We start from the raw sequence: 115,343 nt of genomic DNA on the forward strand, positions 1-115,343 counted from the left end.
TTCATGCAATGTTTCCGCGATGTGAAGCATTGCCTTTGATGGAATGCAGCCAACATTAAGGCAGGTGCCGCCCATATATTGTTTTTCAACAATCGCGACTTTCGCGCCCCGCTGCGCAGCCCGAATGGCAGCTACATAGCCACCGGGGCCAGAGCCGATGACCGCAACATCATAATGAGTACTCGTCATGAATTTCTCCTGCAATTTGCATGGACTCATTCATCGTGCCTGAAGGTTGGATGATGTGAACGTTGTTTGCCTGCGCTACTCAGATTAAGCGTGGCTGTAAAACCATTTCACATTGTGTACCATAAAGCATATTGCGTGTGGAGTACACGTCATTGTCTCTCCAAATGAATGAGTACAATATGGTTTGCTATCTGTCAAAATAAACAGCTTTTTTATCGCTGGGGGTTTGCTGACCCAGGCACAATTATTATGCCTGTAATAGCACTTTTCGTGCTTATGCAGCCTATCCCTTTACCCCTTTGATACGTCCATTTATACCCCGTCAGTATACCACGTTTCTTCCCAACTCGATACGTACATGTTGAACCACCCTTTTGGCCTACTAACATGACGAGTTGGAAAATGAAACGTATCAATAGATGCAGAGACAAATATTCTAACTTTATGCTTACTCTGCATACGTAAACTATCTTTAAAGATAGTCGGGCGTGCCAATGTATTAACTGGCCAGAGGGGGTATGCCCGCGGATAGGTGGAAGTGAATGCATGTAATCTGACTGTTGTATGACTGGAGGATATCCAATGACCACGACCGGAGAGCTACGCTCCATTATCGAGGAACTGGAGTTGGTAGATGCTGGTGATGCCGCCAATTACCTGGGTGATGATGCTGCCAGTGCAGAAGAGGCTCCAGATATGGCCGCATCTAATTTAGCTCGTTGCTTACGTTATATCGCGTCTGCCGACGACTGCAATTATACCTTATACTAATGTATTGTTTTTTTATAGGCCCTTGTGGATAAAAATATGACATTCGCGGGCGCCACCCTTTCTCGAAGGGTGGCGCCCGGCTATTATGGGGGTGGGTGATAGCCTTGCACTGATTTTATGAGCTGGTGTGACAGGGGCGCATCCACGCCCCTGTCACACCAGCTCATAGATGCTGACAAACCGAGAGGTCATACATAAGAAAGCGTGCATAACGAAGATCTGACATATTCTATGCGCGACTGGCGTCCGGCGTGGCCTGCTGGTGTAAATTCAGGTGGTATAGCTTGACAAGGATGGTTATCCCAACGACGCTGATCGCGATCGTGATCGCTGAGATAGGAATGCCGGGAGGGAGAATCAGGTAAATGGGAGAGAGGGTTGCCGGCAAACCGTCCCAGGATCCATGTAAGAACGAGACGAACAGGTAGGCCAGTATGACCCTCCAGGTCAGACGGAAGCGATGGGGCAGGCTCTCGTGAAACAGGACTGAGCCGAGAATGGCCGTCCAGACGCCATGGCCAAAGGGCGCTAGAATGCCCCTGGCGATGGTTTCTATCACTGATGCGCTGATATGTCCCTGGCTGGCCAGAAAAGCGGTGAAGGCATAGCCGGTGCTTTCAAGGGCGGCAAAGCCCATCCCAACGGAACCCCCCAGCAGCAATCCGTCCAGCGCGGAATCATGGCGCATATGCCGGGCCATAAACATGACCGCCACGATCTTACAGCCCTCCTCAATTAATCCCACCATCATGGCACTTCCTATGGTCAGCCCATGGTTTGGGCCGGGGGGACGGATCAGGAATGATTCAAAGGTCGCGGCCCCCAGTGTTCCCAGGATGCCACCGAGACAGAAGCTTTTGGCCACCATTTCGGGGGTCAGTTGACTGATATTCTGATGGTCGTACAGAAAGGCCACGAAAACAACCGGAATCAGGAAATTACCAATCAAAATGACGGTTGGATAGAGATTTGAATTGCCCGTAATGAACAGTATGATGGTTGAGGCCGCGAATAGCGCCAGGCCGATGATCAAGGCTGATAGCCAGCTATGGCCACGATGAGCCCCGACCTGCCGCAGTGGTGATACCGATGGAGTCCAGTCTTGCCGTGCCATGACAACCTTTCTTTCTTCGGGAACTAACTGTCAGGATCTGCTATACCATGACATTGCGAACCCCATGTCGCGGGCGGTAGCATTCCTTTTCTAATCTGACAGACACATCCTCTTGAAGAAATATTTGCTGTCACTAACACGTTGTTCAACCAGCCAGGGCAACAAACGGCTGAAAGTAGAGTTACTTATCCTGAGGGATAGCTGGAGAGGCTAAAACAACTTGCCAGATAGGAACCTGACAAGTGTGATGAATTTATTTTTATCAATATTCCGCTTCAGTTAATACTTTGATACGCTTGTCAACGGTAGGGATGCCGCTATTTTTGAGCTGCTTGACGACGGCTTTCACATCATACTTGACGCGTCGGTGTTCGGCTTGCCAGACATTATCCTGCCAGGTCAGAATAGCGTAGGACGCGCGTGGATCACCATCGCGGGGCAGGCCGCAACTACCGGTATCGACCAGGAGTAGATGGCGCCAGCGCCGTGAATAAGCGACATGATAGTGTCCAAAGGCCACAGCCCCTACGGTAGGGCGCAGGTCGCCGCACAGATGCTCAATCTTGCTATCGGGTGAGGTCGGAAAAATGGCTTCATCCTGATTCAGTGGATTGGCATGCACCACTAACAGATCGGTGCCATTGGGATTGGAGACAAGATAACTGAAAGGCAATGAGGCCAGATAGTTGATCCCTTCCTCCCCAATCTGGTTGCGTGTCCACTCGATCACGCTCTGCTTTTTGGCTCCCTTCTTTGAGTTCTGGGTGACGACATCCATATCTACATTGCCCTGGATAACCGGGCAGTGGAGCTGCCGAATGGTGTCCAGGGTCTCTTTGGGACAGGGCCCATTCAAACATAGATCGCCCGCGATCACCAACTGGTCGATAGCCGGTTGCTTTGATAGATCCTCCAGTACGGTGTCCAGCGCTATCTTGTTTCCATGTATATCAGATATAATCGCAATACGCATATGATATCCTGATTTTGGGCACGTTTAAACGTGCCCCTTCTCTCTAGAGTTCTGTTGTAAACGGTTCATCTCATTTTTATGTATGGCTGTATGGCTGCTTGGATAAGCCATAGGTAATATATCTCAAAATAAGAGAGGATACAAAGATGCAACATCGTATAGGTGTTATCTCTGATACGCATTGTCCGCGTTTTCCGCGTGTGCCAGAGGCGGTGTGGAAACATTTCGCCGGCGTCGAGTTGATCATTCATGCTGGCGATCTCTCGACGCTATCCGTTATATCTGATCTGGAGACGATCGCTCCCGTGGTGGCGGTGCAGGGAAATGTCGAGCAGGAGGAGGTGGTGATGACGCTACCGATCAAAAAAGAGATCAGGGTGGGTGGGATGCGCATCGGGATCGTGCATATTCTGGGCGATGCCCGTTCCTACGCGCGAACGGCGCGCCAGGAATTTCCCGAGGCGCGCGTGGTGATATTTGGTCATAGCCACAATCCCTATAATCAGGAACATGCGGGCCAGCTGCTCTTTAATCCTGGCAGCGCCAATGATCGCCGCCGTCAGCCTGCCTGCAGTATCGGTCAACTGCTGATTGATGACGAAGCTCAGGCAGTAAAGGGTGAGCTTATTTTACTCCCATAGCGTACAGGCGTATCAGTCCTGACCTCGCCAGCTGTTCTCCAGGCTACACGCGCCGCTCGGGCATTTTGATCAGGGAGGGATCAAGCGAGGACAGCGTGGGTCGTCCGGCCAGGGCCATGCTCATCGTCAATTCGGCGTGGAGCAGTTCAAGCACGTGGTGGACCCCCGCCCCGCCGTTGACGGCCAGTCCCCAGAAAACCGGGCGACCAATCAAGACAGCGCGCGCGCCCAGGGCCAGGGCCTTCAATACGTCGGAGCCGCGTCGGATGCCGCTGTCCAGGTAGACTTCACAGCCGCCATTGACCGCCTGCACGATGTCTGGCAGCGCTTCGATGCTGGTGATGGCCCCGTCCAACTGCCGTCCACCATGATTTGAGACCACGATGCCGGACACGCCGTGTTGTAGTGCCAGCAGGGCGTCCTCAGGCGTTAAAATTCCTTTGAGGATAATTGGGAGGTGGGTTATTGTGCGCAGCCAATCCACGGTCTCCCAGGTATCTACCAGGTGGCGCAGGGGCGTCTCGCTGACGTCATTATCGATGAAGTTGGCCAGCGGGACAAAGCGGGAGCGTTGAAAGTTGTTGCGGATGTCCTGTTCGCGGTGGCCCAGGTGGGCGGTGTCGACCGTTAGCATAATGGCCTGGTAACCGGCGGCGGTGGCCCGTTGTACGAATTGGCCGGTTACTTCCAGACTATGGTAGCTGTAGAGCTGGAGCCAGAGAGGACCCTGTGTGCTGGCCCGGATATCCTCGATGGTACGTGAAGAGAAGCCGCTGACAATCATGATGGTGCCAGCCTGTTCCGCCGCCTGGGCGGTGGCGCATTCACCCTCTGGATGAGCCAGCATATGACCGGCGGTTGGACCGACGAGAATCGGCAGCTGGATCGGAGTTCCCAGTACAGTAGTGTGGGTCTCGATGACACTGACATCAACCAGCACGCGCGGACGTAGTCGCAGGCGCTCAAAAGCCTGGCGGTTGGCGCGTACCGTGAGGCTATCATCGCTACCGCCCTGAATGTGGTCCCAGATTACCGCGGGCAAACGCTGTTGTGCCAGTTGCTCATAATCAAACAGATTAATTGGGTCCATTGCCTCTTCTCTTTCTCATACAGGCGGTCGACCCGGCCGACCTCTCGCAGGGCGATCCTGCTGCAGCAGGATCGCCCGCACTTTCGTTACGAGTGGGCTGGTACCGGGCGGCCAATGAATTCTTGCCCTCCCATAAATGGGCGTAGGGCCTCGGGAATGCGGACGCTGCCATCGGCCTGCTGGTGTGTCTCCAGCAGTGGAATCAGGATGCGCGGCGAGGCGATGGCCGTGTTGTTGAGCGTATGCACAAACTTGACTTTGCCCTCCGCGTCGCGATAGCGCAGATTCGCCCGCCGTGCCTGCCAGTCATGCAGGTACGAGCACGAGTGGGTCTCGCGATAACGTTTTTCGCTTGGTACCCAGCATTCTATATCATACATGCCAACTTTTCCATCACCCATGTCGCCGGTACAGACATTAACCACGCGATAGGGAAGCTCCAGTTCCTGTATGAGCTCCTCGGCGTTCTGAAGCAGCTGCTCAAACCAGAAGACCGACTCCTCGTGATCCGCTTTGCAGATGATGTATTGCTCAACCTTGTTGAACTGGTGAATGCGGAAGACGCCACGCGTATCCTTGCCATAGGTGCCCGCCTCCTGACGGAAGCAGGGGCTATAGCCGACAAACTTCAGTGGCAGTTCTTCGCCTTTTAGGATCTCATCTTTATACATGCCAGTGATCGATACCTCTGCCGTCCCTACCAGAAAGAGATCCTGATCCTTTAGCTCATAGACCTGGTCGCGTCCCTTAGGAAACTGGCCGTTGCCGATAAAGGCGAAGTCGCGGGCCATCGAAGGGACGATAAGTGGCGTGAAGCCTTTGCGCGCCATTTTGTCCATCGCAAAGTTAATCAGAGCCAGTTCCAGCCGGGCGGCATCCCCACGCAGCACATAGCTGCGCGATCCGGCTACCTTCACTGCCCGCTCGATATCGACCAGATTATGCTTAAGCATCAGATCATAGTGGTCCAGCGCCGGAAAATCGAATTCGGGTAGCTCGCCCCAATATTTAAACGGAACGTTCTCGCTCTCATCTTTTCCAACCGGGGTGCTGGGATCCGGAATATTTGGGACCAGCAGCAGCATGTTATAGCGCTCTTCCGTCAGCTGATTCAGCTCTGGTTCTTTGGCCTTGATGAATTCGGCCAGCTTCTTACCTTCCGCGATCAGGTTGTTGCGCAGCTCGACATTCTTCTCTCTAGCCGCCTGCTGGATTCCCTTCGAGAGCTGATTCTGTTTGGCACGCGTCTCCTCTACCTCATGCTGTAGGGCGACAACCTGTTGATCTAATGCCAGCAGAGCATCAATATCGATCGAATTGTTTTTGAGCCGTGCAGCCTCCTTGACCACGTCGGGGTTGCTACGTATAAATGTAAGATCAAGCATGCTCTTTTTTCTCCTCTTTCTCCCGCGTGCCTCCACCGAATCTGTGGACCACGCAATCGACAAGCAATAAAAAAAACGCCGCGTCCTACTCAAGGACGACGACGCTGAATGCGCAAAATCGTGGTGCCACCTTATTTTTTCCAATGCCTGCACAGAGGCAGTGGAACTCATTGCGGCCCGATAACGGAGGCATCCGTTGACGCTTAGCGCGTGGGCTCCCGGGTGGATTTCCCTCTCGCATAGACTGCGTCGCACCGACCCGCAGTTCTCTGTCCCTTTATGCTAAGAGCTACTTGTCCCATTCATTGCCCATTTATTGTATGTAATATATGTGTTTCAGCATAGCAGTTACCCTTGTATTTGTCAACCAGCTTGACATATTTTTTATCCATCAAATTTTGCCAAAAAGACAACATAACAAAAAACAAGAATAAGCCCTCGTAGGTGCTGGGCTTGCCCCAGCTTAAAATGGTACAATGTTTCTATTGAAGTAGAGCAAGTAGAGAATTATGAAGCTAATGCGTTGGTGGCCGGATCGCCAGGCGGCGATTGTATTTGTGCTGGCCTTGCTGGTACGAGTTGTCTATAATTTTACTGTGGCGCTGCACTATGTTCCAACTCGTGATTCTCAGCAGTATCGCGATATTGGTCTGCACCTGGTGCAGGCGCACTGCTTCTGCCTGCATGGTAATATCCCTACCGTCTACCGGGCGCCGCTCTGGCCGCTACTGATCGGCCTGCTCTCCCTCGTGTCTGGCTCTAACAATCTTTCCGCGCGCCTCTTGTTGTGCGTGCTGGATGCCGCGACCTGCCTCATTATCTATCTATGGGTGCGCGATTTCTTGCATACGCGCCGCCTGGCCATGCTAGCTGGCATTGTCGCCGCCCTCTATCCGGGACTCTACATCTACACCGGCTGGCTCTATTCGGAGACGCTCTACACCTTTCTGTTAACGACCCTGGGCTATGTGCTCTATCGTCTGCAGCGCGATCGTGGTGTAGGACTGATTATACTCGCTGGCGTTTTGCTCGCTCTGCTAGCACTGGCGCGGCCGAATGGCTTGCTAGTAGGGGGACTGATCGTAGTCTGGGCATTGATCCTGGGCCGGCAGCGGGTGTTTAGCTGGAGATTCGCCTGGCGCGTGGCTGTGATCATCCCATTGATCGCGCTGTTGCTGATCGGGCCATGGACGCTGCGCAACTACCTGGTGTCGCAACGCTTTGTGCCGGTCGCGACCGGTGATGGGACCGTGTTGCTGGGTTCATACAATAACCAGGTCGCCCGGAAGCCATGGGATCAGATGACGTGGTCGAATCCCCTGCGCTCGGTGCCCGAGGTGTCGGGCGCCTTTCCCCTCTATACATGTGATGCTCGTTGCGAGATGAAGAGGGAGGACCTCTATAAAGCGAAGTCGCTGCAATGGATGCAGACGCACCTGGGGGAGATGCCAGGATTGCTGATTGCCCACGCCCTCAATATGTGGATCCCGGCCGCGCATGAGGCCGATCTGCCTACGGATCGTTTCCCGGATCAACTATCCAGCCGCATCGTTCTGGTATTGATGAACGCCTTTCCTGTTCCGGTTTTTCTGCTGGCGGCCTGGGGATTGATCGCCAGCCGGAGGCGTTGGCGTGAGCTATTGCTGGTGTATTTGATCTTGCTGTCGGCAATCGGGGAGAATGTGGTGCTGTATGGTATTCCGCGCTTTCGCGCGCCGATCGAACCTCTCTTGCTGCTGCTGGCCATGTGCGCGCTCTGCTCGATTCGCAAGTACCAGGCCAGGCAGCGGATGGCGGCGTCAACCACCGCCCGTTAACGTCTATTTCTGCTCGTACTTCCAGACCTTCACATTGGCAAAGGTGGCATCGACAGGTGTGCCATTGTCGATCACACCAACCCCGATTTTGCCGCTGCCCAGGCTATTGTCGGTGATCTCGCCCAGATAGTGGCCATTGATCAGGATCGTTATGGTATCCTTGTCGGCAAGCACCATCAACTGATTCATGTTGTTGAAGCCGCTGTTAATCACTGCACTGCTTCCTTGCAGGAGGACATTGCCGCTGGCCCCATTGTAGAGATCGAGTGCGTAGGTGCCGTTGCTGCCAACGTGAAAAAAATAGTAGGCGCTGTTGGCGCCATCGACACGGAAGAGCAGCCCTGCCTGTCCCAGGTTCCCTTTGACAATGGTGACATCGGCCTGGTAGGCGAGTTGCGCTACGTTGGTAGCGCGCGCAATACAGGGCTGTAGATACATAAACTGAGCCTCGCTGGCATGGTAGGTCCCGCCGCTAAATGTGCATCCCGTATCGGTGGACCCGTTGCCGCTATCCCATTTGCTGCTTCTGCTATTGTCGGTCATCGGATCATCGATGGTGGCTTTGCCGTCTGTGCTGTTCTGGTATCGATTCTCGTTCGCGGTGGCTGTGGCCGTGGCATCCATAACACCCTGGGTGGCGACGGCTGCCAGGTTGCCTTCGGCGGTAGCTGTCGCCTCGATCTGTGCCTGGGCATTTTGAAAATACTGAGCCGTTCCCTGCACCCTGGCCTGGGCCGTCGTCTGCACGCTGCTGGTCTGCTGCGCCTCTACCGTCGCGGTACGCCGGAGGGCGCCTCTATAGTGGGTTGTGGTCTCAAAGACGAGCAGTCCCAGCGCGCTGATCACCAGCAATATGCATAGGATGGCGGCCAGTAGCGAACTGATCATCCCAGGCAGTGAGCGGCGTTTTCGAGAGCGCGGTGGCGGCGGCCATATGGGCCTAACTGAATCCATCATGTTAGATCTCCCATGTTGATATAGATGATGGCTGCAAGGGCTGGCCTGTCGGTGGCTGGAATAGTTGCCGGGATGCGGCTGTCGATGCAGTGGATGATATTTCCCTCTGCCGCATTCCCGCCGATAAAAAGTTGGCGGATACTGGCTGGCTACAGCCTGGGCATCGATAGACCGGGTTGGGTAAATATAATCCACACGATGGACAGTTCATGACAATGTCTCCACTTTTTGATGCTGCGAAATCAACAACTCTATTTTATATGATTATTGTGCATTTACCAATATATATACCAGCTAAGCTATTTGGATATAGTACTATTCGCAACACGCTTCAGGTGGTACTTCCCTTTTTTATGTATCTCCACCGAGATAACTATAAGCGCCAGATATGTAGATTACTAAAGCTGGCGACCGTTGCATGCTGACGATTGACAGCCATGATCCCGATCGTGCCGATCCTATAACTGTTGTCGCTGGCGCTCCCCACATAGTGTCTGTTGATGTAGAGGTAGATATTGTCATCTCTGGCAATGATCGTCAGGGTGTTCGTCCTGCCAATCCCTGTTTTAATGAACGGGCTTTGATCATAGATCAGGGGGATGGCGTAGCCGTCGCCCCTGGTGAGAATCAGGCCGTAGACACCAGAGCGATCAATCCGAAAGCTATAGAAGCTTTTGTCGTGGTTCGTGGAGCGAAAAATGATGCCGCCCTCGTCGCCTTTTTCGATCCTCATTTGCATCTCTAGCGCGAAGTTGCGGAATCGGGTGGCATGGGCGAAGCAGGGAGCATAAGAACCAGTTTTGAAGACGCTGCTATGCAGACCATCCGGGGTAAACGCGCACCCCCCACCATCCCTGGTCGGATAGATGTCCCATTTCTGACCCGTTTCAAACAACAAGGGTGCGCTGATAGCCGGTCGGCTCCGGGTGCTCATGGTATAGAGGTTTTGCAGGGCCGTTGTGGTCGCCTGTGCTTGAACCGTCGCCTGCGCGGCGGCTGTTGATGCCGCTTTTTTCTGTCTGATTGCTGCCTGGGTGGCCTGGACAATCTGGGTAGCCAGCGCCTGTGCCGTTGCTTTGTGATGGAGGGTAACGAGATGGTTGGCATAAGCGATCGCGGTGGCCTGGGTATGCAGCTGGGCTGGGCGAGTGACCTTTGTATAATAGAGCAGGCTAGCGCCACTGGCTATCAGGAGTAGGGCCAGTAGCATGATAGCCCCCAGCATAATGCCGATCACTATTTTGTGCTGCTGTACCTCATGTGTCTGGATCGTTGGGGCTGAAGCCACCGCGACCATATAATGATGGGCGCGCGCGGCTTCGGATTGATAGTCGGTTTCGTCGGGGACGGCGTAACCCGATGGTGGTGCCCCTCCTGGGCCAGCGTAGGATGTATGATAGGGATCTTCATTGATGGTTGCCGCCAGGTTCCAATGGCAATAGGGGCAGCGCGTCATTCCTGGCGATAGCATGTTCCCGCATTGAGGGCAATTGTACATGAACAACTCTCCTATCATACGTTGCAGCAGGGCATTCTCGGTCCCTGCTAGAGTTTCCAGACCCTGGCGTGAGAGTAGGCAACCAGTGTTGAGCGTTTATAATTATTGGCCAGCACCCCGATCTGTCCACTGCTCAACGTCGTATCGATGACGCTGGTAACGTATTTTCTATTGATATAGAAATCCAGTGAGCTTCCACTGGCCAGTACCGCCAGCGTATTGACCTGTCTATAGCCTGTGATAATCTGGCTGTTATATCCATCCGCTAGCGTCTGGGCGGCTTTCCTATTTTCACCGGAATAGTAGTAGATGCTGTAGCTTCCATCCTGCCCTACTACGAAAATATAGGATTGCGAGTTATCGCCATGAGAGCGGATAATCAGGCCACCAGCATCACCGCTGATAATCTTCATATCTACCTGATAGACAAAGTTGCTCAGGCTGGTATTTTTAGCGATGCAGGGTAGGAAGAAGCCTTTTTCAGCGACCGTGACATTATAGGTGGAATTGTTGAAAGTACAGCCCGAACCGGTATCCCAGTTATAGATATCCGGATTGTGGAGGTCGTCATTAATGCTGGGGAACGAACTGGTGACCAGGTCATAATTGTTTTGATGGCGGGCGACCGCTGTGGCCGTTGCCCTATCCTGGGCTATCAGGGTCGCTGAGATTTGCGCGGCATGTGTGGCTCTGACATGTACCGTCTGTTGAATGCGCGCTATAGATGTCGCTGTACCCTGTATGCGCAGGATATAGGGGTGATACACGATCTTATATCCGATCAAGGTGCTGCTACCCACCACCAGAAGTAGTGCCGTCGCGATTGCCAGTGTGATTTTTGAAAATCTATGCTTGTCTGCTGTTTTTAATAGTCCTGTGTTCGACTTGGCCTCAAATTCCATCATCAACCTCCTACCCACATTGTACAGAGCGCCACATAATCACATTACAGGTTTTGGGAACGCTTAAATGGCTTTATACAAGAAAACGAGCATGCCTTCTGTTCGCAGAAAAGCATGCTCGTTTTCTTCTAGTATACCGGTAACTGGCTAAATCATCCCCAGTTCCCATTTAGCATCTTCAGTCATACGATCTGGTGACCAGGGTGGATCAAATGTCAGCTCGACTTTGCAGTTTTTGACATTTTCCACCTGTCTCACACGCATCTCGACCTCTGACATTACCTCGCCTGCCATGGGACATCCCAGCGCGGTAAGCGTCATCGTAACGTCGACGTTGCCCGTCTCGTTATTGATGTCCAGCCCATAGACAAGTCCGAGGTCAACAATATTAACCGGTATCTCCGGATCATAGCACTCACGGAGCGCGTCCATGAGCTCTGCTTCATTAATTTCTGCCATTGGATGTAGCTGCCTTTCCGAACATATGAAAACGTAAGGATTTATATTATACTCAGGTCAGGAACAGGGCCCATCCATAGAGCTTCTGCTCAGGTGCCACATGCTATATGGAGCGAAAAGAAGCTTTCTGCACTCAATTCTGACTCTGGTGGCTCGCCCAGTTTACCATACATTTTCAGATCTTTTCAACCCTATTGGTTCCCTATTCCGAGTAAACTAGTAGGATTATCTTGCCTGTAATATATACCGAACAGGAAGGATTTGTCAAAGGATTTCGGGCGGCCGCATGCGCGGCGGCCCGATTTTTTTGGGAGTGTGTCTGACTCTCGTCACCCTGGGGGCACGTGCGCTCCCCCGCACGCGCGGCCGCTGCGCAGCCGCGCTGGTTTTTATATGTTGGTGCATCGGGTGCGCATCTGCGCACCCGATGCACCAACATATAAAAAGATGGTGAGCTCGCCGAAATCAAAAGCTCATGAGGAAAGATGGCGCACACGACGCAAGTCTGACACGTTCTGAGCTCACGCACCCCTAGGGTGACGGGGTCATACATCATCCCTTTGATAGGGATCGGGGGCACTCGGCGCCCCCGATCCCTATCAAAGGGATGATGTATGACCATGCCCAAACGTGACATTTCGGTTTCTAGGGATGAAAATAGAATGGAATAGGACATTTGTCATGGATAAAGATGAGGTTTGCCCACGGATGGGTGATGAATCACTATAATATATATGCGAGTTGTTATATGTACTAATGTATATTTTGCTCCTTGCCGGTTGGGATTGCTGGTGGTGAGGTAGACGTAGCGATAACCAGTAAGTCATCACGGTAGCAATGTGGTATGCGGAGGAAGAGAGAGAATGATGCTAGACGTTACCGGGTTTTCCGATGTTTATGTGACGCAAAATGAGGAGCGCCGTCGCCTTGCACGCGAGCTGCACGATGGTGTTGTCCAGTCTCTGGTTGCTCTGGTGACCGATCTTGAGCAGTTTCGTGCCCAGCAGTTTTTTGACCCTGAGTTGAGCGAGAATGTCGAGAACTGGTATACGCTGGCTCGTAATAGCTTGCTGTCTCTGCGCCAGACGTTGAACGGCATGCGTCCGGTGGTGATGGGAAACTTCGATTTTATTGAGCATATCCTGGCGATGCTCAAAAGCATGCAGGACGCGGGCTATCACGTGACTTTCGAATGTAATAACTGGCCGCATCAATTGCCTGTTGAGTATGCCTCCAACCTCTATCAGGTTGTGCGCGAGGCTATCATCAATGTATGTAAACATGCCGAAGCTTCGACGATCGTTGTGCATCTGTATGGGTCCGAGGGCTGCCTGCATATGCATGTTTGTGATGATGGGGTAGGGATGGTTGGCGCTTTTGCTTCGGTTGGCTCAGCACATGGCTGGCACCAGGGATTATATGGCCTGCGCGAACGTGTATTGATGCTGGGTGGGCGTATCACCATTGAAAGTATGCCTCGCCAGGGTACACGTCTGAATATGGATGTTCCAATGCCTCTCTCTACATCAGCCGCGCTGTCTTATCAGGCACAGAGCAAGCAGGATGTCGAGGAGGGGCCGCAAGATGATAGCCTGACCGCGCGTGAGCGTGAGCTGATCATCTTGATCGCGCAAGGACTGGTGGTGAAGGAGATCGCGCGCATCCTGGAGGTGAGCGAGAAGACGGTGCGCAACCATATCAGCAACATCTACCATAAGCTGGCCGTCTACGATCGCGCCCAGCTGGTTATCTATGCCATGAAGAAGGGCCTGGTTGATCTGAATTCCCTGTAATGTCATGCCATCGGCCGTGCTGGCCTGCTAGCGGGCGGTGACTACGACCGGTTCGGCTAGCAAGGTATTCATGCTCCTGCAATAAGTGATCAGGCGCGAAAAGGTTGGCAGGTTTGCGAGCGCTGGCACACAGCCAACCAGGATAAGCTTGCGCTGTGCGCGTGTCAGGGCCACATTCAGGCGATGCGGATTGATCAGAAACTGGCGACGCTGACTTTCGCTGGCCGGTTCATGGCTGGTGGCGAACGATATGATCATAACCAGGCGCTCACCCCCTTGAAAACGGTCCACGGTATCAACGCTCAAAGCCGTATCGGTTGGCAGGGCCTGCCAGTTGCTCTCGGGATGGGTGGCGAACAGGTGACGACGGATATTGGCGACCTGCGCCCGGTAGGGGGCGATAATCCCGATATCTTGCGGCTGGATGCCACGCGCCAGCAATCCAGCTACCAGCTCGCGTACGGCTCTCGCCTCCGCGTTGTTTTGCTTGGCTTCGGGACTGGCCTCTTGATCTCGCACATCCCAGAAGACCAGCGGAAATCTGGGGTCCAGCGCTTTGTGGACCGCCTCTTGCTCCGTTTTCTGCAACTGGAGCAGGCGCGATGCCGCGATGGGGGGCAGACGACGATTGGCCACCGAAGGATGGGCCTCCAGTTGCTTTTCGTAAAAGACGGTGGATGAAAAGTTTGAGATCCACTTGTTCATGCGATACTGCGTCAGCAGTGGCACGCAGGCGCTGACATCGAGTGGATGCTGCTGCATATATTCATCGTTTCGCTGCTTCAGAAAGCTGAAGAGCGAGTCGGCCAGGCCCGCTTCGCTGGCTTCCGGACTGAGCACCAGCGGTGGGAGTTGTTTTTCATCTCCGACCAGGATAAAGCGGCGCGCGAAACGCAGAGCACCCAGGATAGCCGGAATGGTCAGCTGACCGGCCTCGTCGATGATGGCGACATCGAAGGAGAAGCCCACGTTGGTGTTGCCCGCGTCGCCGCTGCTACCCGTGTTGGGTGTGTATTTATCCGAAGACCAGGTGGCGGTTGTCGAGGCTACTACGGGTGTAGTATACAGCATATCAAAGACGAGATCCTGGTAAGATGGATTGGGATGAAATGGATCATCTTTTACCTTCTCGCCTCTGGCCAGCGCCTGTTGTGCGATCTTGAGCCGCTCTTTGAGCAGCCAGGGCTTAATCTCATCGCTGACGCTGCGCTCACTGCCTAGTCGTAGGAACTGCGTAAAGCCTTCCCGCTGCAGCCTCTTTAACATATTGTCGACGGCCTGGTTGGTGAAGGCGGCCAGCATAATACGCTGGCCCTGGTCGGTCAGACGTTTCACGATTTCGGCGATGACGCTGGTCTTGCCGGTGCCGGGAGGACCATGGATGAGCAGGTAATCCTTCATCTGCAGCGCTCGCAGCACGGCCAGATTCTGCTCGCGATTGAAGTCGGCGCGACCGGTGATCTCCTCATTCATGAAGCGGGGGCGTATCTTGCCAGCCACCAGGTCCTGCATATGCGAGGGAACGTGGTGCCATCGCACCAGATTTTGTAGCGTGCGCACATGGACAAGATCGTTGTCGTAGCGGTCGATGAGCTGTGGCTGCGCGATCAACTCACGCGTCCAGACGCTGACATGTTCAGCACTGATGGCGGTAATGGTGCCGCTGACCACTTCGCCCGCGACCGGATTGCCATCGCTAAGCAGAATCTCGTCACCCTCGCGTAGCTCGGAGGTATTGGCGCAGCGAAAGGTCAGGGACCAGCCATCGCTCTGGATCTCTGGCGGCTCGACCGGTGTCAGTCCCTGGATCGCGCTGCCGCGTTCGATACGCTCTTCGACCGGTGTCAGCCAGAGCAGAGCCTGCTGCTGCTCTCCCGCCTGCCCCTCAATCTGCAGCAGGTGATAGTATTTGCTGAAGAAGGCGCGCTCGGCTGGAAGAATCGTGCGGGGCATCCTGGTTGGCAGGGTTGTACCCTCTTTTTCTAACCCGCTGACCGCTGGTTGGTCGGAGCTTTCTGGCCTGGTGGGTTCCGGTGGCTGCCACTGTAGGAGCGCTGAAACCGTCTGGCAATGTTCGAGCATGGCGCATTTGCTGCAGCGCGAAGGTCCCGGTGGCGCTGACGGGATGCCGGTGACGTGGTTGAGGATCAGATTGTTACGCGTCTCGTTGACGCGCTGGATCTCACGGATACTGGCGCGAATGCCAAATGACTGCGCCTTTCCCGGTGTGCCGCTATAGAGCAAGGTGGCAAAGGCGCGCTTCATCTTTGACTGACGGCGTACCGCCAGCAGCGCATGATAGCCCAGCACCTGCCAGCGATGGTCGCGCTTCGGCAGGTCTCCACTGGCACCGCCGGTCTTCAGTTCCAGCAACCGCTGCTGACCGGCCTGCTGCCAGAAAATATCCAGGCGGCCGCGCAGACCGATCTCTGGCGCCAGCAGGAACGTCTCGGCCCGCACCTGGTTGCCGACCTCCGCCTGCTGGTCATCGGCGACGACACCGGGCAACGTCCACAGTGTATTGCTTTCACTCTCGTACCAGCGCGCCAGGCTTTCGAGGTGCGGCTGCACATCCGAGCGCATCGTCTCAACCGGAACATCTGCCAGGGCGATATCGATGCTGTTGAGATCAAGGGCCTGGTCCAGGTGTCGCTGCATCACCTGTAGTGGCGTCTCGGTCTCTTGTGGTTGTTGCGTGTCGCCAGTAAAGGTGCCGCGATCATGTTCTTTGAGTAGCTCCTTGAAGCAGTAGTGCACGATGTTTCCGCGAATGGTCGCCGAGTTGGCGGAGGACGGGATGAGCCGGTTCAGCAGATACTGACGCGTACAATATTCGGCCTGATTGAGGGCGGTGATGTTCAGCAGGATGTCTGATTCCAGCACGGCCAGGGTATAGGAGTTGCCCTGATAGCGTCGCCGCGTGCCATTTTTATATTCGATCACCACCGGCTCATGTGGCAGATGATAGAACTGAACCTTCAACGTGTAAGGAGCGATGGCACGATCCTTAATCTCCTTGACCAGGCTGCGGTAATAGTTGTCCTCTAGCTGCACCTCGACGCGTTCGGTGCCGGTATCCAGCGTGATGATCGGAACGCGCTCCCCCTGCTGCTGGCGTTCCTGGGCTGCTACCAGCCGTCCGGAGAGTTGGGGAGTATGACAGGGCTGTTTAGGGTCAAGCGTACATAGAAAGCACTCCTGGCGCTGTCTGACCTCTTTGGGCTGCTGATGATTCGCCTCGTGAATTTGCATGTTTGTACACTTCCCCCTTATTTGCTCGGTATGCTGAAAGTGTACGGGAAGAACATAATTTCGTCAAGATCGCGAGGAATTCTGGGTTCATCTGAAAGCGTGGGAAGGGCCGGGTTTGACCCGACCCTTCCCACGCTTTCAGATGGATATTTGTGCTTAATGGGGGATAATGCCCGGAATCAGGTATTGCTGGATCATCACAATGATGCCCAGGATGGTCGCGAGAATGATGCTGTGGAAAAAGGTACGCCGGATGATCAGGCCCTCTTTCCCATTCAGTTCCGTGGTCGATACGCCGGTGCTGACGTTCTGGGGACTGATCATCTTCGACATGACGGCGCCACTGCTGTTGCTGGCCGCCATCAGTACGGGACTGAGATTTAGCTGCCGCGCCGCTACCACCTGGAGATTGCCAAAGAGGGCGTTGCTGGAGGTATCACTTCCGCTCAGGAAGCAGGCGATCCAGCCCAGAAAGACCGAGAAGAAGGGGAAGATAAAGCCAACTTTGGAGATGGCCAGGCCCAGCGTATATGACATGCCGGAGTAGTTGTACAGATAGGCCAGTCCGATAATCAGCATGACTGTGAGGATTGGGAAACGTAGCTGGCGCCAGGTATCGACCAGGGACAGCCAGATGATGCTGGCGCTTGATCCGGTGGCGATCATTACGAGCGCGGTCACGATGACGGTCAATAAAATGGCCGTGCCTGTTCCGAGTGGCTGGAAGGCATAGATCGCGGCATAGGGCTTATTGTAGAGGGTGAGGAAGATCTGCTTATCCAGGCCGGCCCAGTGGATATTCAGCGCCCCCAGGGTGGGAACCTTTAAAAAGGTCCAGGCGATCACGATGATGCTTACCAGTAGCCATGGGAGCCAGGCCAGAATGGCTTCCTGCGTGGTCGGCTTCTGGGTCGCATTCCCTGCTCCGCCGCCGCGGTCCTCCTCTTGCGCTACGTCGGCCGCCTCAATACCCGCTTCGACCTCGTTGCCACCGGTGTCGATGCCTTTTACGACGGGTGCGAAGGTGGCGCGATACTGCTCGATGTCGCGCGGTTTCCAGACCTGCACAAAGAGGATGACGCAGATCAGTGAGAAGAGAGAGGCCAGCACATCCGGCAGCTCTGGTCCCACAAAGTTTGAGATCGTAAACTGCATCAGGGCGAAGGAGAGTCCAGCCACCAGGGCGGCCGGCCAGATGGTGCGCAGACTGCGGAAGCCGGTGAAGACGACCATGGCATAGAAGGGTAAAAACAGGGCGAAGAATGGTAGTTGTCGACCCACCATCGCCGCCAGAGGACCGGCGTGTAGACCGGTGACACTGGACAGGGTGGTGATTGGCACTCCCAGCGCCCCAAAGGCGACCGGGGTCGTGTTAAAGATCAGGGTCAGGGTAACCGCTTCGAGAGCGGGGAAGCCGAGGGCGATCAGCAGAGCACTGCCGATCGCGACCGGCGTTCCGAAGCCGGCCACACCCTCCATCAGCGCTCCAAAGCTGAAACCAACAATCAGGAGCAGAATGCGCTTATCCGGCGGCACATTGTAGACCATCCAGCGTCGAAACAGTTCGAACTTGCCGGAGCGTACCGCGATATTATATAGCCACATCGCATTCCAGACGATCCACATCACGGGAAACAGCGCGAACGCGAATCCATTCAGGGTAGAACTGGCCGCCTGCTGGATGGGCATCTGCCAGACCAGGATGGCGATGAGCAGTCCAATGATCAAACCGGCCAGTGCGGCCTGCCAGGCGGGACGGCGCACGATACCCAGTAATACGAGTACGACAATAATGGGGATAAAACCAACGATGAGTGAGAGAAAGAGGTTCCCAGCGACCGGGGTGAGTATCTGGTGGAACATCAGCGTCCTCCGTTCAAATATTACTCTTTTTCCGGTATAAACACATTTATCTATTCGTATATTCTGACATACTAAAAAATGTCCTGTCAAATAATAAGTGTCATGCTATGGCTTACACATCACAAGATATAATAAGGGTATTAAATAATGCACGCTTGCTAATGCTGAGAATGCTATAATGCCTTCGTAGAAAAGGTAGCCAGACCTGGAAGTGAGGAAGTATATGTCGTTACCAACGATTCGAACTATGACACTGGGCATCGCTCAGGCCCATCCAATAGAACACCAGACCCTGGTGGATGCGTGGCGGACCCTGCAGCGCGCGCGCCTGCGGTATGAGGATGCGGGCTATGAGCTGCAGACGTTACGGCTCTCAACGCGTCCCCTGTTTGATGACCTGGCCGAGTGGCCCGCGCACGCCGTTCTTGAGTATGTGCAGGAGCGGCAGCTATTGCTGAATGAGCTGGGAATAGAATATTGTTCTCTGGGGACCGCGTTCGCCGCGCGTCCGGCTTTTCCGCTGGATCGTCTGCGTCTGCTGGGCGACATCTTGATCGCCACCAATGCGCTGAGCGCCACGGTGAGTCTGGCGGACGCCGAGCATGGCATGCGCGCGGAGGCCGCGCTGCCCATCGCGCAGTTGATGCTGCGCCTGGCCCATGAGACGCCGGAAGGCTTTGGCAACTTCCGCTTTGCCATGCTAGCCTGCGTCGCTCCGGGCAGTCCCTTTTTCCCGGCCGCCTACCACGCGGGTCCGGCCAGTCTGAGCATAGGTCTGCAGGGCGCGCCCCTGATTACCGAGGCGCTGCAGACGTTGCAGGCGGATGGGCAGAGGGCCCTGGACCTCAACCAGGTCAGCGAGAGCGTCAGCACAGTGCTTGAGGAACGGGTGCGTCCTATTGTGACACTGGGGCAACACGTAGCCCGCGACGCTGCTCTGCAGTTTGGTGGGATTGATCTATCGCCAGCTCCTATGGGTGACGTGAGCATTGTGCGGGCTATGGAGCTATGCGGCTATGGCCAGCTAGGCGCGCCAGGTACCCTGGCGGTGGCCGCGGCCCTGACCTCGGCCTTGAAGAGTACCTCTCTGCCCACCTGCGGCTATAATGGTCTGATGTTGCCGGTTCTGGAGGACGCGGTCCTGGGACAGCGCTGGGCGGAAGGTATTGTGAATGCCCATCAGCTCTTGCTCTATTCAGCGGTTTGTGGAACGGGATTAGATACTATTCCCCTGGCGGGTGATAGCACACCGGAGCATATCGCTCATCTGTTAATGGATGTCGCGACCCTGGCAGTTCGCTACCAAAAACCACTCTCCGCCCGCCTCTTCCCGGTCCCCGGCCGGCGAGCTGGAGAGTTTACACAATTTACTTCACCCTATCTAACCAATACACGGATCGCGCCATAGGGCAGTGCCACCGTGTATATCATTTACGCATTTACAGGGAGACATGGGTGCCCCAGAAGGCATTCATGACTCCATGATAAGAGCTACGAATATTCTCATAGAGGCGGGCGTTTTCAATGGCCAGGGCGGCCAGGCTGGCCAGCACCGACAGGAATTGAATGTCGTCTTCCATAAAATCGGTTGGTTTATCCGTATAGACGCGCATAACGCCAATAGCGCTGCCATGTACCTCCAATGGCACACACAGCACCGAAACCAGCCCCTCGTGGCGAGCGGCCTCTTTATAGTGGAACCGAGGATCGATGCGTACATCGGGGATGTAGATAGGAGAGCCTTTGAGCGCCTCGCTATCAATGGGACTACTGCCAACGTTGACCGGGCCCTTGGACAGATATTCGTTGCTCAACCCATTTACCGCGCTCAACTGCAATTGTCCCGTATCGGGGTCCAGGAGACGCAATGCGCAGGCTTTTACCTGCATCGCTTCCGTGATACTGATCACAACGCTCTGTAAGACTTGGTCAAGCTCCAGGCTTGACGAAATAGTGAGTGCCGCCTGATGAAGCGCTTTATAGTAATCTCTTACTGGGAGTTCCACCTGGCTCTGATTGTTTGAGTCATCTTTCATCATAATTTCTCCCCCAACACACTGTCTATTAGATGTGTTTCAAATTGCAGTTACACTTAGTAATACGTATACATAGCTATATACGTATCAGTTCCCTCTGGAAAAAGCCCGAATTCCCTTCAGTTCAGTTCCCTCTTAAGACTGATTGTACTGCATCTTTTCAAAAGCGTGCTTTTACGATCGTGAGGAGCATGCATGGGAGACAGTCATGTCTCCCCTGACAACTACGATGAGGTAGAACTCTCGTCTACTAATGGTCTATGGATATCTATATGCCATACGTGCGTATAGACGCTTATTGATGCGCCGCGTTCTCCGGCGGTGGATCTTGCACCAGCCAGACGCGGCAGGGCGCGTTCGCCAGCACGTATGAGACGGTTTTGTTTAGTTCACTTTGACTCTTCCCATTATGGCGCATCAGACCGATTAACAACAATGCACAATTGTGATCTCTCGCTTCATCAACGATGGCGGGACCCGCATCACGCGCCTGCACAACTTCAGCAACTGCTTCGCAACCCACGCGATCAGCAATCGTCATAGCTGAATTGAGCATCTGGTCCGCGCGTTCGGATTCCTGGGTAAGGACGGCTTTTAGTGGCAATGCACGTGGCACTTCGATGACATGAACGAGATGGACCTTACGTTTGGCTCCTTTTGCCATCTGGCAACCAAGATAGACAAGATTGGCGTCAAGCTTTTCGCCGCTAATGACGACAGCAATCGCGCCTGCAGCACATTCACCTAGAGCTGATTTGCTGATCTCAGTCTCTTCTTTGGTTTTGGAACCCCATAAGTGAACCATGATTTCTCCCCTCCTGATGGAGCGTGATATAACAGCATCATCTGGCACCTTCAGTGTCAGCTAATCTCAGCGAACGTCTCCCAAAAGTTTTTTGTACAAATAAAAAACAGCATGCATGGTATGACATCCGAGCGACTAAGCATTCTATCTTTCCGGGTGAGTAACGTCAATAAAGCAAACTGGTACAGGTACTTCCGTACTGGTTAATTAAGAGATCACAGAACCGCGTGATAAACCTTGCGTTATACCTGCGTGTTTGCTATTGCACATGTAATACGATGGACGCTTAAGAATGGTTGCCCAAGTAATGGTCATGGCATTTGCATGCAACAATTGAACCAGAATAAAGAGAAAAGCGGCCTGCCGGTCGCTTTTCTCTTTATTCTGGTTCAATTGTTGCTGTAAGATTGTAACTTAATAATCGTTCCTGGTAATATTCAGCCACCTCTCGGGGACAAACCACAACGATAGCCTGCCCGGTCAGATGTGCTGTCAGCATAATGCGCTCTGCTTCTGGAACGGTCAACGTGTTGACGGCATGTACCAGAGCAAAGATGACATAGTTCATTTCGTTATAGTCATCATTATGGACGATAACTTTATAAGGTGGAAGCAGTTTGGTACGGTCGAGTACGACTTCCTCCGGTCTTACCTGGAAACGTGTTACAGTCCATTGATCCTTGGACATGGATAGCCTCTCCATTAGTAAACAGTATGATGGCTTCTTAAGCATTCCAAATCTATTGTAACCAAGAGTTACGCATTTTACTAGTGTCCTGGCTAACAATCCTATAAAAAAAACATCCCGCTCACAGAAGCAGGATGTTTTTTGTTTGAAGCACTTTATTCCTGGCGGCTCACACTACGGTCGATGCGACCCTGATTATTGAGGAGGATGGCTCGTGCCCGGGAATTGCGGCTGATATTTTCAGGATCATCAAAGCGCAGGGCGATTACATTGAGCTTCCCCTCCAGTTGTCGGGGTGAGGGTGGTGGGGGTGTTTTGGTTTCCTGGCCGATGGCTCCTCGCACACGTCCACGCCGTAGCGAACCAAGGATAGCGCCCAGCACCAGGCCAACCGCGGCACCAACCAGCAGGGTGGTCGGTTCTGGCAAATGTGGTAGCGCGAAGGTGGTGGCAAAGGTCAGTCCGGTCACGATCAGACCACATAAAACAGCGAACAGCACGATAATGGCCGGATTAGGCTTTGAGCGCTGTGTCTGCAGGAAGAGATCGCCCCGTGCCTGGTTAGGACCGTGCTCGCGGAACTGGCCGCTCCCAACCATACCAGCGGGAAGTTGATGAATCTCCTCATCCTTAAAGCCAGCTTTTTTAAGTTTGTCCGAGGCTGTCCCGGCCTTGTCCTCATCGGGGAAGACCGCCAGCAGATCGTAACTGGCAGGTTGTTGTTGTTGTCGTTGCATACGAAGTAGCTCCTAATAAGGGTAACGGGTACTCGTTTTTGGTTTTCATTATACACCATCTCTATCATGAGTATGTGTCTGAAGACCGCAGTTCTCGCGCCTGCGGCGCTCAATTGTATTGTAGGAGGTGGTGCAGGAGCAGGAATGGGGGCATTCGCCCCCATTCCTGCTCCTGCACCACCTCCTACAATAGATAGAAAGCACAAAAAGAGCAAATTTCCATGCGAGCGGTAGTGCCCCCATCCCTGACGTTGCCCCACCTCCCACAAAAGATAGAAAACCTAAAAAGAGAGAAATTCTACGCGAGCGGTAGCGCACGCATTCCAGGTGTTGTCCCACCTCTTCCAAAAGGTAGAAAGTTCAAAAAGAGAGGCATTCCATGCGTGCGCGGTAGCGCACGCATGGAATGCCTCTCATAAATAAAAAAGATTGGGGGCGTAGCGCCCCCACGCTGAACTTCTGTAATTAAAAAGAGCGATTCTGCAGAGAATCAAGAACTGAGGCAATCTCTTGCCTCACCTGATCATTATTGCCCATCTCGGCATGAACCTTTTCCCAACCATGCATGATGGTTGTATGGTCGCGACCGCCGAGGGCTGTACCTATCTGCAGGAGTGAAGCGCTGGTCTCTTCGCGCATCAGGTACATCGCCACCTGGCGTGGCCAGACGATATCCCGATCGCGCTGTTTGCCACGCAGCAACTCTTGATTGACGTTGTAGTAGCGGCAGATACCATCCAGGACGTCGTTCACCGTAAGGTTTGAGGGAGCTGGTGGCTTCTTGTCATAAATATGTTCCAGCGCCTGCGCCGCCAGGCTGATGGTCAACGGAGCATCATGCAGGGTCGCGTAGGCGATGACGCGATTGAGAGCGCCCTCCAGCTCACGCACGCTGCTACAGGTTGGGCGCGCGATATATTCGATGACGCTGGCCGGTACAGTGAAGCGCAACGAGTCGCATTTTGAGCGTAAAATGGCCAGGCGATGCTCGTATTCGGGTGGCTGGACATCGGCCAACAAGCCCCACTCGAAGCGTGAGCGCAAACGATCCTGCAGGCTGCTGATCGCCTTGGGGGGTCGATCGCTAGTGACCACGATCTGTTTGTTCGCATTATGCAGCGAGTTAAAGGTATGGAAAAACTCTTCCTCGGTCGACTCTTTGCCAGCGATAAACTGGATATCATCGACCAGCAGGATATCGATCTGGCGATACTTGGAGCGGAACTCCTCCGTTTTTTGAAAGCGAATAGCGTTAATAATCTCGTTTGTAAACTTTTCAGAGGTGGTATAGAGAACGTGCAAACCAGCGCTCTCGCCTGCGTGTCCGATCGCGTGTAGCAGATGGGTCTTGCCCAGACCGACTCCCCCATATAAGAAGAGGGGATTATAAATACGCCCCGGATTTTCGGCTACGGCTAGAGACGTGGCGTGTGCCAGCTTATTGGATTTGCCCACGATAAAGGCGCTAAAGGTATAGCGTGGATTCATCAACAGGCCTTCGGCACTGGGATGGACCGGGCTATATTCCTGGCTGGACGGCGGCTCCTTATGCATGGGTTCCGCGGTCCCCTTTTTTTCGGAATAGGGCGCGGCATAAGGTGAAGCGGTCGGCGTCGTTTGCTCTTGCTTGTAGCTTACCGGTGGCCGAAGTGGAATACCATAGTCCTCTTTCTTCTGACGGTAGGCATTGTCTTGTGGAGCAGATGGAGCCATTGAATTGAGCGCGGGCGTTGTCTCCGATGGGGTCGCTCGCTTCCCACGCAATGGTGCGGACAGGCGTCCTTTGGCAAGGCGGTAGGTGCGTTTGGACGGGCGACTGGTCGGCGGTTGATCGCCCCCATTATCAGATGCGGCTGGTTGCTCTTTGGTCACTTCAAAGCGCACCTCGACTGGACCGCCAGTAATGTCTATCAGCGTAGAACGAATGAGTTCCTGAAAGCGTGTCTCTAGCTGCGCTTTCGCAAAAGTGGTGGGAACACGGATAATAAAGACGCCATCTTGAAATGAGAGCGCCGAAGTTCCCTGGAACCAGGTGGTGAAAACGGCAGAGTTCACCCTGGGTCGTAATCGTTCAATAGCTGTTTGCCAGATTTGTTTTGCATTCACACGCAGCACCCCTTTGGGGATTGGTTTATTGTAGCTAGTGTCTTAATTTGCTCTTTAATACGCTCCGAGCACGTTATCAGTTGTGTGCATAGGTATTTTTAGACAAAAATAAATCTCTGATAGTAATCTCGTGACGGCAGAGTGTAATGGTAGCATTAAATCAAAACGCTGTAAAGCCCTCCTTTCGTACCTCTAGACCATTATACCTGTTGCCAGAACGAGCATGCTGTATGTATCCCTTGTTATCCTATAACCAGGGGAATATTCTTGCTGAATTGAGGCATTTGGTACCAGAATGCGAGCTATCTCATAGCCCTCATTCGTTGTGTAAAGTATACTAAACCGGTAACAGTTCTCTTTCTCATGTAGAATAGCGCCATAAAAATAGTGCGTGGCCTGAAGGGGATTGGGTCGGGAAGAATTGATTTGATGGTTGAGAATGCAATATATGCTATGTTTAAGGAGCTTCTGATGTCTCTCTTGTATCAAAGAGGTCGACGCTTGCGGCGTAATGTCGCCGCACTGCATGTGCGCAAGCGATCACTGGTCTATCTAGCCTGTTTGCTTTTCTGTCTCTCTCTATTTATCAGCGCCTGTACGGGTGATAGCAATAACACTTCCAGGTCCGCGGGCGGAGCGAGTGCGACGGCGACCCCCGCTCCTGCCGCCCTGAATTCTTTGAACTGGTGTGGTAAGCCAAGCGAAATTTTCCGTGACCAGGCTTCGTCCCATGCCCAGGCAGTGGCTTCCAAAACCACCAACCTTGGACCGGCTGACGATAAACCAAAGACGATTACCGATTGGAATACGGTCAAGCAAAATCTGGGTTTCACCATTTATTTGCCCAAAACATTACCGGCCGGCACCTGTTTACTGAACGTATCGGGTTCGTTGCGCGATCCTATCTTTGGCAGCAACTTTACGATTACGTACGTGTTGCCTGATCAGAATGCGTTGAGCTTTTCGCAGGCGCCTGTGCGCGTTAAAAACGTCACATTTCAATGCAACGTTTCCCAATCATCTACTTCAACGGGCAATGCGAAGGCCACCAGCACTCCATCCACTTCAGGGGGACAGGAGTCTATCCAGCTATGTAATGGGATTCGCGATCAGACGAATATCGTTTTCTCAGCCCGTGGGAGTACCGCTACGTTGCAGCAATTCTTCCAGAACCTGCAACCTGATGTCGATTGGACCCCGGCCAAATAGGGACCAGCTTCTTTTAAAATTGAGCCGTGAAATTTATCCATTCCGCTCGTCCTATTAGTGGAATGATTGTATCGGACATACTTTCGTTCCTTTAGATTGAACTCTTACTCTCACCCGAGCGGACTCCCAAAAGAATGAGGAGGCATGGTTGTAACGGGATCTGGCCTTCATTGGAGCAGGGGGAGGAATGTGGGACACTGTTCGTCAAAAAGCATTATACTCGACGCTCAACTTACACTTCTGATATAATGGACAGAAGTTTTACGTGTACGCGATATATATTCATGCGTGCATACCAATTGGGAGGAACTTTTATCATGGATAAGTGTCCCTACTGTGGGGCTGAGACTCGGCAAGGTGACAACTTCTGCTTGAATTGTGGTAATCGCCTGCTTCCTGCCACTCCCTCACCTTCTTCAGGTCAGCAGGCTCAGCCAGGAATCGGCGAAGCTACCGTTGCGACCCCCGATGAGTGGAATGGTGCTCCTCAGAGTCCCGCTTCAGGCAGTGGTCAGTCCTGGGGTGGTGTCGATCCGGCCGCGCCAACCGCCTTTGGCGCAGCCACTGATGCTTCAACTGTACGTGAGCCAGCTGGAACAGCGCAGGCCACGATGGATAGAATCTCTGAGCCCGCTATGTTTATTCTGCGCTCTGATAACGGTGATGTGATCCAGGAGTATCCTCTGGATAAGGCCGAAATCGTGATTGGTCGCGCTCCAACCAGTGATATTTTGTTGTCAAAGGATAAGTTGACCTCGCGTCGCCATGCGACAGTTCGTTATGAGAATAATCAGTATCTGTTGCACGATGAGCATAGCGCTAATGGCACCTTTGTGAATGGACAGCAGCTCGAAGAAGCTACGCCGTATGCTTTGCAGGATGGCGACCAGGTAGGTATCGGTGAGCACGAATTGCTCTTCCGGGCGCATGGAACACAGTCAAACGAGGTAGAGGACCAGCCGACTATTGCAGAGCCACAGGGGATCTCCGCCAATCCAGATTTCACCTATCGCACGCGCGATGATGAGCATGGTACCATTTCGGACAACGATGATTACGGTACGGCCGCGATGGATAGCGCCGAGCCCGCCGCTATGTACGATGCTAATGCGCCAGCGGCTGAACCTGCGCCAGTCGAGCCGCCCGCGACACCGGCTCCCGAGGAGGAGGCGCCGATCTCGCACTATGAGCCCGTGCCCATGCCCGTGCCCGTGCCCGTTCAGGAAGAGTCTGCCGCGCCAGAGATGGATGCGCAAGAGGCTGAGGAGCCTGCTCCCGCGTCACCCGCCAGCATCGACAAGACCCCATATGCGGTCCCTTCTTCGCCTGTTCCCGCAACGGATAATGTCACGTTCAGCCGTTTTTCTGCGCTGTCCTCCCCGTCCATGCCCGATATGAGCGCCCTGATGGCCGCCCTCTCCTCCCTGGATGGGCAGATCATGTCGTTGCAGGAGCAGTTCAATTCGACGCAGGACGCGATGCGCAACCACGATGCCGAGGTGAGCCAGACCGCCAATCAACTGCGCTCGGGTATCCGCCGTGTTTCCGATCGTATGGATGGCATGATCGCCGATGTTGCTAGGAGCCGAGAGGCGCTGGCCTGGGCCGAGCTCCTCCAGTTAATGGAAGACGTGATGAATAATCCTCGCGACATCGAGTATGTGACCAAACTGGCTCGTAAGGCGCGCGAACTCAATAAGGTGTTCCAGATTCATCAGAATGTGTTGAACACGATGGCCGAGTGCAATAGCCTGTTACGTAGCCTGATTGGTGAAGAGAAGTAAGCACATACCGCTGTCTTTCTTATATTCTGCAGGGCGGACATATGGCTCCGCCCTTTCATTTCTTCTGGTTGTCCGCTGCTTTATACCTGGTAATGATCTACAGCGATCTCTCTATTTTTATATAGGACCTGGTGGCTCCCGTGGATGGCCAGGTGTCAGTGTGCAGCAATTTTGCTAGCTTGCCGGAAATCTCATGTATAAACAAGCACCGTCACGTGTCGAGCCTCTGCCTGAAGCGGTGGCTAGCACGCATACAGTAAAGCATTTCGATGCGATAATTATTGGCGCGGGCCTGGGAGGTCTGCTCAGTGCCGCCCATCTTTTGCAGCGCGGCAAACACGTCGTCGTGGTGGAGCGCCTGCCGCATAGTGGTGGCCGTTTTACCGCCAAGAATTTTCATGGCGTCCAGGTCAGTACAGGCGCGGTCCATATGGTTCCTTTTGGTAGTAGTGGGGTGCTATCGCACATGTTGCGCCGTCTGAATGTGCCCCATCGTCTCTATGATGCCGATGTCTTTGGCTCGTTTCACGTGCATGGTCGGCAGTATCGTTCGCGTGGACTGCTGGGTGTCGCCCGGTTTTTGGGCCCACGCCAGTTCGCCTGGTTTTTGCGCCTGGGCTATCTGATGTTCTTCCGGCCGTTAAGCGCGCAGGAGCGCCAGCTCCCCTTTGATCTCTGGCTTGCTCGCCATATCAATGTTGAGCGCAACCCCCAGCTGGTGGCCTTTTTCGCTAGCATCTCCCGCTTCGCCTTGAGCCTTGAGCTCAGCCAGGTCAGTACCGCTGAGGTGGTGCGCACCACGAAAAATATGTTTCGCTTCGGGGCGCCCGCGATTGTCGAGGGGGGCTGTGGCGCGATCACGCATCAACTGGAAAAGATCATCGAGACCTATGACGGAGAGATTATGCTCTCCTCCGAGGTTCTGGGCATCGAGCAGGAACAGGGACACGTCACGGGCGTTCTGGTCAAAAATAAGACCACGGGTGAAGAGCTGTTGCTGCGAGCGCCACTGGTGGTCAGTGATATCGGACCACGCGCGACCAATGCTTTATTGCAGCAGCGGCGTATCAAGCAGTCGGATGTGCTCAAGCAGAAGTACGCTGAAGATCATAGCGCGCTCGCGCGCTCGTCCGATGATGTTCAGGAGGCGGTCGGCCTGAAAGTGCATATTCTCAGCGATGTCTCGTTGATCCCCCATAAAGGCATCATGTACTGCCTGGATACCAAACGCATCGCGGGCATGGTGCAGCCGACCAACAGCGATCCTTCGCTCGCGCCCGCCGGAAAACATCTGCTGATCAGTCACCAGGTTATCCAGAGTAACAATGTCGAGGAAGAACGGGCTCTGGCGCTGGCCGATCTACGTTCCATGTTTGGCGAGACCTTTGATCAACATTGTCAGGTCTTGACTATGGGGACCTATCGAGGAGAATGGCCGGTCAACCGAGTGGTCCAGGGGGAGGATGTGCAGTCGCGCCTGCAGGTAGAGGGACTCTACCTGGTGGGCGATGCTGTGAAGCCATCAGGCTATTTGATGGTTGAGGGTGTGGCGCAGAGCGTCAATAACTTTCTCGATCTGCTGGATGATCTGGATCGGGAGCAGGCCCGTGCGCGCAAGGCGGATCGCCGTCTCAGACGCAATGTGATGTCGCCCCCTTCCCGTCTCAATGCGGTGCGCTGGCTGTGGAAGGCGCCCGGAAATGCTGGAAAACCGTAGGAAGGTCTAGAAAGTAATGTTTGACTATGAAGAGCAGCAGGCTCCCCATTACCTCGTCACCGGTGGCACGCCACTGCAGGGCGAAGTAACGCTGAGCGGCGCCAAAAACGCGGTCACCAAAATGGTGATCGCCTCCCTCTTAACGTCCGATACCTGTGTATTGCGTAATGTCCCGCTGCTGGGCGATCTCGAATTGACCGTCAAGCTGTGCCAAGAACTGGGTTCTGAGGTCCAACTGGACCGGGAGCACCATTCACTCTCTATTTGTACCAGGGATGTGCGCGACCACCATGTTTCGAGTACCGTTGGCGGCCTTAATCGCATCTGTGTAATGATGATCGGACCACTGCTGCATCGTTGTGGCGAGGCTGTTATCCCTATGCCGGGCGGCGATCGCATCGGTCCACGGCCCATTAATTTTCATATCCAGGGCCTGCAGCAGATGGGTGCCCAGATCATCGAGAAGGATGGATATTATTATTGCCATGCACCTCAGCGCCTGCATGGCGCTACCATTTCACTGCCATTTCCCAGCGTGATGGCAACCGAGAACCTGTTAATTACCGCCTCTCTAGCCAAAGGCGTGACCATTATCGAGAACGCGGCCACCGAACCAGAGATCGTTGATCTAGTCAAGTTGCTGCAAAAGATGGGTGCCATCATCGAATTTAAGGTAGATCGGCGTATTGTGATCGAGGGGGTGAAGGCTTTACATGGGGCCAGCCATACCCTGGTCAGTGATCGTAATGAGGCCGTCTCGCTGGCCGTCGCGGCCTATCTAACACGGGGCGATGTCTATCTACGTCACGCGCAGCAGGATACCCTGCTCTCTTTCCTGAATACCTTGCTTAAGATGGGTCTGCGCTTTGAGATCGACGATGAGGGCATTCGCTTTATCGGTGATAGCGGGAACCCGCCCGCGATCTCGTTGGAGACCGATGTACATCCTGGATTTATGACCGATTGGCAGCAGCCGTTTACCGTGCTATTGACGCAGGCGCAGGGGATGTCCGTTATCCATGAGACAATCTATGAAGATCGCTTTGGCTATACCAGTGCTCTGGAGCGCATGGGGGCCCATATCGGTCTCTATCCAAAGTGTCTGGGCGAGGTTCCCTGTCGCTTCCGTGAAAAGCAGCATATGCATAGCTGCGTGGTGCGTGGACCGACGCCGTTGGTCGCTACACGGCTGGATATCCCTGATATACGAGCAGGCTGCTCGTATATTCTCGCAGCCCTCTGTGCCGAAGGGACCTCGATCGTCTACGGCATTGAACATATCGAACGAGGTTATGAGTACCTGGATATGAAATTGCGTACTCTTGGTGCTCAGATCGAAAAAGTGGTGTAGTCTGTCGATAGCAAGAAAAGCGCGTTAAAACGCGCTTTTCTTGCTATTCAGACGTTCTTTAGCTTTGAATGCTGGTGCGCACCTCGCGCAACTGTTCGGGTGTCAAAATTCTGAACAGGATCAGCAGGTTTTCCAGATCGTATTCCAGTCCCATTGAATGGAGTTCCTGACGGATGCGACCCAGCGCACTGATCTGAGTGGTTGTAATCAGTCCATAGCTGACCAGGCTGGCGGCCAATAATTGATCGGGCGTAAGTAATTTAAACATAAGCAATATTTCACCAAGTTGATAATTTAAATCCACACCACGTAACATCCTCTGTATATTTTGGGCAACCTCCAGACGATCCTGCGGTACCAGGTGTCCATCGAGTAGTACCTTGTTGAGTGAGCGCGTGGCCCGGCCATTGAGCACCTGGGGCTGTACATTGTTGTTCGTCTGTTGTTCTGGCAGCGCTGGCATGGGAGGGAGGCTCTGGACGATATCCAGCAGGACCGCGTTGTTGGTGGTCATGCTTTCTGCCAGGTCGTCAGGCACATTGATGGTATGATTGCTTTTCTCCTCTTTTTGCGCTGGCCGGTTGGGGGCTGCCGGTTCCTCACGGGCGGGTACCGGCTGTCTCTCTGGCTCCGGTTCTGTAGGAGCTACAGAAGGTTGATGGCTGGTTTCGTATCCTCTGTTTGTTACCGGTTCCGCGACAGGAGGAGCCGATTGGGTATGCTGGCTGAATTTAGGCTCATATCTGGTAGCGGGTGGGCTAATCGGTTCTTTTTCCACTTCTGGTGTGAAGAGCGGTACCGCGATCTTGTTGACCGGTGGCGTGGCTGCTGGCACGGGCGTGGAAATAGATGCCAGTTGCGGAGACGTGGCCTGTTTGTTTGGATGGACCGCGGGCTGATGGGCGGTTTGCGGACCATAGTTGGTGCGAGAGAGCACGTCTGGTCTGCGTGCGGCCTCGCCAATGGCGGGTCCCGTGACGGTACGCTCGATAGGCATATCCTGAATGGGGGAGGCGCGCAGAGGTTGCGTGCCGATTTTTTCCTCCGATGGGGCGAGGCGCGACGCCGGTGCTACTGGCGTTGTATATGTTTTTTCCGGCTGGGCGGGCTGTTCCTGGCGCTGCTCGCGTTCGCGTGTTGTCTCAAGCGTCGAATAGGAAGAGGCTGTTGGCGCTACCGCGTGCGGCGCGGTGAGATTGCTGACCTCCGCCTGTTGAGCGTACCTGCTGGCCTGGTTGGGAAGTGCATCCCTGGTCTCGACAGGTATGGTATACCTGGTTGTATTGATTGGCGCCCACTGCGTGGCTCCCTGCGGCTGCGCTGGACTTGTTGGCACATAGGTTGTGGAGACCGTGGGTGCGGTTGGTGCCGGTGTGGGCTCCTCTTGACTGGTAGAACGGAATCCCTGGACCATGCGAGAGAGCTGGGCGAGCCCTGATTCATTTGGGCCCTCGTAGCTTAACTGACCACTGGCCAGACGCTGGAGGACCGGGGCATCGTTATTGGCAACCGGCGCGGCAGGCATGCTGGCCACGGGCGGTGGATTGATTGGCTCCCGGCTGTCCCTGGTTTCCTGTGGTGCCTGCTGTCCGGCGGAATCCTGTGAATTCCAGGTGCGCTGATTGGGATAGAGGACCGCGCGAATTTTTTCGCTGTAAGAAGGTTGATTCGAGCCAGGGAGACCCGTAGCTGGCGAAGGCATATGATTCTGATTGAGGGCCCCATTTTTTAGCGCAGGCTGCGCAGAAGTGATGGAATGGTTCATTGGCGTTTGCGGCAATGACGTTGCATTGGTTGTTCGGGCAGGGGTCGGGATGGCACCTGTATCTGATGGTAATGAGGTGGCGAAGGTATTGGCGGCTTGATTTGGACTCTGGCCGGCGGCTGACGCGGAAAGAGATGAGAAACGTGGCATTCGGGGCTGCGTATGATTCATGTCCATCTGAATGGTCGCGCTCGGCACGCGGTTACGTACCGCGTCGACCAGGTTCATCAGGCCCTGCATGCCATCAATCTCCATGTCCGCGTTGCTGTTGGGAGCATGATCTTCTATGTCACGGGGACCATAACCAGCCAGGTTAGTACAGACAAAGGTAAGCACCTGCACCTTGCGGTCACGGCGCTGGGTATCCAGGGCAACCCAGAATTCTCTCCGGGCGGCCGCGGCCTGGGCAAGGTTAACCATCACCAGTCGAATAGGATAGCGAGCAATGGCATCAAAAACCTCAACGGCGGTACGGGCCGTATGATTGGTATACCCCGCTAACTGCAATTCACTGCCAAGCAGTGTGGCAAATTGTTGATCTCTTTCAAAAAGAAGGGTGTGTGGTCCACCCGTACTAATATTCATACCTGTATCACTCCAGTTGCTGATAGCATGAAAACTGAGTTCACAGGGGTAAGTTTCAATATGTGCTCGCTTGACTCTATAACACTGTCCATCAAAGCCTCCTGTGCCTATACCCCTACCTTACAGGCACGGGAGCGCACGCTATGCAGAGGAAAAATATGGCGTTTTACGGGCTGTGGGAGCCCTGTCGCGCTCTGTCGTGTGCCGCGCCGTGACTGTATTCCGCGTTAGTATAGCATATATTTCCTAGAATTTCATGAAGATGAGATAAAAGTAAGATGTTACAAGGACTATCGGGGAATAAGGCCAGAAGCCAGCACAAAAAAAAGAAGCCATTGAGGATTTTTTCCCCAATGGCTTCTTTTAACCCTCTTTTTTCGACATAGTATAGCAGATAAGAAATGGCCCATATATGCTATACTTCACTTCTTTGGCTCACCTTTTACGCGGTTAGAACTTCTACCGGGACGCAGTTGAATGCGATTAATTGGCGAGTGAGCAGTATGGTGTTGCCTTGCATTTTTGCTTGTGAAACTCCTCAAATACCGCTCAGTTGTTTTAACATTCGTATGCCCTAACTCCCTGGAGAGACTGAATAAATCACCGCCCTCGTCGAGATACATACAAGCAAAGGTGTGTCTAAACGTGTGAGCAGACAAACGAACGTCATCAATGTTGGTCAAAGCTTTTAGGCGTTTCATAAGTCCCTCCATTCCACCACGACCAAAGGGCAACCCATAGTTCCGCTTACTCAGCGATATAAACAAAATCGGTTCATCGGGACGACCAGGCCGCCGATACTTATGAATATACTTCCATAACAGCGTCCCAATTTGGGGATGAATACCTATCTGCCGTTCTTTTCTCCCTTTGCCAAAGACGGAGATATATGTATCATGTACATCCTCAACTTTCAGGCTTGCAATCTCAGATCTACGAAGGCCAGTATCAAGCATCAGAAGAATAATGACATAATCCCGAAATCCCGCATCGGTAGAAAGGTCGAACACCTTTAACATGTTGTCTATTTGTTCTACCGTGAACGTATCGAGTACTTTATCGTCTACTTTTGGATATTCCAACCGGAGAGCAGGATTTTTTGCAATTAGCTCTTCTGCCAGGCACCAGGAGAAGAATGTCTTCCAGCGGCGAATATAGACACAGACAGAAGACGGAGCCAGCGTCACACCTGCCTTAGAAAAACGCCCCCGCTGATTTTCCGCTGGAGTTGTTAGAAGGTACTGTACACATTCTCGCAAATGAAACACTGTAACCTTTTCTAGATCATCAATACCACACAATTCAAACAGCAAACGCAGCATCTCCTTAAGCATATGACGATAGCTCACTTGAGTATGAGGAGATAACCGCCGTGTCTCAAGAGTCCGTAGATAGTGATTCACGGTTTCATCAAGTCTCATAAACCACCTTCTTGCTCGATACCCTCAGAGCCATATAACTGTTGTTTCCTACGAACTTCCGCTAGAAAATCCCGGCCCTTTTCTTCCAGGTATTCTTGACCATGATCATAGAGCCACTGTAACGTCAGCGAGATATCCGCCCCAGGAGCTGCATGTTCACCGCCGAGCCAGGCCGCTTGTGTGGAACAATAGCCCATAATTGCGGCCAAGCCACGCTCAATATTTTTCTCTCGAATACGTTGACGGACCACCGCACCCAGGCCAAGATCGATAGTTTCAGAAAACGCCGATTGCAGGACCACCCAGGCCGGATGTGTCGGCCAGCGTTCACGATGACTATCTTCTGTTGGCATCACATACCGCAGCCAGCCATCAACATGCTCATCATCACCACTAGAGGAAGTACCGACGGCATACTTCCAGAGCGATTGAAATTGATTAAGCAGATCATACGCCCCCTCTATCGGACCCGTTAAGTTGTGCAGAAAAGAACGGGTCAAATGGAACTCATGACGCCAGACGGGAGTAACACCATCCCACACACCACCATAGGGACCAGGCACATCACCACGCTTCCAGATATCGTACATCCACGTCTTTTGTGACTTCTGTTCAATCTCCAATGTCTTGTTATAAATGCGGCAGGAGATCGGTGAGCCACTGGAACTAAAACGCAGATAGGAAGGAATCCGACCATCGAGATTGACCATATCCGGCCCGTAGACCACCGACTGTTTCCGCGCCCGTGTCACAAAATCCTGTTCATAGTTTGCCAATGAGAAGTCATGACCGACCATATCCGCGCACAGATCCACAGAAGAAACTTGGAGATGAATGTGTTCACCAAAGATGCCTATCAGGAACTCATGCATCTTGACCAGGGCATCACCTGCCCAGGCTTGCGACCAGAGGTATTCAGAAGAAAAACGGACCTGCGCGATCACATTGTTAAATGTCCCACGCGAGATCGTCAGTGAGAGTAAACGACAGGTGAGCAGCCAGCGCCATTGGCGGCCAGCCCCATGAGGCTCAACAAACAGCGGAACATTAAGAAACGCCCAATCCGAGATGACAGAGGTTTCAGCCGCTTTTGCCTCACCCTGAAGATAATCCAATTCTTGTTGAAGCGTTTCATCAAGTTCACGCTGAACTGGCTGATAATGCTCATCAGCATAGCGAACATTCAACACCAGTGTATCAACACCATAGCCGACCAGCTTAATCTTCTCAAACAATGCATCAGAGGATGATAGGAAGGGAAGCGAGGGTGGAACACTGCCACCCTCAAGAACAACACCGGGAGACTCAAAGGAACGCTTACACATCGATTCACCTACTTTCATCCATCCTACGCAGAGCATTTAGAGCAGCACGAACCATAAAATCAACTTGATCCGCTGGACGTTTCAGAATTGACGCAACCTCAATTACAAGGTCATCGTCATTCGTGAGCCAAGAATAATAATTCCTGACATCCTGAACAAAGGAGATAAACTGTGCAAAAGCCAACAACTCTTCATCACTCATAGGCTTTATCACCTTTCTACTCAGCCTTTTCAACTTTGGAAAAGGAAGCACCACAACGGTTACAGCTTGCATCAAGCTCATCACTTGCGACGCGCACCTTTATCGGAGGATCACAGGTGCACTCATACAACCGCAGGCGCGAACCAGGCGTTTTTTCTTTTACCATCGGGACAATTGCCGCATGAGGATACGTCCCCACACGAGACACATAGTCTTGCAGGAGCGGCAGCAGTTCAGGACCAACGACAGTCGCCGTAGGAGGCCCGGCCAGGCCGACCTTTTTTGCTGCCTGAGAAAAGGGCTTCTTATGCCCAAACTTATTGCCAAATGACGCATGAATAAGTTCATGCAAGAGCACGCCGAGCACTTCAACCGAGTCAGCAATGCGAGGTGAAATGAAGACTTGTGAAACGCCATCAGCGCACACCGTAGGCGCAAAGCATTGACCAATGGTGACATTCTTCTGACCGCCACCACCAGAGACAGGCCAGCCACACGAAACACGAACAGGAACCGGACTCAGACCGCAGCGTTGCATATGTTCAAACAAGAAAAGCGCAGCTCGATAGAGCCACGCTTCACGATTCTGCTGAAGTTGTTCATCCATCAATACACCTCAAAAAAGAGCGTTTAAACGGGGAGTTATTCAAGCCACGCCTTGATAGACCAATTTAGAAAGTAGTACACGATGATGCCAAGCACAATGAGAAACGCGATCATCGCGACTATCGCCCAGGAAGTGGATGGGCCAGATTGCATGAAAAGACAGAAGCATACCAGACCCAGCAGCAATGTACAGACAAAGCAGAGAAATTGACGTTTATTCATAGCACCAAGCTCCTTTTTGTACTAGCGGTTAATGGGACGACCAAACTCAGGAGGAAAAGGAGGTTCTTGTATGTACACTCCGGGTTGACCAACACGTGCAAACCAGAATGCAGGATCATACAAGCTGTCAGAGTGATACCCTACATCGAGGTAGTTTTGCCATGCCCATCCACGAACGGCGAGCACATGCCCTTGATCTATCGCATAAATGTAGATATCCAACGAGAGACGGAGAATCATCTGTGAAGCCATGATGCAAGCCTTTCCACTGAGAATAATGAAATGCACAGCCAGCAAGAGGAGTGAGCTGGAGGAAGTTACATTGAGAGAAAAGTAGGGGAACGTAAAATGAACGGAGGTATAAAACTCAAGCTTGCCAACCTTATAGAGGATCACCCAGCCAGGTAACAGCGCCAGAAGAAGAGATAACAAGACGATCCAAGCGCCTTGTATTTTCCAGGTTAGGAGGATACACAGATAACGTAAATACAAACAAATCATCAACTTGGCTACTAGGAGCACATGCCTGTAAATGAAAAATCTGTGTAAGCTCTTTACACATAATCTCTTTCCATCCAGGCCGGCACCAAACATAGAGTAACATCATCACAACCTCACTTTTACACAAAACTAGAGGATAACTAACAACAAAACTCATAGTACACGGGGATAGACAGGCGCGTGTTACTTGTGTGCGCCTGTCCAAAATTGCTATGACTACATCTTACGAAGTACCCAGATATAGTGGTTTGCCGTCCATTCACCAACAATAGCAAGAACCTGTTCAACTGATTGTGCAGGATATTCATAACCAGTGTTCATATCGAGAACCCACAACGAGCAATCAGGATGATATCGAACAGCAATGCCTCTTTCTAAATTCCACAGCCAATCAGGAAATTGAAGAAGAGGCAACACCTCACTCAGTGTTCCCAAGAAAACACCCCCTATGCTTGATAAACCTCGACAGGAGATACCCAGGAGCCAGTATGCAGACTATGGACTTGCAGAACACCACGCACACGACGAGCACGATTAATACGGTGAACAACACCATCAGCCATCCGAGCATAGACACCATTATTGCGGCCATTCACATTGGCCCAGACGGCTTCATTAATGGTGCGAACACCGGCTAAACGTTCGATCATCAAGACACCTCCTAGAAATGACCACCCGCGAGAATATGCGACCATAATTCACGAGCGGAAAGCCCATAGTAGTAGCGGAAGAAATCAAAGAGCGACCCACCTTGCTTCCAAGCGTGACAATACCAGCAGCAAAGATCAGGAGAGGAAGGACGATAGACCCACAGCGAGGGATGCGCATCAAGGCCATCATCGTGATGCCAGCCAAAGGGACAGCAGCCCATTCCCTTCTGATCCAACGCTACATAGCGGCCAATCATGGCAATAGGATCATGCTGTCTGCACCAGTCCCGAATGGTCAAGGTGGTTTCGGCAGGGACGGAATTGAAGGGAATGGCCTGCGGTGTCGTGGGCGTCGCCTGGTTAGTGACCGGCAACGGGATCGACGCTGGAACGGGGACCCGCTGGACAGTAGAGAACCAGGCCAGCATATCAGCCAGCGAGGCAGCCACCGGCATGAACTGCCCCTGTGACCAGGCCACAAAGGGATAACATTCACCCGTCACCCGATGCACACCGAGCGGTAACCGGACCAGGGAGCCAAGCGGCACACTCTCAGACAACGTATCTTGCTTGGGATAGAACTCAACACCAGCTGGACAGAAGGGCAGCAACCAGCGACGGACCAGCGCAGGCGAAGCCGGATCACGGAAGAAGACGCGCAGATGCGCACCACGGCGTGACTGTTCCAGATAGGACGGCACCCCCACCCCCGCCAACTGTATTTGCACCTGGAGGAGATCGACCAGGCCAGACGATGCATCACTATCAAAGACGGCGAACCGACACAGCCCTTGCTCATCAATGAGATAGGAGCCAATCGTCTGAACCCCTTGCAGATGACGATAGATCACCTCATACGTGAGCGGGCAACTAGCGCGAGCATAGCGGCCATCCGAGCGCTGATAGGCATAGTCATCACGACGGCCTACACAGCATGCCATAAAGGCGTCGAGCAGCTGTTTTGTGACCACAACCATAGCAATCACCTGGAGCAATGAACGCACGCCTGCCAACCGTACAGGACGGCGTGCAGGCGTGCAGGCGTGCAAGAGATCGCATTAATTTCCGGCTGCCCAGTTTGCCAGTTGACCGAAAAGCCCCTGCTTTTGAGGAGGAGCAGGAGGTATAGCAACCGGAGGCCCACCAACGTTCAATTGTTGGGTTGTGCCAGTAAAGGGCGCGTTTTGCGTGACCTGGCCGGGGATAATCGTTGGCTGATTGGGAACAGGAAGCCCAGGAAAGGGAGGAGCTTGCGGTGCAGCCAGCGCTGGAGCCGCGACCGCAGGCGTGATGCGTGTCACCGAAGACTGATGACGCGCCGATGGCTGCAACGGTTCCGTTTTCAAGCCAAAGCTATAATCACCCTGTTCGGCATAGGTGACGGCCTGTTGGGCGTTGTTGGCCGCCATGCGCTTGTACGCCTCTTTGATGCTCTGATCCTGATTGGCAACTTTTTGCGCTTCACGGAGCATGTTCTGGTGATGTTCCGCATTCTCAACTTTCATCGCCATCACAGCCAGTTCTGACCCGCTTTCCATATGCTCCTTGATCATATGCTTGGGATCGTAAACGGCCAGAACCGCCAGCGCCACCGGGAAGAGCATCCCCATGCCAGCCTTGAACACGTTCGCCAGCGACGGCGACATGTAGGTGGACACCGCACCGACCAGGAAATTCATTTCACCCGATTTGGCCGCCCAGGCCAGGCCGCAGCCAGCCGAGACGACGACACCGAACAGGCCGACCAGGAACGGCACCAGCGCCGCGATAGTATAGCGCCAGCCCAACGAGCAGAGTATCTTGACGAAGCGGAAGAAGCAGAAGACCAGCGCCTCGACAAACAGCCCTTTGAATGTGGCAATCAAGGTATTGGCAATCTCAGCGCTATCCAGCGCCAGATGCCCACCCGTGAAGGCCCAGGCATTGGTATAGGACGATACCACCATGAGGAACAAGGGCAGGACCACCGTGAGCAGCACGTCAAAGCGCTCACGGTTCTGATGGATGCCAATCATGCTGCGCAGATTGACTTTAAACTTTTCGACGGCCATGGGCAGACCTCCTGTTAGGCAACTTGAACATTCAGACCCGGCAACGACACACGACTGACGGTAAAGTTGACTTGTGGCTGATCAGGACGACCATCCTGAAACTTGCGCATGCGCAGCGCATAGCTAACGACTTCAAAGCCCACTGCCTGACGGCGAGCCGAGGCGATCACCGGGACCAGCTGGGCATGTTGGGGATCATCCGGCCACATCTGGCACGGCCAGGCATTGCCTAGTTCATCAATCGCCGTCAGTGAAATGAGCTTCGAGGGACCATTCTTGGTATTGAGATCAAAGACATTGCCTGTCTTGACCGTGCCAGAGAAGAACAGCCCAGAAGCCGACGCCGGTTGTTTGGGATCAGGTTGCGTGACATTGGTGACAATGAAGTTGATCTGCGGCTGTTTATTGCCATCCTTGAATTGGCGCATGCGCACCGTGTAGCCAGCAATTTCAAACTGAATACGCTGACGGCGAAGAGAGCCGATCAGCTGGAGCAGCTGAGCATGTTGCTGATCATCCGGCCACATCTGACAGCTGAAGGTATTGCCCAACGCATCAACAGCCGTAAACGAAATCAACTGCTTTTCAGAACCATCTTTGCCTTTAACCACGAAGACGCCACCGTTTTTCACCAGACCAGTAAAAGTCATCATAGTGTTTTCTCCTCGAATGAAATTGAACAAAAGATGTGGCCTGATGCACAGCGCAACAAGCCAAAGAAGGACAAACGGACGACAAAACAACCTTACCAGAGCGTTTGTTGCTCTGCGGTGTATGATGAAAACGCTTGATGTGGTGAAGCATGCTTCACCGGCAAGCGCTGGAGATTGATACTAGAATGCAGGTGACACATGACCACATGCGTACCGTGTAAGACATAGCCCAGGCAGCCAGGACAATGCCCCATGGCATGACAATAGACGACCTTGCCAGGCATATCAGCGAACCGCCCCAGCTTGAAGCCTACCTCGCGCACACATTGATACCATCCAGGCGCAGCCGTCACTCGCCAATCATGCCCCAACGTGTCGCATTTTTCTTTCATTGGCCAGACCTCCTATCCAACAATGACTGCAATATAGTGTTGTGTCTCAGCAGGTAGACACGATTGCCACTGAGCACCACACTGGACACGAGCATGTTTCAAAGCTACAGGGCCAGCGTTATAGGCGGCCAGCGCCGCCGACTCACTCCCATATTGGTGAATATACGAGGCCATCAGTTGAGCAGCCGCTTGCAGCGATTGCACTGGATCATGCGGATTGATACCCAGGCCCGCAGCTGTCGCAGGCATAAACTGGGCAATCCCAACGGCACCAGCTGGAGAGACAGCGCCAGGCTGAAATCCGCTTTCCTGATTGATCTGTCTCACAAACAAATCAGGATCAATACCAGCCGCCAACGCATCTTGACGCGCCAGGCTGACATAATTGATGGAGCCAGCGCTTGACGGATGATGGATTAGCGCAGCCCCCGATGGATCAGCTAAAGCAGGAACCTTGACCAAAAAGGTCATAGCAAAGAGATGGTAGAAGCAGAGGAGCAGGCTCAGGAGAAACACGTTCCGAGCCAGGATACGACACACGCGAGGATTGCCAGGCCGATTCGTGACCAGGACAGCCAGAGCAGCAACAAGGATCACAACCGCGTACAATCCCCAATCACGAAGCAGCGACATCATGTCACATCCTCCATGAGAAGCTAGCCAAACACGTGCAGGAACTGGAGCAGCAACGGCCAATCAAGATAGACACCCACCGCAGCCAAGACCAGCAGCACCACCACCAGCCAGTTATGTGACCAGCGCATACCCACCACCTTTCAAAAGTCAGCGTTTAAACGGGGACTTTTTTCAGAGTGAACGAAAGCTAAAGATGAGCAATCTCACACCCATAGCGTTGTTGTAACAGACCAGCGACAACGGAACGATGACACGAGCCAGGCTGACTACAGGCGCACAATAAACAGACAGCATAGCCACGCTGGAGCCAGAAGCCAACCGATGAAAGACCAGCAGCAGGATCAGCAAGCATAATAGGCAACGCATGATCACGATAGTTCAGATTGCCGAGTTCGGGAATGTGATGATACTGATTGCCGAAGCGTTGCGCCAGGACGGAACCGCGAAACCGAGGATGGAACCGTGACTTCGGACTCAAACGAATATCGATGAGGATCACGGACGGATTTTGCATCAGAGCCGCTAGCATGTCCTCAGACCCACGAGTAGCATAGCCCAATGTAAAGACGGTACCCACCTGCACCACCTTTCTATGCTGCATATGACAGGCTCAGAGCATCACTCAGAATCCAGTCAGAACACTCAGCGCAGATATAAATCAGAAGCGTCAGGTTGGGATCATCAAGATCAAGAACCGGATAGACTTCATCACACTCAGCGCCGCAACATTCACAAGAACACTGCATAGAAACACCCCTTTCACAGGCGACTAGTTATTCACAGGAAGCATCATAAGAAGAGCAATGAGGATTATGGCAATGACCGCAGTAACTACAAGTCCAATAGGAACAGGAACACAAGCGAGATAAACCGAGAGCAATGAAGAGACGACGCCAAACCGTTGATATGTTCATAGTCACCTCCAGAGCCAGAGCTATCTAACCGTGACTACCAGGGTTAGCGTCTAGCGGCCAAGCACGAAACCCGACCGCCAGCCGTCAACCTTTGTAGTCGATGAACAGGAACGTCAATCATTGACAATCTTGCAACCCGTCCTTTCCTTGCCAATGAAAGACGCCCAAACAGACGCCGCACCGGGCGTCAAGGTTACTTCGTAACACGCCACCTATCACGGGCGTACAAGCCAGAAGAGCCGCACCGTACACCTTACTTCGCCTTCAATGCACAGTCGCCCGCTAACTTGCGCGGGAGCTTTCAGTCCCTTCTGACACCCCTTATAAACTTTGAAGTCAGGCATGCTAGAAACGTCCCTAAACATGCCAGGCCGCAGTTAAGAGCATTCACACACGCGCTACCATGTGTCAGAGGCTCAAACGTTGGCTTTCCTCAGTGTGCCAGACCCCTTAGAGGACCTATTAGGTTGTTCAAGGTGCGCCTTACTAACCGCCGCCTCATCAAATCCACTAATCTAAGTATAAGTCTACAAGTCTAACAAATCAAGTCTATAAGTCTACAATTTCTGTGCTATAATAAGTCTAAGACTAAACGTACATAAATCTAGTGGTATACTTATCTAAGTCTCAGTAGTACAATATTGGTATAAGACATCTGTTACAGGGCTTAGAGGAAATGTTATGAGTGATGGTGAGTACTACACAGCAGAAGAGGCAATGAAAATACTCAAGCGGCCTCGATCAACCTTCTTTAAAGAAGTCGAAGAAGGTAAAATCCCGTGGGAACTGGAGCCAGGACGACAAAGAGGAAGACGCTATCCAAAGGCAGCCATAGATGCTTTATCCAATAGGATTAACGGTAAGAAGATCAAAGGAAAATTACCTCAACATCTTGTTTTAGCCCCCTCGACTATAGCAGACCTATGGAAAGAAGTTCAAATAGGCATTGAACTATATGGCGAAGATGATGTGCCGCCCTTCGAGACTTTGCTGGAGTGGAGAGATATCAATGATGAGATGTTTATGCATCTTAAAGATCAAGGTCAGTCAGTTGGATATTCAAGCCTAATGCCAGTCGAAGAGGGTGTTTTACAAGCTCTCATCCATGACAAAATCAGAGAGAATGACATCCCTTTAGATGCTATCAAACAGTGGACTGATCCCGATCTATCTGTGTATATAGCCACTCTTACGGTCAAACCATCTGGAAAAGCAAAATTAGATCGTGACCGAGGTAGTTTCCTACTCAGGCAAACAGTAAAGTGGGCCTTATCTCTCAACAGGCAGTATAGTATCAAAAATTGGTACGGGATTGGTGCAACCAAAGAAGGGCAGAGCCTATTCGAGAGGTTAGGTTTCAACGAGGTTATATCTCTATATGATGGAGAAAGAAAAGGCTACAGCATAGCTGAGATTAAAAAACCCGTAAGGATGATAAATACCTTGCTTGCAGAGCTGAATAAAACAAAGCCTACAGAACAATAATCCCTGTTTAGCTATCTGTGCTAATTAAGGAGAAACCAAAATGCAGACAGGAACGCCATCTTACTGGCAAACTACAGGTTCTTCCTTTCATCTTTCATCCGAGCTGCCAGCAGCTGTAGATATCATTGTTATCGGTGGGGGAATTATTGGAACCTCCATCTGCTACTGGTTAGCAAGAGAAGGCATGAACGTAGCTCTATTAGAGCGAAACGCATTAGCATACGGAGCCACTGGCCGCAATGGAGGCTTTATTGTTGCAGGACCAGCGACAGCATACCACGAAGTTATTGCTCAGCTAGGACATGAAACAGCACATGCTATTTTACAATTCACCTGTGAGAACAATATATTGCTGCAACGAATCTTGGAAGAAGAAGGCATTCAGTGCGATTATCGAAATACTGGCAATATACGGATTGCAATAACAGAGCAACAACTCAAGGGCTACAAGGACGAAGTAGAAGCGCTTAAGAGAGACAATTTTTCTATAAGTCTCCTAGAACACTATCAGATCCAATCACTTATCAAGACCCCCATATCTTCAGAAATAATAGGTGGTCAGTTCTTACCTGGTCAAGCTACTGTGCATTCTGCCAAACTTATAGAGGGCTTAGCACAAGCCGCTGCTCGACGAGGTGCAAAATTTTATCATGCAGATGTACAAAAAATCACCGACCAGGCCGATCACATCTTGGTTCACACTAAATCACAAACGATCCAATGTAAAAAAGCAATCATAGCAACCAATGCATGGATTAGCGAATTAATACCAGCGCTTAAAGATATCGTAATACCAGTGCGTGAACAAATGCTTGCATATGCTCCAATAGAACCAATTTTTACTACTGGAGTAGCAGCTGACATAGTTACATGTGAATACTGGCAACAAACATCCGATGGAACAATTCTGGTTGGAGGATGTGGTTCAATCGAAGAAGATAAGCGTATTGGTAGTTGGGACTACGAGCCAACATCTGAAACACAGCATGCTATTGAGCAGATTTTACCCCGACTTTTTCCTAATCTTAACCACTTACGCCCTGTACAGAGATGGGCAGGACTCTTAGATTACACAACAGACGCATTCCCAATTATCGATCAAGCACCCAATATCGCAGGCGTATATTTTGCAACAGGTTTTTCTGGTCATGGGATGCCCTTTGGAATGCGATTAGGACAATTATTAGCAGCTACAACGGCAAACAATAAACTTCCCTCTGAGCTGCATTATTATAGGCTCAGCAGGCCAACCTTAAAAAAATGGAACATCAATAAAACAGAAGAATAACTATCAGAGAATAAAAAAGCACCTGGAGCTATCGGCCAGGTGTTTTTTTTGGGGTTCATATATCTGCACCAGCGTTTTTTAGCTCTAGCAAGACAATTAATTATCAAAGCTTCTCCAAAAGTCTTTATTGTTTTTCCTGTATTTATAAGTTAAAATACTTTGACTAGACATATAAGGATGCATATATATTTAAGCTCTCAGGAGAAGCAGAGATGGCTGAATCCCTTTTAAAAGAATATCTAGATGAAGTTAGTAAATACTATGGTAAAGGTATCGCAACAGAGCATACATATCGAGGAACCCTTCAGGCTCTTATTGAAAAAGTGGAAGCAGGTATTTCGGCGACCAACGAACCTAAACGTATCAGATGTGGTGCACCTGACTATGTTGTAGAGCGGAACAATCTCACCATTGGTTATGTTGAAGCAAAAGATATTGGTGTTTCATTAGACAAAATTGAGAAAGACGAGCAGCTTAAGCGCTATCTTCGCGCACTGGATAACCTAATTCTCACTGACTACCTTGAGTTTCGTTGGTACGTCCAGGGCGAGAAACGGATGGCGGCCAGGCTAGGCACGATCCACAATAAAAAAATTGTTCTTGATAAAGATGGTGTTAAATTAGGAGAAGAACTTCTTCACCTCTTTCTTGAGCATCATGGCGAGAGGATCAGCAAGCCAGAAGAACTTGCAAAACGTATGGCACGCCTTGCTCATATGATCCGCGATATTATAATTGACGCTTTTAAAGAAAAAGAAGCCTCTAATAACCTTAATGATCTATATGCTGTCTTCAAAACTCTCCTTATTCCAGATCTGACCGAAGATGGTTTTGCTGATATGTTCGCTCAGACTATAGCCTATGGTTTGTTTGCCGCTCGTTACAACCATAAAGGCAACAAACCATTCACGCGTAGTGATGCTGCAAAAGAAATCCCTCGTACCAATCCATTTTTGCGTAGATTTTTTAGCGCAATCTCAGGTCCAGACCTTGATGATGAACCATTCGTCGGATTCGTTGATGAGTTAGCCCAAGTTCTAGCTTTTACTGATATGGAAGCTGTACTCGCAGATTTTGGCAAACGTACTCGACAAGAAGATCCCATTGTTCACTTTTACGAAACCTTTCTTTCGCAGTACGATCCTAAATTGCGAGAAATGCGGGGAGTGTATTATACTCCTGAACCTGTTGTGTCTTATATTGTTCGCTCTGTTGATTATTTATTACGGGAACACTTTGATTGTGCTGATGGTCTGGCCGATACTGCTACAGTCCCCTATTTTTATACTGATGAGGATGAGAAAGAACACGTAGCGAGAACACCTCGTGTAATGATCCTTGACCCTGCAACTGGTACAGGGACCTTTCTTTACAAGGTGATTGACCATATTAGGGAAAGCTACCGACAGATGGGTAACGCTGGCATGTGGTCAGGTTATGTACGAGAACATCTTTTACCACGTCTTTTTGGGTTTGAGTTGTTAGTGGCACCTTATGCTATGGCTCATCTTAAACTTAGCATGCAACTTGCAGCTTTAGATCTTCCAGAAGCAGAGCGAAAGACTTGGGCATATGATTTTAAAACAAATGAACGCCTGGGCATATACATGACCAACACTCTTGATGAGGCTAAAAAACAATCGGAAGTGCTTTTTGGGCGATATATTTCAGATGAGGCGAATGAAGCTGCAAAAGTTAAACAAAACTATCCTGTGATGGTAATATTGGGCAACCCCCCTTACTCTGGTCACTCTGCCAATAATGGAGATTGGATCAAAGGTTTACTCCATGGAAAAGATTCAAAAACCGGATGGTCAACAGGAAACTATTTTGAGGTTGATGGTCAATCACTCGGTGAGCGAAATCCTAAATGGCTCAATGATGATTATGTGAAGTTTATCCGTTTTGCGCAGTGGCGTATTGAACAGACAGGACATGGTATTCTAGCTTTTGTTACTAATCATGGCTACATTGATAATCCAACATTTAGAGGAATGCGCCAAAGCCTTATGAAAAGCTTTGATGATATCTATATTCTCGACTTACATGGGAATACCAAGAAAAAAGAGAAGAGTCCAGATGGATCAAAAGATGAAAATGTGTTTGATATTCAGCAAGGAGTAGCAATTGGTATTTTTGTGAAACGGCAGAAAAAAACCAATTCATTGGGCCTGGCGAACGTTTATCATTCTCATCTTTGGGGACCACGAGAAATGTATGAGACGTTTGGTCAGGAACGGAAGCTTGTTGATGGAAAATATTATTGGCTTACTGAAAATGATTTAACTACAACTGAATGGAAAAGGCTTGAACCACAAAAGCCTTTTTATCTATTTACTCCACAAAATACGGACTTGTTAGCTGAGTACCAGAGTGGATTTAAAATCACAGATATTTTAACCATCAACAGTATTGGAATTGTAACAGGACAGGATGCAAAAACTATAGCATTTACAAAGTCTGAAGCAGAAATGCAGGCAAAATTCCTTAATTTGCCTTCTGATACTATCGCACCTATTTTATACAGACCTTTTGATCAAAGGTACATTATTTACTCTAATAAGGTAGTAACAAGACCTCGTACTGAAGTTATGTCGCATATGCTTAGAGGAAAGAATTTAGGTCTTATAACAAACAGAGAAGTGAATCACTCTTTTGAGCATGTACTTTGCACAGATAGTATTATTAATGATTGTACGGTGTCTTTAGCTACAAAAGAAAGATCCTATGTTTTTCCACTCTATTTATATCCTAATTTGAAACAGCAAGAACTGTTCAGCTTTAATACGCAGACTGATACCCCAGATGGGCGTCGTTCAAACTTTGCGACAGCATTTATCAAAGACTTCTCTGCAAAGCTTAATTTGCAATTTATATCTGATGGTAAAGGTAACTTACAACAGAATTTTGGACCTGAAGATATATTTAATTATATGTATGCACTATTGCACGCCTTCTCTTACCGTAAACGTTACTCAGAGTTCCTCAAAAATGATTTCCCTCGCTTGCCATTAACTTCAAATCTTGAACTTTTCCGCAAGCTTTGCGCCCTCGGTGAAATATTAATCGAACTGCATTTGATGAAGAATATTAGTAAGGTAACTACAAAATATCCAGAGCCAGGCAATCATATTGTAGAGGAAATAAAATATACCCAACTTGCTTATGACTCAGAACAGGGTCGTATATGGATTAACAAAACACAATATTTTGAAGGTGTAACACCTAAAGTATGGGAGTTTCACATCGGTGGTTATCAAGTTTGTCAGAAGTGGCTGAAAGACCGCAAAGGGCGCAAACTAGAGTTTAATGATATTGCGCACTATCACCGTGTTTTAGCAGCCTTGGCTGAAACCATTGCTTTGATGGAGCAAATTGATAAGTTTATAGAAGAAAATGGTGGATGGCCTCTTCATTAACTCAGGCATAAAAGCGTTGTATCTTATATTTGCCTTGACGTTGTTATGTCTACTTTAATAGATAAAATAAAAAGGAGAGACAGAATGAGTCGCACAGAAATTGAGCGCTCTTATAACCACGGGTTTAATTTAACAGAAACAGAGCTAAGACGTATTTACGAAATAATGATTAAACAATTAGAATCAATTTCACCAAACCAAAAACTAGAAGAAGTCATCACTGTGAAATATATTAATGAAATAACTGAAACAAAGGATAGTTTAGAAGATATTCTAAAATCTGACAATGGCGGAGTTTGGAAAATATCGGCTCTAGAAATAAGTTTAAAGACATCCGAATATGAAAAATATAGTATAGAAGATGTTGAAGACTTAGATGAAATACTACCAAGATTTAGTGGCCTTAGGTATAGGTCTTCCAAAACTAACTATATTAGTATTACTTTTGGAAAAGCACGCATCTTTTCTGATCCCATAGAGTATAAAGTAGGGAGTGATAATAGAGATTGGGTACAACTAACTAGTTCTAAACTTAATGATAGGATTGAAAGAATAAAAACGGTTTATCCTGCCTCTTTCATGCGTTCTTCTTTCATTATATATTTTGGTGTATTTTTAACTACGGCCTCTATACTGTTATCGCTATTTAGTTTAAATTCCCCGCATACAGCGCCTAGTTCTAATCAAGAAATTTTTATGCCCCTCAAATACATTTGGTTTGGTATAGTATTGTCTGCTCTTATAATAGCTATTTATTTTATAGTTAAACTTTGCTTCTCCCCCTATAATTTCTCATGGGGGGATCGTTTAGAAGAAATAAACAGAAGAAAGACCATTGGAAATTTCTTACTAGTAGTAGTAATACTTGGCATTATTCTCAACATACTTGCTACATTCCTTTACAACCTTATGTTTCCATAAAAGTCAGGGTCTAAATTTGAATTCCCACATACCATTCTTATCACAGGAGCAAAGCAGCTCAAAGCTGATAAGCAAAAGTGAAAGGAGAAAAACAAGAAATAACTTTATCATTTCATGTAAAAAGTGAACATGCACCTGGGCATATTAATCCAGGTGCGTTACAACTAAGAATTAACGGCCACTAACAGCTCTTGAGTAAGTGACCTTAACCCCGTTTACAAAGCAGGCAACACTCCTTGCACCACCTTTACCTGCACGCCAGAAAGCACCAGAAACCGCCGTATCATCAGTACCTTCATATACCACACGCTCATCCGCAATGACTAGGTAGTAAGCCACAGGGAGCCTATGTACTGAAAGCGTCCTGTCATCTTGCTGGATTTCTTCATTCATAAATCACCTCGCTATGACGATCCAAAAAACATAGAGATAGTGGGTTTATAAACCTACCACTTGTAAACCATACGTTTTTGGTTCCACTATTGTCAAGCTCTCTTAGCCACTACAATGCAATCATCCTACAGAAAACAGAGAGTCAACATGATCCACTTGAAAATTAAGGAAGTCGCACAGGCCAAAGGGATAAGCCAGAGGAAGCTATCTCTAAAATCAGAGGTGGACATCAAAACCATACAGAAAATCTATAGATACCCTAACAGCATAGTGACTACAGAGACGCTCGATAAAATTGCCAAAGTCCTAGAGGTGGACGCATCGGAACTCATCAAAAGCGTTCCTGATCCAGAATAAGAATGGAGTCACTTCTATTTCTTGCTCAAGCTCAGTCGCGAGGGAAACAATACTCACATCAAAGAGCGCTTGAAAATCGAAAAAAACACCTTCAAAAACGCGTTCCTCGCAAACCCTTGTATAAACACGCTTCACAGGCTATACTAGAAGTGCCGCAGGCTAAAAGGTCAGAGGAGCCCGTAAGGGATTGAAACTTTTGCTACTCTAAATGCCTAAAACCTTCATCTACAGGCTAAAAGGTCAGAGGAACCCGTAAGGGATTGAAACAGCTTATCAGTTCCCGCAGCGTTGCGAAGATCCTGTAGGGCCAAAAGGCCAGAGGAACCCGAAAGGGATTGAAATTTGCCATCAAACTCCAAGGTACCTGAGCCAGCACAGGGCCAAAAGGCCAGAGGAACCCGTCAGGGATTGAAACCCTCAAAGGTTGGAGTAGCTCCCTGCAGGATACTGTGGCAAAAAGGTCAGAGGAACTCGTCAGGGATTGAAACTGGGGAAGCATTTTGACGCTAAGCGGGTATTCAATGGGCTAAAAGGTCAGAGGAGCCCGTGAGGGATTGAAACGCTTTGTGTTCGTGGTGGACTTCAAAGCACACAAAATGAGAAACACTTGATCGTGATGATCGAGTGTTTTTTGCTTTCTATGGAAATTGGAGAAAAATAAAGAAGTATAGCAGATATGCAGGGTTAAAATTGTGTCAATCCGCCTGTAAAGCCAGTTCATATATGCTTATTCCGCGTTAGTATAGCATATATTTCCTAAAGTTTCATGAAGATGAGATAAAAGTAAGATGTTACAAGGACCATCGGGAAAAAAGGCCACTATCTTGCATGCAAATGTAAACTTTTGCTTTATGCGATTAATCCTATCAGGGGTAACTATTCAGGTGATGCCTACGGCATCAATGTTCTTTCTTGTGTTGGTGCAGAACATGGTCGGTTTAGCCGACCATGTTCTGCACCAACACAAGAACAATTTTGCTCTGCGCAGCAGAGCCCAGGCCTTTGAGCGCGAAGGAGTGCTGAATAGTTACTAGCAGGGTGTATATTAATCTGTAATGTATTGCGAAAGCTCTTCAGATTTTTAGGAAGGACTATAGTGCTATGCAACAGGGGACTTCTCCAGCGATTGCGTTGCTAACGGATTTTGGGATACGCGATAACTTTGTCGGGGTGATGAAGGGGGTGATGACGCGCATCGCGCCGGGGACGACGTTTATCGATCTGACCCATGAGATTCCACCACAGGATGTGTCGGCGGGGGCGTGGGTGCTGGGAACGGCCTATCGCTATTTTCCCGCTGGCAGTGTGTTTGTGTGTGTAGTCGATCCGGGTGTGGGGAGTACGCGGGACGCGGTGGCGATCCACGCCGGAGACTGGTACTTTGTGGGGCCCGATAACGGTCTGTTCCATTTTGTGCTGGCCGAGCAGCCCGTCCACGCCGCGGTCAAGCTAACCAACCCCGCGTTTCATCTTCCCACGGTCAGCGCAACCTTCCAGGGACGAGATCTCTTTTCCCCGGTAGGAGCGCATATCGCCGCCGGTCGTCATCTGCTAGAACTGGGTGAGCCGGTCCCGGCGGACTCATTACGCCGCCTGGATCTGCCCGGGCCGGTCCTGAAGCCTGATCGCATCGAGGCTGACGTCTCCTATGTGGATCACTTTGGGAACCTGGTGACCTCCATCGCCTTTGCCATGCTCCCCGATTTTTTTGATTGGCCGGTGGTGCGCCTCCTGCTGCCCGCGAAGCAGCTTATCATCAGCGAGCGCAGGCGTTTTTTCGCCGACCAGGGGGATGATGCACAGCCATTTCTGTATGTGGATAGCTCCGGCTATATAGCTATTGCCATGCGTAACACCTCGGCGGCCAGGTCACTCAATATTGGTCGGGGTGAAGCCGTTACCTTAATCTGGCGCAATACGTGATAGAAAGGAAACTTTTTAACAGTTCTTTAAACTTGCAAGCTTGACCCCTTCTCAAGGGACAGGAAAATATGCTATAATGAGCTTATACCCTATTCAATAATGGGACCAGTGGCGGCAGTAGCACGGGTGGATGGGTATAGCACTTTCAATCGTTGGCAGCGTTCATCTCTTGCCTGATACCTGAAGTGAGAAAGGGCCGATTGAAACAGTGTAGGAGCATCGACATGATGCAACTCTCAACGTTGTCCCAACACATTCGATCTAAGGGTTGGACAAAGAGTATCACAAATTTACATTTAAATATTATCCTCATAAAAGTAGAAAGGGCTGGTTTTCTCGTTAGGAACAACGAGCAAGAATCCGGCCCTTTTGGTCTTTTTACTCCGGTATGGAACGCTGGATGCTGGATAACGAACGTATACAGACGATACTCTCATTGTTACCCTTTCTCCTCTTGATTTTTCCCGGTCACGTAGTGCGTTTTCTGGTTCGTACAACGTAGCAGCAGTCAAAAAGCGTAGTGTAGAAGTGCCCAGGAAGGGAAGCTATGACCCATTCTTCATACACTACTAGTTATACACAGAGAGGATGAACTATGGATCTGGTGAAGCGGTTAGAAGAATACCGGGACCGTGAGCGTGAGCTCATGTGGGAAGGGACCTTCGCGGAATACTTCGAGATAGCCTGTAAGCAGCCAGCGGTAGCTCGACTTTCTCATGAACGCATTTATCACATGATTATCGATGCGGGCGTGGATACGACTCGCACGGGAGAGACGCGCTACAAATTCTTTAGTGACGAGATCTTTGGCATTGAGAAGCCGCTTCAGCAAATTGTGGATTACTTCCATTCCGCTGCCCAGCGTCTGGAGGTTCGTAAACGTATCCTTTTGCTGATGGGTCCTGTCGGTGGCGGTAAGTCGACGATTGTTCAGTTGATTAAGCGTGGCCTGGAAGCATATAGTCGCACACCAGAAGGTGCGATCTATGCGATTAAAGATTGCCCGATGCACGAAGAGCCCCTGCATTTGATTCCATATGAGCTACGTGGCGATGTGGAAAAAGAGTTTGGTATCTATATCGAGGGTGATTTGTGTCCCCATTGCCGCTATATGGTAGATAACCAGTATCGTGGTCGCATCGAAGAAGTGCCTTTGAAGCGCATTACCTTTAGCGAGAAGTATCGTATCGGCGTGGGTACGTTTACCCCGTCCGATCCTAAGAGTCAGGATATCAGTGAACTGGTGGGTGGTATCGACCTGTCCACGATCGGTGAAGTGGGCGTTGAAAGTGATCCACGTGCATACCGTTTTGATGGTGAGCTCAATATCGCCAATCGCGGCGTGATGGAGTTCGTCGAGATGCTCAAAACGGACGAGAAGTTCCTCTATGTTCTGCTAACCCTGAGCCAGGAGCAGAATATTAAGACCGGCCGCTTCAGCATGATCTATGCCGATGAGGTGGTAGTAAGCCACACCAATGAGCATGAATATCAGGCGTTCGTCGGCAACAAGAAGTCGGAAGCGTTGCAGGACCGCATCATTCTGGTGAAGGTTCCCTATAACCTGCGTGTCTCTGATGAGGTCAAGATTTACGAGAAACTGCTCAAGCAGAGCGCGCTGCAAAACGTGCATATTGCTCCTTATACCTTGCGGATCGCCAGTATCTTTGCTCTTCTGACCCGTCTGGAGCCATCGAAGAAAGCCGGGATGAGTCTGATGAAGAAGCTCAAACTTTACGATGGCGAAGATATGGAGGACTTCAAGCAGAAGGATGTGCGCGAATTGCAGGATGAGGCGGTGCGCGAAGGCATGGATGGCATCTCCCCTCGCTATGTCATTAACCGCCTGTCCAATGCTTTGATCAAAAATAACGTCACTTATATCAGTCCCATTGACGCGCTGCGCGCACTGCGTGATGGCCTGGATCAGCATACCAGCATTACTCGTGAAGAGCGCGAGCGCTACCTCAACTTTATCAGCGAGGCCCGCAAAGAGTACGATGAGATCGCCAAAAAAGAGGTCCAGCGTGCCTTTGTCTACTCCTATGAAGAGTCGGCCCGTACCATGCTCAATAATTACCTCGATAACGTGGAATCGTATTGCAATAAAACCAAGTTACGCGATCCTATTACCGACGAAGAGATGGAGCCCGATGAGCATCTGATGCGCTCAATTGAGGAGCAGATCGGGGTATCGGAGAACGCCAAGCGTTCGTTCCGCGAAGAGATCCTGATCCGCATTTCTTCACTGGCCCGCAAAGGTATGACCTTTGACTATACCAGCCACGAGCGCCTGAAAGAGGCCATCGAGAAGAAGTTGTTTGCCGACCTGCGTGACGTCGTCAAGATTACGACCTCGACCCGCACTCCAGACAAAGAACAGTTGCGGAAAATCAATGAAGTCATCGAGCGCCTGGTGGCCGAGCAGGGCTACACCTATGAGAGCGCGAATGAGCTCCTCCGCTATACTGGCAGCCTCTTAAATCGGTAATCGCGTCTCGTTCAGATGCCGGATGATCAGCGTGGAATGCGCCGGGACCGTTGGTAGTTCAGCGACGAGCTTCCAACGGTTGCAGCGCCTTCCGCCCGAGTTGTCTCATAGTAGCAAGGAGAAAATCATCCATGTCTGTCTCCCAACATGATTGGTCATTGCACCGCAAGGGTCAGATCGACCAGGAGCGCCACAAGGAAAAAATTCGCGAAGCGGTCAAGAAGAACCTTGGCGATATTGTCAGCGAAGAAAGTATCATCCTCTCCGATGGCAAAAAAAACGTTCGCATCCCGATCCGCTCGCTTGAAGAATATAATTTTCGCTATGATTTTGGTCGGCAGCAGCACGCCGGTCAGGGTAACGGCAAGAGTAAAGTAGGCGACGTCGTCGCGCAAGAGCCGAAACCGGGTAAGGGTAAAAAAGGGGAAGCAGGGAAAGAGGCCGGTTACGATTACTATGAAGCAGAGATCTCAATGGAAGAGCTGGCGGCTCTGATCTTTGAGGATCTCGGCCTTCCCAATCTGGAGCAGAAGCGGCAGCAGGAGATGCAGACCGAGGCGGTCCGCTTCACCGACGTGCGCAAGAAGGGGGCCATGGCCAACCTGGATAAGAAGCGCACGATTATGGAGAATATCAAGCGCAACGCGGCCAAGGGCGAGCCCGAGTTTAAGGATATCAAATCTGACGACCTGCGCTTTAAGGTCTGGGAACCCACCATCAAATATCAGTCAAACGCCGTTGTAATCGCTATGATGGACGTTTCAGGCTCAATGGGTGAATTCGAGAAGTATATCGCGCGCAGCTTCTACTTCTGGATGGTGCGTTTCCTGCGTACAAAATATAACAATGTGCACATCGTCTTTATCAGTCACCATACCGAGGCCAAAGAGGTGACTGAAGAAGAGTTCTTCCACAAAGGCGAGAGCGGCGGTACCCAGGTATCCTCGGCCTATGAACTGGCGCTGCAGATCATTCAGGAGCGTTACAATCCGAACGACTGGAACATCTATCCTTTCCACTTTTCGGATGGAGATAATCTGCCCTGGGACAATGATCGCTGTGTACAGCTGGTCAATAAGCTGATGGAGCAGTGCAACATTTTCGGCTACGGCGAGATCCGTGAGGGCCACTATCGTTCTCCTAGCACGCTGATGTCGGCATACAACAAAATCAATGACAAGAAGTTCATTCCTGTTACCATATCGGATAAAAAAGAGGTCTATCCCGCGCTGCGCAAGTTTTTTGCCCAGCGTGATCCTGTACCAGGCAGGTAGATTCAGGAGGTTCTTGCATGAATAATGTTGCTCACAGCGACATTGAGCGCCTGCGCGATGGCATAGATGCAGCATGGGAAGAGGCCAGAAAATTTGGCCTCGATCCTTTTCCAACGCATTTCGAGCTGGTCCCTGCGTCTATCATGTATGAGTTCGCCTCCTATAGCCTCCCGGGACGCTTCAGCCACTGGACCCATGGGAAGGCGTTTTATCGGCAGAAGATGCAGTATGACCTCGGGCTGAGCAAGATCTATGAGATGGTGGTCAACACAAATCCCAGCTATGCTTTCCTGATGGATATGAACAATTTGCTGCAAAATACCTTTGTGGCGGCTCATGTCTTTGGCCATACCGACTTCTTCAAAAATAATGCCTACTTCCAGCACACCTCGCGCCGCATGATCGATAAGGTCAGTATACACGCTGAACGTATCGCCAAGTACGAATTTGACCATGGCAAGGATGAGGTCGAGCGCTACCTGGATGCGGTGCTCTCAATCCAGGAGCACATCGACTATAATCTCTTGCTAAACAAGGAAGAGTCTGTTGATGCTGAGGAGGGCGGTAAGACGCCCAGTACCGAGTTCGATGATATATGGGGTCTGGAGGATCGGGCGAAGAAGGCGGAAGAGGAGCGCGAGCGCAAGTCTGGCAAGCCACCAAAGTTTCCAGAGAAGCCCGAGAAAGATCTTCTGCTGTTCCTGATCCATCACTCTCCGCACCTGGAGCCCTGGCAACGGGATGTGATAGAGATTGTACGTACCGAGATGCTCTACTTTATCCCACAGATGCAGACCAAGGTGATGAATGAGGGCTGGGCCTCGATCTGGCACTCGCGCATTATGCGCCAACTGGGCGATCGGGGGGTTATTACCGACTCTGAGACGGTCGAGTTCGCGCAGCTGCACTCCGGCGTCCTGACGCCCTCGCGCACCTCGCTCAATCCGTACTACATCGGCTTTAAGATCTTCGAAGATATCGAGCGCCGTTGGGATAATCCTACCCGCGAGGAACAGGATCGGCTGGGCCGTAAGCCGGGCCAGGGTAAGCAGAAGATCTTTGAGGTGCGTGAACTGGATAACGATGTCTCGTTCTTGCGCAACTACCTGACCGAGGACCTGGTGAAGGATCTTGACCTCTATCTGTACAAGAAAGAGGGCGATGAGTGGGTGATCGCCGAAAAGAACTGGCAGAAGGTACGCGATACCATTGTGGCCAATATGACCAACTTTGGTCATCCCTACCTGGTGGTCGATAACGGCGATTATCATGGCAATCGCGAACTGTACCTCACCCATCTTTTCGAGGGCCAGGAACTGGATCTTAACTATGCCGAGAAGACCCTGCAGCATGTCTACATGCTCTGGGGCCGTCCCGTGCACCTGGAGACCGTCTACGAGGGCAAGCGTATCCTGCTCACCTACGATGGTGAACGCAATAGCAAGAGCACGCTCGAGAAATAAAAAACTGGTAGAACACAAACGCGCTGGTCGCTCATGAGCGACCAGCGCGTTTGTGTTCTACCAGTAGCGTTCTTCTTTCCAGGGATTGGCCCGGTTGTGGTAGCCGCGCTGTTCCCAGAAGCCGGGGCGATCGCGCTCCATGAACTCCAGACCATCCAACCACTTGGCGCTTTTATAGGCATACAGCTTGGGCACCAGCAAACGCACCGGACCGCCATGATCCGGCTCCAGAGGCTGTCCATCATGCTTCAGGACGATCATCACATCCTCGTCGTCCAGATTCTGCAATGGAAGGTTGGTTGTGTAGCCGGTCCATGAGTGCGCCATTACAAAGTGGGCCTCGGGCAGCGGTTTGACGCGCTGCAAGATCTCACGGATGTGCACGCCTTCCCAGGTGTTATCGTAGCGGCTCCAGGTGGTGACGCAATGGAAGTCCGACGTCATGGTGGTGCGCGGTAGGGCCAGGAATTCGTCCCAGCTGAGCTCCAGAGGCTGCTCTACCAGGCCGTTGATCTTTAGCTTCCAATCGTTTGGAATCCCACTCGGGGTGCGTTCATAGCTTAAGACCGGCCATTTTTTTGTCAGATATTGTCCGGGCGGCAGGCGATCCAGACCATCTGGCCTCTTCTCCATCGGTGCGTTTGATTTTTTTCCAAACAAATTCATGTCCAGCGACTCCTTGTCTAATTAGACCTATCATATCATTCGTTATCTACCACTATGGCTGATCACAAAATGAAGATGGTTACGCTTACAATTGTGAGTAGCATCCGTTATTTTATCTGATAGGAATAGATACGTTTTAACGGAGCTATTTTTTCGGCCCTGTTGATGAGCGCATTGTAGATGGCATAATGGTTGTAGGCCAAATCATGATATACTCTGGATGAAGAACGCATCCTGTTCTGACATCCCATTGAAGGCGGTTTTGCTGGTCGCCAACCATTGTAATGTTTAGGATAAAAGAAGATGACAACGTTGCGGGAGGCATTGGCGCAGGGAGCACAGACTCTGGCCCGGGCCGATATTCAAGGAACGCGCCTGGAGGCACAGGTGCTGCTGGGGGAAGTGCTGGGTATGGATCGTTCGCGCCTGCTGGCCTATCCTGACCAGGTGCTGACGCGTGAGCAGGAGCAGCTTTACCACAGCTATCTTCAGCGGCGCGGCGCCCATGAGCCGGTGGCATATATCGTGGGCCACAAAGGATTTTATGGGTTGGACTTCCTGGTAGACCGGCGCGTGCTTATCCCACGACCTGAAACTGAACTGCTGGTGGAGGCGGCCCTGCAAGAGATCGATCAACGCCTCGCCAGCGGAACGATACCCGTGGTGGCCGATATCGGTACCGGCAGCGGCGCTATCCCTATCAGCGTGGCGGTGAACGAGCCGCGTCTCCCCTATATCTATGCCTGCGATATTTCTCCAGAGGCCCTTGAAGTGACGCGTCAGAACTGTGAGCGTCATCATGTGACTGACCGCGTGCGTTTATTAGAGGGAGACCTGCTGGCACCTTTACCTGAAGTGGTCGATGTGCTACTCGCTAATCTGCCTTACGTTGGAGAGCATGAGCGGAGCGATATGACCGCGGATGTAGTGGGCTATGAACCGTCGTTGGCTCTGTTCAGTGGCCCACATGGGCTAGACCTCTTGTATCGATTCTGCAAAGATGCGCACGCTTCTGGTACCTTGAAAAGAGGAGGTGTGATGCTGTTGGAGATCGGCTATCAACAATGTGAGCCGTTGACACACTTTCTCCATGGGCTCTGGCCACAGGCTGCTATCCATTGCCAGAAAGACTACGCCGGCTGGGATCGCCTGGTACACGTTCGCCTGCCGTAACAGGGCATGCGTAATCAGGCGAAGAAAAAGGCGCGTCTTTGCGTTTTCTTAACGAGAGCCGTATAATTGGACGCATTGATGGGGCGCAATGTTGCTTCCCATCGTTATGTTATTAACCACCATTTTAGGGGGCATATTCATGGTTCTGGCGCATGTCCTATATAGCCAGCCAATCTTTTCGCTATTATCTACCTTTATTATTCATGCGGACCATCCGAATGTAAGTCTGGTTTTATTGCTGGCTGGCGCGATCTGCGCATTCATACTGTCGTATCTGCTGATCTTTGCAGTTATTAAATTAAGCAAGCGCTACTCACTGGTCCGCAGGACCGAGCCTGGTCGCAAACAGGACACCGTGTCTCGACTGGGTGGTGTGCCCATCTTCATCGCCTTTGTCATCTCGGCGTTGATCTTCTACATCCACAATCCCGATCTGCAGCAAAAGGAGATCATCATTTTCTGGCTCTTCCTGGCTGCTGCTACTTTGATTGTGGCGGTGCATGCGTATGACGATGTGCGGCCTCTGAAGCCGCTGCCCAAATTGCTGGCCCAGACCATCGCGGTCATTATCGTGATGGGCCCCTTCATCAATGGCAAATTTAATGGCGTGCTGCTCTTCGGCTTTGGCAATCCATTTCAGTCTCTCTCTACCGGCGTTGTGCCTTTTTATCATGGCAGTACCGTCAACATCTTTATCAATAGCACCGATATTCGTCTGCTCGCCATTCCTGCCGTCATCTTCACCTGGTTCTGGATGGTCGGGATGATGAATACCGTCAACCTGATCGATGGCCTGGATGGATTAGCCGGTGGCGTGGTGGCGATTACCGCTATCTGTATCGCCATTACCAGCTGGGTCCTGCAGCAATATACGATTGCTGTGTTGTGCTCCATCTTTGCCGGTGCGGTGCTGGGATTTTTGCCGCATAACTGGAATCCCGCCAAAATATTTATGGGTGATAGCGGCTCGCAGTTTTTAGGACTGTCACTGGCTGTCCTCTCGATCATGGGAGGTGCTAAAATCGCCCTTGCATTGATGGTGCTGGGAGTTCCCATTCTGGATGTGGCGATTGTCATTATTAACCGCGTGCGCCGTGGTCAGCATCCTTTGCACTATGATCGCACCCACCTCCACTATCGCTTGCAGGCTACCGGTCTGAGCGTCAGGCAGATCTGCTATATCTTCTATGGCTTGACTATCCTCTTTGGTGCGTTGGCCCTCTCCTTTGGCCACTTCTTCAAGCTGATCGGTATTATCCTGGTCATGCTTGTGATGGCTGGTCTGATCGTCTGGATCGACTCGCGCCAGCAACAGCGCGGCCTGCCAATTAAACTGGACAAATCCGATCCCGGCAAAAATGGTCCTGCCAGTATCGTACCAATCACTGAAGACCCGGTCACAGATGGTCCGCCTAATCATCAAGAGCCCGGTCAAGATGGAGAACCGGTCGCCCACCATCCCTCCCACATTTCATCGTCATCGTAGGTTCAGCCCTTGCAGGCGCTTCCTGCTTCTGAGCATAACAGGAGTCCATTATATAATGATGCAGCAGGTGCGCAGTTGCGCACCTGCTGCATCATTATATAAAATCCGTTGCGGCCGCGCATGCGGACGCCCGTGCGGGGGCGCTCACGCACCGCCGTGTGCTGATCAGCGTCCTAATTGGGGACGCTGGTCAGCACGCGGCGGCTCTTATTCTCGACCTCTTCGTTGAGCATGCGCTTCAGGAAGTGGCCGGTATACGACTTTTTGTTTGCTGCCACCTCTTCAGGTGTGCCCTCGGCAATAATGGTGCCGCCGGCGTCTCCACCTTCAGGCCCTAGGTCGATCAGCCAGTCGGCGCTCTTGATCACATCCAGGTTATGTTCGATGACGACGATGGTGTTGCCCGCGTCTACCAGGCGCTGCAGAACATTCAGCAGACGTTCCACGTCGGCGAAGTGCAGCCCCGTCGTTGGCTCGTCCAGGATGTACATGGTGCGTCCCGTGGCTCTACGCGAGAGCTCGGTGGCCAGCTTGACGCGCTGCGCCTCACCACCTGACAAAGTGGTAGCTGGCTGCCCCAGGCGCATGTAGCCCAGACCGACATCGTACAGGGTCTTCATCTTGTTCTGGATCGAAGGCACGTTGGAGAAGAAGTCTTGCGCCTCCTCCACCGTCATGTCGAGTACGTCTGAGATCGTCTTGCCTTTGTAGTGGATCTCCAAAGCCTCGCGGTTATAGCGTTTGCCCTGACAGACCTCACACGGCACGTAGACGTCTGGCAGGAAGTTCATCTCGATCTTGACGATACCTTCACCGCGACAGGCCTCACAGCGTCCACCTTTGACGTTAAAGGAGAAGCGTCCGGCCTGGTAGCCACGTATCCTTGCCTCCGGCACCTGGGCGAATAGTTCGCGAATGCTGGTAAAGGCGTTGGTATAGGTGGCCGGATTCGAGCGTGGTGTGCGCCCAATCGGCGACTGGTCGATATCAATCACCTTGTCCAGGTGCTCAAGCCCCTCAATGCTATCGTGCTGGCCCGGCTTTTGATGGGAGCGGAAGAAGTGCTGTGAGAGTTTGCGATACAGGATATCGGTGATCAAGGTACTCTTGCCAGACCCCGATACGCCGGTGATGGCGACAAATTTGCCCAGCGGAATACTCACATCCACGTTTTTCAGGTTGTTCTCCCTGGCACCCCGGATCGTCAGGGAGTTGCCATTGCCCTCACGGCGTTCCTGGGGTATCTCGATGCGACGCCGATGCGAGAGATAATCGCCCGTGACCGAGTTGGTATTGGCCACAATCTCATCATAGGTGCCCGCGGCCACCACATGCCCACCATGCTCACCAGCTCCCGGACCGATATCGATGATATAGTCGGCGGCGCGCATAGTATCCTCATCATGCTCGACCACCAGCAGGGTGTTGCCCAGGTTACGCAGCCGCTCCAGCGTATGGATCAGCCGATCATTGTCCCTCTGGTGCAGGCCAATGCTGGGTTCATCCAGGATGTAGAGCACTCCCATCAGCCCCGAGCCGATCTGCGTGGCCAGGCGGATACGCTGGGCCTCGCCTCCGGAGAGGCTGGTGGCTGAGCGATCCAGGGTCAGATAGTCCAGGCCAACATCCAGCAAGAACTGGATGCGCGCGCGGATCTCTTTGAGGACCTGGCGCGCGATGAAGCGCTCACGCTCACTCAGCGTGCTCAGCAGCAGAGGACCCCTGGTGGGAATCGGCGTCAATGGATCGCCGAGCAGGGAGCCATTGCCGGTGGCTTTTTTGCCGTTGCTCTTTCCTTTGCCGTTGGCGACGACATGGGTGACCGGAGGCGTTACCTCGGCCGTTCCATTCTCAAGCTCATGGAAGAAGGCCTGGGTGCGCGAGATAGCCAGGCGCGTCACCTGTACGATGTTGCGTCCACCTACCGTGACGGCCAGGGCCTCCGGCTTCAGACGTGCCCCGTGACAATCAGGACACAGCCGGGCCGACATATAGTTCTCGATGTCCTCGCGTACACCCTCGCTCTCGGTCTGTTTATAGCGACGATCCAGATTAGGAATCACCCCTTCAAAGTTGGTGGTGTACGTTTTGGTATGCCCATGCTGCGGCGTATAGCGGATGCTCAGGGGCTCATCATCCCCATAGAGCAGCTTCTGCTGCACTTCGGGACTTAACTCTTTCCATGGTTTATTGAGATCAAACTCATAGCGCCGGGCCAGCGCCTCCAGGGTCGCCATATACCACTGGCTGCCATTGACTACCTTGTTCCACGGCGCGATCGCGCCCTGCAGAATGCTCAGGTCGGGATTGGTCACAATCAACTCGGTGTCGATCTCTAGCTGTGTTCCCAGACCTGTGCAGGTGGGACAGGCTCCGTGTGGACTGTTAAAGCTGAAGGTGCGTGGCGCGATCTCTGGCAGGCTGATCCCACAATAGACGCAGGAGGCCTTCTCGGAGAACAGAATCTCCTCACCATCCACCACCGCCACCAGTACCACACCGTTACCCAGCTTCAGTGTCGTCTCCAGCGAATCAGAGAGGCGCTGGCGGAAGGCTGGATCCACCTCCTCGTGTACGATGGCTGAAATGGCCGGTTCGGCGATGCCGCTCTCATCCACATGCGATTCTTTGGCGGCATTGACCTCGTAGAGAGCTACCGGCTCCGCCACTTTTTTCAGCGGGGCGCTTCCATTCTGCCCATCTTCATGCGCCTGTTTCTTCTGTTTGCGGATGATCAGACGGTCTACCACCACCTCGATGGTATGCTTCTTCTGCTTATCCAGTTCGATCTCATCGCTGAGATCCATAATCTTGCCATCCACACGCACACGAACGTAGCCTGAACGGCGCATCTCCTCGAAGATATTTTTATATTCGCCCTTACGCCCCTGTACCAGGGGAGCAAGCAGCAGGATGCGCGAACCATCAGGCAGACTCAGGACCGCGTCGACGATCTGCTGGAGCGTCTGCTGGCTTACTTCTCGTCCACACTTAGGACAGTGCTGATGTCCGATTCTTGCGTAGAGCAGGCGCAGGTAATCATAGATCTCCGTGACGGTGCCCACGGTTGAGCGAGGGTTATGTGAGGCCCCTTTCTGATCGATAGAGATAGCCGGGGAGAGGCCATCGATATGCTCTACATCGGGCTTATCCATCTTATCCAGGAACTGGCGTGCGTACGCTGAGAGGGACTCGACATAGCGGCGCTGGCCTTCCGCGAATATGGTATCGAATGCCAGGCTACTTTTGCCTGAACCAGACAGGCCCGTAATGACGACGAGTTGATCTCGGGGAATGGTCACATCGATATTCTTCAGGTTGTGCTCGCGGGCACCACGGATCACGATCTTATCTTGGGGCATATTCTCAAACCACCCGTTACTAACTGATTATTTTCTTCTTAAATACAAAGACACACTGTCCGCAGAGACGCCTGTCTGCCTGTATGATATCGTTTGATGTCTTTTTACACGTATATATTGTCAAGTATAGCTATCTGTCCAGCAACCAATCAGCTCAACAGCGGGAGGCGCAGGAGGGCCTCGCCGGCCCTCCTGCCGGGGCGTGGGGGTGTCCCCCACTATCTCTTTCTCCCCTCTCACCGCCGCAGGCGGGCATGCACTGCCCCTGGACAGAAGCATTATGGGCGTTAATACAAACAAACGTTCCATATAACACTACTATACTTGTTCCTTTGACGTCAAGTGGTCCTGAAATAGGTCATAGGTAGGAAAAAGGCTGCATAGAATGGATGGTGTTTTGTTACTCTCATTCAAGATATTTCACTCACTTCTTCCACATATTCCACTCATAAGGGAAAACAAAACCCGCGACGGCTCTATTCCCAGGTATACATTCCGATAGATAAAGACAACAACGAACAAAAAACCCGAAACATCCCCGAAAAAAGGAACGTAATCCCCGAAAAAAGGAACGTAATCGTAGGGTCGACCTTCAACGGTCGACAGGGCTGCCAGCGCCAGCGACGGCAGCCCCCGTTCCCCCACGATCCCGTTTCCCCTGTCTTCCACGATCGCCCACGTGGTACCCCCACGCCAACGTACCACACGCGTACCCAAAAGCATCGCATGGAGCGAGATACTCTCCACCAGGAATCCGACGATCTTGAGGACTCACCGCTACACCATTACATTAAGTTAACGGCCGGCTGCGCTGACCACGTCGCGCATCCCCAGCCATTCGCGCCAGATATCGGTCATGCATTCCCAGTGCAGGGCGTCGTGCTCGATGTGTGAAAGGCGGAAGAAGATGCCATAGCGAATGAATGGCGAGGTATTGCCCGCGATGGTATGGGCGAGCTGATAATGGACCAGCGCGGCATCTCCAGCGCTGGCCGTCACCTGCTGTGGTTCCGGCAACGGCGTGTCTGGCATGCCCTGCAGCAGACTCTGCGGTGTATGTTCGCGGAAGTATTGTTCGTAGAGCCGATGCGTCCCCGGCCACACCGTAAAGTTACCCATAAATGGATGCGGAATATCACTCAAGAAGACGCCGAGCAGCGCCGTAAAATTCCCGATGACCCCTTCTTTTACCCCGTTGAGAGGACTATGCATCCCATCGAGATGGGGATTCCCTATACGCTCAGGACCTTCCTGCGGGAAGCGCAGGGCGATCTGTCCGGAACGTACAGGCTTGATGTTCCCCTGCCCGATCGCCGACTCTGCCACGCTCCACAGCTGCGAGGCGTAGAGCAGATTTGTAATGGCCTCTGAATCCTGAATCTCGGGACAATAAGAACGCGAACGTAGCGTCGGCAACTGCGCGGGATCCATCCCTTTCGATCCCAATGAGATGTTGATGGCGCGCAACGCATCATGCACCAGCGGCGTCGGAACGATGCCCGGTAGCTTCACAAAACCCTGCTCAAAAAACTCCTGCTTCTGCTGATTGGTCAATTCCATTGCGAGCGACTTTCCTTTATTTCTTTGCATCTAATGATCTATAAGGACGCGCTACATACCATACTTCTTCCTGCGTGTTAGACTTTTTGAGTTGATGCAGCAGGGCTTGCCGCCAATACTTTCAACATAACACGTTGACGTCCCTTGAAGAAGGGAGATGGCATCGTTGGTGGAACGTGCGCGTCTGGGCACGGGGCCGCTTCGCGGCAAGCGCCCGCAAGGGGCGCACCTACTCAAAAACCAATGCGGCCGCGCCAGCGGCTGCCCGTGCGGGGGAGCACCCGCACCCGTAAAAAGTGTGTCTGACACTTCCTAGCCTACCACAAAGAAGTGGCGATTTGTGGTGTGAGGGGGGAAAATGTATAATAAATGTATATTTCATCCAGTAATCAGTTCAATTGCTAGCTTTTTTGAACAAAATGCAACTGCGCTTTTTCGCAACCCGGCAGGTTCGCTGCGGGTATAATTAGTTATAGAGGTGCATGTGTGGGGGTATTTGCTATGGAGCTGAAGTTTCGAGGACGGATATAATAAAGATGGGGCGGTACAGTAGGCCGTTCTATGCGAAGCTAGCGATCAATTGATGGTGCCCATCCAAATACTGTTCCACATACATACGTTGCAATGACAAGGTGAATGGTTTGAAAGACAAAAAAGAACTCAGCAAACAACATCGCCTCATGCGCGAGATTATCGAGACGGTTATTCTCACAATCTTGATGTTTGTTATCATCAATCTGGCGGTACAAAACTATGATGTTGATGGCCCCAGCATGGAACCAAGCCTGCATAATAAAGAGCGAATCATGGTCGATAAAGTCTCATATCACCTGCATGATCCTGCGCGGGGGGATGTTGTTGTGTTTGTGGCTCCGCCAGATCCGGCCCTGAACTATGTCAAACGTATTATTGGAGTTCCAGGGGATGTGATTACCATCCAGGGCACAACCGTTAAAATCAATAATACCGTCTTACAGGAGACCTATGTTGATCCCTCATATCAGGGCAATCCGTATCAGCCGATCGTGAACAAGGTGGTGCCCAAAGATCAATACTTTGTCATGGGCGATGATCGCAAAAATAGCTCTGACTCCCGTTTATGGGGCTTTGTGCCGCGTCAGAATATCATCGGGCGCGCGGCCCTGGTTTACTGGCCTCTCAACGATAACAACAGCGGCTTCTTGCCCGATGTCTCCTCCGTCTTTGCGCACGTTCCGACCAATGCCACCAGGACTGATAATCTATCCGGCAACGTTCACCTGGTAAGTAGTACTTCTGGGGAAGGCGGGGTGATATTTTTCGCTATACCCGGCGTTTTCCTGGTATGCTCAAGGTGTAAGAAGAAACGTTGACATCGGGTACCACGAACAACTGGTAGCGTCGTTCTGGTCGAGCTAGTCTTTGACTAGCCAGAGTGCAGAGGAAAATCGGTGGATTTAGAATTTGATTTTGAGAAACGATATCGACTCGTTCGTGAAATTATAGAGACCCTGGTCTTAACCGTTTTAATGTTCCTGGTCATCCGTCTCGCGGTACAGAACTTCAATATTGATGGCATGAGTATGGAGCCTAATTTACATAACCAGGAACTGGTCATTGTAGATAAATGGTCTTATTTCTTTCATCAGCCGTCTCACGGAGACGTGATCGTATTTGTGGCTCCCCCCAACCCTACCCAGGACTACATCAAGCGTATCGTTGGCATGCCCGGAGACGTGATTACCATCCAGGGGACCAACGTGACCGTCAACAACAGGCAGTTGAGTGAGACCTATGTTGACCCGCATCGGCAGGGCAATCCCTATCCTCCCATTACCAATATGACGGTCCCCCAGGGTGCCTATTTCGTGCTCGGCGATAATCGCAATGGGAGCTCGGATTCACGCGATTGGGGGTGTGTGCCGCAGCAGAATATCATCGGGCGTGCGGCCCTGGTCTACTGGCCTCTGGGACAGGATAACTACGGTTTCTTGCCCGGTGTGTCATCCGTCTTCAATAAGGTAGGAGCGCCACCGCAGACTGGCGGAACAACTATGTGCCCTATTCGCCATGTGCAACCTGCTGCCTCCACCACACCCGCCTCTTCGCAGGCTCAGGTCGCCGTTCCATCGGAGCAGAGCACCAACCCATTGAGTACCGCCAGCATGCTTCTCCTTCCCAGCCTCTTCATCGGCTGGAACAAATGGAGACGCCGCCGCAAAAAATAATGTAAGAGAGAACAAAAAATGGACCGGCCTGTGCCGGTCCATTTTTTGTTCTCTCAATCCCGTATCGGGAGTTAGAGTGTGAAGGTGAGCTGCTGATTATCGAGCTTGACCGCTTTGATTGAGCGTCCGAGTTTGTTCTGTGCATCGGATAGGTGCTTATCCAGTATCGGCTTTAGCTCATCCGGGGACTCGATGAGGCCCAGCACCCCTTCGACGTTGACGTTATTGGCTACCAGGTGTCCGCTACTATCTAGCGTGGGCACCATACTGATCGCGGAGGGATAGCCATAGACCTGGAAAGCTATGCGGACTCGCTGGGGTGTGATGCTCGTCTCGGGTTTCTGGACCGGGTTCGATGGCGCCAGGTTGAGCACGATCAGATTGTTGATGGTGCTCTCATTGATTGGCAGCGTGGAGCCGGGTGGCAACAGTTGCGTGAGTTGAGACGTGGGCATCTGATTTACCGCGGACGTCATGGCTTTATCGAGTTCAGTTTGAGCGATATTATGTGCATAGGGGCGCAGGATAAAGATCCAGCCAGCACCTAGAATAACCAGGAGCAGAACAAGGGTGGTGAGGCAACCCAGGATGCAGCCACCCTTACTCCGTCGGCGTCGTGGTGCCTCACCCTGTGAATAGGCCGAATTGATAACAGCTGGAAGCATTTGAGACCCTTTCGTAGTTGTGTTTAACTTATAATATAATAACGGGGCGGCTTGTGGGAATGGTGACAATGCGGCCTGTGATGAAATCGCTGGCTGTTCTCCTGACGTTTGAAGTTCTGGGTGGGTGATACTAGAGATGGAGACCGGCTCTGTCGGCAATTCTGCGCTATACTCTCCTGATTTGGCTGGCGCCTGGGGAAGTGGGGTACTGGCATTGTGATGTACGACGTTACTGTTAGATTCGGTCGGTTGTTGTTCGGGGGTGGTCAGCTTGCCAGACTGATCTTTTCGCTCTTGTTGCCATGCACGCATCGCACGCATCGCCTCGGGTGAGACTCGCAGCGTAGCGTCCTCCAGTGTGGTATTACTCTCCGTCTCCAGCCTCTTCACCTCCTCCACTGATGCATCTTCCTCCGCAGCTGGCAGCTCTGTCCCCTCCACAATCGCGCCGCAATGTGGACAGAAACGCGCCTGCGGGCTCAGTTGCGTCTGGCATCGTTGACACTTCATGGACACATACGCTCCATCGAGAATGAAATCGTTATATTTAAGTATATGCTGATCCATAACTATTGTCTATGGAAAATTTATGGACAGCCCGACGCCCGTGGCGGCGCTCACGCGCCGCCACGGGCGTCGGGCTGTTTTTTACCATTCGCGCTTTAGAATTTCATCCATTGATGCGATGATCTGAGCTCGCCTGGCCGGGTCTCGTTCAAGTTCTCGCTTGACCTGCTCAATCAATGTTTTTTCCTGATCAGGCGGCAGTTGATAACCGTAGACCTGGTGAATCGCGGTCGCCGCGGTTCGCCATATCTTTTCGTCGTCGCTCAATTGGGGTGGCGGTAGCCGTTCGGCGCTTCGTTTATCGGTGGTTCCAGGAGGGCTGTCACCCTTCAGTGGAACCAGTCCGTTGGCCGCGAAGGGAATGTCACTATCGATCAGATGGGCGGAATGCGGCGTCGCGCGATCAATGTGCACGATCGCCATCTGTTCCGTGGGTTGTAGAGAGGCAATAGTACCTTCCAGATAAATGACTTCCGGAGCACCCCAGAAGACACGTTCTCCTACATGTAAAATCACGATGCTCACTCCAATTTCTTCTTTACCTGGTATATATTTTCTTCTCTATCTGGTATACGACCCACATGGCAGATAGTTCCAATAGAAGCGAGCTCGGCACCTACGCCGAGGCCGTTTGGTTGGCATCTCCCTGGTGAATGTTTTCACCCGTTTGCCGACCCAGGGTAGTACCGATATAGGTGCCCAGCAGGCCGAGCAAGAGGCTGACTACCGTGCCGATCAGTCCGCTGCGATTCATGACTCCCAGCGCCGCATTGAGCTGGAAGACGGTCATTGGTACGCAGGCCAGTAGACCCAGGAGGGCGCTGCTCCAGTGCAAGCGTGACCATGACCACTGTTGCCGACGGGCCCTGTTGATCACAATATCAAAGATGGGAGCCAGTACAATCGGCAGGATGGGCCAGAGGCGTACCGCCAGAATGGAGACGAAGGCGAATGCATTCAAGGCCCGCCGATATTGTAGGTGTTCAACGCCAACCAGATAGCTCGTGGCTGGCGGCACAAAGGCGGTAAAGATCAGGCCGACAACGATATACATCAGGATAACGGTTGTCGCCGACCAGCGACCGCGTACCGCCGTCTGGACCGTCATCAGGATAAAGGTGGTTAAGAGACCTGCCAGCACAGGAAAGAGGCATATTTTAAACAATCCCAGATCTAAATAATTAGTGATGGTAAGCGCGTCTGAGAGCAGGATCGTGAAAATACTGAGCACCAGGCTTAACGCCACGCATGTTGACAGAGCGCTGATGCGCTCGCCTCGCCTCTGTCCAGCCGTCCGTGCCAACTGGCCCGCCGAGCGTAGCATAAAGGCGGCCCCCAGTGGCATACTGCCCATCCCTACCAGGATCATTACGTGAAAAGGGGTCCATAGAGCTACATCGATGCCGTACAGAGAATGCCAGTAGCTATCGAGTGGAAACGCGATCGCCGCGTCCAGTGCCGCAAAGCCAGCGATATAGGTTCCCAGGGAACCATAGAACATTCCGGCGAATTGTGTGCTATACTGTGCTAGTTGGGGTTTACGCCGAATCACCATTGTTTCTACGCAGACAGCCGTTAATGCCAGGAGACCACCCAATGTTATGCCTGTAAGCATCATAATATGAGGCGGGATCAGTGTGCGATCCCGACCGACAAAGAGATGCCATTGAATATCCCAGCTCGTGCCTACCAGCGAGATAAGGGCGCATACGATGATACCCAGGCCAATTGCCAGGCGCGCCACCCACAGTGTCTGTACGGTGGGTGCCTTCACCAGGGCCTGCTGGATTTCCTGTGTGCCACCAAGTGCTTTTGCCATCGTATTCTCTTCCTTTGATGTGTAAGATTGATAAGCCTGCAATAAACCAGCCAGGTTCTCAGTTTGTATGAATGGGATTAAGATGCCTTCCACGAGAGAGTTACGCCTGTCAGGCAAGCGTCGCACACGCATTCTCTCCATGTACTATATTACCTATTTTACGCTAAATATTCCGAAATTGTTAGAGAGCAAGCTTCGCCAACCTGAAAGATCATGGAAAGTGATCGCCCCCGCTCGGGCGTCCGCCTACGCGGCCGTGAACACCGCAGGAATGTTTCTTTTCGGGGCGGATGCCGTGAGAATTGTGTAGAGATGCTGCGTCCAGGGCTGACGCAGCCTGTGTTGTGTAAAGAAGGACCCAAGACGAGATTATGCACGAGAAAAGTATACAGACGCTAGAATTTCCAAAGATCTTAGCGAAGGTGGCGCATGAGGCGGCGTTCTCGGCCAGTAAGGATTTAGTCCTTTCCCTGGAGCCGACGACCGATATTGACGAGGCCCGTCGTCGCCTGGCGTTTACCTCCGAGGCAACGCGTTTGATCGATTTGAACGCGGACATCGGGGTGCGTGGTGCCCACGATATCCGTCCCCTGCTATTGCGCGCCTCCCGCGATGGCGTACTATCACCCACTGACCTGGTTGAGGTGCTGGCGACCACGCGCAGTATCCTGTACGTAGCGCGCGCTCTGGACAAACTGGACCAGGAGACCTTCCCGCTACTGCATGCCCTGGGGGCCGATATTCCACAAAAGCCGCATATTGTGCGCCGCATTGAGGAGACGGTTAGCGAGGACGGTGAGGTACTGGATACGGCCAGCCCGGCCTTACGCAAGCTACGCTTCGATATCCGTGGCGCGAATCAGCGTCTGCAGGATCGCCTGCGTACGCTGGTAAACGAGTTCGGTCCGGCCCTGCAGGAGGCGATTATCACCACCCGCAATGATCGCTATGTCGTTCCAGTCAAGGCTGACGCGCGAGGCCAGGTGCGCGGCATCGTTCATGATCAATCTTCCAGTGGCGCGACCGTCTTTGTTGAGCCAATGGTGATTGTTGAGCTGAACAACCGCTTGCGTGAGCTCCAGGTCGCGGAACGGCAGGAAGTTGAGCGTATCCTGCGCGTCCTGTCCTCCGAGATCGGCAAGGACGCGGAAGAGCTAAAGCTGGGTGTCGAACTGCTGGCTGAGTTTGATCTCAACCTGGCCAAGGCCCGCTATAGCCGCATGACGCGTTCAACGTCTCCTAAACTTAATGAGGAGGGCATCGTCAATCTGCGCAATGCTCGCCATCCACTGCTCACCGGCAAAGTGGTGCCGACGAATTTTCATATCGGGCGCGACTTCTACATGGTGGTAATTACCGGTCCAAATACCGGTGGTAAGACCGTGGCCTTGAAGACCGTAGGCCTGTTAACCCTGATGGCGCAGTCGGGCCTGCACATTCCGGTGGACGATGACTCTGAGATCTCGATTTTCCAGAATGTCTTCGCGGATATCGGTGATGAGCAGAGTATCGAACAGAATCTCAGTACCTTTTCGTCGCACCTGAGCCGCATCATTGAGATCCTGAAAACGATTGAGGATGCGCGCAAGCGCAGCAAGCCGGATCTGCGTGGCAAGCTTGGAGAGGAACTGGCTCAGCGCGAGGCGAAGCCCGTCAATGTCCTGGTTCTCTTTGACGAACTGGGAGCCGGCACCGATCCTAGCGAAGGTTCGGCCCTGGCACGCGCCATCCTGACCTTCCTGTTGGATCGCCATGTGACCACCGTGGCAACCACCCACTATACCGAGCTCAAGGCCTTCGCCCACGAGCAGAAGAACGTGGTGAACGCTTCGGTGGAGTTCGATGTCGAGACGCTGTCGCCAACCTACAAGTTGAGCATTGGTTTACCGGGACGCAGTAACGCGCTGGCGATCGCGCAGCGTCTGGGACTGGATCAGCGCATCATCCGTGGCGCGCGTCGCTTCCTGGGTAGCGCAGGAGTCCGTATGGAGAACCTGCTTGAGGATCTGCAGAGTGAGCGCAAGGCTGCTGAGGACGAGCGCTTCCATCTCAGTATGGAGCATGCCGAGGCCGAATACCAGCGCAAACAACTGGAAAAAGAGCGTCAGGATCTGGAGATCGAGCGTGTGCGCATCTTAAACGAGGCTCGCGCCCAGGCCAGGCGCGAGCTGGATAGCGTGCTGAGCGAGCTGGCCAAAGTGCGCGTCGATGTCAATCGCGGTCAAGTATCGCGTGAACGGCTCAATGAGGCACGCCAGCGAGCCCGTGGCCTGGAGGAAAAGGTCAGCATGGTCCCCGAGCCTCAGCGCAGGCGAACGGTTGAACCCAGCGAGAAGCTGGAAGGACCACTGCAGATCGGCGATACTGTACGCGTACTCAGCTTTGGCCAGAATGCCGACCTGGTGGGACTTTCATCCGACCGCAGTGAGGCAGAGGTCCAGATGGGTGCGCTCCGCTTTCGCGTCAACGTCGATAATATCGAACGCATCAGCAAACGCAAAGTCAATAGTGAGGAGAAGTACAGCTCGCGTCCCAGCGTCGTGCGCACGGAATTAGAAGAGCGTCCCCCTGTGGGATTGCAGCTAGATATCCGTGGTCAGCGCGTGGAAGATGCTCTGGAAGAGCTGGACACCTACCTCAACGACGCTGTCCTGTACGGTATGGCAACCGTACGTATTGTCCATGGTAAAGGCACAGGCGCCCTGCGTGCCGCCGTACGCGAAGCCCTGACACGCCATCCGCTGGTCAAATCCTATGTCACCGCCCCACCCCAGGAAGGCGGCGACGGAGCCACCAACGTCACCCTCCGCGCCTGACATAGCCCCTTTTATAAGTTATGGGCAATCCCGGGCGCCATCCCGTTGATGTAAGAGGCGTTGGTGCAGCACAAGCAGGCGCCATCCCGCTAGTGTGTTGGTGTGGCACAAGCAGGCGCCATCCCGCTTGTGCCACACCAACACCTCCCACATCACTTGAGCGCCGAAGGCGCGTAGCGTCAAGGGCCGAAGGCGCGAATCTCCCCCCCAGATAAATATATCGATAAAAGAGTGTATCTATTGTTATTTACGCAAATAACAATAGATACACTCTTTTATCGATATATTTATCATCATTACCTTCGGGTCAAAACAAATCTTTTCGCGCCTGTTTTTAGTACTAAATACGTGCGCATAATGGACCGAAGGTCCTGTCTATCCCGGCGTATTTGACCCAAATAACGCTCTCCGCTAAGCTGTCTGTGGTGTGTAACAAATAGCATGATTTTATTTCACTGTGACGCGCACTGAATATATCGAAGGTGGTTAGAGTACAGAGATGTCTCAATTTCAACCAAAGCAATCTTTTAAAAAGAAGAACCCACCAGGCGATCATCGTGCCAGCACTATTTTGGTCGCTTCTGACGCTGCTGCGAATGTCACGCGCAATTTGCCGCCCCAGCCGGAAACGATACCGATGCCGAGCATGGCTCCTGGTAGAGGCTTCTCACAATTTCCCGCGCAGCAATATTCTGCCCAACAGGGGAGTCGTGGACAGATGCCTATGGCGCCAACGAGTGAGAACGGCCTGCGTGTAGGACAGAAGGGCATACAACGGAACCTGCCCGCAGTAAGAACGACGGGTCAACTGTATCCAAACCCTATTTCGGTCTCAATTCCGTTAAATAATGTTCCGGTAACACCTCTTCCGCAGTCTGTGATCATCTCGCGCGATCGCAAGGTGCCGCTGGTCATTCCCGGAAAAAGGCAGCACCTGCCGGATACCGAGTCTATAGACTTTCGGCGGCGTCACTTATCGGTGCGCTGGCGACAGGGCCTGACCATTCTAGCGATGTTGGGTACATTCATGATCATGATGCTATCCCTGACCCCACTTGGGCAGCAGAGCGGAGGGCTTAATGGTCTGTTACACTCGACCAGTGTCCCCAGAACGCAAAATCTTGATTTGTTATCCCGCAGCAGCAGTGGCAATCCAGATGGTTTTAATGAGCCGATGAGTGGAGACAAAGCCAGATATGTGGCCCTGGCGCGACAGGATGCCCTGAAATATGGCATTAGCCCGGATCTCTATGTGCGACAGATTCAGCAGGAAAGCCATTTTGATCCCAATGCCTATTCATACGTTGGGGCCATCGGCATCGCCCAGTTTATGCCCGAGACGGCGAAGGAGATGGGTTTTGATCCGCACGATCCAGTAGCCGCTCTGGATGGTGGTGCCAGATTCATGGGCGATCTTAACAACCGCTTTCATGGTGATTACGCCAAGGCGCTGGCGGGCTATAACGCTGGCCCGGGAGCGGTTGACATTGCTGTAAGTTCCTGTGGGGGCGCCTGGCTCTCCTGCATGGATCCACAGGCTCAGGCCTATGTTTATATCATCGAGGGCTGGTAAGCCGGATAAAGAAGAAAGACAGGCAACGCGGCGCGTGGGTACTCTTCCACGCGCCGCGTTGCCTGTCTTTCTTCTTCCCACCTATATATCCAGATCGTCGTTCACCAGGCCCTGCTCATAAAGCCATTTCACGAAGTGCATGCGATAATCTTCAGTTATACGCTGGCGCATTTCCGCGTTCTCATAGAGGTGCTCGCGCAGGTTGAGTAATGTGACAGCCTCGTCCCACTGGAAGCCACTATCGATCAAATAATCCAGCAGGAGTTGATCTTTGCCAGTGCCGGGATGATAGTGTTTCATGTCAAGCCTGTGTGGGCCCTGTTTTGGCTGATCGGTAAATCCATTAGGCGGTGGCATATCTCTCATCGCGCATCTCCTCTATTTATCAGCATTCGTATCTGCGGTCTAGTGAACTGCACCTCTGCGAATCTGGCCTCCCCATTTTGCTGCTATACCTTCCTCTATCGGCTCTCCACAGGCCAAACTATACCTTTTTGACTTGAGGACTCTTGCAGGAGCAATCAAGGGACCTGTGTCAATGTTAAGACTGCTTGCCTGGACGCTACACTTCTACTCAACAGTGGGCGGGGAATGTGCGGTGAAAGTTTTATGCAAAAAGGGGTGTAGTATGGGTACAGATGCGCCAGCAGAGGTAGATAGACTCTGGGAAAAATATGTCGAGCACAGGACTGCTGAACTTCGCAACGAATTAATTACACTCTATGCTCCTCTCGTCCGATTTGTGGTTGGACGTTTAGGAATACCTCCGACGGGGCTATTGGATGCCGAGGATCTTGTCAGCTATGGTATGATTGGCCTGATCAATGCTATTGATCGGTTTGATCCTGCCCGTGGAGTTCGCTTTGAGGCATTTGCTTCCGTGCGTATTCGCGGCGCTGTCATTGATCAACTGCGTTCGCTCAACTGGCTGCCCCGTTCAGCTATCTCACGGGTACGCCAGGTTGAAAGTGCATTAGCAGTGTTGGAGCAACGCCTGGGGCGGCCAGCTAAGGAAGATGAAGTAGCGGAGGAAATAGGGGTGTCGACGGAACGCTATCGGCAAATGCTGTTGGAAATGAATGCCACGGTACTCTCTCTTGATGCTCCACTTGGCTCTCTCCTTCAAGATGACGAAGTGACCTCCCTTTCTGAACTGCTAGAGGATCAAAGTTCTCCCGGGCCTGTCGAACAGGCTGAACAGCAGGAACTCACAGATATATTGGGGGCAGCCATTGATCATTTGCCCGAGCGTGAAAAACTGCTACTGGCTTTATACTATCAAGAAGAATTAACGATGAAGGAGATTAGCAAAGTCCTAAGTGTCTCGGAATCACGTGTCTGCCAGCTTCATATCCAGGCGATCATGCGGTTGCGCAGCGCTCTCCACGCATACCACCAGGATGAAGGGGAGCACCAAGAAGAAGTGATCGGCGTGGGTCGGAGTCGAAAGAAACATGCAGGTGCGGCAAAGGGAGACGCACACCAGAAAGAAAACACCGACACTACCTCTCCGACCTATGCAAACCAGGAAGCGAGAAACACCAGGGCGCTCACGGGACATGGATCACGTGGTCGCAGGAAAATTTCTTGAAACTTTTAGGCTTGCGCACTGCCTGCCCAGGTCAGGCCCTATTGAACATAAAACCAGGGTCCGATACTATGGTGTATGATGGGAAAAGGCGAATGGATGGGGTGGAGATAATGGAACGTCTGACACTCATGAGACGTGTTTTCTTTAGGGAGTCGTTTCCATGAAAGTAGGTAGTGTGGGCTCACAGTTGTACCTGGTTCATGTGCAGCGAGGGGATTGCATTCAAGGGCTATCACCATTACAGCGGAGACCGTTTTCGTGGTTGGATCAGATGGCTCGTGTCGCGCGCATGGTCACAATCCCATGGTTAGCAGATATCTCATCGGTGGCACCAGAAAGATATGAGACCCGCGTTGAAACATTACGGACGTCTATTCGTATTGGTGCTTATAATGTTGATAGTGTTGCCCTGGCAAGGTGTATACTAAGAAATGAAACCCATTTTGTTGGTATGCATGAAGAGTTGTCGTGATAGGTTGGCCAGGTCTGCTCTACCCTTAGTGTTATCCCTTTGCGTCTAATGGAAGTTGCATGGCGACCCGCATGCGCTACCTGGTTTTTCTTACGCGGTCACGCTGAAAGAGGCGCCCTTGCTAATGTTAGTCGCGGCGCAGGGACGCTTAGGCTATGCTTCTTATGAAGGGAGCTTTACATGCTTGTTTTGCGACGAAAAGTTGGTGAAAGTATTGTGCTTGCTGGGGTGATCAACATTTCAGTGTTGGCCGTCGAGGGTGAGCGCGTCAAAATAGGGATTAGCGCGCCCCCTGATGTAACAATTGTGCGTGAAGAATTGTTGCGTACAAATGCTACAGAGCAGCCAACAACAAGCCCGGCGACGAATCCGGCTACAAATCCGGCTACAAATCCGGCAGCGAATCCGGCCACCAACTCGAATACACCTCCAGCCCAACCACAACCTCGGTAAGAATAACCTGTGACATCGCGTTTTATGGTGGTGCCATTGCCTGATTTCCAGGCAGAAGCAGGGCATTCCTCCAGGGGCGCGGCATAGTGTGCCAGGGAACAAGATACGAGCTGTGCGGATGTGGTATGGAAGTTTAGAACACCTTTGCGAGTTTTCCCAGCATCTTTTGTAAGGGACAGCGCTGGTTCGTACCCACAATTGTGGGTACGAACCACTTTTTGTTGTACCTGGCTATTCGACCGTGCTGGTGGTTTTGTGCCCGTTAACACGCTCGATGGGAGTCGCTGGGGCTTCCGCGCTGGCCGCCTCCTGCGTAATGAAGGCCTCGGTCAGCTCACGGGCAACGTCATCGTGGTATTGCACCGGTGGCGATTTCATCAGGTATGAGCTGGGACCCTCCAGGGTGCCGCTGATACCGCGATCCAGGGCCAGTTTGACCAGACGAACCGCGTCGATGACTACTCCGGCCGAGTTCGGCGAGTCCCAGACCTCGAGTTTGAGCTCGGCATTCAATGGCACATCGCCAAATGTACGCCCCTCCAGGCGGATATAGGCCCATTTGCGATCCTTCAACCAGGCTACATAATCCGATGGGCCGATATGTACGTTGTCGCTGCCAATCTCATAATCAAGCTGGCTGGTGACCGCGTTGGTCTTGCTGATCTTCTTTGATTCCAGGCGATCGCGTTCCAGCATGTTATAGAAATCGGTGTTACCGCCTACGTTCAGCTGCATGGTGCGCTCTAGCTTGACACCGCGCTCGCGGAAGAGGCGCGTCATCATGCGGTGGACGATGGTGGCGCCGACCTGGCTCTTGATATCATCACCGATGATCGGCAGTCCCGCTTCCTTGAAGCGCTCCTGCCAGTATTTCTCACGCGCGATAAAGACCGGGACGCAGTTGACGAAGCCCACGCCCGCCTTCAAAATCTGCTCCACGTACCACTTGGTCGCGGTCTCTGAACCGACGGGCAGGTAGCTGATGACTACGTCGGTGTGGGTCTCCTTCAAAATTTTGACGATATCATCGGTCTGGCCTGGAGCCTTGGTAATGATCTGCGATAGATATTTGCCCAGCCCATCGTGTGTCATGCCGCGATAGACCTTCACGCCGAGATGGGGGACGTCCGCGAAGCGATAGGTGTTGTTGGGCTCGGCATAGATGGCCTCGCTCAGATCTTTCCCAACCTTGTTCTTATCTATATCGAAAGCAGCTGTGAACTCGATATCACGAATGTGATAGCCACCGAGATTGACATGCATCAAGCCTGGCACAAAGTCCTCTTCCTGTGCATTCTGATAGTAATGGACACCCTGTACGAGTGAGCTGGCGCAGTTGCCAACGCCGATGATCGCCACACGTACCTTCTTGTTATTCGTAGCCATGAATTTTATGACTCCTGTACCTACAATGTACTGCTGTACATCTTTATCAGAAGAGTAATCCTTCCCTCATGATTAGAAAAGATGGGTGTATAACGCTCTAATCATGGATGAGATTATTTTCCTGAAATATACGTAATTTTTGTTCAGGCGCAACTATAAAGAGCTATGCCTGAATGTACCAAAAAGACTATGCTGCGTATTAATATACCCCCAAAATGGCATGCATTGCCAGTGACGTTTATAAAATTTTGGTTTTTTGTAGTGTTGGTTGTGGTGCTCATGCATGCGCGAGCGCATGCATGAGCACCACAACCAACACTACCGAGCGGGAGGTGCAGGAGGGCGGCGAGCCCTCCCGCCGGGGGAAGTGGGGGTGTCCCCCACAAATCTTTTCCCTCCCTCCCCGCCGAAGGCGGGGAAGAGAATTTTTTTATATATATTCTGTCCATAGGATATGTGACTGGCGTTGCTATTTTGCACGGAAAATGTTGGCTATTGCCCAATTTATAGTATTTAATTGCAACTGATGTTACAATATCCTACGAAAAATCTAGTTTTGTAATCAGATTGACCGTCGTAACAGGCGTATGGCAACTAACCCATATCTGAATACTCATCGGGATAGAATGCATCCCGGTGGTTGCTGTTTGACAAAGGAGCGGCTCATTATGGCAAACGCTGGTTTTACTATCTGGTTCACCGGTCTATCGGGCGCTGGCAAGAGTACCTTATCTGAGATTATCGAGCAGCGCTTACGGGCTCGGGGTCGCAATGTGGAGATTCTCGATGGTGACGTGGTTCGTACCCATCTGAGTAAGGGGCTGGGCTTTAGCAAAGAGGATCGCGACACAAATATCAAGCGCATTGCGTTTGTGTGTGGTTTGTTGACACGCAATGGTGTTGTTTGTATCTCTGCCGCGATCGCTCCCTATCGCGAGGCGCGTGAATGGGCGCGACAGGAGATTGGCAATTTTGTTGAGGTGTATGTGAAGTGTCCAATCGAGGTGTGCCGACAGCGCGATGTGAAGGGTCTTTACAAGCTTGTTGATGAGGGAAAGATCAAAAACTTTACTGGCGTGGACGATCCCTATGAGGAGCCCGATCATCCAGAGCTGGTGATCGAGACGGATAAAGAAACTATTGAGGAGAGCGTCAGTCGCATTTTTGCTAAATTGGAAGAACTGGGCTACCTTGAGCCGGAGGCAATTACTGGACGCGCATAGCTTGTTTCTTATTTAGAGGGAAGTGAAAGATGTCAAATGGCTTAATTGCACCCCATGGTGGGGAGTTAATCATTAATCTGGCGGCGGATGCGGAGCGGGCTGCGTTGGTGGAGCGGGCGGCTACTTTACCCCAGATTACGGTCGGCTCGCGTCAGCTGGCGGACCTGGAGATGCTGGCTAACGGCGCCTATAGTCCCTTACATGGTTTTATGACACGGGATGATTATCTGTCGGTGGTCAATACGATGCATCTGAGCAATGGACTACCCTGGTCTATCCCGATTACCCTGTCGGTGACAACGGAGCAGGCACAGTCGCTGCCAGAAGGCTCTGAGGTGGCGCTGGTTAATGCGGATGGGGCTGTACAGGCTGTCATGACGGTACAGGAAAAGTTCGGCTATGATAAGGCTCTGGAGGCCCGCCAGGTCTATAGGACGGAAGAGGATGCTCATCCCGGGGTGAAGATCGTGTATCAGCAGGGCGATGTGCTGTTGGGCGGACCCGTTCGGGTGTTGGAGCTGCAGCCGCAGAACTTCGCGCAGTACCGCTATACCCCAACGCAGTCGCGAGCCCTGTTCGCCGAGCGCGGCTGGAAGCGGATCGTGGCCTTCCAGACCCGCAATCCCGTCCATCGCGCCCATGAATATATTCAGAAGTGCGCGCTAGAAACCGTCGATGGGCTGTATCTGCATCCCCTGGTGGGTGATACTAAAGGCGACGACATTCCCGCCGATGTACGTATGCGCTGCTACGAGGTTCTGCTGGAGAAGTATTATCCCCAGGATCGCGTGATTCTGGGCGTGTTGCCAGCCGCCATGCGCTACGCGGGACCCCGCGAGGCCATCTTCCACGCGCTGATGCGTAAGAACTATGGCTGTTCGCACTTTATCGTTGGACGCGACCACGCGGGCGTCGGGAACTATTATGGCACCTACGATGCCCAGCTCATCTTTTCCGAGTTCGATGCCGACAAACTGGGGATCACCCCCATCTTCTTCGACCACACCTTCTTCTGCAAAGTGTGTGATGCCATGGCCTCCAAAAAGACCTGCCCCCATGATAGCGAGCAGCATATCATGTTAAGCGGCACCAAAGTGCGCCAGATGCTGCAGGCGGGCGAGGTTCCTCCGCGTGAGTTCTCACGCCCTGAGGTAGCCAGCGTCCTCATCGAAGCCATGCGCCAACCCATCCCCCAACCATAACCTCAGTGCCAACGCGAGGCCCGGACCTATGGTCCGGGCCTCGCGTGTCCGATTTACCCCTGTTGGCGGAAGAAATCAACCGTCGCCTTCACCCCCTCTTCAAAGGTGACGGACGGTTTCCAGGCCAGCAGACGCTCGGCCTTACTGGCGTTGAAGACGGCCTGGTAGATATCTCCGGGTCGTTTGGGAGCTTTGGTAATGGGGGCCTCAAAACCCGTTAAGTTACTGAGGATCTGATAGATCTCATTGACGGAGACCGCGCGGCCGCTGCCGATACAGAAGATCTCGTTATCGCCGCGTTGTAGCGCCTGCACATTGGCACGCGCGACATCCCCAACAAAGACATAGTCTTTCCTCTGTTCTCCATCCCAGTCGATGCGTACCCCTTCATGGTTCAGGAAGCGTCTGGCAAAGATAGAGATCACGCCAGCCTCCCCATTGGGATCTTGCCGTGGTCCATACACGTTCCCATAGCGTAGCGCGGTGAAGTTGAGTCCCTGGGCCTCGTGCCAGTAGCGCAGATAATATTCGGCCACCATCTTGGTGATGCCATAGGGTGACTCGGGGCGCTGGGGCGTGTCCTCATCAATGGGCAGGCGGGCCGGTGTGCCATAGGTCGCGCCTGAGGAGGCGAAGATGACTTTGCGTGCCCCGATCCGCTGGGTCTGGGTTAAGACGTTGAGCAGTCCAAGGACATTGACGCGCGCGTCGAGCTGCGGATTTTTCGTGGAGATGGCGACGCTGTGTTGCGCGGCGTGGTGGTTGACGATTTCGGGCCGAAATTCATCGAAGACACGGCTGAGCGCCTCCTCATCGGTAATATCCGTCTGGTAGAAGCGGGCAGCAGGATTGATGTTGGCCTCTTTTCCTCCCCCCTCTTCCCACATATTATCGACAATCGCTACCTCGTGGTTTTCGGCCAGGTAGTGATCTGTGATATGGGAGCCAATAAAGCCTGCGCCACCGGTGATTAAGATTCTCATAATGGGCCAGAACCTTTCTGCTGCTATCGAGTCCAGCACGATCTGGACTGGCTGGCGATTGGCGCCATGCCGCGCTCATTGTAGCAGAAGGGGAGGAACGAGATCAAATAAACTGTGCCAGGGCCGTTTGTAGCTCTTGCGGCGGAACGATCACTGGAAAAATTCGCAGACCCGTTATCTGTTGCAGGCGAGCGAGCACCTGACTGTCGTGTGGATTGGTCATGGCCACGGTCAGCGTATTGCGTTCACGACCAACTGGATAGCAGTGGAGCTCCTGCGCCAGTTGCGGTGGTATCACCTGTTGCAGACGAGTGGGTACCTTCCGAGGCAACAGTGAGAGGTAGGGAACTCCCAGCTGCCGCGCCTGCCGCGCGATCTCCTCTGTTTCTGTAGAGGCGTTCTGACTCTGAATGGATTGCACCTCGAAGATGAGATGATGGGTGTGCGCCGCAGCGATGCAGCCATGGATATCTGTGTCTGGCAGGGGATAGGCGCTATGGCCGATGGCCATGACGCTCGGACGCATGATCCCGATTTCGGGCGCGTTGTGGACTCGCCATAGAAGCTCTTCCCATAGGCGCTCCTGAACGATGCCCGCTCCATGGAGATTAGCCCCGAGTAAAAGAATGTAGAGGGTAGTTTTATGCAGGAAGACCTGGTCCGTTTTGCGCACGAGCCGGCGCAGACGTTCGGCGTAATATTGCATACTTTGCTGAATGGATGTATCACCCGCGTTACCGGCGCCTTCTCTGAAGTCGAAATGCAACGGCAGGGTAACCAGTGCCAGTGACGACACGCCCTCTGCTATCAGTCGCTGCATCGCTGTGGTGACGTCCTGTACACTATTGATTGGGGTCACCGCATAGTCGATCGACGAAAATGCAGGCAGTGATAGTGCCTTCTTGCACATAGCACGACTCCTTGAGTAGAAAACAATTGCATGTATTTATATTAAGCATAGCGCTATATGGATATAAATATGGCATGATTACGGTTACGGTTTCGTTAAGACGGTGTTGCCCCGGTTGAGATCATTGTGTAATCGGGTATATTGATCTGCCATGAGTTGCATAGCTTCCCGTAATCTATTGAGCTGATGGAGCAACAGGTCCACGTATTGCATCAGATTCAGCAGGTGGAGCGCCAGGGAGGCATCGTCTCCACGTGGTACGGTATGAAACTCTGGAAGAACGGTGCCAAAGAGTGTCTGGATCGTTTCGCGTAGCTGATTCAACGTGATATCAATTGAGGTGAGTAGTGGATGGAGCAGGGGCTTGCTGGCGAAAACAATGCTGAATGAGCCACATGCCTGTTTGCACTGCTGCCAGTACTGGAACCGCGTGGTCAGAAGTCGCAGAGCCTGCATCCATTGGTAATAAGTGCTATCTGGAATATAGGCGAGCTCAAGGGCGGCCAGTATATCTGTCTTCTCTTCATCCTCCCCCTCTTGCCGCAGGCGGCGCTTGACCCGATTGGCTCCATAGAGGCTACAGCTGCGATCCAGGGCGCAAAAAACACGCTGGAGTGAGCCGAGCAATAGCTGTGCCAGTTCCGCCAGGCGCTCTAATAGCGCCTCTATATCCTGTAGCACAATTTTCAACCCGACGTATACGCTGTCATCTCCATCAGTGGCGCACCCGCTTAAAGCGTTTGCCAGCTGGTTAACGTCATAGTAAAGATCAGCTAGCAGCAGCCCATAAAGTATATCGGTATTCTCGAACACCTGGCGCAGGCAAACGAGTAGCAGCTCAATCTCCGTGCGTGGGAGACGTCCCTGCAAGCAACGCTGCAACCGTTCCAAAACCAGTTCTAGCCCATATGTATCGCCAGATTCCTGGCCCTGTTGCCCGACAGCCATATACCCCGGCCGACTTTTAGGAGAAGGAAGCGGAGATGCCATTGGCCGCCGAGCCGCGCCTGGCGACACATCGTCAGCACGTTTCAAAGATATCTTTCGCGTATGCTGACTCTTCATTTCTTATTCCAACCTCACTTCTGCACATACTTCCTGTTTTCATTGTACACTCGCCCCTTAAATAGTAGAGAACAACAACATCCTCCTCGCCTGTGTGCACACGACGCCAGCTATTCTCTACACGAAGAAAATGCAACTGAAAGACCCCATTTTCGTACTATGAAAGAATGGTATAATAGGTTGACACTGCTATTTAAACACGCGCCGAAATATTTTATCCCGTTGAAGAAACTGATAACAGTATCACTGCCCATCAGTAGGAGAACACGCACGTATGCAATTTTTAGGAAAAATACTGGGCGATCCCAATAAAAAAGAAATAAAGGTGATGCAGCCCCTTATCGATAAGATTGAACAGCTTGAGCCTGAGATGCAGAAGTTATCCGATGAGGAATTGGCGGCCAAGACGGCGGAGTTCCGTTCGCAGCTTGCTCTCCATCTCAAAGGCGGCATGGTACTGGAGAATGAACTTGTCACGTTGCTGCGCGAGGTTCTGCAGAAAGTAGAGCCACTGGCCGAGCAGTGTTCAGATGAACACCTCCACATCGCTCTCACCGAGCCTCGTCAGAAGATCGATCGCAACGATCCAGAGAACGAGCTGAGACATCATCTACAGGATACCCTGTCGGCAGCCTTTGAGAAGGCCTATGAGAATCTGTCTCCCCTCCTCAATACGTTGCGCGCCGCTAAGGCGATCCACCTGGCTGAGCAGCGAGGCGAATGGCCGGACTCCGAAAAAGCGATCATCGCCCTGCTAAGCGAGATTGAGCCTCAGGTAAAGGAGATCGATAGCGACTTTTTACATGAGTCGTTCGAGGCGCTCTGGCCGGCCTTCGCGGAGGGACGTACCCCTGATGCTCCGCGTGACGATGTGGCGAATGTGCGCCTGACCCAGTTCTTTATCGACCTCTTCCATAAAATTCAGGAGGAGCTGGTAGCCATTAAGGCCGACGCGATTGACGAACTGTTGCCCGCCATCGCCAAACGCTATCAGAAGCGGGGAAAGACCCTGGAGGACCTGCTGCCGGAGGCGTTCGCCGTCGTTCGGGAGGCCAGTATGCGCCGCATCAAGATGCGCCACTATGTTGTGCAGTTGATTGGTGGCATTGTACTGCACCAGGGGCGCATCGCCGAGATGCGTACAGGTGAAGGTAAGACGCTGGTGGCTACGCTGCCGATCTACCTTAATGCTCTGACCGGCAAAGGCGTGCACCTGGTAACCGTCAACGATTACCTGGCGCGCCGTGACGCTGAATGGATGGGACAGATCTATACTTTCCTGGGCATGAGCGTTGGGGTCATCGTCAACTCGGTAGAGCCGCAGTCGAACGAGCGCCGGGCCGCCTACCAGGCGGATATCACCTATGGCACCAACAACGAGTTCGGTTTTGACTATCTGCGCGATAACATGGTGACCTCGCTGGACCAGATGGTGCAGCGCGAGTTAAACTTTGCCATCGTTGACGAGGTGGATAACATCCTGATCGATGAGGCTCGTACCCCATTGATCATTTCAGGCCAGGGCCAGGAATCCACCGACATGTACGCGAAGTTCGCCCGCTGGGCTACCCGGCTGGACGGCGACGAAGACTACACGGTTGAAGAGAAGACTCGTTCCGTCATGCTGACCGAGAAGGGCATCGATAAGATCGAGCAACTGGCCGGTGTGAGCAACATCTATGATGAAGAGAACCTCGACCTGACGCGCTACATGGAGAACGCCATTAAGGCGCAGGTGATTTTTAAACGCGATAAAGACTATATCGTGAAGGATGGCGAGGTGATCATCGTCGATGAGTTTACCGGTCGTCAGATGCCGGGTCGCCGCTATAGCGAGGGTCTGCACCAGGCCATTGAGGCTAAAGAGGGCGTTCAGGTCCAGCGCGAGAATCACACGCTGGCGACGATTACGTTCCAGAATTTCTTCCGCCTCTACAAGAAGCTGGCTGGTATGACCGGTACCGCGATCACCGAGGCTGAGGAATTCCACAAGATCTATACTCTGGATGTGGTGGTCATCCCGACCAATAAGCCGGTGCGGCGTGATGATTTCGCGGACCTGATTTATCGCAATCAGGAGGCCAAGTACAAGGCGGTCGTTGAGGAGATCAAGGAGTGCCACGAGGCGGGCCAGCCGGTGCTGGTCGGTACGACTTCGGTTGAGGCTTCCGAGATGCTCTCGCACATGCTGAATCTACAAGGGATCCCCCATAACGTCTTGAACGCCAAGCATCACGAACGTGAGGCTCAGATTGTGGCCCAGGCGGGCCGTAGCGGCTCCGTGACGATCGCCACTAACATGGCCGGTCGTGGTACCGATATCAATCTGGGTGGCAATCCAGCGGGCTACTTTGATAGCATCCTGCGCAAGCACGCCGAGCAGGTAGACTATATCCGTGAGATGCCCTCGCGCAATGAGGATGAGAGGGCCGAAAAAGAAGAGGCCATTCAGGAATACCTGGATAATATGAGCGAAGCCGAGAAGGATAAGATCCTGCAGGCCCAGATCGAAGAGTGCGATGAGGATCACAAGCGGGTCGTTGAACTTGGTGGTCTGCATATTATCGGTACCGAGCGGCATGAGTCGCGCCGCATCGACAATCAGCTCCGTGGTCGCGCCGGTCGTCAGGGCGATCCCGGTTCCACCCGCTTCTTTCTGGCTCTCGATGATGAGCTGATGCGCCGCTTCGCCGCTGATCGTGTCGCCGGCATCATGGAGCGCGTCGGCATGGATGAAGATACTCCGCTGGAGAGCAGGTTCGTCTCACGCTTTATCGAGAGCGCGCAGACCCGCGTTGAGGGCTACAACTTTGACATGCGTAAGAACGTCGTGGAATATGACGACGTGATCGCCAAACAGCGCGAGGTGATCTACTCCGATCGCCGTAGCGTGCTGGAGCATGGCGATATGCATGAGCGTATCCTCTCCATGATCCGTAACGAGGTGAGCCGCATCGTTGATGCCGCCTTCCCCGCGCCTGTGCTGACCGAAGAGGAGCAGCTGGAATCGCTCTTTAAGGCGCTGGAAACCTGGGTCGAAATCCCTGACGATCTGATTCCGGAGAACATTCACGCCGTTCGCCGCGATACGATGAAGCAGGAACTGACCGACCTTGTTCTTGATCACTACGAGAAGCGTGGCGAGGAACTGCGCAAGCAGGCGGAAGAACAGGGCGCGGAAAACTTCGATCCTATTCGCGAGTTTGAGCGCAGCTATCTGCTGCAGGTCGTTGATCGGCTATGGATGGATCACATCGACTCTCTGGATGTGATGCGTGCCGGTATCGGCTTCCGTTCCGTGGGTCAGCGCGATCCGCTGGTGGAGTTTAAGAACGAAGCCTACCGCATGTTCGAGGACCTGAAACTGGCCATCCAGCACTATACAGTGGATTCGCTGCTGAAGCTGTTGCGCAACGATGTAACGATTACGCTCCAGCGTCCAGAGCCCCAGCGTCGCATGCCAGCTAACGTCCATACCAACGCCGACGAATTGGCCCAGGCCAGCGGCCAGGCCAAGAGCGATGAGGAAGACGTCAGGAAGTCGGCCAAACAGGCCAGATCGCGCAAAGACGCGGCCAGGGCTGCGGCGGCTGCCGCCGCAGCGGTCCCGGCGGGACGTGCGGCGCGCAATGGCGCCAGTAGCAGCGCTACCTCGACCACTACCGACGCCAATGGCTTCCCCAAAGTTGGCCGCAACGATCTCTGTCCCTGCGGCAGTGGAAAAAAATACAAAAAGTGCCACGGTGCTTAATCTCTCATAACCAGCGCCCGCGCGGGTCTCCCGTGCGGGCGCTACGCTTCCTTTTGCTTACCCAAACGCCGCCGCTGAAAGCCCCTGAGCTTGCAGCCATGGGGATGAAAGCGGCGTTCTTTGTGTTGCGGGCGGGGGCTTGGGAATATCCTTAAGGAACGCATGTTCTTGACAAGAAGCGTTTCTGGCTGTACACTGCTGGGAAAAGGAACCTGATCAACGCGATCACAGAGCCATGGGGAAGGGGGTCACGTGAGCAACCGACGCACGTCAAAGCGCAAGCCTACGATCGGAACGAAACCATCCACGAGAACCTATCAGTTTCGGCTCTATCCCACGCGCAAACAACAACGTGTGTTAGAGCACTGGTTGCGGCTGTGCTGCGAGACCTACAATGCCGCCCTTGACGAGCGCAAAAGCGCCTATCGGATGGCAGGAGTGTCGCTCTCGTTTGAAGATCAATGCGCCGAACTGCCCGCATGCAAAGCGGTTCGTCCCGATCTGGCTGAAGTGCCGGCCCAGGTCCTACAGAATGTCGTCAAGCGCGTGGATCTGGCCTTTCAGGCGTTCTTTGGACGTGTGGCTCAGGACAAGACTCCGGGCTTTCCGCGTTTCAAATCGAGTGGGCGATATCATTCGTTGACCTTCAAGCAGTATGGCAACAGCTTCAAGATCCACCCGCAGGATCAGCACAAGCGTGGCAGATTGGAATTGGCCAGGCTCGGTCACATCAAAATGGTGCTGCATCGTGCGGTCACCAGAACACCGAAAACTGCCATTGTTAAACGCACTCCGACTGGCAAGTGGTTCGTGAGTATCACGGTTGAGTTTTCTGAGCAGCCAGCCCAGAAGAAGCGTGCGCTGGCATGCGCGGAAGCCGTGGGCATTGATGTCGGTTTGCATTCCTTTGCGTACTTGAGTACCGGAGAAGCGATTGCCAATCCTCGCTTTTTCCGCCAGGAGGAGGCGAAACTGGCACGAGCCTCTCGCAAGCTGTCCCGGGCGGCCAAGGGTACCAATGCACGAGCGAAACGACGCAAGGTCGTCGCCCGCATCCATGAACGTATCGCCAATCGGCGCAAGAACTTCATTGAGCAGGAAGCCAGTAAGCTGGTCGCCCGCTTTGGGTTGCTTGCCGTGGAAGCTCTCGTCGTGCGTAATATGGTCAAGAACCCGCGTTTATCAAAGTCGATTGCCGATGCATCGTGGTCACAGTTTTTCACGCGCCTGCAGGCCAAAGCGGAAGAAGCTGGGAGGCAGGTCGTGAAAGTGGATCCGGCGTATACATCTCAGACCTGCTCGGCTTGTGAATATCGGCAACCGATGCCGTTGTCAGTGCGAGTGTATGAGTGTCCCCACTGTGGTCTGGTCATCCACCGTGACTACAATGGGAGTCTCAATATCTTAGCGGAGGCGTTTCAAGCCTGTGGACGAGCAGGCCGAGTCATTCCAGAAGCCCTCGGCTTGTAGCCGTAGGGAGTCGTCACAGTATAAGGATGTTCATTTGTCAGAAAGGGGTCAACGCATGACTGAACAACAGCTATCTGTGGATGGGGTAGAGGTACGAGCGGCGGTAACACCGGAGTTCGCCGAGATTCTGACGCCTGAGGCTTTACAATTTATCGCGCAACTGACGCGTTCGGTTCGTGGGCGCCGCCGTGAATTGTTGGAGCGCCGCGCCCAGCGGCAGAAGGATATCGATGCGGGGCAACTACCGCATTTCCTGCCCGAGACCGAGCATATCCGTAATGGCGATTGGACGATCGCTCCCCTGCCCGCCGATCTACAGGACCGCCGCGTCGAGATCACGGGTCCCGTTGAGCGTAAGATGGTGATCAACGCGCTTAATTCGGGGGCGAAGGTCTTCATGGCCGACTTCGAGGATGCGCACTCTCCGACCTGGGAGGCTACCATTCAGGGCCAGATCAATGTGCGTGATGCCGTTCGCCGCACGATCACCTTTAGCAGTCCCGAGGGGAAACAGTATAAGTTGAACGAGCAGACCGCCGTCTTGCTGGTGCGTCCTCGTGGCTGGCACCTGGATGAGAAGCATGTCTATGTCGATGGTCAGCCGGTCCCCGGCGGCATCTTCGACTTTGGCCTGTATTTTTTCCATAATGTGCGCCAGCTGCTGGAGAATGGTACCGGCCCCTACTTTTATTTGCCCAAGCTGGAGAGCCATCTGGAGGCGCGCCTGTGGAACGATGTCTTTGTGGAGGCTCAACAGGCACTGAGTATCCCTGAGGGTACCATCAAGGCCACGGTACTCATCGAGACCATTCTGGCTACGTTTGAGATGGATGAGATTCTCTATGAGCTGCGCAACCACTCGGCTGGCCTCAACTGTGGACGCTGGGACTACATCTTCAGCGTGATTAAGAAGCTGCACAATCATCCCGAGTTCTTGCTGCCCGATCGCGCCCAGGTGACGATGACGACCCATTTTATGCGCTCGTATTCCCTGCTAACGATCGCCACCTGTCATAAGCGCAACGCGCCCGCCATCGGCGGCATGGCGGCCCAGATTCCGATCAAGAATGATCCCGCCGCCAATGAAGAGGCCCTCGCGCGTGTGCGCGCCGACAAGAATCGCGAGGCCAACGATGGTCACGATGGCACGTGGGTGGCCCACCCCGGCCTGGTTCCGATCGCCCTGGAAGAGTTTAATGCCGTCATGAAGACCCCCAACCAGATCGAGCGCAAGCGCAAGGATGTCAGGGTGACCGAGGCCGATCTGTTGCAGATGCCCGAGGGAACGATCACGGAGGCTGGTCTGCGCAACAACATCAGCGTCAGCCTGCAGTACCTGGAATCCTGGCTGCGCGGCAATGGCTGCGTCCCCATCAATAACCTGATGGAAGATGCCGCTACCGTCGAGATCTCGCGCGCCCAGATCTGGCAGTGGGTTCGCCATCCCAAAGGCATCCTGCAGGATGGCCGCAAGGTCACCCTGGATCTGTTCCGCCAGGTCATGGCCGAAGAATTGGACCGGCTGGAGGAGAAGTTGGGCGAGCCCGTCTACGCCAACCGCAAATTCTCGGATGCCGCTCGCATCCTTGACGAGCTCATCAGCAGCGACACCTTCATCGAATTCCTCACCCTCCCCGCCTACAAATATCTCCCATAAGAAGGGTGAACTTACAGTTTTATATGTTTGTGGCCGGGTCGCACAGCGACCCGGCCACAAACATATAAAACAGGGCGCGGCCGCGCCAGCGGCCGAGCCCTGTTCTATAACTCCATGCTCTTGGAGTCAACGATCCTTGAGACACGCTCAATGAACTGCGTCAGCGCAACCGCTTTGAGATCAACATTCGTGCGCAGGCGCACGGAGACCGCCCCGGCTTCCGCCTCTTTATCTCCCACCACCAGCATGTAGGGGATCTTCTGCAACTGGGCGTCACGGATCTTGGCGTTCATGCGTTCCCCTCGGCCGTCGACTTCGGCTCTGATGCCAGCGGCCTTTAGTTGCGCAAGCACTTTATATGCGTAGTCGTGGTGACGATCGGCGATCGGGATCACCATGGCCTGTAGCGGTGAGAGCCAGACCGGGAAGGCGCCGGCGTAGTGCTCGATTAGCATGGCCATAAAGCGTTCCGTTGAGCCGGTGACGGCGCGGTGGATCATTACTGGACGATGCGACTGCCCATCTTCACCGATATACTCCAGCTCAAAGTTCATCGGCTGCACGAAGTCGAGCTGTACCGTGGAACACTGCCACTCACGGCCCAAAGCATCACGCACCATAAAGTCCACCTTGGGACCATAGAAGGCCGCTTCGCCGATCCCCTCCTCATACTGGATGCCCCGGCTATCCACGGCCTCTCGTAGCGCGGCTTCGGCCGTATTCCAGACCTCGTCGCTGCCCTCATACTCCTCCATCTTATGTGGATCGCGTAGCGACAGGCGTACCCAGTAGTCCTGCAGCCCATAGGTCTCGAAGACCTCCAGCGTCAGGTTGACGGCCTTATTGAACTCCTCTTGAATCTGGTCGGGACGCATAAAGACGTGGGCGTCGTCCTGCGTCACGCTGCGCACGCGAGCCAGGCCCGTCAGCGCGCCGGTCTTCTCATAGCGGTAGAGCGTGTCGGACTCCGCGTAGCGGATGGGCAGCTCGCGATAGCTGTGCATCTGGGACTTAAACATCAGGATGTGATGCGGGCAGTTCATCGGCTTCAGCATGTAGGCATCGTCATCCGCTAGCTCCTGGTCGCCTTTCATGACCGGAAACATGTGGTCGCGATAGCTATACCAGTGCCTGGACGTCTTGTAGAGGCGCACCTTGCCAATATTCGATGTCCAGACGTGCTGATAGCCATAGCGCTCCTGCGTTTCGCGCACATAGGACTCCATCAGGTGGCGTAGCGTCTCGCCGCGTGGATAGAACATAGGCACGCCAGCGCAGACCTCGTCGCTGAAGGTGAACAGCTTGAGCTCGCGTCCCAACTTGCGGTGATCGCGCTTCTGCGCCTCCTCTAACCGCCAGAGATACTGATCTAACTCCTCCTGATTAAACCAGGCCGTGCCATAGATGCGCTGCAGCATGGGACGATACTCGTCCCCCAGCCAGTAGGCGCCCGCCACGCGCATCAGCTTGATCGGCCCGATCTGGCTCGTGTTCTCCACGTGTGGACCATGGCATAGATCCAGGAAGTTGCCCTGTTGATAGATGCCAACCTCCTCCTCGGGCAGGTTCTCAATGATCTCGACCTTATATTCCTGTCCCTTCTGGTGGAAGTATTCCAGCGCCCTGTCGCGCGGCCACTGCTCATGCAGAAAAGGATGTCCGGCGGCGATAATGCGGCGCATACGCTGTTCAATCTCCGGCAGGTCTTCAGGTGTCAGGGGACGTGGCAGGGCGAAATCATAATAGAAACCATCCTCAATGGCAGGCCCGATCGCGAACTTCGCGTCCGGGAAGATCTCCTGGACCGCCTCCGCCATGACGTGCGCAGCCGAGTGGCGCATACGTTGAAGCGGCGTATACTGTACCGACTCCTGAAGCTCAACTTCAACCGACATAATCAAAGCCTCCTTAGCTGACAACAACAAAAAAACCTCTTCATCCCACACTGGGACGAAAAGGTCTGGCGCTTTTCGTGGTTCCACCCTGTTTCCGCGTTTTCTTGCTCTGATCACCTTACACGCCATAGGCAACGGCGAACTTAACCGCAAGCCTTCTATATGATGTTTGCGCAGGCAAGAGAAACGTGCTCATGCACCCGTTAACGCGGGTGAAACGTGTACTTTACTGCCTCAGTACAGGCTGGCGAGGGGTATCATCTTTCTTACCGGTATCGGGAGCACTCTCAGCCGCCGATGCATCCTCTCTGTACACCTCTGGGAAAGGACATGTCTCGCGTTACCACGCTCCCATACAAAATTGGGAGCCTCTGCCCTGATTATTTTTATTAACAATAACTATAACATAGCCTGTAATCCCCTGTAAATGTACATATTCAACACACATGGAATATCCACGAGTGGCTACACTATCTGTGCTGGATCTTTACCATTGAGTATCCCTTTGGCTGACAAAAGGGGAGTATATATACTATATGTTTCGGCTTCTGTGAACTTAGCGCTCTTCCATGGACCGGGTGCGCATCTGGCGTGCAGCCATCAAAACAGGCGTCAATGGCTCCTCTTCTACTCCTTGTCTGTGCGCGTGTATCTGACGTGCAGCCATCAAAGCAGGCATCAATGGCTCCTCTTCTACTCCTTGTCTGTGCGGGTGTATCTGGCGTGCAGCCATCAACGCAGGCGTCAATGGCTCCTCTTCTACTCCTTGTCTGTGCGGGTGTATCTGGCGTGCAGCCATCAACGCAGGCGTCAATGGCTTCTCTTCTACTCCTCGTATGTGTGTGCATCGGGTGCGCCTCCGCGCACCCGATGCACACACATACAAAACCAGGGCGTCCGCGCAGCGGACGCGCGTGTGTGGGCGCTCAGTGTCCTGCTACAACGAGAATAAGACCTACTCCTGGAAAGAGAGGGCAAAAAGTGGAAAAAGGCCTCGCAGAGGGCGCACTAGACGTTCGGGTGATGCTATTCCGCAGCAAAGAGTTGTCGTGCTATAATACAAGGGTTATCACGATATGTCAGTGCCTTGTTTAAGTGATGACTTTCGCATAGTCATACGCCAGGAGCACATAAGCTTTGATGAGCTCTCACTTCACACAACAATCACCAATCTCCCAGTATCGAGTGGCTGCCATTCAGTATGAGCCAACGTTCGGAGAGAAAGAAAAGAACATTCTGGACCTTCTCCGTTTGGTAGAAGATGCGGCTACGCACGATGCGCGTCTCATCGTGTTGCCAGAGATGGCGACCACCGGATATTGCTGGATTTCTGGTGAGGAGATCGGTCCCTATACGGAGCCGATTCCCGGTCCAACTACCGAGCGTTTTCAGGCGCTCGCCGGTAAGTACGCTTGCTATATTGCTTTGGGTCTGCCCGAGGTAGATGTGGCGACCCAGGTTTATTACAATAGTATGGTTTTGCTGGGGCCCGATGGGGTGGTGGGTGTATATCGCAAGGTGCATCTCGATATTGGAGATCCGCGCTGGGCACGCGATGGTGACCTGGGCATCCCGGTTTGGGATACCCCTATCGGGCGTTTGAGCGCGCTTATCAGCGGCGATGCTCGATATTTCGAGTCGGCCCGTATCGCGGCCCTGCACGGGGCCGATGTGCTGCTCTTTCCTACCAACTGGGTTGATGAGTCCTGCCCGAGCAGCTGGTGGATGGCTCGCGCCTTTGAGAATCAATTGTATACGATCGTCGCCAATCGTTATGGGCGTGAGCGTGGCGTTCAGTTTCGCGGTGGTAGCTGCGTAATCAATCCGGATGGGACCATCCAGGATTTTCTGGAGGATGGTGAAGGGATCATCTATGGCGAGGTGGATCTGCAGCGGTGCCGCGATAAGCGCTGGCTCCATGAGGATGAGGTGATCGGCTGGCCACTGGATGATCGGCGTCCCGCCAGCTATCGGGAGGTGGTGCATAACAGCTATCTGTGGGAGCCTTTGCGCTACCATAGCTTGTATGAGCTGGGTGAATTGCCAACCGGACAACTGTCTTGTGCGGGCATTGTGCAGATGGATCTGTCTTCTAGCGTGGCTTCTCCTGGAATGCTGGCAGCCGAGCGTATCTCGCTCCTGCATGATTGGCTGAAGATGCAGATGCACGATAACGCGCCGGCCGCCCCGGATGTGATGGTGCTGCCGGAACTGCTCCTGCCGGGACCGGTTCCTCAGCAGATTATCGATAGCCAGGATACCGCCGCTCTGGCCGCGCATTTCCAGCAGGGGGCGATACAGGTCCCGGGTCCCGAAACGGAAGCTCTGGTCGCGCTGGCCAACGATCTGCAGATCAGTATGGTGCTGGGTGTGGCGGAGCAGGCCGGTGAAGATACATACTACAATACCGTGCTACTGATCGATCCTGAAGGGGTGTATGGCATCTATCGTAAGATACACCTGAGCCAGCTTGATCGCCTGTGGGCGTTGCCCGGTGACCTGGGCTTTCCAACCTTTGATACACCCACGGGTCGCATCGGTCTGGCAACGGGCTACGATGTGCTTTTCCCGGAGACGCTGCGTGTGTTGGCCAGCAAGGGGACGGATCTGGTGTGCGCTCCGGCCATGCTGAACTTCCCTGCTCCTATTGGTTTACAACTGTCTCATTCGTCATCTTTTAGAGATGATGATGGTGGTGTGAATGAGCCCTTCCATTTCTTGATCTGGCGCACGCGGGCGGCCGAGCATAATGTTTACCTGGCCCTGGCCAACTGGTTCGGAGAGGCGCATGGCATCCAGGCCAATGGCCTTAGCGGTATCTTCTCTCCGGGCGCGGGTAGCCTCTACACTCTGACAGAGGTGATCGCTGACGAAGATGAAGACGGCCTGATGATGATGACGATTGATACGCGCGAGCAGCGTACAGGTCGTCGTACGACGCGTATGCTGGAGTATAGTCCGGGCGATATGGCTGGCTCGCTCACCGGTGAACTGGCGTATAATATTCTGGATTCTATTCCAGGAAATCTCGTGCGCAGCAAGCCTATGCTGCGCAAACGCCAGGTATTCTGGTATATGGATCTTGTACGCGCGAATATCCGTAAGCCACGTCAGGACTAGCTGACCAGTCGTGGATACTGGTGTTCTTACTTGGATGCTTGAATAACTGACTGCCTGCATACCCGAATGCCTGAATGCTTATAATTAACGCGGAGCATGCATGAAGACGGTGGCTATAGAGGAGAGAAGGCTTAGTACATCGATGCAAAAATTGTCTCGCTACAGCATAATCGCGGCAATTGTTGCATCGATGTTTGTTGTTCTCTCTCTGGCCTGCTTGCTTTTGTTGAATGGACTGGTGGGATTGCGGGCAGTCATCACCTGTGCGCGTGTCACGGTGCCGCTGGCTGCTTTGATCGGCTCTTTCTGGTCCTGGCAGGCATGGTACTGGTCCAGGCGTTCTCGCACACGTATCGTGATGCAAGGACGCCTGTCCTGGCTTTGTATCGCTCTGGGGCTGCTCATCCTCTGTACACGTGGGGTGGCGGAAAATATTGCCTGGTACATCCACGACGATCTATATTTTCTGCCTATCAGGTATATGATCTCTAGCCTTTTCTATCCCTTTCTCTTTACCGCCATTATCGCGTTGCCCGGAATATCCCGTTTGAGCGCCAGCAAGGTGGTGGATGTATTAATTACCACCTTCTGCCTGGCCGGTATCTGCTGGTACCTCATAACCATCTATCCGATGGTCGCACCCCCTGCTGATATGCTGGTGGGAGAGTGGCTGCCGCGCTTACGCCTCTCGATCATTGCGCTGGCGGGGGATGTCTTTCTGCTTCTCCTCTTCTCTTACTTCTGGCAGCAGGGGGTGCGGACCAGTATGCGCCTTCCTCTGCTCTTATTGAATGTTGGCCTGGCGTTAAATACACTGGCTGATGCTGGCGCTGGCTGGTTTGATGCCAATAGTGTGCTGTACTATCAGCACCATGTCCCCTGGATTGATGGTTGCTGGATCGCCAGCCTGCTCGTGCTGGGTTTATCGGCGCTCTACCAGTATCAGGCCCAGGCGCGGCATGCTCTGTCTGATGCGGAATTGAACATCGCGTCGGAGAACATGGCTCCTGATAAGGGAACGAGCGCCCTGGATACCGATCGCATTTGCCGTTATAAACTGCCGATACAGGGGATGTATGTGCCGCTGGCTCTGCTACTTGGTGGTCTATGTGTGTTTGAGGTGATGTATATTCATCGTCCGGCTAATGAAGGAGTGGATGGGCTTTTCACGCTTAGCTCGATTGTCGGCATGTTGATTGTGGTGCGCCACTTTTTCGCGACCCGTGAAAATGCGGCTCTGCTGCGCGAGCGCGATCAGCGTTTTCACGAGGCCGAGCAGGTGCGCAACCTGGTGGCTCAGCTGGCGGATATATTAGAACTGGATACGCTGTGTGAGCATATCATGCACGTGGTGATCGCGCAGTTTGGCTTTACCTCGGTGATGCTGCTGCTCTTAGAGGAGTATAACCAGCCGCTATCCGAGCGTTCGCACCTGCTGGTGCATACCGCGTCGCAACTGGTGCAGCCGTTGAAGTGCCGGGTGACCGGCGATTCCATTCTCTATCAAGTAGTGGCCCAGGGCTATGAACGCGAGCTCCACTGGTCCACTTATTTGAGCGAGCTCCCCGGTGAGGTGCGCCGCTGGCAGGAGCGACAGCATATCCCTTCAATGATGTTTTTTCCCATCATCTACCAGGGACGCATCCTTGGTAGCCTGGGGGTGGCGCGCCACGTGCTGTCGCGCACCGATCTGTCAACGGCATCGATGGTGCGCAGCTATGTGGATCAGATCGCGACAGTGATCGAGCATAGCTATCTGTACCAGCAAGCGCGTGAGCGTGAGAAGTTCGCTCGGGCCATGGTCAACATCTCTACGCGCCTGAACGCGGCCGTCATTGAGCCGGTGGAGTTGAGCCAGTTGATCTGTGTCGAGGGGGCGCGTGCGCTGCATGCTGACTACGTGATCTTCTATATCAGGCGCGCTGAGGGCGTACTAGAGCCGCTGGCTATCTCTATCGATGGACAGCAAAGTAGCCAGCAGTTAAGCGAGTGGCCCTCCCTGCGCATCTCGGAATACGAGCAGGAGACGGCTCAGCCGCTTCACCCCTTCTTGCTGGAGGTCAGCCCGTATCGCAAGATGCAACTTTTGACTGAGAGCAGCCAGCATGCCATCGTTTCGCGTGACCATCATCCGGGCTCACGCCAGTTTGTGCTCAAAGCGAAATTGATTCGCCACCGTATCTATACAGCGATCCTGGCTCCCCTGGTGACCGGTGGTCATCTGCATGGTCTGTTGATTTTTGCCAGCTCGGTACCCCTGGGCAGCAATACCGACCTCTCCTTTGATGAGTCAGACATTCCCCATGCCCAAGATTTTGTGGAGCAGGCCAGTGTGGCCTTTACCAATGCCCAGCTCTATCAGCGCTTGAGCACGGCCAATGAGCAGCTGAAGGAGCTGGATGAGATGAAAGATCAGTTTATGGTGACGGCCTCCCATGAGTTGCGGACACCGCTGACGGCTGTGCAGGGCTATATTGAGCTGATTGCCCAGTATGATGAGACGCTTCCAGCCGAGCAGCGGCGCGAGTTCCTGCATAAAGCGCAGTTGGGATGTGAAGAGCTGGAGGTGCTGCTGCGCAATGTGATGGATGCTAGCCGCATCGAGGCTGAGACGGCCATCAAGCCAGCCTTGATCAGTCGCGTTTCGGTGCAAGAGATTCTTGAGAAGGTGCTGGTCCTGATCGAGCCGCAGGTGACGCAGGATCAGCGCCAGGTGAGCTGCAATATTCCTGCGCAGCTCTACGTCTATGCCGATCCTTTGCGCCTGCACCAGGTATTGATGAATATCAGTACCAATGCCCTGAAGTATTCTGCTCCTGGCACCCCATTGCTGTTCTCGGCGGGGCGCTCGCCGGAACAGGACAAGATGGTCGTGATCAGCGTTACGGATAAGGGCAAAGGGATCGCTCCGCAGGATCAGACGCGTATCTTTCAACGCTTCTATCGCCTGGAAAGCGACATGAATAGCCCCATTCGAGGATCGGGGTTGGGACTCTATATCTCCCGGCGTTTAATAGAAGCCATGGGAGGGAAGATTTGGATTGAGAGTAGAGGCGTGCCGGGAGGGGGATCTACATTCCATATACTGTTGCCCATGGCCTGATAGAAGTTCGTGACTACTTTACTACTTTTTGTTGCTGCTGGCCGCTGCTTCGGCCTGTTTCTTTACCAGTAAGGGTGCGTGCTGTTCGCAGAAGCGGAAGCTGCGTCCGCCAGCCAATAACTGGGCGTAGGCGGCTGGCTCGCCGCAGGTGTCGCAGCGCCCTACATGTGTTTTAACTGCCTTCATATCGAAATGAAAACCTCCTCGTGCGGTTGGATTATGTATAACCACCGATATCAGAATATATTCAAGCTAGAAGCATAGATCACTTTTATGATACCACAAAATGAGGGGAAGTAGGTCTTACTCTTGTCACCCTGGGGGCACGTGAGCGCCCCCGCACGCGCGTCCGCTACGCGGCCGCACCGGTTTTTAAGTTGGTACATGTGGCGCGCATCCGCGCGCCACATGTACCAACTTAAAACGGACTCTGAGTCCCACAGGGCTCACACATCGATTTAGTATGTGTTGGTGCATCGGGTGAGTGGATGTGCATGTCATGTACCAACTTAAAACGGACTCTGAACCCCGCGGGACTCACACATCGATTTAGCTCGACTTTGTACATTTCCAACTAAAAACAGGCGGCAAACAGTAGCCGATCAAGCACGGATGACCCGAGCAGTCTGACAGCAGGGTCACGGGCAGCTGTCAGATTGATTTGCTGCTTCCAGATCTGCACACGAATGGTGGCCAACACATCATGGAAGGTCGCTTCTGATTTGTGGTACCAGGCCGTATACTCTGGTGTGATCGGCTCACGCTTCTGCAGATGCGTTCCCATCAGGGTGAGCAAACTGTAGGTGCCTAAGAGCAGCGGCGTGCTGCGCTCAATCGCGGTATCAGACCACTGTCGTTGGGTTTGAAACCCCAAATGGGCACGTGTTTGCTCAAAGGTGGTTTCAATGCTCCAGCGGAGCATGAACGTGAGGATGATCGTGAGCGGGCTGACGTGTTGATCTGTACACAACAACGCTTTGGGTTCCTGCTTGCCCTCTGGATCTCGGATGAGGACCCAGCGAATGGGCAAGGGGGGCTGTTTGGCCCGATGCCACCATGCCGTTCCACTGCACCACTGCATGCGGCGCCCTCCTTGCCCATACCAGGGGATCACCTGCTCTTCCCATTGCGTACAGGGATCGTGCAGCACCTCGCTGAGCTTGGCTTGCCGTTTGCCCACTTTGCGTGGTTTGCCCCCTTTGGGCAACTGCTCAGGTGGGGGGAGGGGATCATGAAACGCGCTATCGAACTGGCAGGGAGTGATCAAGCGGACCGACCGTTTGGCACAGTGCAGTCCAAACGCCAGGCAGTTGTAGGCTCCATCACCCACCACCCAGATCTCGCGATCGGGAAGCCAGCGATGCAACAGACTGATCATCTGCCCCGCCCACATGGCAATCGTTTTGTGCCGCTTGCCAGTGTGCTCGCTGACGGCTGGAGTGGTGCTCAGGACTGCGAGAAAGGGCAAGGTCCAGGGGTGCTGACTCCAGGCGGGCGTGCAAACGACTCCCATCACGATCCAGCGCAACCCACTGCTACTCACCGTTTTCTTGCGACTGGAGCGGACGCTATCACGATAATGACCCCGTTTGCTGATCATGGGACCCCAGCGTCGCTCCAGCGTTTCATCAATCACGATGTGAATGGGGGCTCCCTTGGGCAGCAAGGTCTCGACGATGAGTAGCAACAAACACCGACTGGCCGCCAGAGGAGACCACCGCGCGCGATTGAGCACGTGATGATAGCTACTCCAGTGCTCGTTCCCCTGCTCCCCGCTGAAACGCAACGCGCTACAGACGGTGCGAGGACCATGAGCGAGCAGGGTTCCTGTCAATAACGTCATTAACTTTCTCCAAGTCGGAGCGGTAAACAATGGCCGAAAGGGGGCCACAACGGCTATAATGGTTTCTGGTACGGGCATGACAGCCTCCGTGGTAAGAGAACTTTTTGCTAGATCGTTCTATCTTACCTTCACGGGGGCCTCATGCCTGCCTTTTTAGCAAAAATGTACAAAGTCGAGTTTAGTATGTGTCAGTGCATCGGGTGAGTGGGATGTGCACGTCATGTGCCAACTTAAAACGGACTCTGAGCCCCGCGGGACTCACACATCGATTTAGTATGTGTTGGTGCATCGGGTGCGCATAAGCGCACCCGATGCACCAACACATACTAAATCCAAGGCGGCCGCGTAGCGGACGCGCGTGTGGGGGTGCTCACGCGCCCCCAGGGTGACAGGAGTAAGGCAACATGCCACATGTTGTCTTATGTAAGACTTTGACGATTTTCTTCTCTATTAATAGCTCTTAATGGAGATATGACGGAATCAGGTGAGCCTGTGAAGGGGGTTCAGGCGCGTAACGCGCTGTTAAGCCTCATCAAAGAGCGTGTAAAGCGACTGCAGGTATACTGTCTTCAGTGGTGAGCAATGAGCAATGGGGTGCCAATCAGTTCTGTTGAGCGAGCCTCCGGATATGGAGATGACGCGGGATGCCGGAATGGTGTGTTGAGCCAGGCTCCATGCGTTCCGTTCCTTCCTTGCTGCGTCCCGTTGACGTTGCAGGCTTGTTCCAGACAAATCGTTGGTTGTTGCTCCCACAAAAGATAACCCTCAAGTGGGAACGTTGTTCTGGCGGCGTGACTGCTTGAATTCCTTGTCTCCCCCCACCAAACGGAGAAGAGATGGGTACGAGTATTGGCGTGCTCATCTCTTCTCCGTTTTTTGGATACCCTCTTTATGATCCCTGTGGCGTCTTCTTGCGGAAACACTTTAAATGGTTAGAAGAACTGTGGAGGGATCATCTTTCGTTATGATCGATATCGGCTCTTTTTTCGCGCGAGATGAGCGCGTACAGATCTATCGTCCGGGCGATTGCGCGGAGCAGGGAAGATATGTGCTGTACTGGATGCAGCATTCGCAGCGCGGACATGACAATCCGGCGCTGAACGCGGCGATCGCGCTGGGAAATCAGCTCAAGCTACCTGTGGTGGTCCTGTTTGTGCTGACGGAGTATCCGGCGGCCAATCTACGTCACTATACCTTTATGCTGGAGGGTCTGGCGGTTACCGCGAGAGACCTGCGTGGACGTGGTACGCCGTTGATCATTCGGCATGGCGATCCAGCGCGTGAGGTGACGCGCCTGGCGCGCGAGCTGTCTGTGGCGGCGGTTATCTGCGATCAATGTGAGCTGCGTACCCCACGGGGCTGGCGTAAAGAGGTGCAGGAACGGCTGCAGGTGCCGTTCGCCTGCGTGGATGGCGATGTGGTAGTGCCCTCAAAGTTTTTCCCCAAAGCCGAGTACGCTGCCCGTACGCTACGTCCCAAGATCGAGCGCCTGCTGCCAACCTATCTGCAGCCGGTGGTGGATGCCTCACCGACGCACAAACTGTCCAAACCTCCCTGCGATTCGGGGCGGACGGATAATCCCCTGGCGTATCTGGAGCAGTTGAAGATTGATCGCAGTGTCGAGCCTTCCACATTGATGCACGGGGGACAGAGCGAGGGCCGTAAGGCGGTACAGCGTCTGCTCCACGAGCGTCTGTACTACTACTCGGAGCGCCGCAACGATCCTTTACAGGCCGGCACCAGCGAGATCTCGCCGTACCTGCACTTTGGTCAGCTCTCTGTGCAGCAGTTGGCCTGGGATGTGGAGCAGTATGAGCCGCCAGAGACGGGGAGCGCGAAGGTCGATATTACCGGTGGACGCGCGGCCTACCTGGAGGAACTGATCGTACGCCGCGAACTGGCTATCAATTTCGCCTGGCATAATCTTCACTATGATACGCTGGCGGGCTGTCCCGACTGGGGTATCAAGACGTTGCGCAAGCATCAGCAGGATCCACGCGAGTGGCTCTATACGCGCGATGAGCTTGAGCATGCCCGTACCCATGATGAGCTGTGGAACGCGAGCCAGCTGGAGATGGCGCGTACCGGTCGCATGCACGGCTACATGCGCATGTACTGGGGCAAGAAGATTCTTGAGTGGAGCGAGACGCCGGAGGAGGCCTTTGCCTGCGCGGTCTATCTCAATGATAAGTATGAGCTGGACGGCCGCGATGCCAACGGCTACGTCGGCATCAGCTGGGCCATTGGCGGCCTGCACGATCGGCCCTGGAAGGAGCGCCCGATCTTTGGCCTCGTGCGCTATATGTCCGCTGAGGGCCTGAAGCGTAAATTCGATACCGCCGGCTATATCGCCAAATACGGCAAACATCCCGCATAGGTCCGGACCTATGCGGGATGGGGTTATGTTTGGGCTTCGACGTGGGCGTCGACGGGGACTTCGACGCGGGCGGATGGTTCGCGGATGTCGATTTCGAGCTTGCCGTCGATGGCGCTGACGTGTACTTCTCCGTTCTGGGGAATGTTGGCCAGCAGGATACGCAGGCTCAGGGGAACCGTCAGGAGCCGCTCGATGACGCGGCGCAGGGGGCGCGCCCCCTGGGTCTGGCTGAAGCCTTCTTTGCAGAGCAGGTCGATGGCGCTGTCGTCGGCGTGCAGGATCAGCCCTTGCTCCAGCAGCCGGGCCGCCAGTTCGTTGATCTGCAGGCGCGTAATCGAGTGCGTCTGCTCCTGGTTGAGCGGATGGAAGATGACGACGTCATCGATGCGGTTGAGAAATTCCGGTCGGAAGGTCTCGCGCAGACGATCCATCAGCCGATCGCGCTGCATCTCTTCGGCGGTCCCCTTGATGCTGGCACGGAATCCGCTGGGCATTGAGCGTCCCAGCATGTCTGTTCCGACATTCGAGGTCATGATCCAGATGGCGTGCTGTGCGTCTACGGTATGCCCCTGGGCGTCCGTCAGGCGACCAGCATCAAAGACCTGCAGGAACAGGTCGAAGACCTCGGGATGAGCCTTTTCCAGCTCATCGAGCAGGACCACGCAGTGTGGTCGTCGTCGTAGCTTGCCCGTCAATTGACCTTCCTGGTCGTAGCCTACATAGCCAGGAGGGGCACCGATCATGCGCGAGACGGAATGCTTCTCCATGTACTCCGACATATCAACGCGGATCAGGTGCTCATCGGACCCGAAGACCTCGGCGGCCAGCGCGCGCGCCAGCTCTGTTTTGCCAACGCCGGTTGGCCCCAGGAACATGAATACACCGGCGGGACGGTTGCGCGGCTTGAGGCCCGCCCGTGATACCTGGATCGCCTGGGCCACGCGCTTGACCGCTTCATCCTGGCCGATCACGCGCGATTTGAGGCGCGATTCCAGACTGAGCAGGCGGTCGCGCTCTTCGCGGCCGGGGGCCCGCACCGGGATGCCGGTACGCGATGAGATGATCTCCGCGATCATGGCGGCGGTAATTACTGGCTGCGCGCCGATCTCATCCAGATCATCCTGTTGCTGTGATTCATCTTCAATGGAGAAGACGCGTGCCTGTGAACAGGCCTCGTCGAGCACGCTACAGGCTTTGTCAGGCAGGCGCAGATTGGGTAGGTATTGCACCGAGAGATGGACCGCGGCCTGCAGGGCCTCGTCGGTGATCGAGGCATGGTGATGCTCCTCGTAGAGGTCGCGCATCCCCTGCAGGATGACCAGCGCGTCCTCCGGAGATGGTTCCTCGATCAGGATCGGGCGCAGGCGGCGCTCCATGGCGGCGTCCTTCTCGATCAGGCGATATTCCTGTGGGGTGGTGGCGCCGATGCAACGCAGGCGGCCGCCCGCCAGGGCTGGTTTGAGGATGCCTGCGGCATCGATGCTGCCGTCGGCCGCGCGTCCGGTCCCGATCAACAGGTGCATCTCGTCGATGAAGAGGATAATATTGCCGCCGGTCTCGGCCTCCTCCAATACCTTCAGCAGGCGCTCTTCAAATTCGCCACGATACTTGGTGCCCGCGACCAGGGAACTGGCGGAGAGCTCGATCAGGCGCTTGCCGCGCAGTTCCGGTGGCACCTTGCCATCGACGATGCGCTGAGCCAGTCCTGCGACAATCGTGGTTTTACCCACGCCTGAGTCGCCGATCAGAATGGGGTTGTTGCGGTCCTTGAGCATCAGGGTCTGCATCAGCTGACGTAGCTCTTTTTCGCGACCGATCAGGGGAGGCAGCTGCTTGTTGCTGGCCTGCTTCGTCAGGTCGCGGCCCAGTTTTTCCAGGGCCGAGTTGCTGCCTTTGGCGATGGCCTCGGGATTGATCGCGCCCTGTAGCTCATCGGCGGCGCGCTCCTGATTCGAGGTAGCCGATGGGACCAGTTCGAGCAGCGCGTGGGCATTGCTGGTCAGGATCATCTCGATGAGCTGGGTGGGATTGATGCCCAGTTTGGTGAGCAGCTCGTGTGTCACCCCATCACCTTCGCTTAAGACCGCCTGGGCGATGGCCCGCTCATCTACCGAGGATGAGCCCGCGTTGATGGCGTTACTCTCGGCCGTCTGTAAAATTTCTTTGCAGCGCCGGGTCGGAAGGATAGGTGTATCGCTGGTGGCTTTACCCGAGCCCAGGGCCAGGCGAATGACGTCGCGTACCTGTTTGGGTGAGAAGCCCAGGCTGCGCAGGGCATCCTGCGTACAGCCTCCATCCAGTTTGGTGAGGGCGATAAAGAGGTGCGGCGTCCCCAGATAGTCCTTATGCATGCGGCGTGCCTCGTTCAGCGCGAACTCGAGCACTGCCTTCATGAAGCGGCGGTCGGGTGAGTTGCCCGAGGAGAGCAGGGGCGACATCAACTGGCTATCGTCGAACGGATCAATATGCTGCTCAAACTGCCGCTCCTTATTCGAGAGCGTGCTTACTACCAGGCGTTGGGTTGGATCGCCATACAGCACAAATGAGAGCCAGGAGGTATCGTCGCTATAGTGCTGAGCCATAGCGATGCGCGCCCGGCGCATGGCCTCACCCAGGGTGACACCATCGGCGATATCCTGGTAGAAGAGCATCATGAACTCGCGGGCCTTACTGGCCGGTATCGGCCAGCGTTGTACCACTACGGAGCCCGCGCCAGCCGCCAGAATGGAGCCGGCCAGCCGTTCCATCTGCTCATCGCGATCCAGTATATTGTGTTGCGCGCCCGTGGCATTGCGGTTGGCGCGCTCTTCTTCGTGATAGCTGAGAAATACCAGTGGATGCTTTGGCAGTCCCTGCAGGAGTTGCTCCAGGGCGCCTTTATCCAGTTGAGCGTTACCAGCCAGCGCCAGGGCCGGCTCATTATCCGCCGTATTCACCGGGAGCGGGCCAGCGTAATGCAGCACATGGGGCGCTTCCGAGCTGATGCGTACCCGCATCTCCAACTGGTTGGCCTGCTGGCGATAGAGGATGATACGTGTCACCGACTCAGGTAAACTGGTGCAGAGCGAGGCGACCTCCTCTTCGGCGGTCGGTCGCTCGCTGGTAGGATTGACCAGGAAGAGCACCGACAGCCCCTGGGTGTCGCGTTTATTGGCCTTACTACGGGTTACGCGATCGAGACTGGCGCCGCGCTGGGTCTGCTCACGATCCTGGAGCAGTAACCGTCCAACGCTGAGCGCCTGGCAGATATAGCGCCTGGATTTGGTACTGTTATCATAGAGTAGCTCCCAGGGAATATCAGGCGTATTGGTGCTGATAAGCAACGTGGAATCAAGTCGACGTAACGTTTCCTGGAGCGGAGCCGGGAGTAAGGAGTCGAAAAGAAAGCGGCCTAACGTAAGTAAGGCCTCATTGGTGGGCCCAAACTTCTGAGTCTGAGATTGGCGGCGTACCTCGCTATGTTGACCGGTCTGGTTGATTGTTTGTAACGCGCGTCGAAGGCGTTCACGTAGCTCAGGCGTAATGTCCGTGCTATATTCCTGGCCAATGGGGCCATCGGGAAGATCAAGACGAAACCGGTAACTTGCTTCTGTACGTATGATGCTTAATAGGGCTGGTTGTTCCATGAATACTTCTCTTCCACAATCTTCCCGTCAATCGTAATATCTACGACTGCTACAAAAACACACACGAGTTCTCGGCAAAAGCAGTATACGTGTCTCAACCTCTATGTGTCAATAGTTCGGATTAGTCAGAGATTGTTTTTGCTAGCATCGATATTAGACAGGGCGAGGAAAAAATCTACCCTAATTATATCACGTCTGTGCGCTTATGGTGATAACTAATACCGCTATCGATGCGCAGGATCGCCAGATTGTGTTTTGTTTGCGGTGATGTAATCTATACCCTGGTTGCCATATTGCAACTTCCATGGGTCGCCGGGGATGACGTGAAGCGTCGATCATCGTCCATGATACCCTGGAAGTGCAGGCTACCGCTACGCAGCCGCTGACACGCCTCGCTGGTGGAGTGAATAGTCAGGTCTATTTCTGGCTGGGTGCTGGCCTGGCGCTGTATGAGCAGGCTATAGGGATAGTTTCCTGTGGGGGGAACATACCAGGAAAGGGTGACCGTCATGCTACAATTTTTGGGGACGATGACCCAGCCAGCGAACATGGCGCGTCCTGGCTCGTCGCTTTGTGTGTTGGTAGGGGGACCGATGCGATCCATGGGATGCGGCTCGCCATAGTATGGATCTCCTAAGATCCAGGTTGCGTAGCCGGACTGCGCCATGTCGGGTGGACACATGAGGGCGCCATTCCCGTAGATATTGGTATGCGGGCAGCGTGGATAGCCCATGCCGCCGCACAGGGGATGGGCGTAACCAGCATCAAAGCCGTTGCCCCAGAGCAGAGTACTGGCGGGCGGCACATAAATACGTACATAATCTCGATAGGTGTCAAAGCCATAGACGGGTCCGGTCTGCGTATAGATCAGGCGTAACTTCAGGAGATGGGTGGCGCCCCCTCGGTTGTCGAGCGTGACCGTATCCTGGATATGCGTATGGACATACTGTGAGGCTTTATTTGTACTGAGGTTAGCCTGCACCACAAAGAGTCCATCGTGTCCAGTTGAGCGATCCATCTCGCCACCCGCCCCATAGCTGGCCAGCAGCCGCTGCAGCTGGGGATTATTGACATAGATCTGGAGGTTCCTGGTCTGCAGATCGTGTAGTAGTCCTCCCGCCAGGTGGAGAAGCTCAGCGGGCGAAGCGTGGCGCACCCGGTCCAGCAGGGCATTCGAGAGGCGGCGGGTGAACAGCTTACGCGCCTGGTTGCTGGCGATTAAAGGATCGGCCGGGGTCTGCCGCACTTTTTCGATGATGATCTCTTTCAAGATGCCCCGGTTATCTAGCTGATAGTAATGCAGCCGTTCCTCCATGTTCTGGGCGGTGATCGTCTCGTGGTAGAGCGGGATCGTCACGGGCCCAAGGATTTCGAGGGCATGGGTGATCAGCAGAGGCGAGCAGAGGATGACGCCGTCGAGGCTTTTGCCAAATTCGTGCTGATAGACCTTGATGGCCAGCCGTGCCGAGGTGGGGAAATCGGCTGACAGGTTGGCGTCTCTCAGTCCCCAGTTGGCGATGGGCCACCAGCTGAATGGCTCTGGTGGCCGCATTCCCAGTACCCGGCTGGTGGGATTGTGCTCTTCAATTGGTCCGATATCTTTCAGGGTGAACGGGGCGACGCGGCCATGGTCGATCGCGAGCTCGCCAAACTGACCCGTGAAGCCGCCGGTGGGCCGCAGCTCGGCCCGGTCCATGGTCTGAACCAGCAGGGTGCGCGGTTCATTGGCGCCCAGTAGCCAGCTCACGGCGTTGAACAAGGTATCTTTTTCCAGCAGCTCGCTGTTGATCTGCCTCATGGCCTGCAGCAGCGAGGAGAGCTGTCGCCGTTGACCATCATTAAGGGGGAGCGATGTCGGTATAACCCGCGTGGCCTCGGATCGCATCCGCGCGATGCGTGGCAGCGCGTAATCTACGTCCTGGCGCACTATCGCCAGAGTGTGCTGTGTCACAAGCAGTTGCTGTTGATTGGGAAACAGCTCATGGAGCGTACCGAGTACCTGCTGCCCGATGGCCGTGGCATCGGACCCCATGCGGCTGAGGGCGCGCAGCGACTGCAGTTGTTGGGGAAATAGTCCCGCTCCCAGGCTCATGAGCGGGTCGCTGTCCAGCTTGCGCTGCAGGCGGTAGAAATCTTTATGGGCGCCCGCCATCTCCTGTTGTGCGGCCCGCAACCTGCTGTCATCCAGCGTATGTCCCTGGGGACCGCTAAAGAGCGTCTGGATGGTGTAGAGGTGCTGCATGCCGCTGCGCGCCTGGCCATAAATGACCAGGGTGTCCAATCCGCTCAGTAGCGTCAGGCTCAGTGGAAAGAGCAACAGCACGACCAGCGTAATGCGCACCGGTCGTGAGAGCTGGCGGAAGTGCGACCTGGCCTGCCGTGCCGCCTGCTGTATCCGCGTGTTGTTCCGCTCTTTAAGCATCTATGTACCCCTGAAGGACATCATGTGTGGCCGGGATAAGTGTTGAAGCTGATCTATGGTGAATTGATACTATACACCACAACGTTCTCGGGAGGTATTTTGACGAGGATACATGTGCCCCTTCCCGTACGGTACCTCTTTGATGGGAGGTGTTGTACGGGAAGGGGTAATCGGACGCGAGGTCCGAACCTATGGGGTGGGGGCATCGGGCGTGAGGTTCGGGTTTACGGGGTGCGTTGGATGGTGATGCGACCGCTGCCGGTTTTGGCGATGAGGCGGGCGCGTGGACCGCTGCCGATTTCGCTGCCGCCGAATTCGTTGTGGACCCCGCCGGAGCCGGTGGAAGCGCTGAGGCTGAAGGACGAGTCCGATGGGAGCATGAGGCTGATGGAGCCGCTGCCGGTTTTAAATGATAAGCTGCCCAGCGGATCAAGCGAGCCGACGAAGCTGATGGAGCCGCTACCGGTTTTAAATGATGAGCCGCCGTTGAGGTTGCTCGGCCCGATCTCGATGCGGCCGCTGCCTGTGGTCATCTCTACCTGTCCATTCAGGTCCGTTCCCTCGATGGAGCCGCTACCGGTTTTGAGCGCGAGGCTGCCCTGAAGGTGATTGGTCGTAATGGTGCCACTTCCGGTGCGCAGTTCAATTCGGCCCCGCAGATCGTCGGCGTTGATTGTGCCGCTGCCGGTGATGGCGGCCACCTGACCCCCCAGCGCGTTGAGCGCGATGGAACCGCTCCCTGTGCGCAGCTTGAGGTCGCCGGATACGTCCTGTACCTGTATGTTGCCCGCGCCATTTTTGATCTGCAGATCGCAATTCTCGGGGACCATAATCTCCAGGTCGATGCGCCGAATGCCAAACTGCAGTGGGGACCAGCGGAACTCACTGCTGGCTGTAATGCGATCCCCTTGCTGATCATAATTCAGAGGTATATTGTCGGCCGTGGCCCACGGCCCGCTGATGCGTTTGGTGGGTGCGATGGTGACCTGGCGCTGCTCCCCCCGGCGCACAGTGACGGTGCCGAAGGCATTGTTAACAACCAGCCGGGCGTGCTCCTGAATGGGAAACGTCTCGACCGGCATTGGAATGGTGATGACGTGCCAGTTGCTGGCTATCAATGCTCCGCCACCCACGACGATAACGGCCAGCGCTGCCCAGATCAGCCAGCCCCCAATGATATGGACCGTATTGCCAATGATGATACCGATGATGAGGATGGCCAGGATGGATACAATGCCACCCATGCCGCGCCGTGCTTCGGGTTGGGGACGCAGCTTCTCACCTTCCGCCTCACGGAACCAGCTATCGTCCTGCGCGTATGAGCTCGCATAGCCATCCTCATAGCGGCGTTCCTGATAGGTGTAGGGGGGGATAGCTGACAGCGGTGGTGGCTGCTCGCGTGGATCGGTATTGACTACCCGTTCGGGTGCGGGAGCCTGCCTTTGCTCTTGCTGATAATAATCGCCTTCCTGGCTCTGCATGCTCTGGCCCTCCTTGAAAATATACTCTACCATAGCATACGTTCCACCCTCCCAAAAGTTCAATCATATCTTCTCATCGTGGGGCAGATGCGCGCTCCACACGGGCGTCCGCTGCGCGGCCGCCCCGGTTTTGTATATTGGTGCATGGGGGCGCGCATCCGCGCGCCCCCATGCACCAATATACAAACTGACTTGTGGGTACCTGCGATGCACAACAATCCATTATATATTTGGCGTAGCAGGGGTGCATCTACGCCCCATGCACCAATATACAAACTGACTTGTGGGCACCTGCGATGCACAACAGTCCCTTGAATGTTGGGCGTAGCAGGGGTGCATCTACGCCCCATGCACCAATATACAACTGGCTTGTGGGCATTGCAGGTGCAATAGTCCATTGAATGTTGGGTGTAACAGGGGCGCGAAGGCGCCCCTGTTACGCCCAACATTCAAAAACCGGGCGGCCGCGTCAGCGGCCGCCTGTGCTGGACGAACACGCGTCTATCTTCTGGCTGAATAACACGTCTTTTGACATGTCGGTCCTGTAGTGGACGGCTTCCGGTGGCGTTTGACCTTTGCATGCAGCGGGCTGGATGGTCAGGCGATAATCGGGATTGGTGCCTGCCTGGCGCTGTACATAATACTGGTAGGTCTGGGTGGAGTGAGCCGGCACGTACCAGGAGAGTTTGACAGTTGCTACGCAGTTTTTAGGGATGAGTATATAGCCACCGATCATGCCGCGCTGGGGGATGTCGCTCTGGAAGTTGTCGGGCCCACCTACTTTGTCCAGGGGATGATCCTCGCCGACGAACTGGTCGTAGAGCATGGGCGAAGCGAAGCCAGCGATATATTGTCCCGGCGGGCAGACTAGCTCTTTGTGAGGGTAGACGTTCGTTTTAGGACAATCGCCCAGCACGCCTCCGCAAAGGGGATCGCCGGTGTCGAAGCCGCTGCCAGAGAGGAACTTCGCGTTGGTCGGCACATAGAAGCGCAGATAGTCCCGGTAGGTGTCAAAGCCATACACCGGCCCGGTCTGCTGATAGTTAAAGTACATGGTCAGGTTGTGGGTGGCGCCACCTTTGCTGTCGAGCTGCACATTCTCGGTAAAGGCGGTCTGGACATATTGCGAGGCCTTGCTGACGCTGACATTGGACTGGTCAATGTAGAGGCCGTCACGGTTGGGCGAACGATCCATCTCGCCGGCCAGATTGTTTTGCTTCAGGACGTTTTCGAGCGTTGGATTGGTAAAATAGACCTGCAGGTCGCGTGTCTGCATATCCGCGAGCATCTGCTGAGTGATACCCAACAATTCTTTGAGCGGTGCCTGCCGGATATGGTCGATCAGCGTATGCGCGAGGGCCGACGTGAACATCTTGCGCGCCGATTCATCATCGTTGAGGTGCTCGATGCGCTTCTCTTTAGCGATACCAGGATGTGAAAGCTGATAGTAGTGCAGCTTGTCCTCCAGGTTCTGGGCTGTGACAGTTTCCTGGTAACGTGAAATCGTGATCGGCCCGGTGGCCCGCAAAACGTGCTGGATGGTGATGGGTGTGAACAGGATTACCCCATCGACCGATTTGTTGACTTCCGCTTTGTAGCGATCCATCTCCAGGTTGGCGGAGGTGGGGAAATCGGCTGACAGGTTAGCGTCGCGCAGTCCCCAGTTGGCGAAGGGCCACCAGGAGCGATACGCTGCCGGCGCCACGTTGCCATACGTCGGACTGTTAGCGCTATATTCCAGCAGGGCGATGTTCTGGAGCGAGAAGGGCGCCACGCGGCCATTGTGGATCGATAATTCTCCATATTGTCCGGTAAAGCCACCGGTGGCGCGCAGTTCACCGCGGTCCATGGTCTGTACCAGAAAGTTACGCGGCTGGTCTACACCCAGCAGCCAACCGAGTGAGCTTACCAGGTCAGGATGCTTTTTGGCTGTGGTAACAACCTGGGACAGGATTTGAAGCCCTGAAGTGACCTGTTTACGTAGGTCCGGACTCATTGGCAACAGGTCCAGTGACAGCTGTTTTGATTGTGTCTGTATGCTCTCCAGTTTTGGCAGGATGCGATTGAACGCCAGCTCTATCTGCTTGAACTGGGGTGCGGTAATCAAGGGCGCCTTACTGTTGCTTAGCAGACTCCCTTGCATCTGCGGCGCCAGTAAGATTCCCGTGTTGACGGCTTCCTGCCCGATGCTGATAATATCGAGGCCGATCTGGCTGGCGGCGTGCACGCTTCTAAAATAAGGTGTGAGTTGTGGCGCGGACTGTGGCGCTGACTCCAGCCAGGGGGTCGTGTTCAAGATGGTCTGCACCTGTTCGAAATCATGCTGGGCCGCTGTCAGCTCAATCTTCGCCTGCGCCAGTTTGTTAGGGTCCAGCAACTTTTTGCTGGTACCACTGCCCTTTGGTGGACTACTCAGCAGATCTTTTACAGTCCGTAAATGGTTGACTCCGTTGACGGTATCGGTCCCCAGGGTGCCCAAAGTTATAGATGCCTGGAGTACATAGCCGCCCGACAAGACAAGGGGCAGGACGATTCCCAGGCAGAGTATGCCGAGTAAAATATAGTTGACCGTTGCCAGTTTCGATGCTTGCCTTTTCCTCTTTAACGAACTGCGAATGAAGGTGCGCTGCAACTTCCGTTGGAGGCGACGAGAGTAGTGATGCCGATGCAGAAATTGTCGTCTCCTGATAATTTGTGCCTGTCGTGAACCGATATTCTGGGAGGAGGCTACGCTGCCCACGGTCTGCGCTGGAGCTTTTATGGTGTCGAGGAGATCAATCTCCTGCGATTGAGGAGGCGTAAGGACATAGGCCCCCTCGGGTAAGGGACTCACCGGTGTTTCAGAACTTAACAAATTATCCACAGGGATAGTCGAGGAAGATGGAGCAGTCTGTGAATCGCTGGCACTGGTACCCTGAGTCGGCTCTGGGAGAGGTTGCATTTCGACACCATCGGTGCCATGTGCGTGTAACATTTATAACCTCTTATGTAGTAATACTATTGTAAGGCTCCAATAACTTTCAGATGCGTATTGTGCTTATAGTTGATAATAGAAATTAAAACAGAAGCATACATAAATTATAACGCTTGTGTCTATGCTTGTGTTTCATTTTTGTTCCCGGCACCTGACTAATGTCACACTCGTTAGTTGCTATGGCAGGCTTTTTTTCTGGCGATGTGTGGTTTTCAGAATGTGTCTGACTTCCCTTATGTTGGGGGCACGTACGCGCCCCCGCACAGGTGTCCGCTATGCGGCCGCACCGGTTTTAGTTGTTGGTGCACCAGGGGCTCCTTCGCGCCCCTGGTGCACCAACAACTAAAGGACTCTTGAGCACTGCAGGAGCA

86 protein-coding genes, 2 pseudogenes and 1 other annotated feature (1 of these 89 running past the window's edge) are annotated in these 115,343 nt (G+C 53.3%); of the genes and pseudogenes, 37 read left to right on the forward strand and 51 right to left on the reverse strand.

Features of this window, described 5'->3' with window-relative positions; all coding sequences use genetic code 11:
• Positions 1-189 carry the start of a dihydrolipoyl dehydrogenase gene (lpdA, locus tag KTT_RS14265; RefSeq protein WP_160145862.1) on the reverse strand. The gene continues 1,239 nt to the left of window position 1, outside the view, so only the first 189 of its 1,428 coding nucleotides appear in the window; its start codon is at positions 187-189; its stop codon lies beyond the left edge, outside the window.
• Between the two features lie 582 nt (positions 190-771).
• On the opposite strand from lpdA, the gene KTT_RS14270 reads away from it, so the two are divergent.
• A complete protein-coding gene (locus KTT_RS14270) occupies positions 772-960 on the forward strand; it encodes a hypothetical protein (RefSeq protein WP_126596606.1) in 189 nt (62 codons plus the stop codon).
• A 229-nt stretch (positions 961-1,189) separates the two neighbouring features.
• Here the strand turns inward: KTT_RS14270 and KTT_RS14275 are convergent, their stop codons facing one another.
• Positions 1,190-2,074: a PrsW family intramembrane metalloprotease gene (locus KTT_RS14275; protein WP_126596607.1), complete on the reverse strand. Its 885-nt coding sequence runs from the start codon at positions 2,072-2,074 to the stop codon at positions 1,190-1,192.
• A gap of 262 nt (positions 2,075-2,336) precedes the next feature.
• Positions 2,337-3,047 carry a metallophosphoesterase family protein gene (locus KTT_RS14280; RefSeq protein ID WP_126596608.1) on the reverse strand — a complete coding sequence of 237 codons (711 nt, stop codon included), beginning with the start codon at positions 3,045-3,047 and terminating at the stop codon, positions 2,337-2,339.
• A gap of 146 nt (positions 3,048-3,193) precedes the next feature.
• Here KTT_RS14280 and KTT_RS14285 point away from each other — a divergent pair, with 146 nt between their 5' ends.
• Positions 3,194-3,688 carry a metallophosphoesterase family protein gene (locus KTT_RS14285; RefSeq protein ID WP_126596609.1) on the forward strand — a complete coding sequence of 165 codons (495 nt, stop codon included), beginning with the start codon at positions 3,194-3,196 and terminating at the stop codon, positions 3,686-3,688.
• Between the two features lie 43 nt (positions 3,689-3,731).
• Here the strand turns inward: KTT_RS14285 and KTT_RS14290 are convergent, their stop codons facing one another.
• The gene (locus KTT_RS14290; RefSeq protein ID WP_126596610.1) at positions 3,732-4,778 is read right to left on the reverse strand and encodes an alpha-hydroxy acid oxidase; all 1,047 of its coding nucleotides are present in this window, start codon (positions 4,776-4,778) and stop codon (positions 3,732-3,734) included.
• Positions 4,779-4,864: 86 nt separating this feature from the next.
• Positions 4,865-6,163: a serine--tRNA ligase gene (gene serS, locus KTT_RS14295; protein ID WP_126596611.1), complete on the reverse strand. Its 1,299-nt coding sequence runs from the start codon at positions 6,161-6,163 to the stop codon at positions 4,865-4,867.
• A gap of 88 nt (positions 6,164-6,251) precedes the next feature.
• Positions 6,252-6,478 (reverse strand) — a binding site (T-box leader).
• A gap of 194 nt (positions 6,479-6,672) precedes the next feature.
• Here serS and KTT_RS14300 point away from each other — a divergent pair.
• Entirely contained in the window at positions 6,673-7,980 is a 1,308-nt protein-coding gene (locus KTT_RS14300; protein WP_126596612.1) for a glycosyltransferase family 39 protein, read from the forward strand.
• Positions 7,981-7,983: 3 nt separating this feature from the next.
• Here the strand turns inward: KTT_RS14300 and KTT_RS14305 are convergent, their stop codons facing one another.
• From KTT_RS14305 to KTT_RS14320, 4 genes are all read right to left on the reverse strand, one after another.
• A complete protein-coding gene (locus tag KTT_RS14305) occupies positions 7,984-8,937 on the reverse strand; it encodes a hypothetical protein (protein ID WP_126596613.1) in 954 nt (317 codons plus the stop codon).
• 373 nt (positions 8,938-9,310) lie between these two features.
• Positions 9,311-10,408 carry a LamG domain-containing protein gene (locus KTT_RS14310; RefSeq protein WP_126596614.1) on the reverse strand — a complete coding sequence of 366 codons (1,098 nt, stop codon included), beginning with the start codon at positions 10,406-10,408 and terminating at the stop codon, positions 9,311-9,313.
• A 74-nt stretch (positions 10,409-10,482) separates the two neighbouring features.
• Positions 10,483-11,340 carry a hypothetical protein gene (locus KTT_RS14315; protein WP_126596615.1) on the reverse strand — a complete coding sequence of 286 codons (858 nt, stop codon included), beginning with the start codon at positions 11,338-11,340 and terminating at the stop codon, positions 10,483-10,485.
• 144 nt (positions 11,341-11,484) lie between these two features.
• A complete protein-coding gene (locus KTT_RS14320; protein ID WP_126596616.1) occupies positions 11,485-11,796 on the reverse strand; it encodes a metal-sulfur cluster assembly factor in 312 nt (103 codons plus the stop codon).
• Positions 11,797-12,659: 863 nt separating this feature from the next.
• On the opposite strand from KTT_RS14320, the gene KTT_RS37100 reads away from it, so the two are divergent.
• A complete protein-coding gene (locus tag KTT_RS37100; protein WP_126596617.1) occupies positions 12,660-13,589 on the forward strand; it encodes a helix-turn-helix transcriptional regulator in 930 nt (309 codons plus the stop codon).
• A 27-nt stretch (positions 13,590-13,616) separates the two neighbouring features.
• Here KTT_RS37100 and KTT_RS14330 read toward each other — a convergent pair whose 3' ends face one another.
• Together KTT_RS14330 and KTT_RS14335 are read right to left on the reverse strand one after the other, a co-directional pair.
• Complete coding sequence (locus KTT_RS14330) at positions 13,617-16,841, reverse strand: AAA domain-containing protein (RefSeq protein ID WP_126596618.1); 3,225 nt, start codon at positions 16,839-16,841, stop codon at positions 13,617-13,619.
• A gap of 156 nt (positions 16,842-16,997) precedes the next feature.
• Entirely contained in the window at positions 16,998-18,704 is a 1,707-nt protein-coding gene (locus KTT_RS14335; RefSeq protein ID WP_126596619.1) for an L-lactate permease, read from the reverse strand.
• Positions 18,705-18,927: 223 nt separating this feature from the next.
• On the opposite strand from KTT_RS14335, the gene KTT_RS14340 reads away from it, so the two are divergent.
• The gene (locus KTT_RS14340; RefSeq protein WP_126596620.1) at positions 18,928-20,112 is read left to right on the forward strand and encodes a DUF711 family protein; all 1,185 of its coding nucleotides are present in this window, start codon (positions 18,928-18,930) and stop codon (positions 20,110-20,112) included.
• Positions 20,113-20,143: 31 nt separating this feature from the next.
• Here KTT_RS14340 and KTT_RS14345 read toward each other — a convergent pair whose 3' ends face one another.
• The 5 genes from KTT_RS14345 to dnaA form a co-directional block, all read right to left on the reverse strand.
• Positions 20,144-20,743: a GAF domain-containing protein gene (locus tag KTT_RS14345; protein WP_126596621.1), complete on the reverse strand. Its 600-nt coding sequence runs from the start codon at positions 20,741-20,743 to the stop codon at positions 20,144-20,146.
• Between the two features lie 292 nt (positions 20,744-21,035).
• Positions 21,036-21,545, reverse strand: a complete 510-nt coding sequence (locus KTT_RS14350) for a universal stress protein (RefSeq protein ID WP_126596622.1) — start codon at positions 21,543-21,545, stop codon at positions 21,036-21,038.
• Positions 21,546-21,924: 379 nt separating this feature from the next.
• Complete coding sequence (locus tag KTT_RS14355; RefSeq protein WP_126596623.1) at positions 21,925-22,233, reverse strand: ATP-dependent Clp protease adaptor ClpS; 309 nt, start codon at positions 22,231-22,233, stop codon at positions 21,925-21,927.
• Between the two features lie 155 nt (positions 22,234-22,388).
• A complete protein-coding gene (locus tag KTT_RS14360) occupies positions 22,389-22,970 on the reverse strand; it encodes a hypothetical protein (RefSeq protein ID WP_126596624.1) in 582 nt (193 codons plus the stop codon).
• 465 nt (positions 22,971-23,435) lie between these two features.
• Positions 23,436-25,076 (reverse strand): chromosomal replication initiator protein DnaA, encoded by a 1,641-nt coding sequence (gene dnaA / locus KTT_RS14365; RefSeq protein ID WP_160145863.1) that lies wholly within the window; start codon positions 25,074-25,076, stop codon positions 23,436-23,438.
• A 471-nt stretch (positions 25,077-25,547) separates the two neighbouring features.
• Between dnaA and KTT_RS14370 the strand changes: the two genes are divergently transcribed.
• The 4 genes from KTT_RS14370 (at position 25,548) to murA (ending at position 31,137) form a co-directional block, all read left to right on the forward strand.
• Positions 25,548-26,285: a hypothetical protein gene (locus tag KTT_RS14370; protein WP_126596626.1), complete on the forward strand. Its 738-nt coding sequence runs from the start codon at positions 25,548-25,550 to the stop codon at positions 26,283-26,285.
• 317 nt (positions 26,286-26,602) lie between these two features.
• Complete coding sequence (locus tag KTT_RS14375; protein ID WP_160145864.1) at positions 26,603-28,069, forward strand: FHA domain-containing protein; 1,467 nt, start codon at positions 26,603-26,605, stop codon at positions 28,067-28,069.
• Between the two features lie 193 nt (positions 28,070-28,262).
• Complete coding sequence (locus KTT_RS14380) at positions 28,263-29,786, forward strand: phytoene desaturase family protein (RefSeq protein ID WP_126596628.1); 1,524 nt, start codon at positions 28,263-28,265, stop codon at positions 29,784-29,786.
• A gap of 16 nt (positions 29,787-29,802) precedes the next feature.
• Entirely contained in the window at positions 29,803-31,137 is a 1,335-nt protein-coding gene (murA, locus tag KTT_RS14385; protein WP_126596629.1) for a UDP-N-acetylglucosamine 1-carboxyvinyltransferase, read from the forward strand.
• A gap of 58 nt (positions 31,138-31,195) precedes the next feature.
• Here murA and KTT_RS14390 read toward each other — a convergent pair whose 3' ends face one another.
• The 8 genes from KTT_RS14390 to KTT_RS14425 form a co-directional block, all read right to left on the reverse strand.
• Entirely contained in the window at positions 31,196-33,487 is a 2,292-nt protein-coding gene (locus KTT_RS14390) for a hypothetical protein (protein ID WP_126596630.1), read from the reverse strand.
• A gap of 422 nt (positions 33,488-33,909) precedes the next feature.
• Positions 33,910-34,908 carry a tyrosine-type recombinase/integrase gene (locus tag KTT_RS14395; RefSeq protein ID WP_126596631.1) on the reverse strand — a complete coding sequence of 333 codons (999 nt, stop codon included), beginning with the start codon at positions 34,906-34,908 and terminating at the stop codon, positions 33,910-33,912.
• Positions 34,905-36,233, reverse strand: coding sequence for a hypothetical protein (locus KTT_RS14400; protein WP_126596632.1), 1,329 nt, complete (start codon positions 36,231-36,233; stop codon positions 34,905-34,907). The genes KTT_RS14395 and KTT_RS14400 overlap by 4 nt, the downstream gene beginning before the upstream one ends.
• Positions 36,234-36,237: 4 nt before the next feature.
• On the reverse strand, positions 36,238-36,435 hold the full coding sequence (locus KTT_RS14405; RefSeq protein WP_126596633.1) for a hypothetical protein: 198 nt from the start codon (positions 36,433-36,435) through the stop codon (positions 36,238-36,240).
• Between the two features lie 16 nt (positions 36,436-36,451).
• Positions 36,452-37,042, reverse strand: a complete 591-nt coding sequence (locus KTT_RS14410) for a SprT family zinc-dependent metalloprotease (RefSeq protein ID WP_126596634.1) — start codon at positions 37,040-37,042, stop codon at positions 36,452-36,454.
• A gap of 35 nt (positions 37,043-37,077) precedes the next feature.
• Positions 37,078-37,263 carry a hypothetical protein gene (locus KTT_RS14415; RefSeq protein WP_126596635.1) on the reverse strand — a complete coding sequence of 62 codons (186 nt, stop codon included), beginning with the start codon at positions 37,261-37,263 and terminating at the stop codon, positions 37,078-37,080.
• Between the two features lie 21 nt (positions 37,264-37,284).
• The gene (locus KTT_RS14420) at positions 37,285-37,695 is read right to left on the reverse strand and encodes a hypothetical protein (protein WP_126596636.1); all 411 of its coding nucleotides are present in this window, start codon (positions 37,693-37,695) and stop codon (positions 37,285-37,287) included.
• Between the two features lie 285 nt (positions 37,696-37,980).
• Positions 37,981-38,199 (reverse strand): hypothetical protein, encoded by a 219-nt coding sequence (locus tag KTT_RS14425; protein ID WP_126596637.1) that lies wholly within the window; start codon positions 38,197-38,199, stop codon positions 37,981-37,983.
• A 53-nt stretch (positions 38,200-38,252) separates the two neighbouring features.
• Between KTT_RS14425 and KTT_RS36170 the strand changes: the two genes are divergently transcribed.
• Positions 38,253-38,402, forward strand: a complete 150-nt coding sequence (locus KTT_RS36170) for a hypothetical protein (RefSeq protein ID WP_160145865.1) — start codon at positions 38,253-38,255, stop codon at positions 38,400-38,402.
• A 23-nt stretch (positions 38,403-38,425) separates the two neighbouring features.
• Here KTT_RS36170 and KTT_RS14435 read toward each other — a convergent pair whose 3' ends face one another.
• The 6 genes from KTT_RS14435 to KTT_RS14460 all read right to left on the reverse strand — a co-directional run bounded on the left by KTT_RS14435 (position 38,426) and on the right by KTT_RS14460 (position 42,723).
• The gene (locus KTT_RS14435) at positions 38,426-39,391 is read right to left on the reverse strand and encodes a TOTE conflict system archaeo-eukaryotic primase domain-containing protein (RefSeq protein ID WP_126596639.1); all 966 of its coding nucleotides are present in this window, start codon (positions 39,389-39,391) and stop codon (positions 38,426-38,428) included.
• Positions 39,392-39,472: 81 nt separating this feature from the next.
• The gene (locus KTT_RS14440; protein WP_126596640.1) at positions 39,473-40,465 is read right to left on the reverse strand and encodes a hypothetical protein; all 993 of its coding nucleotides are present in this window, start codon (positions 40,463-40,465) and stop codon (positions 39,473-39,475) included.
• 14 nt (positions 40,466-40,479) lie between these two features.
• A complete protein-coding gene (locus tag KTT_RS14445) occupies positions 40,480-41,118 on the reverse strand; it encodes a hypothetical protein (RefSeq protein ID WP_126596641.1) in 639 nt (212 codons plus the stop codon).
• A gap of 92 nt (positions 41,119-41,210) precedes the next feature.
• Complete coding sequence (locus KTT_RS14450; protein ID WP_126596642.1) at positions 41,211-41,510, reverse strand: hypothetical protein; 300 nt, start codon at positions 41,508-41,510, stop codon at positions 41,211-41,213.
• A 12-nt stretch (positions 41,511-41,522) separates the two neighbouring features.
• The gene (locus KTT_RS14455; RefSeq protein ID WP_126596643.1) at positions 41,523-42,146 is read right to left on the reverse strand and encodes a lytic transglycosylase domain-containing protein; all 624 of its coding nucleotides are present in this window, start codon (positions 42,144-42,146) and stop codon (positions 41,523-41,525) included.
• A gap of 187 nt (positions 42,147-42,333) precedes the next feature.
• Positions 42,334-42,723 carry a DUF488 domain-containing protein gene (locus tag KTT_RS14460; RefSeq protein ID WP_160145866.1) on the reverse strand — a complete coding sequence of 130 codons (390 nt, stop codon included), beginning with the start codon at positions 42,721-42,723 and terminating at the stop codon, positions 42,334-42,336.
• A gap of 1,018 nt (positions 42,724-43,741) precedes the next feature.
• Between KTT_RS14460 and KTT_RS14465 the strand changes: the two genes are divergently transcribed.
• The 4 genes from KTT_RS14465 to KTT_RS14480 all read left to right on the forward strand — a co-directional run bounded on the left by KTT_RS14465 (position 43,742) and on the right by KTT_RS14480 (position 50,173).
• Positions 43,742-44,545 carry a helix-turn-helix domain-containing protein gene (locus KTT_RS14465; RefSeq protein WP_126596645.1) on the forward strand — a complete coding sequence of 268 codons (804 nt, stop codon included), beginning with the start codon at positions 43,742-43,744 and terminating at the stop codon, positions 44,543-44,545.
• A gap of 40 nt (positions 44,546-44,585) precedes the next feature.
• Positions 44,586-45,833, forward strand: coding sequence for an NAD(P)/FAD-dependent oxidoreductase (locus KTT_RS14470; RefSeq protein WP_126596646.1), 1,248 nt, complete (start codon positions 44,586-44,588; stop codon positions 45,831-45,833).
• Between the two features lie 212 nt (positions 45,834-46,045).
• Positions 46,046-49,252 (forward strand): type ISP restriction/modification enzyme, encoded by a 3,207-nt coding sequence (locus tag KTT_RS14475; protein ID WP_126596647.1) that lies wholly within the window; start codon positions 46,046-46,048, stop codon positions 49,250-49,252.
• 84 nt (positions 49,253-49,336) lie between these two features.
• Entirely contained in the window at positions 49,337-50,173 is an 837-nt protein-coding gene (locus KTT_RS14480; protein WP_126596648.1) for a hypothetical protein, read from the forward strand.
• A gap of 171 nt (positions 50,174-50,344) precedes the next feature.
• Here KTT_RS14480 and KTT_RS14485 read toward each other — a convergent pair whose 3' ends face one another.
• Complete coding sequence (locus KTT_RS14485) at positions 50,345-50,566, reverse strand: hypothetical protein (protein ID WP_126596649.1); 222 nt, start codon at positions 50,564-50,566, stop codon at positions 50,345-50,347.
• 147 nt (positions 50,567-50,713) lie between these two features.
• Between KTT_RS14485 and KTT_RS14490 the strand changes: the two genes are divergently transcribed.
• The 5 genes from KTT_RS14490 (at position 50,714) to KTT_RS14510 (ending at position 58,074) form a co-directional block, all read left to right on the forward strand.
• A complete protein-coding gene (locus KTT_RS14490) occupies positions 50,714-50,923 on the forward strand; it encodes a helix-turn-helix domain-containing protein (protein ID WP_126596650.1) in 210 nt (69 codons plus the stop codon).
• Positions 50,924-52,024: 1,101 nt separating this feature from the next.
• Positions 52,025-52,846 (forward strand): SAM hydrolase/SAM-dependent halogenase family protein, encoded by an 822-nt coding sequence (locus tag KTT_RS14495; protein ID WP_126596651.1) that lies wholly within the window; start codon positions 52,025-52,027, stop codon positions 52,844-52,846.
• Positions 52,847-53,441: 595 nt separating this feature from the next.
• The gene (locus tag KTT_RS14500; protein WP_126596652.1) at positions 53,442-55,337 is read left to right on the forward strand and encodes a PrkA family serine protein kinase; all 1,896 of its coding nucleotides are present in this window, start codon (positions 53,442-53,444) and stop codon (positions 55,335-55,337) included.
• 131 nt (positions 55,338-55,468) lie between these two features.
• Positions 55,469-56,611 carry a sporulation protein YhbH gene (gene yhbH / locus KTT_RS14505; RefSeq protein ID WP_126596653.1) on the forward strand — a complete coding sequence of 381 codons (1,143 nt, stop codon included), beginning with the start codon at positions 55,469-55,471 and terminating at the stop codon, positions 56,609-56,611.
• A 17-nt stretch (positions 56,612-56,628) separates the two neighbouring features.
• Entirely contained in the window at positions 56,629-58,074 is a 1,446-nt protein-coding gene (locus KTT_RS14510; protein WP_126596654.1) for a SpoVR family protein, read from the forward strand.
• Positions 58,075-58,131: 57 nt separating this feature from the next.
• Here KTT_RS14510 and KTT_RS14515 read toward each other — a convergent pair whose 3' ends face one another.
• Complete coding sequence (locus KTT_RS14515; protein ID WP_126596655.1) at positions 58,132-58,740, reverse strand: sulfite oxidase-like oxidoreductase; 609 nt, start codon at positions 58,738-58,740, stop codon at positions 58,132-58,134.
• Positions 58,741-59,043: 303 nt separating this feature from the next.
• Here KTT_RS14515 and prmC point away from each other — a divergent pair, with 303 nt between their 5' ends.
• A complete protein-coding gene (gene prmC, locus KTT_RS14520; protein WP_126596656.1) occupies positions 59,044-59,913 on the forward strand; it encodes a peptide chain release factor N(5)-glutamine methyltransferase in 870 nt (289 codons plus the stop codon).
• Positions 59,914-60,052: 139 nt separating this feature from the next.
• Entirely contained in the window at positions 60,053-61,399 is a 1,347-nt protein-coding gene (locus KTT_RS14525; RefSeq protein WP_160145867.1) for a glycosyltransferase family 4 protein, read from the forward strand.
• A gap of 173 nt (positions 61,400-61,572) precedes the next feature.
• Here the strand turns inward: KTT_RS14525 and uvrA are convergent, their stop codons facing one another.
• Together uvrA and KTT_RS14535 are read right to left on the reverse strand one after the other, a co-directional pair.
• Positions 61,573-64,761 carry an excinuclease ABC subunit UvrA gene (gene uvrA, locus KTT_RS14530; protein WP_126596658.1) on the reverse strand — a complete coding sequence of 1,063 codons (3,189 nt, stop codon included), beginning with the start codon at positions 64,759-64,761 and terminating at the stop codon, positions 61,573-61,575.
• A 795-nt stretch (positions 64,762-65,556) separates the two neighbouring features.
• Positions 65,557-66,321, reverse strand: coding sequence for a phytanoyl-CoA dioxygenase family protein (locus KTT_RS14535; RefSeq protein ID WP_126596659.1), 765 nt, complete (start codon positions 66,319-66,321; stop codon positions 65,557-65,559).
• A 641-nt stretch (positions 66,322-66,962) separates the two neighbouring features.
• On the opposite strand from KTT_RS14535, the gene lepB (KTT_RS14540) reads away from it, so the two are divergent.
• Entirely contained in the window at positions 66,963-67,673 is a 711-nt protein-coding gene (gene lepB, locus KTT_RS14540) for a signal peptidase I (RefSeq protein WP_235845716.1), read from the forward strand.
• A 78-nt stretch (positions 67,674-67,751) separates the two neighbouring features.
• Positions 67,752-68,528 (forward strand): signal peptidase I, encoded by a 777-nt coding sequence (gene lepB, locus KTT_RS14545; protein WP_235845718.1) that lies wholly within the window; start codon positions 67,752-67,754, stop codon positions 68,526-68,528.
• Between the two features lie 71 nt (positions 68,529-68,599).
• Here the strand turns inward: lepB (KTT_RS14545) and KTT_RS14550 are convergent, their stop codons facing one another.
• From KTT_RS14550 to KTT_RS14560, 3 genes are all read right to left on the reverse strand, one after another.
• Positions 68,600-69,703, reverse strand: a complete 1,104-nt coding sequence (locus KTT_RS14550; RefSeq protein WP_160145868.1) for a zinc ribbon domain-containing protein — start codon at positions 69,701-69,703, stop codon at positions 68,600-68,602.
• Between the two features lie 138 nt (positions 69,704-69,841).
• Positions 69,842-70,285: a hypothetical protein gene (locus KTT_RS14555; RefSeq protein WP_126596661.1), complete on the reverse strand. Its 444-nt coding sequence runs from the start codon at positions 70,283-70,285 to the stop codon at positions 69,842-69,844.
• A gap of 91 nt (positions 70,286-70,376) precedes the next feature.
• Positions 70,377-71,579 carry a hypothetical protein gene (locus KTT_RS14560; protein WP_126596662.1) on the reverse strand — a complete coding sequence of 401 codons (1,203 nt, stop codon included), beginning with the start codon at positions 71,577-71,579 and terminating at the stop codon, positions 70,377-70,379.
• 371 nt (positions 71,580-71,950) lie between these two features.
• On the opposite strand from KTT_RS14560, the gene KTT_RS14565 reads away from it, so the two are divergent.
• Both KTT_RS14565 and KTT_RS14570 read left to right on the forward strand, forming a co-directional pair.
• Positions 71,951-74,395: an endonuclease MutS2 gene (locus KTT_RS14565; RefSeq protein ID WP_126596663.1), complete on the forward strand. Its 2,445-nt coding sequence runs from the start codon at positions 71,951-71,953 to the stop codon at positions 74,393-74,395.
• Between the two features lie 499 nt (positions 74,396-74,894).
• Positions 74,895-75,968 (forward strand): lytic transglycosylase domain-containing protein, encoded by a 1,074-nt coding sequence (locus tag KTT_RS14570; RefSeq protein ID WP_126596664.1) that lies wholly within the window; start codon positions 74,895-74,897, stop codon positions 75,966-75,968.
• A gap of 81 nt (positions 75,969-76,049) precedes the next feature.
• On the opposite strand, the gene KTT_RS14575 is transcribed toward KTT_RS14570, so the two are convergent.
• Complete coding sequence (locus KTT_RS14575; protein ID WP_126596665.1) at positions 76,050-76,334, reverse strand: hypothetical protein; 285 nt, start codon at positions 76,332-76,334, stop codon at positions 76,050-76,052.
• Between the two features lie 262 nt (positions 76,335-76,596).
• Here KTT_RS14575 and KTT_RS14580 point away from each other — a divergent pair, with 262 nt between their 5' ends.
• Both KTT_RS14580 and KTT_RS37110 read left to right on the forward strand, forming a co-directional pair.
• Complete coding sequence (locus KTT_RS14580) at positions 76,597-77,559, forward strand: FliA/WhiG family RNA polymerase sigma factor (RefSeq protein ID WP_160145869.1); 963 nt, start codon at positions 76,597-76,599, stop codon at positions 77,557-77,559.
• A 652-nt stretch (positions 77,560-78,211) separates the two neighbouring features.
• Complete coding sequence (locus KTT_RS37110; protein WP_235845720.1) at positions 78,212-78,484, forward strand: carbon storage regulator; 273 nt, start codon at positions 78,212-78,214, stop codon at positions 78,482-78,484.
• Positions 78,485-78,715: 231 nt separating this feature from the next.
• Here the strand turns inward: KTT_RS37110 and KTT_RS14590 are convergent, their stop codons facing one another.
• Entirely contained in the window at positions 78,716-79,870 is a 1,155-nt protein-coding gene (locus tag KTT_RS14590) for an inositol-3-phosphate synthase (protein ID WP_126596667.1), read from the reverse strand.
• Positions 79,871-80,538: 668 nt separating this feature from the next.
• Between KTT_RS14590 and cysC the strand changes: the two genes are divergently transcribed.
• Together cysC and sat are read left to right on the forward strand one after the other, a co-directional pair.
• Entirely contained in the window at positions 80,539-81,093 is a 555-nt protein-coding gene (cysC, locus tag KTT_RS14595) for an adenylyl-sulfate kinase (RefSeq protein ID WP_126596668.1), read from the forward strand.
• Positions 81,094-81,122: 29 nt separating this feature from the next.
• Complete coding sequence (sat, locus tag KTT_RS14600; RefSeq protein ID WP_126596669.1) at positions 81,123-82,295, forward strand: sulfate adenylyltransferase; 1,173 nt, start codon at positions 81,123-81,125, stop codon at positions 82,293-82,295.
• Positions 82,296-82,348: 53 nt separating this feature from the next.
• Here sat and KTT_RS14605 read toward each other — a convergent pair whose 3' ends face one another.
• The 3 genes from KTT_RS14605 to KTT_RS14615 all read right to left on the reverse strand — a co-directional run bounded on the left by KTT_RS14605 (position 82,349) and on the right by KTT_RS14615 (position 85,223).
• The gene (locus tag KTT_RS14605; RefSeq protein ID WP_126596670.1) at positions 82,349-83,278 is read right to left on the reverse strand and encodes an NAD-dependent epimerase/dehydratase family protein; all 930 of its coding nucleotides are present in this window, start codon (positions 83,276-83,278) and stop codon (positions 82,349-82,351) included.
• Positions 83,279-83,381: 103 nt separating this feature from the next.
• The gene (locus KTT_RS14610) at positions 83,382-84,188 is read right to left on the reverse strand and encodes a GspE/PulE/PilB domain-containing protein (RefSeq protein ID WP_126596671.1); all 807 of its coding nucleotides are present in this window, start codon (positions 84,186-84,188) and stop codon (positions 83,382-83,384) included.
• A gap of 84 nt (positions 84,189-84,272) precedes the next feature.
• Positions 84,273-85,223, reverse strand: a complete 951-nt coding sequence (locus KTT_RS14615; RefSeq protein WP_126596672.1) for a hypothetical protein — start codon at positions 85,221-85,223, stop codon at positions 84,273-84,275.
• A 304-nt stretch (positions 85,224-85,527) separates the two neighbouring features.
• Between KTT_RS14615 and KTT_RS37925 the strand changes: the two are divergent.
• From KTT_RS37925 to aceB, 5 genes and pseudogenes are all read left to right on the forward strand, one after another.
• Positions 85,528-85,743, forward strand: a pseudogene (locus KTT_RS37925) (hypothetical protein); the annotation flags it as partial.
• Positions 85,744-86,133: 390 nt separating this feature from the next.
• Positions 86,134-88,596, forward strand: a pseudogene (gene secA / locus KTT_RS36510) (preprotein translocase subunit SecA); the annotation flags it as partial.
• Between the two features lie 114 nt (positions 88,597-88,710).
• Positions 88,711-89,004 (forward strand): SEC-C metal-binding domain-containing protein, encoded by a 294-nt coding sequence (locus KTT_RS37930; protein ID WP_443090102.1) that lies wholly within the window; start codon positions 88,711-88,713, stop codon positions 89,002-89,004.
• A 252-nt stretch (positions 89,005-89,256) separates the two neighbouring features.
• Complete coding sequence (locus KTT_RS14625) at positions 89,257-90,474, forward strand: RNA-guided endonuclease InsQ/TnpB family protein (protein ID WP_235845722.1); 1,218 nt, start codon at positions 89,257-89,259, stop codon at positions 90,472-90,474.
• Between the two features lie 55 nt (positions 90,475-90,529).
• Positions 90,530-92,131: a malate synthase A gene (gene aceB / locus KTT_RS14630; protein WP_126596674.1), complete on the forward strand. Its 1,602-nt coding sequence runs from the start codon at positions 90,530-90,532 to the stop codon at positions 92,129-92,131.
• A gap of 104 nt (positions 92,132-92,235) precedes the next feature.
• Here aceB and thrS read toward each other — a convergent pair whose 3' ends face one another.
• A complete protein-coding gene (thrS, locus tag KTT_RS14635; protein ID WP_126596675.1) occupies positions 92,236-94,026 on the reverse strand; it encodes a threonine--tRNA ligase in 1,791 nt (596 codons plus the stop codon).
• A 556-nt stretch (positions 94,027-94,582) separates the two neighbouring features.
• Positions 94,583-94,840 carry a hypothetical protein gene (locus KTT_RS36175; protein WP_160145870.1) on the reverse strand — a complete coding sequence of 86 codons (258 nt, stop codon included), beginning with the start codon at positions 94,838-94,840 and terminating at the stop codon, positions 94,583-94,585.
• A gap of 326 nt (positions 94,841-95,166) precedes the next feature.
• On the opposite strand from KTT_RS36175, the gene KTT_RS14640 reads away from it, so the two are divergent.
• Positions 95,167-97,146: a nitrilase-related carbon-nitrogen hydrolase gene (locus KTT_RS14640; protein WP_126596676.1), complete on the forward strand. Its 1,980-nt coding sequence runs from the start codon at positions 95,167-95,169 to the stop codon at positions 97,144-97,146.
• A gap of 142 nt (positions 97,147-97,288) precedes the next feature.
• Positions 97,289-100,249, forward strand: a complete 2,961-nt coding sequence (locus KTT_RS14645; protein WP_160145871.1) for a sensor histidine kinase — start codon at positions 97,289-97,291, stop codon at positions 100,247-100,249.
• 21 nt (positions 100,250-100,270) lie between these two features.
• Here the strand turns inward: KTT_RS14645 and KTT_RS36180 are convergent, their stop codons facing one another.
• The 3 genes from KTT_RS36180 to KTT_RS14655 form a co-directional block, all read right to left on the reverse strand.
• Complete coding sequence (locus KTT_RS36180; RefSeq protein ID WP_160145872.1) at positions 100,271-100,435, reverse strand: hypothetical protein; 165 nt, start codon at positions 100,433-100,435, stop codon at positions 100,271-100,273.
• A gap of 388 nt (positions 100,436-100,823) precedes the next feature.
• On the reverse strand, positions 100,824-102,170 hold the full coding sequence (locus KTT_RS14650; RefSeq protein ID WP_126596678.1) for an IS701 family transposase: 1,347 nt from the start codon (positions 102,168-102,170) through the stop codon (positions 100,824-100,826).
• 491 nt (positions 102,171-102,661) lie between these two features.
• The gene (locus KTT_RS14655; RefSeq protein ID WP_126596679.1) at positions 102,662-102,847 is read right to left on the reverse strand and encodes a hypothetical protein; all 186 of its coding nucleotides are present in this window, start codon (positions 102,845-102,847) and stop codon (positions 102,662-102,664) included.
• A 209-nt stretch (positions 102,848-103,056) separates the two neighbouring features.
• On the opposite strand from KTT_RS14655, the gene KTT_RS14660 reads away from it, so the two are divergent.
• Entirely contained in the window at positions 103,057-104,469 is a 1,413-nt protein-coding gene (locus KTT_RS14660; RefSeq protein WP_160145874.1) for a deoxyribodipyrimidine photo-lyase, read from the forward strand.
• Positions 104,470-104,492: 23 nt separating this feature from the next.
• Here the strand turns inward: KTT_RS14660 and KTT_RS14665 are convergent, their stop codons facing one another.
• The 4 genes from KTT_RS14665 to KTT_RS14680 form a co-directional block, all read right to left on the reverse strand.
• Positions 104,493-108,095, reverse strand: a complete 3,603-nt coding sequence (locus KTT_RS14665) for an AAA family ATPase (protein WP_126596681.1) — start codon at positions 108,093-108,095, stop codon at positions 104,493-104,495.
• 274 nt (positions 108,096-108,369) lie between these two features.
• Complete coding sequence (locus tag KTT_RS14670; RefSeq protein ID WP_126596682.1) at positions 108,370-110,517, reverse strand: DUF4012 domain-containing protein; 2,148 nt, start codon at positions 110,515-110,517, stop codon at positions 108,370-108,372.
• A gap of 224 nt (positions 110,518-110,741) precedes the next feature.
• Positions 110,742-111,998, reverse strand: a complete 1,257-nt coding sequence (locus KTT_RS14675; protein WP_160145875.1) for a DUF4097 family beta strand repeat-containing protein — start codon at positions 111,996-111,998, stop codon at positions 110,742-110,744.
• A 469-nt stretch (positions 111,999-112,467) separates the two neighbouring features.
• Complete coding sequence (locus KTT_RS14680) at positions 112,468-114,972, reverse strand: DUF4012 domain-containing protein (RefSeq protein WP_126596684.1); 2,505 nt, start codon at positions 114,970-114,972, stop codon at positions 112,468-112,470.
• Between the last annotated feature and the right edge of the window lie 371 nt (positions 114,973-115,343).

The organism is Dictyobacter aurantiacus (assembly GCF_003967515.1).
Lineage (GTDB): Bacteria > Chloroflexota > Ktedonobacteria > Ktedonobacterales > Ktedonobacteraceae > Dictyobacter > Dictyobacter aurantiacus.

Bases quoted from the DNA above. Each gene is read 5' to 3' on its own strand.
- KTT_RS14270 (WP_126596606.1), top strand. From the start codon at position 772: ATGACCACGACCGGAGAGCTACGCTCCATTATCGAGGAACTGGAGTTG.
- KTT_RS14275 (WP_126596607.1), bottom strand. From the start codon at position 2,074: ATGGCACGGCAAGACTGGACTCCATCGGTATCACCACTGCGGCAGGTC.
- KTT_RS14280 (WP_126596608.1), bottom strand. From the start codon at position 3,047: ATGCGTATTGCGATTATATCTGATATACATGGAAACAAGATAGCGCTG.
- KTT_RS14285 (WP_126596609.1), top strand. From the start codon at position 3,194: ATGCAACATCGTATAGGTGTTATCTCTGATACGCATTGTCCGCGTTTT.
- KTT_RS14290 (WP_126596610.1), bottom strand. From the start codon at position 4,778: ATGGACCCAATTAATCTGTTTGATTATGAGCAACTGGCACAACAGCGT.
- serS (WP_126596611.1), bottom strand. From the start codon at position 6,163: ATGCTTGATCTTACATTTATACGTAGCAACCCCGACGTGGTCAAGGAG.
- KTT_RS14300 (WP_126596612.1), top strand. From the start codon at position 6,673: ATGAAGCTAATGCGTTGGTGGCCGGATCGCCAGGCGGCGATTGTATTT.
- KTT_RS14305 (WP_126596613.1), bottom strand. From the start codon at position 8,937: ATGATGGATTCAGTTAGGCCCATATGGCCGCCGCCACCGCGCTCTCGA.
- KTT_RS14310 (WP_126596614.1), bottom strand. From the start codon at position 10,408: ATGCTATCGCCAGGAATGACGCGCTGCCCCTATTGCCATTGGAACCTG.
- KTT_RS14315 (WP_126596615.1), bottom strand. From the start codon at position 11,340: ATGATGGAATTTGAGGCCAAGTCGAACACAGGACTATTAAAAACAGCA.
- KTT_RS14320 (WP_126596616.1), bottom strand. From the start codon at position 11,796: ATGGCAGAAATTAATGAAGCAGAGCTCATGGACGCGCTCCGTGAGTGC.
- KTT_RS37100 (WP_126596617.1), top strand. From the start codon at position 12,660: ATGATGCTAGACGTTACCGGGTTTTCCGATGTTTATGTGACGCAAAAT.
- KTT_RS14330 (WP_126596618.1), bottom strand. From the start codon at position 16,841: ATGCAAATTCACGAGGCGAATCATCAGCAGCCCAAAGAGGTCAGACAG.
- KTT_RS14335 (WP_126596619.1), bottom strand. From the start codon at position 18,704: ATGTTCCACCAGATACTCACCCCGGTCGCTGGGAACCTCTTTCTCTCA.
- KTT_RS14340 (WP_126596620.1), top strand. From the start codon at position 18,928: ATGTCGTTACCAACGATTCGAACTATGACACTGGGCATCGCTCAGGCC.
- KTT_RS14345 (WP_126596621.1), bottom strand. From the start codon at position 20,743: ATGATGAAAGATGACTCAAACAATCAGAGCCAGGTGGAACTCCCAGTA.
- KTT_RS14350 (WP_126596622.1), bottom strand. From the start codon at position 21,545: ATGGTTCACTTATGGGGTTCCAAAACCAAAGAAGAGACTGAGATCAGC.
- KTT_RS14355 (WP_126596623.1), bottom strand. From the start codon at position 22,233: ATGTCCAAGGATCAATGGACTGTAACACGTTTCCAGGTAAGACCGGAG.
- KTT_RS14360 (WP_126596624.1), bottom strand. From the start codon at position 22,970: ATGCAACGACAACAACAACAACCTGCCAGTTACGATCTGCTGGCGGTC.
- KTT_RS14370 (WP_126596626.1), top strand. From the start codon at position 25,548: ATGTCTCTCTTGTATCAAAGAGGTCGACGCTTGCGGCGTAATGTCGCC.
- KTT_RS14375 (WP_160145864.1), top strand. From the start codon at position 26,603: ATGGATAAGTGTCCCTACTGTGGGGCTGAGACTCGGCAAGGTGACAAC.
- KTT_RS14380 (WP_126596628.1), top strand. From the start codon at position 28,263: ATGTATAAACAAGCACCGTCACGTGTCGAGCCTCTGCCTGAAGCGGTG.
- murA (WP_126596629.1), top strand. From the start codon at position 29,803: ATGTTTGACTATGAAGAGCAGCAGGCTCCCCATTACCTCGTCACCGGT.
- KTT_RS14390 (WP_126596630.1), bottom strand. From the start codon at position 33,487: ATGAATATTAGTACGGGTGGACCACACACCCTTCTTTTTGAAAGAGAT.
- KTT_RS14395 (WP_126596631.1), bottom strand. From the start codon at position 34,908: ATGAGACTTGATGAAACCGTGAATCACTATCTACGGACTCTTGAGACA.
- KTT_RS14400 (WP_126596632.1), bottom strand. From the start codon at position 36,233: ATGTGTAAGCGTTCCTTTGAGTCTCCCGGTGTTGTTCTTGAGGGTGGC.
- KTT_RS14405 (WP_126596633.1), bottom strand. From the start codon at position 36,435: ATGAGTGATGAAGAGTTGTTGGCTTTTGCACAGTTTATCTCCTTTGTT.
- KTT_RS14410 (WP_126596634.1), bottom strand. From the start codon at position 37,042: ATGGATGAACAACTTCAGCAGAATCGTGAAGCGTGGCTCTATCGAGCT.
- KTT_RS14415 (WP_126596635.1), bottom strand. From the start codon at position 37,263: ATGAATAAACGTCAATTTCTCTGCTTTGTCTGTACATTGCTGCTGGGT.
- KTT_RS36170 (WP_160145865.1), top strand. From the start codon at position 38,253: ATGCAGACTATGGACTTGCAGAACACCACGCACACGACGAGCACGATT.
- KTT_RS14435 (WP_126596639.1), bottom strand. From the start codon at position 39,391: ATGGTTGTGGTCACAAAACAGCTGCTCGACGCCTTTATGGCATGCTGT.
- KTT_RS14440 (WP_126596640.1), bottom strand. From the start codon at position 40,465: ATGGCCGTCGAAAAGTTTAAAGTCAATCTGCGCAGCATGATTGGCATC.
- KTT_RS14445 (WP_126596641.1), bottom strand. From the start codon at position 41,118: ATGATGACTTTTACTGGTCTGGTGAAAAACGGTGGCGTCTTCGTGGTT.
- KTT_RS14450 (WP_126596642.1), bottom strand. From the start codon at position 41,510: ATGAAAGAAAAATGCGACACGTTGGGGCATGATTGGCGAGTGACGGCT.
- KTT_RS14455 (WP_126596643.1), bottom strand. From the start codon at position 42,146: ATGATGTCGCTGCTTCGTGATTGGGGATTGTACGCGGTTGTGATCCTT.
- KTT_RS14465 (WP_126596645.1), top strand. From the start codon at position 43,742: ATGAGTGATGGTGAGTACTACACAGCAGAAGAGGCAATGAAAATACTC.
- KTT_RS14470 (WP_126596646.1), top strand. From the start codon at position 44,586: ATGCAGACAGGAACGCCATCTTACTGGCAAACTACAGGTTCTTCCTTT.
- KTT_RS14475 (WP_126596647.1), top strand. From the start codon at position 46,046: ATGGCTGAATCCCTTTTAAAAGAATATCTAGATGAAGTTAGTAAATAC.
- KTT_RS14480 (WP_126596648.1), top strand. From the start codon at position 49,337: ATGAGTCGCACAGAAATTGAGCGCTCTTATAACCACGGGTTTAATTTA.
- KTT_RS14485 (WP_126596649.1), bottom strand. From the start codon at position 50,566: ATGAATGAAGAAATCCAGCAAGATGACAGGACGCTTTCAGTACATAGG.
- KTT_RS14490 (WP_126596650.1), top strand. From the start codon at position 50,714: ATGATCCACTTGAAAATTAAGGAAGTCGCACAGGCCAAAGGGATAAGC.
- KTT_RS14495 (WP_126596651.1), top strand. From the start codon at position 52,025: ATGCAACAGGGGACTTCTCCAGCGATTGCGTTGCTAACGGATTTTGGG.
- KTT_RS14500 (WP_126596652.1), top strand. From the start codon at position 53,442: ATGGATCTGGTGAAGCGGTTAGAAGAATACCGGGACCGTGAGCGTGAG.
- yhbH (WP_126596653.1), top strand. From the start codon at position 55,469: ATGTCTGTCTCCCAACATGATTGGTCATTGCACCGCAAGGGTCAGATC.
- KTT_RS14510 (WP_126596654.1), top strand. From the start codon at position 56,629: ATGAATAATGTTGCTCACAGCGACATTGAGCGCCTGCGCGATGGCATA.
- KTT_RS14515 (WP_126596655.1), bottom strand. From the start codon at position 58,740: ATGAATTTGTTTGGAAAAAAATCAAACGCACCGATGGAGAAGAGGCCA.
- prmC (WP_126596656.1), top strand. From the start codon at position 59,044: ATGACAACGTTGCGGGAGGCATTGGCGCAGGGAGCACAGACTCTGGCC.
- KTT_RS14525 (WP_160145867.1), top strand. From the start codon at position 60,053: ATGGTTCTGGCGCATGTCCTATATAGCCAGCCAATCTTTTCGCTATTA.
- uvrA (WP_126596658.1), bottom strand. From the start codon at position 64,761: ATGCCCCAAGATAAGATCGTGATCCGTGGTGCCCGCGAGCACAACCTG.
- KTT_RS14535 (WP_126596659.1), bottom strand. From the start codon at position 66,321: ATGGAATTGACCAATCAGCAGAAGCAGGAGTTTTTTGAGCAGGGTTTT.
- KTT_RS14550 (WP_160145868.1), bottom strand. From the start codon at position 69,703: ATGAAGTGTCAACGATGCCAGACGCAACTGAGCCCGCAGGCGCGTTTC.
- KTT_RS14560 (WP_126596662.1), bottom strand. From the start codon at position 71,579: ATGGCAAAAGCACTTGGTGGCACACAGGAAATCCAGCAGGCCCTGGTG.
- KTT_RS14565 (WP_126596663.1), top strand. From the start codon at position 71,951: ATGCACGAGAAAAGTATACAGACGCTAGAATTTCCAAAGATCTTAGCG.
- KTT_RS14570 (WP_126596664.1), top strand. From the start codon at position 74,895: ATGTCTCAATTTCAACCAAAGCAATCTTTTAAAAAGAAGAACCCACCA.
- KTT_RS14575 (WP_126596665.1), bottom strand. From the start codon at position 76,334: ATGAGAGATATGCCACCGCCTAATGGATTTACCGATCAGCCAAAACAG.
- KTT_RS14580 (WP_160145869.1), top strand. From the start codon at position 76,597: ATGGGTACAGATGCGCCAGCAGAGGTAGATAGACTCTGGGAAAAATAT.
- KTT_RS37110 (WP_235845720.1), top strand. From the start codon at position 78,212: ATGCTTGTTTTGCGACGAAAAGTTGGTGAAAGTATTGTGCTTGCTGGG.
- KTT_RS14590 (WP_126596667.1), bottom strand. From the start codon at position 79,870: ATGGCTACGAATAACAAGAAGGTACGTGTGGCGATCATCGGCGTTGGC.
- cysC (WP_126596668.1), top strand. From the start codon at position 80,539: ATGGCAAACGCTGGTTTTACTATCTGGTTCACCGGTCTATCGGGCGCT.
- sat (WP_126596669.1), top strand. From the start codon at position 81,123: ATGTCAAATGGCTTAATTGCACCCCATGGTGGGGAGTTAATCATTAAT.
- KTT_RS14605 (WP_126596670.1), bottom strand. From the start codon at position 83,278: ATGAGAATCTTAATCACCGGTGGCGCAGGCTTTATTGGCTCCCATATC.
- KTT_RS14610 (WP_126596671.1), bottom strand. From the start codon at position 84,188: ATGTGCAAGAAGGCACTATCACTGCCTGCATTTTCGTCGATCGACTAT.
- KTT_RS37930 (WP_443090102.1), top strand. From the start codon at position 88,711: ATGCCAGCTAACGTCCATACCAACGCCGACGAATTGGCCCAGGCCAGC.
- aceB (WP_126596674.1), top strand. From the start codon at position 90,530: ATGACTGAACAACAGCTATCTGTGGATGGGGTAGAGGTACGAGCGGCG.
- thrS (WP_126596675.1), bottom strand. From the start codon at position 94,026: ATGTCGGTTGAAGTTGAGCTTCAGGAGTCGGTACAGTATACGCCGCTT.
- KTT_RS14640 (WP_126596676.1), top strand. From the start codon at position 95,167: ATGAGCTCTCACTTCACACAACAATCACCAATCTCCCAGTATCGAGTG.
- KTT_RS14645 (WP_160145871.1), top strand. From the start codon at position 97,289: ATGCAAAAATTGTCTCGCTACAGCATAATCGCGGCAATTGTTGCATCG.
- KTT_RS36180 (WP_160145872.1), bottom strand. From the start codon at position 100,435: ATGAAGGCAGTTAAAACACATGTAGGGCGCTGCGACACCTGCGGCGAG.
- KTT_RS14650 (WP_126596678.1), bottom strand. From the start codon at position 102,170: ATGCCCGTACCAGAAACCATTATAGCCGTTGTGGCCCCCTTTCGGCCA.
- KTT_RS14660 (WP_160145874.1), top strand. From the start codon at position 103,057: ATGATCGATATCGGCTCTTTTTTCGCGCGAGATGAGCGCGTACAGATC.
- KTT_RS14665 (WP_126596681.1), bottom strand. From the start codon at position 108,095: ATGGAACAACCAGCCCTATTAAGCATCATACGTACAGAAGCAAGTTAC.
- KTT_RS14670 (WP_126596682.1), bottom strand. From the start codon at position 110,517: ATGCTTAAAGAGCGGAACAACACGCGGATACAGCAGGCGGCACGGCAG.
- KTT_RS14675 (WP_160145875.1), bottom strand. From the start codon at position 111,998: ATGCAGAGCCAGGAAGGCGATTATTATCAGCAAGAGCAAAGGCAGGCT.
- KTT_RS14680 (WP_126596684.1), bottom strand. From the start codon at position 114,972: ATGTTACACGCACATGGCACCGATGGTGTCGAAATGCAACCTCTCCCA.